Origin of the sequence: Mangrovicoccus sp. HB161399 (genome assembly GCF_013184745.1) — a bacterium.
In the GTDB taxonomy this organism is placed as follows: Bacteria; Pseudomonadota; Alphaproteobacteria; order Rhodobacterales; family Rhodobacteraceae; genus Mangrovicoccus.
Genome location: NZ_JAATVU010000019.1, coordinates 1 through 108,288 on the forward strand (window position 1 = coordinate 1; position 108,288 = coordinate 108,288).

The 108,288-nt window shown below is 69.3% G+C and carries 64 protein-coding genes; 15 read left to right on the top strand and 49 right to left on the bottom strand.

What is annotated here, in order from left to right:
- Positions 1 to 1,534: 1,534 nt before the first annotated feature.
- A complete protein-coding gene (locus HCC78_RS34790) occupies positions 1,535 to 1,990 on the bottom strand; it encodes a transposase (RefSeq protein WP_172329153.1) in 456 nt (151 codons plus the stop codon).
- A gap of 47 nt (positions 1,991 to 2,037) precedes the next feature.
- Here HCC78_RS34790 and HCC78_RS34795 point away from each other — a divergent pair, with 47 nt between their 5' ends.
- The gene (locus HCC78_RS34795; RefSeq protein WP_172329154.1) at positions 2,038 to 2,280 is read left to right on the top strand and encodes a hypothetical protein; all 243 of its coding nucleotides are present in this window, start codon (positions 2,038 to 2,040) and stop codon (positions 2,278 to 2,280) included.
- A 609-nt stretch (positions 2,281 to 2,889) separates the two neighbouring features.
- On the opposite strand, the gene HCC78_RS12685 is transcribed toward HCC78_RS34795, so the two are convergent.
- From HCC78_RS12685 to HCC78_RS12695, 3 genes are all read right to left on the bottom strand, one after another.
- Positions 2,890 to 3,483, bottom strand: coding sequence for an SMC-Scp complex subunit ScpB (locus HCC78_RS12685; protein ID WP_371743828.1), 594 nt, complete (start codon positions 3,481 to 3,483; stop codon positions 2,890 to 2,892).
- Positions 3,480 to 4,337: a DUF1403 family protein gene (locus HCC78_RS12690; protein ID WP_371743829.1), complete on the bottom strand. Its 858-nt coding sequence runs from the start codon at positions 4,335 to 4,337 to the stop codon at positions 3,480 to 3,482. The genes HCC78_RS12685 and HCC78_RS12690 overlap by 4 nt, the downstream gene beginning before the upstream one ends.
- Positions 4,338 to 4,448: 111 nt before the next feature.
- Positions 4,449 to 5,060 carry a LysE/ArgO family amino acid transporter gene (locus HCC78_RS12695; protein WP_172329156.1) on the bottom strand — a complete coding sequence of 204 codons (612 nt, stop codon included), beginning with the start codon at positions 5,058 to 5,060 and terminating at the stop codon, positions 4,449 to 4,451.
- A gap of 95 nt (positions 5,061 to 5,155) precedes the next feature.
- Between HCC78_RS12695 and HCC78_RS12700 the strand changes: the two genes are divergently transcribed.
- Together HCC78_RS12700 and HCC78_RS12705 are read left to right on the top strand one after the other, a co-directional pair.
- Entirely contained in the window at positions 5,156 to 6,046 is an 891-nt protein-coding gene (locus HCC78_RS12700; RefSeq protein WP_172329157.1) for a LysR family transcriptional regulator ArgP, read from the top strand.
- Between the two features lie 70 nt (positions 6,047 to 6,116).
- Positions 6,117 to 6,593: a DUF4186 domain-containing protein gene (locus HCC78_RS12705; RefSeq protein WP_172329158.1), complete on the top strand. Its 477-nt coding sequence runs from the start codon at positions 6,117 to 6,119 to the stop codon at positions 6,591 to 6,593.
- A 39-nt stretch (positions 6,594 to 6,632) separates the two neighbouring features.
- Here HCC78_RS12705 and HCC78_RS12710 read toward each other — a convergent pair whose 3' ends face one another.
- From HCC78_RS12710 to HCC78_RS12730, 5 genes are all read right to left on the bottom strand, one after another.
- The gene (locus HCC78_RS12710) at positions 6,633 to 7,991 is read right to left on the bottom strand and encodes an ArsB/NhaD family transporter (RefSeq protein ID WP_216671138.1); all 1,359 of its coding nucleotides are present in this window, start codon (positions 7,989 to 7,991) and stop codon (positions 6,633 to 6,635) included.
- A gap of 6 nt (positions 7,992 to 7,997) precedes the next feature.
- Positions 7,998 to 8,504, bottom strand: coding sequence for an HPP family protein (locus HCC78_RS12715; protein WP_172329159.1), 507 nt, complete (start codon positions 8,502 to 8,504; stop codon positions 7,998 to 8,000).
- A gap of 175 nt (positions 8,505 to 8,679) precedes the next feature.
- The gene (locus HCC78_RS12720; protein WP_172329160.1) at positions 8,680 to 8,985 is read right to left on the bottom strand and encodes a hypothetical protein; all 306 of its coding nucleotides are present in this window, start codon (positions 8,983 to 8,985) and stop codon (positions 8,680 to 8,682) included.
- 166 nt (positions 8,986 to 9,151) lie between these two features.
- The gene (locus HCC78_RS12725; protein ID WP_172329161.1) at positions 9,152 to 10,462 is read right to left on the bottom strand and encodes a replication-associated recombination protein A; all 1,311 of its coding nucleotides are present in this window, start codon (positions 10,460 to 10,462) and stop codon (positions 9,152 to 9,154) included.
- Between the two features lie 477 nt (positions 10,463 to 10,939).
- Positions 10,940 to 11,881 carry an AEC family transporter gene (locus HCC78_RS12730; RefSeq protein WP_172329162.1) on the bottom strand — a complete coding sequence of 314 codons (942 nt, stop codon included), beginning with the start codon at positions 11,879 to 11,881 and terminating at the stop codon, positions 10,940 to 10,942.
- A gap of 143 nt (positions 11,882 to 12,024) precedes the next feature.
- Between HCC78_RS12730 and HCC78_RS12735 the strand changes: the two genes are divergently transcribed.
- Positions 12,025 to 12,909, top strand: a complete 885-nt coding sequence (locus HCC78_RS12735; RefSeq protein WP_172329163.1) for a LysR family transcriptional regulator — start codon at positions 12,025 to 12,027, stop codon at positions 12,907 to 12,909.
- Here the strand turns inward: HCC78_RS12735 and hpbA are convergent.
- Entirely contained in the window at positions 12,896 to 14,932 is a 2,037-nt protein-coding gene (gene hpbA / locus HCC78_RS12740; protein ID WP_172329164.1) for an N-methyl-L-proline N-demethylase HpbA, read from the bottom strand. The genes HCC78_RS12735 and hpbA overlap by 14 nt on opposite strands.
- A 318-nt stretch (positions 14,933 to 15,250) precedes the next feature.
- Between hpbA and HCC78_RS12745 the strand changes: the two genes are divergently transcribed.
- The gene (locus tag HCC78_RS12745; RefSeq protein ID WP_172329165.1) at positions 15,251 to 15,895 is read left to right on the top strand and encodes a TetR/AcrR family transcriptional regulator; all 645 of its coding nucleotides are present in this window, start codon (positions 15,251 to 15,253) and stop codon (positions 15,893 to 15,895) included.
- A 12-nt stretch (positions 15,896 to 15,907) separates the two neighbouring features.
- On the opposite strand, the gene HCC78_RS12750 is transcribed toward HCC78_RS12745, so the two are convergent.
- The 15 genes from HCC78_RS12750 to HCC78_RS12820 all read right to left on the bottom strand — a co-directional run bounded on the left by HCC78_RS12750 (position 15,908) and on the right by HCC78_RS12820 (position 31,127).
- Positions 15,908 to 17,131 carry an amidohydrolase family protein gene (locus HCC78_RS12750; RefSeq protein ID WP_172329166.1) on the bottom strand — a complete coding sequence of 408 codons (1,224 nt, stop codon included), beginning with the start codon at positions 17,129 to 17,131 and terminating at the stop codon, positions 15,908 to 15,910.
- Between the two features lies 1 nt (position 17,132).
- Complete coding sequence (locus tag HCC78_RS12755; protein WP_172329167.1) at positions 17,133 to 17,633, bottom strand: GAF domain-containing protein; 501 nt, start codon at positions 17,631 to 17,633, stop codon at positions 17,133 to 17,135.
- A 9-nt stretch (positions 17,634 to 17,642) separates the two neighbouring features.
- Positions 17,643 to 18,542 carry a branched-chain amino acid ABC transporter permease gene (locus HCC78_RS12760; RefSeq protein ID WP_172329168.1) on the bottom strand — a complete coding sequence of 300 codons (900 nt, stop codon included), beginning with the start codon at positions 18,540 to 18,542 and terminating at the stop codon, positions 17,643 to 17,645.
- The gene (locus HCC78_RS12765) at positions 18,542 to 19,405 is read right to left on the bottom strand and encodes a branched-chain amino acid ABC transporter permease (protein ID WP_172329169.1); all 864 of its coding nucleotides are present in this window, start codon (positions 19,403 to 19,405) and stop codon (positions 18,542 to 18,544) included. Before HCC78_RS12765 ends, HCC78_RS12760 begins: the two co-directional genes overlap by 1 nt.
- Positions 19,406 to 19,418: 13 nt before the next feature.
- Positions 19,419 to 20,618 (bottom strand): ABC transporter substrate-binding protein, encoded by a 1,200-nt coding sequence (locus HCC78_RS12770; RefSeq protein ID WP_172329170.1) that lies wholly within the window; start codon positions 20,616 to 20,618, stop codon positions 19,419 to 19,421.
- Positions 20,619 to 20,674: 56 nt separating this feature from the next.
- Positions 20,675 to 21,376 (bottom strand): ABC transporter ATP-binding protein, encoded by a 702-nt coding sequence (locus HCC78_RS12775; protein ID WP_172329171.1) that lies wholly within the window; start codon positions 21,374 to 21,376, stop codon positions 20,675 to 20,677.
- Entirely contained in the window at positions 21,369 to 22,139 is a 771-nt protein-coding gene (locus tag HCC78_RS12780) for an ABC transporter ATP-binding protein (protein WP_172329172.1), read from the bottom strand. Before HCC78_RS12780 ends, HCC78_RS12775 begins: the two co-directional genes overlap by 8 nt.
- A complete protein-coding gene (locus HCC78_RS12785; RefSeq protein WP_172329173.1) occupies positions 22,136 to 22,765 on the bottom strand; it encodes a TetR/AcrR family transcriptional regulator in 630 nt (209 codons plus the stop codon). Before HCC78_RS12785 ends, HCC78_RS12780 begins: the two co-directional genes overlap by 4 nt.
- Before the next feature lie 95 nt (positions 22,766 to 22,860).
- Positions 22,861 to 24,663 carry a CocE/NonD family hydrolase gene (locus HCC78_RS12790; protein ID WP_172329174.1) on the bottom strand — a complete coding sequence of 601 codons (1,803 nt, stop codon included), beginning with the start codon at positions 24,661 to 24,663 and terminating at the stop codon, positions 22,861 to 22,863.
- A complete protein-coding gene (locus HCC78_RS12795; RefSeq protein WP_172329175.1) occupies positions 24,660 to 25,529 on the bottom strand; it encodes an ABC transporter permease in 870 nt (289 codons plus the stop codon). Before HCC78_RS12795 ends, HCC78_RS12790 begins: the two co-directional genes overlap by 4 nt.
- Before the next feature lie 79 nt (positions 25,530 to 25,608).
- On the bottom strand, positions 25,609 to 26,655 hold the full coding sequence (locus HCC78_RS12800) for a PotD/PotF family extracellular solute-binding protein (protein WP_172329176.1): 1,047 nt from the start codon (positions 26,653 to 26,655) through the stop codon (positions 25,609 to 25,611).
- A 72-nt stretch (positions 26,656 to 26,727) separates the two neighbouring features.
- Positions 26,728 to 27,792, bottom strand: coding sequence for an ABC transporter ATP-binding protein (locus HCC78_RS12805; RefSeq protein WP_172329177.1), 1,065 nt, complete (start codon positions 27,790 to 27,792; stop codon positions 26,728 to 26,730).
- The gene (locus tag HCC78_RS12810; protein WP_216671139.1) at positions 27,792 to 28,604 is read right to left on the bottom strand and encodes an ABC transporter permease; all 813 of its coding nucleotides are present in this window, start codon (positions 28,602 to 28,604) and stop codon (positions 27,792 to 27,794) included. The genes HCC78_RS12805 and HCC78_RS12810 overlap by 1 nt, the downstream gene beginning before the upstream one ends.
- A gap of 5 nt (positions 28,605 to 28,609) precedes the next feature.
- The gene (locus HCC78_RS12815; RefSeq protein ID WP_172329179.1) at positions 28,610 to 29,857 is read right to left on the bottom strand and encodes an amidohydrolase family protein; all 1,248 of its coding nucleotides are present in this window, start codon (positions 29,855 to 29,857) and stop codon (positions 28,610 to 28,612) included.
- 22 nt (positions 29,858 to 29,879) lie between these two features.
- A complete protein-coding gene (locus HCC78_RS12820; RefSeq protein ID WP_172329180.1) occupies positions 29,880 to 31,127 on the bottom strand; it encodes an amidohydrolase family protein in 1,248 nt (415 codons plus the stop codon).
- Positions 31,128 to 31,528: 401 nt separating this feature from the next.
- Between HCC78_RS12820 and HCC78_RS12825 the strand changes: the two genes are divergently transcribed.
- The gene (locus HCC78_RS12825; protein ID WP_172329181.1) at positions 31,529 to 32,512 is read left to right on the top strand and encodes a GTP-binding protein; all 984 of its coding nucleotides are present in this window, start codon (positions 31,529 to 31,531) and stop codon (positions 32,510 to 32,512) included.
- Positions 32,513 to 32,522: 10 nt separating this feature from the next.
- Here the strand turns inward: HCC78_RS12825 and HCC78_RS12830 are convergent, their stop codons facing one another.
- From HCC78_RS12830 to HCC78_RS12855, 6 genes are all read right to left on the bottom strand, one after another.
- A complete protein-coding gene (locus tag HCC78_RS12830; protein WP_172329182.1) occupies positions 32,523 to 33,194 on the bottom strand; it encodes a GntR family transcriptional regulator in 672 nt (223 codons plus the stop codon).
- A 3-nt stretch (positions 33,195 to 33,197) separates the two neighbouring features.
- Positions 33,198 to 33,977, bottom strand: coding sequence for an ABC transporter permease (locus tag HCC78_RS12835; RefSeq protein WP_172329183.1), 780 nt, complete (start codon positions 33,975 to 33,977; stop codon positions 33,198 to 33,200).
- A gap of 1 nt (position 33,978) precedes the next feature.
- Positions 33,979 to 34,821, bottom strand: coding sequence for an ABC transporter permease (locus HCC78_RS12840; protein ID WP_172329184.1), 843 nt, complete (start codon positions 34,819 to 34,821; stop codon positions 33,979 to 33,981).
- Positions 34,818 to 35,876, bottom strand: coding sequence for an ABC transporter ATP-binding protein (locus tag HCC78_RS12845; RefSeq protein WP_172329185.1), 1,059 nt, complete (start codon positions 35,874 to 35,876; stop codon positions 34,818 to 34,820). The genes HCC78_RS12840 and HCC78_RS12845 overlap by 4 nt, the downstream gene beginning before the upstream one ends.
- 63 nt (positions 35,877 to 35,939) lie before the next feature.
- Complete coding sequence (locus HCC78_RS12850) at positions 35,940 to 36,986, bottom strand: PotD/PotF family extracellular solute-binding protein (protein ID WP_172329186.1); 1,047 nt, start codon at positions 36,984 to 36,986, stop codon at positions 35,940 to 35,942.
- 45 nt (positions 36,987 to 37,031) lie between these two features.
- On the bottom strand, positions 37,032 to 38,006 hold the full coding sequence (locus HCC78_RS12855) for an isopenicillin N synthase family oxygenase (RefSeq protein ID WP_172329187.1): 975 nt from the start codon (positions 38,004 to 38,006) through the stop codon (positions 37,032 to 37,034).
- A 178-nt stretch (positions 38,007 to 38,184) separates the two neighbouring features.
- On the opposite strand from HCC78_RS12855, the gene HCC78_RS12860 reads away from it, so the two are divergent.
- Entirely contained in the window at positions 38,185 to 39,138 is a 954-nt protein-coding gene (locus HCC78_RS12860) for a nucleoside hydrolase (RefSeq protein ID WP_172329188.1), read from the top strand.
- Here HCC78_RS12860 and HCC78_RS12865 read toward each other — a convergent pair.
- From HCC78_RS12865 to HCC78_RS12920, 12 genes are all read right to left on the bottom strand, one after another.
- The gene (locus HCC78_RS12865) at positions 39,123 to 40,028 is read right to left on the bottom strand and encodes an aminotransferase class IV (RefSeq protein ID WP_172329189.1); all 906 of its coding nucleotides are present in this window, start codon (positions 40,026 to 40,028) and stop codon (positions 39,123 to 39,125) included. The genes HCC78_RS12860 and HCC78_RS12865 overlap by 16 nt on opposite strands.
- Positions 40,029 to 40,128: 100 nt before the next feature.
- Positions 40,129 to 40,878, bottom strand: a complete 750-nt coding sequence (locus tag HCC78_RS12870) for an ABC transporter ATP-binding protein (protein ID WP_172329190.1) — start codon at positions 40,876 to 40,878, stop codon at positions 40,129 to 40,131.
- Positions 40,863 to 41,624 (bottom strand): ABC transporter permease, encoded by a 762-nt coding sequence (locus HCC78_RS12875; protein WP_172329191.1) that lies wholly within the window; start codon positions 41,622 to 41,624, stop codon positions 40,863 to 40,865. Before HCC78_RS12875 ends, HCC78_RS12870 begins: the two co-directional genes overlap by 16 nt.
- A gap of 2 nt (positions 41,625 to 41,626) precedes the next feature.
- Positions 41,627 to 42,637, bottom strand: a complete 1,011-nt coding sequence (locus HCC78_RS12880) for an ABC transporter substrate-binding protein (RefSeq protein ID WP_172329192.1) — start codon at positions 42,635 to 42,637, stop codon at positions 41,627 to 41,629.
- Between the two features lie 162 nt (positions 42,638 to 42,799).
- Positions 42,800 to 43,417, bottom strand: a complete 618-nt coding sequence (locus HCC78_RS12885) for a trimeric intracellular cation channel family protein (protein ID WP_216671140.1) — start codon at positions 43,415 to 43,417, stop codon at positions 42,800 to 42,802.
- Between the two features lie 96 nt (positions 43,418 to 43,513).
- Positions 43,514 to 82,183 (bottom strand): LEPR-XLL domain-containing protein, encoded by a 38,670-nt coding sequence (locus HCC78_RS12890; protein ID WP_172329193.1) that lies wholly within the window; start codon positions 82,181 to 82,183, stop codon positions 43,514 to 43,516.
- Between the two features lie 300 nt (positions 82,184 to 82,483).
- On the bottom strand, positions 82,484 to 83,281 hold the full coding sequence (locus HCC78_RS12895) for an efflux RND transporter periplasmic adaptor subunit (RefSeq protein ID WP_172329194.1): 798 nt from the start codon (positions 83,279 to 83,281) through the stop codon (positions 82,484 to 82,486).
- The gene (locus HCC78_RS12900) at positions 83,278 to 85,263 is read right to left on the bottom strand and encodes a hypothetical protein (RefSeq protein WP_172329195.1); all 1,986 of its coding nucleotides are present in this window, start codon (positions 85,261 to 85,263) and stop codon (positions 83,278 to 83,280) included. The genes HCC78_RS12895 and HCC78_RS12900 overlap by 4 nt, the downstream gene beginning before the upstream one ends.
- Before the next feature lie 11 nt (positions 85,264 to 85,274).
- Positions 85,275 to 86,093: a SapC family protein gene (locus HCC78_RS12905; protein WP_172329196.1), complete on the bottom strand. Its 819-nt coding sequence runs from the start codon at positions 86,091 to 86,093 to the stop codon at positions 85,275 to 85,277.
- 35 nt (positions 86,094 to 86,128) lie between these two features.
- A complete protein-coding gene (locus HCC78_RS12910) occupies positions 86,129 to 88,297 on the bottom strand; it encodes an efflux RND transporter periplasmic adaptor subunit (protein WP_172329197.1) in 2,169 nt (722 codons plus the stop codon).
- Positions 88,294 to 90,162 (bottom strand): efflux RND transporter periplasmic adaptor subunit, encoded by a 1,869-nt coding sequence (locus tag HCC78_RS12915; protein ID WP_172329198.1) that lies wholly within the window; start codon positions 90,160 to 90,162, stop codon positions 88,294 to 88,296. The genes HCC78_RS12910 and HCC78_RS12915 overlap by 4 nt, the downstream gene beginning before the upstream one ends.
- Positions 90,163 to 90,339: 177 nt before the next feature.
- Complete coding sequence (locus HCC78_RS12920) at positions 90,340 to 90,993, bottom strand: sulfotransferase family 2 domain-containing protein (RefSeq protein WP_172329199.1); 654 nt, start codon at positions 90,991 to 90,993, stop codon at positions 90,340 to 90,342.
- Between the two features lie 196 nt (positions 90,994 to 91,189).
- Here HCC78_RS12920 and HCC78_RS12925 point away from each other — a divergent pair, with 196 nt between their 5' ends.
- The 3 genes from HCC78_RS12925 to HCC78_RS12935 are packed head-to-tail and all read left to right on the top strand — an operon-like array spanning position 91,190 to position 94,925.
- Complete coding sequence (locus tag HCC78_RS12925) at positions 91,190 to 91,720, top strand: 2Fe-2S iron-sulfur cluster-binding protein (protein ID WP_172329200.1); 531 nt, start codon at positions 91,190 to 91,192, stop codon at positions 91,718 to 91,720.
- Positions 91,717 to 92,739, top strand: a complete 1,023-nt coding sequence (locus HCC78_RS12930) for a xanthine dehydrogenase family protein subunit M (RefSeq protein WP_172329201.1) — start codon at positions 91,717 to 91,719, stop codon at positions 92,737 to 92,739. Before HCC78_RS12925 ends, HCC78_RS12930 begins: the two co-directional genes overlap by 4 nt.
- A complete protein-coding gene (locus tag HCC78_RS12935; protein WP_172329202.1) occupies positions 92,736 to 94,925 on the top strand; it encodes a xanthine dehydrogenase family protein molybdopterin-binding subunit in 2,190 nt (729 codons plus the stop codon). The genes HCC78_RS12930 and HCC78_RS12935 overlap by 4 nt, the downstream gene beginning before the upstream one ends.
- 54 nt (positions 94,926 to 94,979) lie before the next feature.
- Here HCC78_RS12935 and HCC78_RS12940 read toward each other — a convergent pair whose 3' ends face one another.
- The gene (locus HCC78_RS12940; protein WP_172329203.1) at positions 94,980 to 95,654 is read right to left on the bottom strand and encodes a GntR family transcriptional regulator; all 675 of its coding nucleotides are present in this window, start codon (positions 95,652 to 95,654) and stop codon (positions 94,980 to 94,982) included.
- 377 nt (positions 95,655 to 96,031) lie between these two features.
- On the opposite strand from HCC78_RS12940, the gene HCC78_RS12945 reads away from it, so the two are divergent.
- Together HCC78_RS12945 and HCC78_RS12950 are read left to right on the top strand one after the other, a co-directional pair.
- Positions 96,032 to 97,462 carry a glycerate kinase gene (locus HCC78_RS12945; protein ID WP_216671141.1) on the top strand — a complete coding sequence of 477 codons (1,431 nt, stop codon included), beginning with the start codon at positions 96,032 to 96,034 and terminating at the stop codon, positions 97,460 to 97,462.
- 4 nt (positions 97,463 to 97,466) lie between these two features.
- Positions 97,467 to 98,822: an aspartate aminotransferase family protein gene (locus HCC78_RS12950; RefSeq protein ID WP_253949155.1), complete on the top strand. Its 1,356-nt coding sequence runs from the start codon at positions 97,467 to 97,469 to the stop codon at positions 98,820 to 98,822.
- A gap of 46 nt (positions 98,823 to 98,868) precedes the next feature.
- Here the strand turns inward: HCC78_RS12950 and HCC78_RS12955 are convergent, their stop codons facing one another.
- Complete coding sequence (locus HCC78_RS12955) at positions 98,869 to 99,849, bottom strand: substrate-binding domain-containing protein (protein WP_172329204.1); 981 nt, start codon at positions 99,847 to 99,849, stop codon at positions 98,869 to 98,871.
- A gap of 274 nt (positions 99,850 to 100,123) precedes the next feature.
- Between HCC78_RS12955 and HCC78_RS12960 the strand changes: the two genes are divergently transcribed.
- Together HCC78_RS12960 and HCC78_RS12965 are read left to right on the top strand one after the other, a co-directional pair.
- On the top strand, positions 100,124 to 101,221 hold the full coding sequence (locus HCC78_RS12960) for a Gfo/Idh/MocA family protein (RefSeq protein ID WP_172329205.1): 1,098 nt from the start codon (positions 100,124 to 100,126) through the stop codon (positions 101,219 to 101,221).
- Positions 101,222 to 101,253: 32 nt separating this feature from the next.
- Positions 101,254 to 102,414 carry a Gfo/Idh/MocA family protein gene (locus tag HCC78_RS12965; protein ID WP_172329206.1) on the top strand — a complete coding sequence of 387 codons (1,161 nt, stop codon included), beginning with the start codon at positions 101,254 to 101,256 and terminating at the stop codon, positions 102,412 to 102,414.
- 34 nt (positions 102,415 to 102,448) lie between these two features.
- Here the strand turns inward: HCC78_RS12965 and iolG are convergent, their stop codons facing one another.
- The 3 genes from iolG to HCC78_RS12980 form a co-directional block, all read right to left on the bottom strand.
- Positions 102,449 to 103,438, bottom strand: coding sequence for an inositol 2-dehydrogenase (gene iolG / locus HCC78_RS12970; RefSeq protein ID WP_172329207.1), 990 nt, complete (start codon positions 103,436 to 103,438; stop codon positions 102,449 to 102,451).
- 1 nt (position 103,439) lies between these two features.
- Positions 103,440 to 104,459 carry a Gfo/Idh/MocA family protein gene (locus HCC78_RS12975; protein WP_172329208.1) on the bottom strand — a complete coding sequence of 340 codons (1,020 nt, stop codon included), beginning with the start codon at positions 104,457 to 104,459 and terminating at the stop codon, positions 103,440 to 103,442.
- Positions 104,460 to 104,599: 140 nt separating this feature from the next.
- Positions 104,600 to 105,493: an alpha/beta fold hydrolase gene (locus tag HCC78_RS12980; protein WP_172329209.1), complete on the bottom strand. Its 894-nt coding sequence runs from the start codon at positions 105,491 to 105,493 to the stop codon at positions 104,600 to 104,602.
- A 178-nt stretch (positions 105,494 to 105,671) separates the two neighbouring features.
- On the opposite strand from HCC78_RS12980, the gene HCC78_RS12985 reads away from it, so the two are divergent.
- A complete protein-coding gene (locus HCC78_RS12985; RefSeq protein ID WP_172329210.1) occupies positions 105,672 to 107,222 on the top strand; it encodes a winged helix-turn-helix domain-containing protein in 1,551 nt (516 codons plus the stop codon).
- Positions 107,223 to 107,526: 304 nt separating this feature from the next.
- Here the strand turns inward: HCC78_RS12985 and HCC78_RS12990 are convergent, their stop codons facing one another.
- Positions 107,527 to 107,847 carry a hypothetical protein gene (locus HCC78_RS12990; protein WP_216671142.1) on the bottom strand — a complete coding sequence of 107 codons (321 nt, stop codon included), beginning with the start codon at positions 107,845 to 107,847 and terminating at the stop codon, positions 107,527 to 107,529.
- Positions 107,848 to 108,288: the final 441 nt, after the last annotated feature.

Sequence of the window (108,288 nt, forward strand, 5' to 3'; positions counted from 1 at the left end):
TGCCGGACGGCGGTCGCGGACCGCCTGCTCCGGGGCATCGGGGACGGCTGCCCGCCGCGGCGCCACCGGTCCGGGCCCGATGGGCGACGGCATGCGCGGCCGTGCTCGCGCGCCAGCCGACGGTCTTCCTGGCGCGGGCATCGGTCAGCGAGCCATTGTGGCGCCATCGGTTCGGGCCCGATGGCGGGCGGCCGCGCAGGAGACCCCCTTCCAGGTCGCCGCGCAGGCGAAGCCGCCCACCTGTCACCCGGCAGGCGATTGCACGCAATCGCCGAGAGGGCAGAGCATGTTCGGAGCAGGCGCCCGGAACTGCCGGTTCACCTTGTCCGAAGGGCATGCAGCCTTCCTGTCCGGCACCGCCGTTCCCTGCGGCTTGCCGCGGAGCGAGCCGCTATCCGCCATTGGCGGTGTGGATGGCCCCGCCGGCTGCATCGCGATGTGCCGCGCCGTGGCCTGGCGGGGGCCATGGCTGGCGATGCCCGTCCGCGGGACGCCGGGGGGGGGCGGCGCTGCCGTTTCCGCGCAGGACGGGCGCCACCAGCCCGACCGGGCGGCGCCGGCGAGGAAGCGGCAGGCACCTCGCGATCCCGGATCCTGCACCGGGGCGGCCGCGCGCCCCGGAGGCCATCCCGGCCGCGCGTCCGCCGCACCGCCGGGGACCGCGGTCCCATGGCGGGGCTTCCCCCGCCTCGCAGACCTCGCGGAAGGCGCCCGCCTTGCAACGCCGCAGGCGGGCACTTGTGGGTCGCTTCAAGCTCGGCGAGGCCGTCCGTGCCAGGGCGTGACAATCTCCGACCGTGACGTGCCCCGCTGCGGAACGTCCCGAGCGGCACCGCCGTTGCCAGGCTTGCTCGCCGGCCCGCGGTACCCGGCAAGATCATTGCGCTGCCCCGCGTGGCGAGACCCCGAGGCGGCAGCCGCGAAGTGCAAATGCACGGTCGCTGCATACCGCTGCCCGCCTGCGCGCGGATGCAGCAGGCACTGGCTGCGGGCGATTGGGATCAACGCGGCAACCATCCTTCGTCCTTCCGGCCCGGGCCCGATCGCACCCGCGTCGAACATAGAATAGAGAAGATGGACATCGGACATGGCTGGCCATCTGCAGGCCTTGGCCATGTCAGTCCCGACCAGCGGCTCGGCTGTCCCGAGAGCGATTCTGAAACCGGCAAAGGCACACGGAGACAAGCTTCCAGCGGCCAACGCTGCCAAATGGACCCCAAGCATCCGCCCGGGCACACGGCCACACGGCTGCAAGCGCGAGTTCCGCGACCATACGCGGCTGGACGGGGTTGGGGTCATGGCCCATCGAAATTGTTTAGGACTCGTGATTGCGGACCCTCTCGAGGTGAATGATGCAAGACCTGTTCTGGCTGACTGAGTGAGTATCCGTCATGCGCAAGCGGCGTTTGGGGTCCACAGACTGTCGGCCTTGACCGGCGCGTTGGCGGTGAGCAGGAGCTTTCTCATGAGTACGACGATGGCAACCTTTGCGGGTGTTCCGGCCTCACGGAGATGGGTGTGCTTGGCCTTGAGATCAGGGTTGAAGCGCATTGCGACAACGGAAGGCATGCAAAGTACGTCGCGCGACGGCTTGCGGCCCCCGCTGATGAAGGACCTGCCTTTCCAGCAGATGGCCGGATCCGCGGCTGTAGTGGGCAAGGCCTGCGCGGCTTGCGGCCTGCTTTCCGTCGAGCTTCCCGATCTCGGGCAGGAAGGCGAGGATCACCGCCGTCGCGACAGGGCCGATGCTGGGGATGGAGCACAGGATTTCGCGGAAACATGCCATGGCATCGTCCTTGGCGATAAGCTTGGCAATCTCAGCGTCCAGGTCCGCGATCTGGCGCTCGACGAGGACCAGCCGTTTCGCGAGCTGACGCTTCACCAGAGCGTGGATCTGGACGTGGCCGCGCTTGGGCAACAGGGTCCGCTCGGCGATCAGGGCGCGGCGCGCAACCTGCAACTCCTTGAGAACCTGCAGTTCCGGCGACACGGGCGCATCGGGTTCGAGGGCCAGGGCCGCGCCATGCGAGCCAGGACATGAGCATCGACCGCACAAGTGAATGGGACCGTGGCGCCAGCGGCGCCGCGAAAGCCCCGGAAACGCTCTGCAACCGTTGGCTCCGCTGGAGCCGGATGGGCGTCTTCGCCCGGATCATGGACGGCCCGGCCTCCGGCGGCCGGGACAAGCGGACCGTGACGATGGAAACATCCTTTCTCAAGGCCCATCCGACGGCGCCCAGCCTCCGGGCGAGTGCGGCGGAACAGAAATCAGTTCGGTAGATCGATTTCCTGCCGAACCGGGAGCGCGGAAGGCTGATCAGGCAGAGTTCGAGGATCGGGAAACGATCCGGGGGACCGTTTACCCGAGAGCGGCGACTTGAACTCCAATCTGCATGCCGTCACCGACTACCTGGGACGTCCGATCAGTTTCTGTCTGTCGGCGGGCCACCCTCGCTGGACGTTGCTGTGCAATGACCTGCCGGGCATCGGGCGAGCGACCAAAAGGGAGCGGCATCCCTGCTGGCATCGCCGCCGGAGGCCGGGTGGCTGATTGCGGACCGCGGATGGCAAGCCATGCCGCGCTACCGGTCCGAACCGCATGGCGAATGCCGATTGGAGCTGCAGTGCCTTGAAAGTATTGGACATACAGGTCTGCATTCCGTCGGGCGGTGCCGCAAAGGCGCGATCCCGCATGACAAGAGGCGGTGCAAGTGCCGCCATGGGATCGACTGCATGTCCGGCCGCCTCGAAGACTGGCGGCGAGTTTCGACCGCTGCCCGATTGTCGTTCTTTCGGCGACAGCCCTGGCGGCCACGTTCATCTTTTGGCCATGCGTTCCGCTCCCAGCGTCTTCCGCCAGCGGCAGGGTCTCCGGCAGGAAAAGCGCCGCTAGCTCCCTGCCACCTCGGTACTTCCGTCGAGGCCGGCATCCATCAGCGCCTCGCGGTCGGGCAGGTCGTCTAGCGTGGCAAGGTCGAAGCGCGCGAGGAAGGCCTCGGTCGTAACATAGGTATAGGGCGCGCCCGGCGCCGGGCTGCGCGGTCCGGGCGCGATCAGGTCCGCTGCCCGCAGGCGGGAGAGAAGATCGCGCGGGACTTCCTTGCCGAAGACATCCGCAAGCCCCGCCCGCGTCACCGGCTGCTGGTAAGCAATCGCCGCCAGCACCGCGGTCTCGAAGGGCGACAGTTCCATCCGCGGCTCCGGCAGGTTGGCCGCCGCCTTGATCGCGGGCGCATAGCCCGGACGGGTCCTGAGCTGCCAGCCGCCCGCCACCTGCGCCAGCTCGTAGGGCCGCCCGTCGAGCTCGGCCTTCAGGTCGTCGAGCAGCAGGTCCACCGGCGCGCCCTTGCCGACGATCCGCGCCAGCGACTCGCGGCCGACCGGCTGGGCCGAGGCGAAGAGCACCGCCTCGATCCGCCGCATCCATTCGCGCCAGCGCAGCTCCGGGGGGAGCCCGTCCAGTTCCCGGTCGAACTCGCTCACAGCCCGTAGATCCTGAATGTCTCCCTACCGGAAAGCTCCTGCACCGCGCCGAGCGCCACCAGCCGGTCGCAGATCCGCCGCGCCGCGCGGTCGGTCATCGGCATGCGGCTGCCGCGGATCACCGGGGTCAGCGCGCGGGCGGGCGAGACCGCGTCCTCGGCCAGGAACAGCGCGACCGCCGCATCCGAGGCCTTGGCGCGCAACTTGGGCGCCACCGCCCGCAGCTTGTCGGCGCGGCGGGCCAACTCGTCGGCGAGCGCCAGCGCCTGCTCGGCCGCGGCCGTCGCCGCGCGCAGGCAGGCGGCATCCAGCGTGTCGGGGTCGCGCAGCTCGGCGCGGGTCAGATGTCCGCCCAGGAGCGGCAGCGGCTGCGCCAGGCCGAGCGCCGCCGACAGCGCGGCCTCGGCGAGAAGCAGGGCCGGAACCTGGGCGCGCGGCTCCGCGCTGAGGCAGGCGGCCAGCAATGCGGCGGCCCGCGCGACCGGCGCCGCAGGCAGATCGGCGGGATCGGGCAGTTCCGGCAGGCCCTGGCGGATGCGCAGCTCCCAGCCCGCGTTCAGCCGCAGCCGGGTCAGGCGCCGCCAGTCGAGGAAGACAGCGCCGCCCGGGCCCGGAGTTTCGCCCTCGCGCAGCAGGTGCACCTCGTCGCGCAGCTCCGCCGTGCGTTCCGGGCGACCGGCGCGGCGCAAACAGGCCTCGGCCGCGCGCAGGGCCAGCCGGTCGCGCAGCAGCATGCCGGGCACCGCCGGATCGGCCAGCGCGAAATCCAGCGCCATCAGCGCCGCCCCGGCCCGGAATGCCGCCGAGTCGGGGGTCGCCGGGTCGTCGCGCAATGCCCATCGGGGCAGTTTCACCGGAATCCGGGGCGCAGCGGGGGGTGGAAGCTTTGCCTTTGCCATGCCCCATTCTGGCACGGAGCGGCGCTTGCTGCCAGAGGTTTTGCTGCGAAGCGCCGCCTCTTTCCGTCATCCGCCGTGCAGCAGTTTCAGCGCGATCGCCCACATGACGACGGCAATGCCCGCGTCCAGCACCCGCCAGGCGGTCGCGCTGGCGAAGACCGGGCGCAGACAGGCCGCGCCGTAGCCGAGCGCGAAGAAGAAGCCGAAGGCGGCTGTGATGGCACCGAGCGCGAAAGCGCGCTCCTGCCCGGGGAACTGGGTCGAGATCGAGCCGAGCAGCATCACCGTATCGAGATAGACATGCGGGTTCAGCCAGGTGAAGGCCATGCAGGTTGCCAGGGTGGCCGAGAGCGGCACTGTGCCTCCGCCCCCCGAGGCCGCCAGAACCGCGCCCGGGCCGAAGGCCGAGACGAAGCTTCGGGCGCCGTAGATCACCAGGAATGCCGCCCCGCCATAGCGCATCGCCGGTTCGACGGCGGGCAGGACCGCGACGATGCGGGCGAAGCCGGCGACCCCGAGGCTGACCAGCACCGCGTCCGAAAGCGCGCAGGCCAGGCAGATGGCGAAGACATGCTCGCCGCGCAGCCCCTGGCGGAGGACGAAGGCATTCTGCGCGCCGATGGCGACGATCAGGCTGAGCCCCATGGAGAGGCCGGCGAAATAGACGGATTGGAACATGGCGGGAACTCCGGAAAAGGTCCGGCCTGCCCTAGCCGCGGCGGCCATCCTGAGGCAAATTGAAGTATCTAATCCTGCATTAGCTGAGCTTCACCATGATCGACTATCCCGCCGCCCGCGCCGTCGCGCTGATCCACCGCACCGGCAGCTTCGAGGCCGCGGCGCGCAAGCTCGGCATCACCCCCTCTGCCGTGTCCCAGCGGGTCCGGCAGCTCGAGGAAAGGCTGGGCACGGTGCTGCTGGAGCGCGGCACGCCCTGCACGGCAACGGCAGAAGGCGCTTGGCTCTGCCGCCACATGGAGCAGGTGGAGATGCTGGAACACGGGCTCTTCGGCTTGCTGCCGGGACTTGCGGAGGGGGCTCCGCAGCCGGTGACGCTCGACATCGCGATCAATTCCGACAGCCTGGCGACCTGGTTCCTCGCCGCGGCCGCGCCCTTCGCGGCGGAGACCGGATTCATGCTGAACCTCGTGACCGATGACGAGGAGCACACCGCCGACTGGCTGCGCCGCGGCCGGGTGCTGGCCGCGGTCACGACGCTCGAGCGCCCGGTGCAGGGCTGCCAGGTCAAGCCTCTGGGGCGCCTGCGCTATCTGGCGGCGGCCAGCCCGGACTACCTTGCGCGGCATTTTCCCGATGGGGTCACGGCCGGCGCGCTGGCCCGCGCACCGGCGCTGACCTTCGGGCAGAAGGACCGGCTGCAACGGGACTGGGTGCAGCGGAATTTCGGCACGGTCCCGGATTTCCCGACGCATTGGCTGCCTTCCACCGAAGGCATGATCGAGGCGACGCTGCTCGGGCTCGGCTGGGGCATGGGCCCGGAACCGCTGCTGCGCGCCCATATGAAGGCCGGGCGGATCGCCGAAATGGTGCCGGGCGCAGTGCTGGACCGGCCGCTCCACTGGCAGGTCAGCCGCCTTGCGGCCGGCCGGTTCGACCGCCTGACCCGGCTGGTGACCGCGGCCGCGCGGCAGAGCCTGATCTGACCCCGCGGGCGCTTGGCAGCGCCATGCCGCCATGGGAAGGTCGGCATGCATGGGCGGAAGGAGCCGGAACATGGCAAGGGCATCGCGGTCCCGCGGCGGGGACCCCAGGCAGGGCGAGCTGTTCGGCAGCGCCCTGGAGGACCGCCTGCCCGCCCCCCCTTCGCCGGCCGCGGCTCTGCCGGAGCCGCCGGAGACGCAGGCGCTTTTCGCGCGGCTGGCGCGATCGGACTTCCGCAGCCGGTTCCGGCTGGGACAGGAGGACCGGGACTACCTTGCCGCCAAGGGGCCCGAGACCGTCCGCCGCCATGCCGAGGCGTTCATCGGCGAAAGGCTCGCCCCGGCACATCCGGCGAAGGACGGCAGGCAGACGCCGATGCGCGGCCACCCGGTCTTCGTCGCGCAGCATGCCACCGCCACCTGCTGCCGCGGCTGCCTGGCGAAATGGCACGGCATCCCGAAGGGCCGCCCGCTGGGTGGCGCCGAGCAGGCGCGGATCGTGGCCGTCTTGATGTCATGGATCGGAAGGGAGTCGGCGCGGCAGCGCTGAAGGGAGGCGCCGGGACTGGCCCGGCGCGCTCCGCAAGGCTCAGAAGTAGCGGAGCCAGATGTAGATGTTCGCCAGCACCAGGGTCAGGATCATGATCGGGAAGGCGAATTTGGTGAAGGCCATGAAGCTGATCGGCTGCTTGGCCTTCTCTGCGAAGGCCGCCACGGTCAGGTTCGCCGACGCGCCCAGCAGCGTGCCGTTGCCGCCTAGGCAGGCGCCGAGCGCCAGCGACCACCAGAGCGGCTCGATCTTGTCGGGACCGAACGTGTCCGCGGTCGCCTGGATCATCGGGATCATGGTTGCCACGAAGGGGATATTGTCGAGGATCGCCGAGAGGATGCCCGAGGCCCAGAACACCAGGAAGGCGGTCCACATAAGATCGCCGTCGGTCACGTTCAGCACGAACTCCGCGAACATCGCCAGGAGCCCGACATGCTCCACCGCGGCGACGATCACGAAGAGACCGCCGAAGAACAGGATCGTCACCCATTCGACCTCGCCAAAGATGTGGTGCACCGATTCCGACTGGTGCTCGGCGTCCTGCCCGGCATAGGCCAGCAGCATCAGGAGCCCGGCCCCGGCCAGCGCCGAGGTGCCCGGCTGGATGCCGTAGGAATGCCCGGCGGTGAAGCCGAGGATGACCAGCGCCAGCACGAAGAGCGCCTTGACCATCAGCCGCACGTCGGTGATCGCGCTCTTCTCGTCGAATTCCATGATCTTGGCCGAGGCCGAGGCCGGGATCTGCGACAGCGCCCTGCGGTTCACCAGGTAGATGATCCCGGTCAGCGCGACGAGGCAGACCATCGCGATCGGCGCGAGGTTCACGGCGAAATCGTTGAAGCTGAGGCCTGCGGCAGAGCCGATCAGGATGTTCGGCGGGTCGCCGATCAGCGTCGCGGTGCCGCCGACATTGGAGGCCAGGATCTCGGCCATGAAGAAGGGAAACACCTTGGTGCCGAGCGCATCGGTGATCAACAGCGTGATCGGCGCGATCAGCAGAACCGTGGTGACGTTGTCCAGAAGCGCCGAGAACACGGCGGTGATCAGCGTCAGCATGATCAGGATGCCGGTCGGATTGGCCTTGACGACCTTGGCCGCCTTGATCGCGACATACTGGAACAGGCCGGATTTCGAGGTGATCGCCACGATCACCATCATCCCGATCAGCAGCGCCAGCGTGTTGGCATCGACGCCGGCGACTGCCTGCTGCTGGTTGATGATGCCGAAGATCACCATCAGCGAGGCGCCCAGCATCGCCAGGATCGCGCGGTTGAGCTTCTCGGTGATCAGGATGGCATAGACGAGGATCAGGATGCCGGTGGCCATCCAGAGCGGGTCGATGCCAAGAAGGTGGGGAACGGAGAACGCATGTCCCCCGGCGTCAACTTGTCCGTGCACTTGTCTTTACTCCGGAATTTCCGTGGAACCGAGAACCTGGTCGAGCAGCGAGTTGGCGCTGACCGTGCCGACGAAGCGCCCGGTCTTGGGCTCCACCAGCATCACGTGTCGCTTGTACTTGTAGATCAGGAAGATGCCCTCCATCACCGGCGTGTCGGGCGCGGCGATCGGGATGTTCTCGGGGCGGGACATGTTCTCCCGCACGGTCTCGTCCTTCAGCCGCTCCAGCTGGGCGATGAAATCCTCCTTGGACAGGCTGAAGAACTTCAGGTTGTCGAGCTTGCCCGAGAACGCGTTCGACCCCATGTCGATGGTCGCTGCCTTGGGCAGGATCATCTTCAGCAGGGTCGGCGCCGAGAACACGCCGACATACCTGCCGTCATCGTCCACCACCGGCAGGAAGCGCGCGCGGCTGGACTTGATCATGTTGAAGGCGGTGGCGACGCTCGCATCGGGATGGATCGTCTTCTGGTTTTCGGGCGGAACCATAACGTCCGCGCATGTCAGCCCCATGTCTTCCTCCGGCAATTACGGGCATGCGGACGCCCCGCGCTGCGGCCTGCCGGAAGCCCCGGGCGGACCGCAGGACGCGGCGCCTGCAAAATCGGTGGTTTCGGGTATCGCCGCAGGCAGCAGCCCGCAATGAGGCTTTCCGTCCGCCCCGCCGCGCGGGACGGTCCCGGCCGGCTCAGAGACCGAATCCGGCCCGGCCCGAGGCCACGATGCCGATCACCGCCTGCGACCGGCTGTCATCCGATTCGAGCCGGCAGCCGGTGATTCCGTAGCGGGAGATCCGGCCGAGAACGACCGCCTCCTGCGGTTCCGCATCGATGTTGAAGGTGACGCTGGGCACTTCCGCGAAGGTGGCGGGGAATTCGACCGAGCGTTCCTTCGTGGTCAGCAGCACCTCGACGCGGCACACCAGATGCCCGCCGGGCAGGATTTCGTAGGCGCCGCCGGAATTGAAGCCCTTGTAGAGATCCTGATGTTTCATGCGGGTGCCCCTCTTCGCCAGTCCAAGACTCCGCGACTCCCGGCGCCGAACCACACGTCAGGGTTGTTTTACGCAAATAGGATACATGTTCTGCGGAACGTTCCAAGCGTTTCTTGCGCCGCGCCATCCGGACGGTCCGACGCTGCGGCAGGAAAGCCGCGGCGGCTCAGCCGCGCCGGAACCGCGCCGGGACAGGCTGGCCGGAGAGCTGCTCCCAATGGGCATCGGCGCGCTTCTCGAAGGTCCCCGCCTCGCGCGCGTCGCTCTGGTAGAACCGCCCCGGTTGCAGCCCCGGCACGTAGTCCTGCTCCACCCAGCCGCGCGGATCGTCGTGCGGGAAGCGGTAGCCGACATGGCCGAGCGCCTCGGCGCCCTTGTAATGCGCGTCGCGCAGGTGCTTCGGCACCACTGCGGGCGGTTCGGAGGCCACCGCCTGCAGCGCCAGCCCGATGCCCCGGCAGGCGGAATTGGATTTCGGCGCCCGCGCAACGTGCAGCGCCGCATGGGCCAGCACGATCTGCGCCTCCGGATAGCCGATCTTCTCCACCGCCGTGGCCGCTGCGACCGCGGTCTGCAGCGCCGTGTTGTCCGCCAGCCCGACATCCTCGGAGGCATGGATCATGATCCGCCGCGCGATGTAGCGCGGGTCCTCGCCGGCATGGACCAGCCGCGCCAGCCAGTAGAGCGCCGCATCCGGGTCGGACCCGCGCATCGACTTCACGAAGGCCGACACCAGGTCGTAATGCTGGTCGCCGGAGCGGTCATGGTTCACCGGCGCGGCGGCATAGGCCTCTTCCAGCATGTCCTCGGTGATCTCGATCGCGCCGCCGGGATGGCCGACCGCCAGGCTTTCCAGCGTGGTCAGCGCCCGGCGCGCGTCCCCGCCCGAGCGTCCCGCGACCATCCGGACCTGATCGGCGGTCATCGCGACCTCGACGCCCTGCCCGGCCAGATGCGCCAGCCCGCGGCGGACCACCTCCTCCATGTCCTGCAGCGTCATCGGCTCCAGCCTGAGGATGGTGGAGCGCGAGACCAGCGCCGGGGTCAGCACGTGATACGGATTGCCGGTCGTGGCGCCGATGAAATCGGCCGTGCCGTTCTCGCAGATCGACAGCAGGTCGTCGGCCTGCGTCGAGGAAAAGCGGTGGACCTCGTCGACGAAGATCAGCAGCGGCCGGATCCTTGCCTCGTCGGCCAGCTTGCGCAGCTCGGCAACGCCTGCGCGGGTGGCATGGAGCTGGCGGAACTCCTTCCCCAGCATGGTGCCGACGGCCCGCGCGATCGAGGTCTTTCCCACTCCGGGCGGGCCGTAGAGGATCACGCTGCCGAGCGCGCCCGCGGCGATGCGGCGGCGCAGGATCGAGCCCGGCGCGGTGATCCCTGCCTGGCCGATCACCTCGTCGAGGGTTCCCGGGCGCAGCGCCGCGGCCAGCGGAACATGCCCTGCGGCCGGCGCCGCGTCGAAGAGGTCGTTCATGTCGGCTCCCGTCTCGGCCGGGGCGGCTCCCCAGCGATGCGTTCCTTCCTAGGCCCTCCGGCCGGGAAAGCGAAGCCATGGCGTTCGCCCCGGGGCGAGCCATGCATCGGGCACAGGACCGGTCTGCAGCCTCGCGGCTTGTTCTGCGCCGCGGCATATCCTATTTGCATGCATACGGAACGGCGACGTTCCAGAGAGTTTCCTGGGGCTCCTCCTCCTCCCTGAGCCCGGGAATTGGCGGCAGCCCTCCTCCTCCTCCCTGAGGGCTGCCGCGTTCTCTCCCACCCTTTGATTCCCTTGGACAACTTGCCGTCGCGGCGGGTTTTCGCGCGCTTTCCGGCTGCGGCATTGCGCCTGCCTGGAGCTGCCGCCGCGGCGCCCGCTTTTCGGGCAGGGCGGCCGGAGCCCTTGCCCGCTTGGCCCGGCACTGGCTTATCCCCGCGGTCATCCACAGATTTGGTGGATAAGGCCGCCCGTTCAGAGGGCGACGGCAAGATAGGCCGAAAGCGTCGCCACCGACAGGACCGTGGTGGCCAGAATCACGCGCCCCGTCATCAGCGCTTCGCGGCCGTAGAACTCGGCCAGCATGAAGGGCCCCGTGCCGGTCGGCAGCGCGGCCAGCAGCACCGCGGTCTGCGCCACCGGGCCGGGCAGCTGAAGGAGCGGCACCGCCAGCACCCAGGTCGCCAGCGGCTGCACGGCGAGTTTCATCGACACCAGCGCGGCAAAGGCCGTCCGGTCGCGGCCGGACTCCGCCGGGCGCGGCGTCTCGGCAAGGAAGCACCCCAAGGTCACCAGCGCACAGGGCGCCGCCGCGCTGCCCAGCAGCCCCAGGAACCGGTCCATCGGCGCCGGGAAATCCAGGCCCGTCGCCAGGAAGGCCGCGCCCGCGAGCGGCGACAGGATCAGGGGATTGCGCGCAAGCCCGGCGAGCGTCCGGAGCACGATCTCGCGCGCCCGGCCGTCCTGCTGCAGCCCGAACTCCACCAGGAGGATCGCCACCGCGAAAAGCACCGCCACCGTCACCAGCGTCGCCACCAGCGTCAGGCCGAGCGCCGCTTCGCCTGCCACGGCGAGGATCAGCGGAAAGCCGAGGAAGCCGGTATTGGCATAGCTCGCGTTCAGCCCGTCCAGCGCGGCATCGGCCAGCGGCCGCCCCTGCCGCATCCGCATCCCCACCGCCGCGGCGAAGACCGCCGCGCAGCCCCCCGTGAAGGCGGCAATGAAGCCCGGATGCCAGATCTCGGCCGGGTCGGCTTCGGCCATGATGCGGAACAGGAGCGCGGGCAGCGCCAGGTACACCACCAGCCGGTTCAGCTCGCGCGTGGCACCCGGTCCCAGCGCACCGCCCCGGCGTGCGGCCCAGCCCGCGAAGATCAGCGCGAAGATCGGCAGGACGATGGAAAAGGTGGCGGACATGGCGGAGCTCCCGGAACGGCGGATGGCCGGTGGTATCAGGCCGTGTCGATGCACTCCAATGCCATTTTTGACCGTTATCCATGCAATATGGGACTTGATTGGGCACGCTGCACGGCGCAGCCTCGGTCAGAAAGGAGACCCCCTTGGACATCCAGAAGCTGCGCTGTTTCGCGGCGCTTGCCGAGACGCTGCATTTCGGCCAGGCGGCGGAGCGGATGAACATGACCCAGCCGCCCTTCAGCCGCCAGATCGCCGGGCTCGAACGCGCGCTCGGCGTGACGCTGGTCGAGCGCAGCTCGCGCCGGGTGGCCCTGACCCCGGCGGGCGAGCGGTTCCAGCGCGACGCCCGCGCAGTGCTGGCCAGGTTCGAGAGCGCCTGCCGCGACGCACGGCTGGTGGCCGAGGGCCAGACCGGCGAGCTGCGCCTCGGCTTCATGATGCACGCCGCCCACCGGCTGGTGCCGCGGATGGTCGCCGCCTATGCCGCGCGGCGCCCGGAGGTGCGGATCACCCTGGCGGAGGCGACGCCAGAGGAGATCGAAGAGCGGCTGATCCGCGGCCAGCTGGATGCCGGGGTGACCTTCGCCGGCGCGGCGGTTCCGCAGCTGGAAAGCCTGCCGATCTTCCGCGATCGGCTCTGCCTCGCGCTGCCGCCGGGCCACCGGCTGGCCGGCCGGACGGAGGCTGCGCCGGAAGACCTGCGGGACGAGGACCTGATTGCCGTGCCCGACCGGGTGTCGCGCACGCTGCGCGGCGAGATCTCGCGCTGGTTCGCCCAGGCCGGGCTGGTGCCGCGGGTCCGCTTCGAGCCGCAGCTTCAGCAGACCATCCTGCGGCTGGTGGCCGAGGGGCTGGGCACCGCGCTGGTTCCCGCCTCGATCTGCGACCGGCAGGCGGATGTCGCAACGGTGCCGCTGGCGGCGGCACCGGCGCTGGATGTGGTTCTGCGGACGCGAAGGGGCGCGGGCAATCCGGCGCTCGCGCCCCTTCTGGAGATCATCCGCCAGGGCGGGCTCACAGCCCCCTGACGAGCCTCAGCGCATCGTAGATCGCGGCATGGGTGTTGCGTGCCGAGACCGCGTCGCCGATGCGGAACAGCCGGAACGCGCCCTCCCGGTTGCGGACCACATCCTGCGTGCCGCCGGTGGCCAGCGCCCCGTAATCGACCTCGCCCAGGTTCTTCGAGTGCGGCTTCAGCTCGAAATAGAGTTCGTCCAGCGGCCGCGTGCCGTGGTTCACCACAACCTGGTCGACCAGGCGCTCGCGCGTCACCCCGCCGTAATCCGAGCCGAGCACTGCCTTCAGCCGGTTGCCCTCGCGGGCGACCGATTGCAGCCGCCAGGTGACGGTGAACGTGGTGTCGCGGGCCTGCAGCGCGCGCATGTAGGGCACCAGGTTCATCGCCATGACCTCGGGCGCGAAGGCGCGGTCCGGGGTGACGATCTCGACCCTCGCCCCGGTTTCCGAGATCAGGTCGGCCGCCTGGAGGCCGGCATGGTCGCCCGCATCGTCATAGACCAGCACGTTCTGCCCCGGCTTCGCGTCGCCCGAGATGATGTCCCAAGCCGAGACGACGAGCTCGTTGCCGCCGCTCAGCACCTCGGTATGCGGCAGCCCGCCGGTGGCGATCACCACCTCGTCCGGCTTCGTCCCCAGCACGTCGGCAGCTTCGGCGTAGGTGTTGAAGCGGAACTGCACCCCCTTGCGCTCGCACTGGTCGAAGCGCCAGGCGATGATCGAGGACATCTCGCGCCGCCGTTCCTGCAGGGCGGTCAGGCGGATCTGGCCGCCGGGCTGGTCGGCCGCCTCGAAGACGGTGACCGCGTGGCCGCGCTCGGCAGCGACGCGCGCCGCCTCCATGCCGGCCGGGCCCGCGCCGACGATGGTGACGCGCTTCGGCGCCTCCGCCTTCGCGATGGCATGGGGCATCTCGATCTCGCGGCCGGTCGAGGGGTTGTGCAGGCAGAGCGCCATGCCGCCCTGGTAGATGCGGTCGAGACAGTAGTTGGCGCCGACGCAGGGACGGATCTCTTCCTCGCGCCCCTCGATCACCTTGCGCACCAGATGCGGGTCCGCCAGATGCGCCCGGGTCATTCCGACCATGTCGAGCTTGCCGGAGGCAATCGCGTGGCGCGCCGTCGCCACGTCGGGGATCTTGGCGGCGTGGAAGGTCGGGAAATCGGTCGCCGCGCGGATCTCGCCCGCGAAATCGAGGTGCGGGGCGTTGCGCATGCCTTGGACCGGGATCACGTCGGTCAGCCCGGCATCGGTGTCGATATGGCCCTTCACGACATTGAGGAAATCGACCAGCCCCGACTGCTTGAGCTTCATCGAGATGGCCAGCCCGTCCTCGCGGGTCAGCCCGCCCGGCAGGTCCTCGTCGCCGGTATAGCGCACGCCCAGCAGGAAATCCCCGCCGCAGCGGTCGCGGATGCCTTCGAGGATCTCGAAGGTGAAGCGCAGGCGGTTGTCGAGCGAGCCGCCATAGGGGCCGTCGAGATCGTTGGTCAGCGGCGACCAGAACTGGTCGGCGAGATGGCCATAGGCCTGGATCTCGATCCCGTCGAGACCGGCGGCCTTCATCCGTTCGGCCGCATCGACATAATCGCCGATGATGCGCGCGATGTCCCAGTCCTCCATCTTCTTCGGAAAGGCGCGGTGCGCCGCCTCGCGCTCGTGGCCGGGCGAGACGACCGGCAGCCAATCGGCCTTGTCCCAGCGCGTGCGGCGGCCGAGATGGGTCAGCTGGATCATCACGGCGCAGCCTTCGTCATGGCATTCGTCGGCGAGCTTCTTCATCCAGCCGGTCACCTCGTCCTTCCAGGCGAGGATGTTGTTGAACACCGGCGGGCTGTCGCGCGACACGCTCGCCGATCCCGCCGTCATGGTCAGCGCCACCCCGGCCTTTGCCCGCTCCACGTGATAGGCGCGGTAGCGGTCCTTCGGCATGCCGTCCTCGGGATAGGCCGGCTCGTGCGAGGTGATCATGATGCGGTTCTTCAGCGTCAGGTGCTTGAGCTGGTACGGCTGGAGGAGGGGATCGTTCGACATGGGCGTGCTTTCCGGTGGGCCTGGCTTTGTCCTGGGTCTGTCCCGGCAGCAGGACGCAAAATGTACATATGTGTCAAGATACGTTTCGCGGCCGTCTCATCCCCGTCCTGGCGGCACGGCAGCGCGGTTCCCGGGCACCGGAGCCTTGTTTCAAGGACTTGCCGGACTGCCGCGCCGGGATTCGGGGATCCCGGGCACGACAGGCCCAGGCAGGTCCCCCGGACGGTCTGCCCGAAAAATGGTCACTCATGTACATTTTCCGGTGGCCCTGACGGTTCCCCTTGCCCCCGGCCCCGGCCCCGGCGTAACCGGGACGCCATGACCGAGGACACACTCCCAGAGCGCGGCTGGCGCGGATCGCCGGAAGTCTGGCTCGACGCGGCCTACGAGGCGCTGGTCGGCAAGGGCGTCGACGCGGTGAAGATCATGCCGCTGGCCAATGCGCTGAAACTGTCGCGCACCAGCTTCTACTGGTTCTTCAAGGACCGGAACCAGCTGCTGTCGCAGCTGCTGGAGCGCTGGGAACAGACCACGACGCGGGTGCTCGTCGCCGCGGCGGAGGAACCGGCCGCGACCGAGACCATGGCGATGCTGAACGTGATCTCTACCTTCCTGCCGGATGCCGGGGCGGGCTTCGATGCGCGGATCGAGCTGGCGGTGCGCGCCTGGGCGCAGCAGGATCCCGCCGTTCTGGCGCGGCTTCAGGCGGCGGATGCCGGGCGGCTGCAGGCGCTCAAGGCGCTTCTGGAACGCTGGGGCCACGCTGCGGCGGATGCCGACGTGCGCGCGCGGGCGATCTACCTGGTGCAGGTCGGCTACATCTCGATGCGGGTCGAGGAGAGCCTGGAAGACCGGCTCGCCCGCTTCCCCGCCTATGTCGAGATCTACACCGGCAAGAAGCCCACTGCCGAGGAGATGGCGCGGACCGCCGCCCGGCTCCGCAGGCCGGGCGGCGGCCGCTAGGCGGGCAGCGGCTCAGCCCTTCACGACCTCGCCGCCCTTGACGATGACCGGGATGCGGTCGCCCTGGCCGGACAGTACCGAGAGGTCCTCCAGCGGGTTGCCGTCGACGAGGATGACGTCACCGAAGGCACCGGGCGCGAGCGTGCCGATCTTGCCTTCCATGCGCAGCAGCTTCGCCGCGATGGTGGTGGCGGCGGAGATGACCGTCTGGGCAGGCAGGACCCGGCCGCGGATCTCGAACTCGCCCGACTGGTGGGGGTGCATGCCGCCCAGCAGGTCCGAGCCATAGGCCATCGGCAGCCCGGCCTCGGCCATGATCGACAGGGACTCCATCCCCTTCAGCCGCACGTCGTCGACCTTGGCGATCGAGGCCGCGGGCAGGCCCATCGCCGCGCCGTCGCTCGACAGCTTGTCATAGGTGACCAGCGTGGGGCAGGCGATGCAGCCTGCCTCGGCGGCGAGCTTCGCGGTCTCCGACTCGATCAGGTTGCAGTGCTCCAGCGAGCGGATGCCGACTTCGACCGCGCGTCGGATCGCCTTGTCGGTATAGAGATGCGCGGCAACATAGCTGCCCGCATTCTCCGCCTCCTCGACCATGGCGATCAGCTCTTCGCGGGCATACCCCAGGAAATGGATCGGATCGGAGGGCGAGGAGACCCCGCCATTGGCCATGACCTTCAGGAAATCGGTGCCGGTGCGGAACTGCTCGCGGGCGGCGCGGCGCACGGCCGGAACGCCATCGCAGACGATGCCGAGCGAACCCAGCGGCACGTTGCGTTCGGGCGTCGGCGTCTCGTCGATCGGGCCGCGCTGGTCGGTATGGCCGCCGGTCTGCGACAGCGCCTTGCCGCAGATGTTCAGCCGCGGCACCGGCACGGGCGAATCCGCCACCGCAAAGCGCAGCGCAGCGGTCGCGCCGCCGAGATCGCGCACGGTGGTGAAGCCGCGCATCAGCATCGCGTTCATGATGTTCAGCGAGCGGATCGCGACCATCGTGTCGGGCAGCGCGGCATTGGCCTTCAAGTCGGCGGTGACAGCGATGACATGGACATGGGCGTCGGTCAGACCCGGCATGACATAGCGCCCGGCAGCGTCGATTTCCGGGACGCCCGGATTGGCCAGCGCGCTGCCGGTCTCCTGCACCAGCCCGTCGGCGATGCGGATATCGGTGGCGTCCTTGGCACGGTCGGTCGTGCCGTCGATGATCCGCGCGTTGCGGATGAGCAGGTCGGTCATGTCAGTCTTCCGGGGTTGCAAGGGGGGCCGCCCCGGCGCCCTGGCGGGCGGCGAGGAAGGCCGGAACGGCGAGCGGCGCGAAGGGGCGCGCCGCCTCCAGATGGGTATCGTCGTAGCGGTGTTCCGCGTCGAGCAGGTTCATCGTGCCGATCACCTGGCCGTCATAGATCACCGGCAGGTTGATGCAGCAGCCGCAGCCGAGGCTGGCAATCAGTTCGTGGTCGAAGAAGGCCCACTCGATGTCCTTCATGGTCCGGCCGAGCCAGGGCTTCCGCGCATGGAGCACGTGATCGCCCCATGGCGTGCGGCTCATCGGCTTGCGCCCCGAGACGGGATAGGCCTCCGGATCGCTCGAATGGATGCGAGCGACCTCGGACCCGTCGACGAAGAGCAGCGTGAAGAGCTTGAATCCGACGACCTCCTGCAGCCGTGCTTCGAGCGCGTCGAAGAGGGCGGCAGGCTGGCCGGAATCGGCGAAGCGGGGAAGCAGCGTGGCAGGCATGGCAGGTCCTTACTGTGCCGGTGCGGGACGGATGCGCTCGGGCAGCACGCCCTGCGGGCGCAGGTGCAGCACGAGCAGGAAGGCAAGGCCGACGAGGATCTCGCGACTGGCGGCGACCTGGCCCGAACTGAGGCCCGGCAGCAGATGGCCGAGGAAGCGCGTGCCTTCGAGGAACAGGATGACCAGGAAGGCACCGAGGAAGGCGCCAGCCGGCCGGCCGACCCCGCCGGAGGTCACGGCGAGAAAGATGTAGATGGTCAGCAGGGGCTGGAAGTGGTCGGGCGAGATATAGCTCTGGTAATGGGCATAGAGTGCGCCGGCCAGGCCCGCGATCCCGGCGGACACCGCAAACGCGATCAGCTTCACCCGCATCGCGTTCTTGCCCGCGAAGCCCGCCAGGTCCTGGTCCTCGCGGATCGCCTTCAGCACCCGGCCGAAGGGCGCGCGGTCGAGGCGGCGCAACGCGAGGAAGACCGCGACGAGGATCGTCAGCACGAGGCACAGGTAGAAAACCGCGAAGCCCTGCGGTCCCAGCACGGATTTCAGCGGCGCCGGGATGCCCGGCAGGCCGTCGGTGCCGTTCGTCAGCCAGCGCTCGTTCATCGCGACCAGCCGGACGACCTCGGCAAAGCCCAGCGTCACGATGGCATGGTAGTCGCCGCGCAGCCGCACCGTCGCCCAGGTCGCGCCGATGCCTGCCGCCGCGCCCATGGCGCAGGCCGCGAGGATCGCGATCGGCACAGGGACACCGGCCAGCGACAGGATCGCCGAGGCATAGGCTCCGACCGCGAAGAAGCCGGCAAGCCCGAGATTGACCATGCCCGCCCCGCCCCAGATGAGGTTCAGGCTGAGCGCCAGCAGGCCGTAGATCCCGGCGGTTGTGGCGGAGAAGATGACATAGGACAGCATCAGGCGGCCCTTTCGCCGAAGAGACCGCCGGGGCGGAAGGACAGGACCAGCAGGATGGTCAGGAAACCGATGGCCGAGCGGTAGGTGGCGGGGATCACCAGCAGCGACAGTTCTTCGCCGATGCCGATCAGGATCGCGCCCGCCACGGCGCCAGGGATCGAGCCCAGACCGCCCAGCACTGCGGCAGCGAAGACCGGCAGCAGCAGCCGGCTGCCGGACATCGGGTCGATGGCGCTGTCGAGGCCCAGGAGCGCGCCGCCGACGCCCGTCAGCCCGGTGCCGAGCGCGACGGTGGCCATGGCGATGCGGCCGGGCTCCATCCGGAAGAGCCGGGCGAGATCCGGGTTGTCGGCCACGGCGCGCATCGCCTTGCCGTAGCGGGTGAAGCGCAGGAAGGCGAAGACGCCGGCCATCATCGCCACGGCGATGCCCGCAGTCTGCAGCTGCTGCGGCCCGACGCGCAGCCCCCAGAACCGCCAGTCCCGCATCAGCGGCAGGTCGAAGGCCCGGAGGTCATTGCCGAAGGAGAAGCGCAGGACGTTCTCCAGGATGATCCCCACGGCGATGGAGGCGATGGCCACGGTCAGCGCGCCCGAGGGACGCAGCCGGGCCAGCGCCGCCTGTTCCACCGCCAGCCCGATGGCGGCGACCGTGACGAAGGACCCGGCCATGGCCGGAAGGACCGGCCAGCCATAGCGGAAATTCAGCACCCAGGCCGCGAAGGCGCCGCAGGTCGCCAGCGGGCCGATGGCGAAATTCACGTAGCGCAGCACGGCGAAGATCGCGGTCAGCCCCATCGCCGGGATGGCGATGAGCGCGCCAGTCAGCACGCCGTTGATCACGGCCTGGATGATGTCGGTCATGGTCCGTCCCGGCTCAGGCGATCTTCAGGAGCGTGAAGGCCCCGTCCTTGACCTGTTCGTAGCGGAACTGGCAGTCGAGGATGTCGCCTTCGGCCGTGAAATCGCACGGGCCCGAGGCGCCGTCGTAATTCACCGCTTCGCCCGCGGCCAGTGCTTCGAGCCCTTCCAGCGCGGTATGGACCGGCTTGCCGTCGCCCTGCGACACGGTGCGGAAGGCATCCCGGATCGCGGTGCCCGAGGCATCGCCTGCGGCGGCGATGGCGAGGATCACCATGTTCACCTGGTCGAAGATCTGGGTCGTGTAGGGATCGGGCGAGGCAATGCCGGTGAGCTCCGTCAGCGCCTTGTAGGCGGCGCTGCCCTCGGCCGGGCTCGGCGCGATGGTGTAGATGCCTTCGACCACCTCGGCAGGCAGCGCGTCCACCAGCTTCTGGTTCACGGAATAGGCGAAGGCCAGCATCTTGCCCTCGTAGCCCGCGCGGTAGATGTCCTTCAGCAGGACGGTCGTGTCCGGCATGTAGCCGCCCAGCACCACGACATCCGGTCCGAAAGCCATCATCTCGTCGACTTCCGAGCGGTAGGACGGCTTCTTGTCGTCGTAGATCAGCTTCTCGGTGGAGCCGCCCGCGGCCTCGACCACCTTGGTGATCTCCGAGAACTGGCTGTCGGCGAAGGGGGTCTGCGGCGACATGAAGAACACCTTGCCCGCGCCAAGCTCCACGGTGAATTCGCCGAATTTCTGGCCCTGCAGGATGGTGTTCGGCTGGGTGCGGACGATGTAGCCCTCATGCGGCAGCAGCGTGATGCTGTCGGCGCCCGAGACCGTGGTCAGCATCGTGCCGCTTTCCCAGCAGAGCGGCGCGACCGCAGTGGTCACCGACGACGCCCAAGTCCCCATGATCGCCGAGACGCCGTCAACGTCGATCAGCTTGCGCGCGGCGCGGACGCCGGCCTCGGGGTTGGTCTGGTCGTCCTCCGAGACCACCTCGATCTGGCGGCCGAGCACGCCTCCGGCGGCGTTCACGCCATCGACCACGGCCTTCACCGTATCGGCCATGACCGGGCCGTAGGGGCCGCCCGCGCCGGTCAGCGGCGTCAGCGTCCCGAGCTTGATGGGGCCGTCCTGCGCCATCGCGCGGATCGGCAGGGCGAGGCTGCCGGCAAGAATCGCCGAGGATGCCAGGAACCGGCGGCGGGTGGTGCTGTTCGTCATGGTCTTTCCCTCTCTGTCGCTGCCGGGTTGCCCGGTCATTTGCCTTCGATGTCGTGTCATCCGCCGAGGAACAGCCGCCGGATCTCGGGATCGGCGGCCAAGTCGGGCCCTCCGCCCTCGGCGGCATTGCTGCCCGAAACCAGCACGTAGCCGCGGCTGGAGACCTCCAGTGCCTCCAGCGCGTGCTGCTCGACCATCAGGATGGGCAAGCCGAGATCGCGCAGGCCCAGCACCACTTCGAAGAGCTCTTCGGTCGCCTTGGGCGAGAGCCCCGCGGTCGGCTCGTCGAGCAGCAGCATCTTCGGTGCGGTCATCAGCGCCATCGCCATGGCGAGGATCTGCCGCTGCCCGCCGGAAAGCGTCCGCGCCAGCGCCCGGCGCTTCTCGGCCAGGACGGGATAGCGGCCGTACATCCGCGCGCGTTCCTCCGCCATCTGGCGCGACGGGCCCGGCCAGGCGAGTTCCAGGTTCTCGGCGACCGTGAGCGTGCCGAACACGTTGCGCTCCTGCATGACGAAAGCGAATCCCGCCCGGGCGCGCTCTGCCGCGCCCTGCCGCGTGACATCCGCACCGCCCAGCCGCACATGGCCCTCCCGCGCCGGAACGAGGCCGGAGACCACCTTCAGCAGCGTCGATTTCCCGGCACCGTTCGGCCCGACCAGGGTGACCAGCTCGCCCGGCTCCACATGGACCGAGACGCCCTTCAGGATCCGTTCCGCGCTGGCATAGCCCGCGACGAGGCCCTCGACCTCAAGCATCGTGGCGCACCCCCAGATAGGCTTCCTGCACGGCCTTGTCGGCCACGACCTCGGCAAAGCTGCCCTCGGTCATCTTGCGGCCCTCGGCCATGACGATCACCGGATCGCAGAGCCGCGCGACCATCGCCATGTCGTGCTCGATCAGGCAGATGGTGATGCCCTCTTCGTTCAGCGCCGTCAGGTGCTCGGCGATCTGCGCGGACAACGTCGGGTTCACCCCGGCCATCGGCTCGTCGAAGAGGATCATCCGCGGCTCCGCCATCAGCGCGCGGCCGATCTCCACCAGCTTCTTCTGTCCCCCGGAGAGCGCGGAAACCGGGTTGTCGATCACATGGTCCAGCTTCAGCCGCCGCGCGACCGACAGGGCCGTCTCGGCCAGCCGCTCCTCGTGCTGCCGCCCGGCGCGGCCGCCGGTCAGGCTCTGCCAGAAGCCCTCGCCGGGATGGCCCTGGCCGTAGAGCATCAGGTGGTCGAAAACGCTGAGACGCGGAAAGCCGCGGGCCAGCTGGAAGCTGCGCACCAGGCCGAGGCCCACCCGCTCCCGCGGGGGCAATCGGGTGATGTCTGTTCCCGCGAAGCTGACGCGCCCGCCCTGCGGCAGGAGCGCGCCGGAAATGGCGTTGATCGCGGTCGATTTCCCGGCACCGTTCGGGCCGATCAGCCCGGTGACGGTGCCCTGCCGCACCTCGAAGCTGGCGCCGTTCAGCACCTGCACGCCATAGAAGCCGTGGCGCAGGCCCTCGACTGTCAGCAGCGCGCTCATGTCCCCTGCTCCGGGTCATGATGCATCAGGAAGGGCAGCTGCGCCTTCCACTCCTTCAGCATCGAGGCATAGTATTTCGGGTCGTCGCGCAGGATGGTCTGGGCGATCATGCCGCGGAACAGGCACATGGTCATGTTGAGCAGCATCTTCGCGCGCTGCGCCTCGATCCCCTCCTTCTCGGCCAGCACCGCCCAGATCGCGTCGAGCCCGCCGTGGAAATCCTGCACCACCGGCACCAGATGGGCGTGCAGCGCCCGGTTGTGCCGTGCCTCCGGAAGGTATTCGAGCGTGACGTAGAACAGCCCGTCGGACATCACCTCCCAGAGATAGTCGACGATCTGGTCCGACCCGCCGCCGCGCTCGGCCAGCGCGCGGGCAAAGCCGTGCAGCCGGTCGTTGACCAGCCGCAGGTGGTTGTCGATGGATTTGGCGATCAGCTCGTCGCGCGAGGCGAAGTGATGGGTCAGCGCGCCGCGCGAGACCCCTGCCGCCTCGGCGATCCGGGTGGTGGTCAGCCGCTGCAGGCCTTCCTCCAGCATCAGCTCCATGGTCGCGCGGTAGAGCGCCTGCACGGTCTCCTCGCTGCGCTGCGCCTGGGTCCGCCTGTCCTTCTGCCGCTCTGCCATGCTCCCCCTCCTGTTTCGCTGCCGATGCCCCGCCGGGTCCGGACGGCCCCCTGCCGCCCGCTGCACCGGAGGCCGCATGATCGCCGCCCGCGCCGTCATGCGGCAAGCTCCGGCAGCGCGATGCGGCAGCCTGCCAGTGCCAGATCGGCCCGCGGCAGCCGGCCATGCGGCACCTTGCCGAAATGGTCGGCATCGCCGCCCGAGAGCGACAGCCGGATGCGGCTGCCCGCCGCGAACTGCCAGCCTACTGGCAGCAGCGGCAGGCGGAGGCGCATCCGCTCGCCCGGCACGGCAGGGGCGGCGTCCTCGCGGCGGAAGCTGCGCCAGATCCAGGGCACGGCAATTTCGGGCGGCGGCAGCGCCTCGGCGCGGTGCAGAACCCGCAGCATGCCCTCGGTGACATGGCGTTCGGTGCCGTCCGCCTCGACCTCGGTCAGGTAGGCGAAGATCGCGGCATCGGCAGTGTCGAGAACGATCTCCAGATCGGCATGGGCATGGCCGAGCAGCCGGAACGGCGCCTCCAGCGGCGCGCTGTCCCAGTGCAGCATCGCCGCGCTGCGCCCCTGCCAGTCGGGATAGCAGCTGCGGCAGTCGATCCCGGCGATGCGTTCGTAGCGGGTCTGCGTGCCGGTCCCCATGCCGGGATCCGCGGCGAAGGCGGCGGCGCCCTGCCCCGGCGCGGCGCCGAGCGATCCGTCCGCCTGCGGAAAGAGCTGTCGCAAGCCCGCCTCCGCGGGCCAATCCGGCAGCGCGTGCCATTCCTCCTCGTGCATCGCGTAGACATGGACCGGCGCCTCGTCCCGCAGGCCGGTGCCGCGCTCCATCAGGTAGGTGTCGAAGAAGCGCAGCACCTCGGCCAGCAGCGGAAAGCCCGGCGTCTCGGCGGCGCGCCAGGGCGAGACATCGATCCGCGCGCCATGGTCCCAGGGGCCGAGCAGAAGGTGGCGCGGATTGTCCTTCAGCGTCAGGTGCCGCGCGATGGCGCCGTTGGCATAGCCCGCGCCGTCCATCCAGCCCGAGACCGACATGACGGCAACATCGGGACGGATCCCCTGCGCATAATGATACGGGCTGAAGGCGGCGCTGGAATAGTCCGGGTCGTAGGGCAGCCCCTCTTCGCGGTAGCGCAGGTCGGCCATGAATCCGGTCTGGCGGAAATTGCCGCGGTGTTCGGCCAGCGCCTCGGCCAGAAGCGTGCCGTCCGGATCGGCATCCACTGGCTGCGGGCCGCGGAAATCGGGATTGGCGTAGTAGCTGAAATCACGCAGCAGTTCCCGCCGGTCGAGGTCGAGCCCCTCCATCAGCCGGTCATAGTGCTGCGTCAGCGAGGCGATCTGCAGCCCGCCGGGGAAATAGTTGTCCGACCAGGTGTCCCAGACGGAGAACAGCGGCGCGATGGCCTTCACCGCCGGGTGGCCTGTGGAGGCCAGGAAATCCGCAGCCGCGCCCAGATAGGAGACGCCGGTCGCGCCGATCCGGCCGTCGCTCCAGCCCTGCGCCACGATCCAGTCGGCGATCTCCGCGCTATCGAGCCGCTCGGCCGGCGAACGGAATCCGTCGCGCGTGCCGAAGCTCGCCCCGGTACCGCGCACATCCGCGACCACCACCGCATAGCCGCGCGGCACGAAGAAATCGCGGAACTTGCCGGTATTGGGGTTCGGGTCGGCAGGCGATCCCTGCGCCAGCGCGAAGCGGCGGTAATAGGGCGTCAGGAACAGCAGGCAGGGATAGCGCCCGGTGCCGTCGCCCGGCAGGTAGGTGTCGACCGCGATCCGGCAGCCATCGCGCATCGCCACGTATTCCGACACCGGCGCGGGCACGCCGCCTTCCGCCGGGCGTGTGGCGAGATAAGCCTCCGGCGGCACGCGCCAGGCGGCGGCGGGAGCGGCATCCTTCATGCGCGGAACCTCTGGCGGGTGGCGAAGCCCGCGGCCACGGTCAGCGCCAGGGTGGAGGCCATCAGGATGAAGGCCACCGCCGCCGAGAACGGCCAGTTGTTCAGCTGGAACTGGTCGTAGATCACCGGCGCCATCATGTGGAATTCGGGCCCGCCCAGCAGCACCGGCGTGGCATAGGCGTTCATCGCCAGGATGAAGGTCAGGATCGTGCCCGCGGCGACGCCCGGCAGCGCCATCGGCCACAGCACCCGGCGGAACATCGTCCAGGGGCCGGCGCCCATCGAGAACGCCGCCTCCTCGAGGTTGCGGGAAATCCCCTCGATCACGCTCTGCAGCGTCAGCACCATGTAGGGCAGGTTCACCGCGATGATGCCGAGGATGACGGCGAGCTCGGAATACATGATCTCCGTGGAGCCGGAGGTGATCCCGAGGTTTTCCAGCGACACGCTGAGGAAGCCGCGGCTGCCCAAGAGCGTCATCCATCCCGCCGCGCGCACCGCGTTGCCGACGAAGAGTGGCACCACCACGCCGATGATCATCAGGTTCTTGAAGCGCGACTGGGTGCGCGCCAGCACATAGGCCAGCGGAAAGCCGAGGACGATGCAGACGAGCGTGCAGAGGATGGAAATGCGGATCGTCGTCCAGAACGCCGCCAGATAGAACGGATCGGTGAAGAACTGCACGTAGTTCTCCGGCGAGAACGCCGAAATCATGAACTCGTAGGGATCGTACTTGTTGACCGAGTATTTCGCCAGCAGCAGCAGCGGGCCCAGCACGCCGAGCGCGACCACCACCGTGGCCGGCCCGACGAGCGCGGCGGCGGTCAGCCCTGTGCGGGCGGGGGCATTGGCGGTGGCATCGGTCATGGCGGGTCCGTCTTTCGGAAGTCAGGAGCCCGCCGCCGTCCGGATTGCTGGTGCCGGGCGGCGGCGGGGGCAGGCGGGATCAGGCGGCGAAGCTCTTGTCCCACCAGCCTTTCATGTCGGCGTCATTTTCGAGGATGAAGCCGTAGTCGGGGCTGTTGAGGTTCTCGACCTCTTCCGGGGTGAAGCCGATCTTCTGGGTCAGCTCGGGCGAAATCTCGGCGTCCGAGACCGTCGGGTTGTAGCCCATGTCGACGGCGAAGGCCTCCTGCGCCGCCGGTTGCAGCATCGCGTCGAGATAGGCATAGGCGCCGTCGACATTGGGCGAGTTCTTCGGGATGACGAAGCCGGACTCGTAGGGGATCGCGCCCTCGGACGGCGTCGCGCCCATGACGCTGATCCCGGCCTTCTGCCACTGCACGGTGCGCGCCTTCCACATCAGGCCGATGTCGATCTCGCCATTGGCCAAACCTTGCGCGAAGGCCTCGTTGGTCGGGTAGATCCGGGCGCCGGCCTTGCGGGCCTCCAGGAGCAGGCCCTTGCCCATCTCGACATCGGTGACGCCGCCGCCCGCGGCGAGCCCGGCGGCAATCATCGTGTACTGGTACTGGATGTCGATGAAGCCGAGCTTTGCGCCGTTCGCGGGGTCCAGCACCTTAGCAAAGCTCTCCGGAGCCTCCCGGGTGTCGGGGTTGTAGACGCCGACCATGCCCGAATAAATGTGGCCGATGCCGTAATTGTGCTTGAAGGCCGGCAGCACGTCATCGCCGTTGGCGAGCTTGGAATAGTCGATCTCCTGGGTGATGCCCTGCTCGAAGAGCTGGTACATGCTGGTGCCGTTGACAGCCTGGATGTCGGTGGACCCGCGCGGCAGGCGGCGTTCGGCGGCCATCTTGGCGCGGCGCTCGGGATCGCCGGCCTGGTCCTGGATGACTTCCCAGCCTTCGGAGATCAGGAAGGGCTCCTCGATGTTCTTGTTGAGGAGCCGCGCATAGTCGCCGCCCCAGGTGCCGACGACGACGCGTCCTCCGGCAGCGCGGGCGAGACGCGGCGCGCAGACCAGCGCGGTTCCGGCGGCGGCCGAAGCAAGAAGCCCGCGGCGGCTGATCATGGCTTTGGTGTTCTTCATGTCCTTCTCCATCTGTCGGTGTCCTCGGGGGACGGGGCCGCCCTCTGGCGGGACGGTTTGGCGGGGCGCGGCTCAGTGGCCGCGCGCATGGGGATCGGATGCGGGGAAGACCGCGGGAGTGCCGAGGCTGGCGAAGACCCGATCTCCCATGGCAGGCAGCGTGCCGCCCTGGTTGGAGACCTGCGCGACGACGAGGTCGGAGGGGCTGAGCCGAACATGCAGGTCGATCAGCCCGCCCATGTAGGAGACAAGCTCCACCGTGCCGGGGAAGACATTCGTCCCCTCCGCGGGCGGCTCGGCCGACACGGCGATGCGCTCGGGGCGCAGCGCGGCGGTGACAGGACCATGGATCGGCTTCGACACCTCGATGGCCAGCCCGCCAGACGTGACGAGGCGGCCGTCGCGCAATTCGCCTTCGAGGAAGCTCGACCGGCCGACGAAGCCCGCGACGAAGCGGCTGGCCGGGGTCTCGTAGAGCTCCCGCTGGGTGCCGACCTGGCGGACCTGGCCCTCGCTCATGACGACCAGCCGGTCGGACATGGTCAGCGCCTCTTCCTGGTCATGGGTGACCATGACGGCGGTGATGCCCAGCCGCTGCTGCAGCGCGCGGATCTCGATGCGGACTTCGTGGCGCAGCTTGGCGTCGAGGTTCGACAGCGGCTCGTCGAGCAGCAGCACGTCGGGGCGGAAGACCAGCGCGCGGGCCAGCGCCACGCGCTGCTGCTGCCCGCCCGACATCTGCCGCGGATAGCGGTCGGCGAGATGGCCGAGCTGCACCAGATCGAGCGCGCCGCGGACCTTCTCGGCGGTCTCGGCCTTCGACATCTTCCGCATCTCCAGCCCGAAGGCGACGTTCTCGGCCACCGTCATGTGCGGGAAGAGCGCGTAGTTCTGGAAGACGAGGCCAGTGTTCCGCTTCCAGGGCGGCAGTCGGGTCACGTCGTTGCCGCCGATGGAGATGCTGCCCGCGGTCGGCTCGACGAAGCCCGCGATCATCCGCAGCGTCGTGGTCTTGCCGCAGCCCGACGGCCCCAGCAGCACGAGGAACTCGCCCTCGGGCACGTCGAGGCTCACGTCGCGGGCGGCGTGGAAATCGCCGTAGCGCTTGGTGAGGGCGTTCAATTCCAGTCTGGCCATTACACTACCCGGCTGATCTTGACGAAACGGTCGGTGACGAGGAGCGCCACGGCGATGACGGCGATCTGCATGACCGAGACCGCTGCGACGGAGGGGTCGATGCGCCATTCGAGATACTGCAGGATCGCGATCGGCAAAGTCGTCTGCCCCGGCGCGACGAGGAACAGGCTGACCTCCAGATTGCCGAAGGACGACACGAAGCCGAAGAGGCAGCCCGCGACGATGCCCGGCAGGATCGAGGGCACGGTCACACGGCGGAAGGTGGTCAGCCGGTCGGCGCCCAGGTTCTGCGCGGCCTCCTCCAGCGTGCGGTCGAACCCGGCAAGGCTGGCCAGGATCAGCCGCACCGTCCACGGGATCACCAGCAGCACATGGCCGAACACGATTCCCCAGAAGCTGCCGATGATCGGCAGTCCGGTGGCAATCTCGGTCTCCACCTGGAAGACATAGAGCGCGAAGCCCAGCACGATGCCCGGCACGATCAGCGGCATCAGCAGCAGGTTGGAGATCGCGCCATTGAGGAAGAACTTGTAGCGGTTCAGCGCCAGCGCAGCAGGCAGCGCGACGGCGAGGCCGATCAGCGTGGCGATCACGCCGACCTGGGTGGAGGTCCAGAAGGCGGAGAGGAAGCGATCATTGGCGATCCCCGCGCCGTACCAGCGCAGCGAATAGCCCTCTGGCGGGTAGGAGGGAATCTCCTGGGCGTAGACCGACAGCCAGGTCACGAAGATCAGCGGGATCAGGATGTAGAGGAAGGCGAGCCCCGCCGCGCCGTTCAGCGCCCAGCGGCCCAGGCGCCTGCTGTCGGGCATGGCGCTCATGCCGCCAGGCCCAGACGGTCGGCCACGAAGGCGCCGCCCTTCATGATGAAGGGCATGTGCCGCCCCTGCCCTTCGAGCAGCGTGACGTCCTTGGTCGGATCGCCGTCCACCAGGATCAGGTCGGCCCAGGCGCCTGCCGCCACGGTACCCAGCAGCCCCGGGCGGCGCACCACCTCGGCGGCGATGGTCGTGGCCGCGCGGATCACCTCGATCGGCGACTGCACCTCGGCACGGATGGAGAATTCCCGGCTCTGGTCCTCGTTCAGCGCGCCCAGCAGGTCCGAGCCATAGGCGACCTTGACGCCAGCGGCCTTGCAGATCTCCAGCGAGCGGTAGCCGCCCTCCAGCACCATGTCGTTCTTTTCCAGCATGACCGCGGGCATGCCGAAATCCGCCGCGCGCTCCTTCATCGCCACATAGGCGACGAGGTTGGCCACCAGATAGGCGCCGTTCTCCGCCATCAGCTTCGCGGCGGCCTCGTCGATCAGGTTGCCATGCTCGATGGTGCGCACGCCTGCCGTGACGGCGCGGGTGATCGCCTCGGCCGAATAGGCGTGGGCCAGCACGTAGCGGCCGAAATTCTCGGCCTCCTCGACCGCGGCCTCCATCTCTTCCATAGTGAATTGCAGGCTGTCGAGCGGATCGTTGGGCGAGGCCACCCCGCCCGAGGCCATGATCTTGATGTGGTCGGCCCCCTGGCGCATCTGCTCGCGCACGGTCTTGCGCACGCCGTCCTCGCCATCGGCCACGACGCGCAGGAAGGCCATGCCGTTGCAGCACGGGCAGGCATAGCCGGGACTGGTCCGCGCGCGCCCGTCGCTATGCCCGCCCGTCGGTCCGATGGACCGTCCCGCAATGAACAGGCGCGGGCCGGGGAGCAGCCCCTGCTCGATCGCCTGCTTCATGCCCCAGTCGGTGCCGCCGGTGTCGCGCACGGTGGTGAAGCCCCGGTGCAGCATCTCCTTCAGCCGCCGCGCGCCTCGGGCGGCGGCGAGCGTCATCGGGATGTCCTCGAGCTTGCGGGTGTAGACCTCGGAATGCATCGAATGGACATGGCAGTCGATCAGGCCGGGCATCAGCGTGCGCCCGCCGCAATCGACCACCTGCGCACCGGCCAGCGACACCGGCACATCCGAGACCTCGCGGATGCGTTCGCCCTCGACGACAACCTCGTAGCCGCCGCGCGGTTCGTCGAAGGCCGGATCGAGAAGCTGCAGGTTGCGGAACAGGATCGGCGTGGTCATGGGCGGGCTCCCAGCGGGCGGGTCATTGCAGGCGGTTCCGGACGAAATGGCCGTTCTGCAGGATCAGCGGGATATTCTCTCCCTGGCCTGCGAGCAGCGAGATGTCGGCAAGCGGATCGCCGTCGACGAGGATCAGGTCAGCCAGCGCGCCGGGCGCGATGCAGCCGAGCTCGCCCTCCTTTTTCAGGAGCCTCGCGCCGATCGTCGTGGCTGAGCGGATGATGTCGATCGCGGGCAGCACCTCGCGCCGGATGGTGAATTCGCGCGACTGCGCGCCGCGCAGCTGGCCCAGGAGGTCGCTGCCGAAGGCCACGGGGACACCGGCCGCCTTGCAGATCTCCAGCGAGCGCAGCCCGCCCTCGATCACCACGTCGTTCTTCTCCAGCATCTCCGCGTTCATGCCGAATTCGGCGGCGCGGTCCTTCATGGTGAAATAGGCCACGAGGTTCGCCACCATGAACATGTCCTTTTCGGCCATGGCGGCGGCGGCTTCCTCGTTGATCAGGTTGCCGTGCTCGATGCAGCGCACGCCCCCATCGGCCGCGCGCAGGATCGCCTCGGGCGAATAGGCATGGGCGCAGACATAGCGGCCGAAGGCCTCGGCCTCGGCGACGGCGGCCCGCACTTCTCCCATGGAAAACTGCAGGCTGTCGAGCGGGTCGTAGGGCGAGGCCACCCCGCCGGACATCATGATCTTGATGTGGTCGCAGCCCTGGCGCATCTCCTCGCGCACCGCCTTCCTGACCTCGTCCGCCCCGTCGGCGAGGCAGAGCGTGAAGGCCAGCGCGTCGCAGCAGGCACATTTGATGGCGCTGTCGGTGCGACGCCGCCCGTCGCTATGCCCGCCCGTCGGGCCGATGGCGCGGCCCGCCACGAAGAGCCGCGGCCCCTCGATCAACCCGTCCTCGACGCCCTGGCGCAGCCCCCAATCGGCCCCGCCGGTGTCGCGCACCGTGGTGAAGCCGCGGCCCAGCATCGCCTTCATCTCGGCCATGGCATGCGCCGTCATAAGCGTCAGCGGCTGGGTCTCGAGACGCGGCAGGAAGACCTCGTTCAGCACGACATGGACGTGGCTGTCGATCAGCCCGGGCATCAGCGTGCGCCCGCCGCAATCCACCAGCGCCGCATCGCCAGCCCTGATCGGCCGGTCCGAGACCTCGCGGATGCGGGCATCTTCGACCAGAAGCTCGAAGCCGTCCCGGAGCTCGTCCTGCAGCGGATCGAGCAGCCGGAAATTTCGGAAGAGCAGCTGGCCCTGGCCGGAATGCATGTCCGTCTCCTTCGCTGGCCCGGATGCGGGCACGGGGTCTGGTTGCCGGAAACCGCAGGCTCCGGCGCCCCGGCCTGGGCCGGGAAAAGGGGTGTCTTGGCGAGGCAGCGGGTCCCGTGCGCCGGGGCCCCTGCAGATCGGACGGAGCGCCGGTCAGGCGCATCCCGTGCCCCAAGCAGACTCGCCCGCCCCCCGCCTGTCAAATGCCGCGGCCCGCAAAACGCGCAATTCCGGCGGTTAGGGAAAAATTAACAAACAGGCGTGTTTGTTTTGGGTGAAAAATTATGCATCCGGCGCGTTGTTTTCGCCGATCCGGGCACCGGGAGGCCTGCGGGAGTCGCCCTTGCGCCGCGACTCTGCCCCTATGGAGGGGCCAGAAGCGAAACAGCGAGAACCCGGCCATGACCGATCCGATTGCCCCGCCCCTGCCCGCCGTCATCCTCACCGGCTTCCTCGGCGCCGGGAAGACGACGCTGCTGCGGCGCCTGCTGACCGCGCCCGGAAGCCCGCGCATGGCGGTGCTGGTGAACGATTTCGGCGAGATCAACATCGACGCCGATCTGGTGACCGAGATCGCGGGCGAGGATGTCATGGCGCTGCAGAACGGCTGCATCTGCTGCACGATCCAGGACGACCTGCTGGGCGCGATCGAAACCGTGCTGGCCCAGGAACCGCGCCCGGAACGGCTGGTGATCGAGGCCAGCGGCGTGTCGCGGCCCCTGCAGATCGCCGCCGCGTTCGAGGACCTGCGGCTGGAGGGCCGGGTCGCGCTCGACGCCGTGCTCTGCCTCGTCGATTGCGGCGGCTTCCTCGATCTCGACGCGGCCTCGACCGACCTGGCCATGGACCAGGTGGCCGGGAGCGACGTGGCGATCCTGAACAAGTGCGACCAGGCCGGCCCGGCGGAGATCGACCGGATCGAGGCGGTGCTGCGGGCCCAGCAGCCGCGGCTGCATGCCCTGCGGACCACGGAGGCGCAGGTGCCGCTGGACCTGCTGGCCGGACTGCCCGACCGGACGGAGCGCGCGGAACCGGCGCATGTCTGCGGGCCGGATTGCGGGCACGGCCATCACCATCATGACCACGGCACGGAATTCCGCTCCTGGTCCTGGCAATCCGGTGGGCCGCTGGACCCGGCGGCGCTGCGCAGGGCGGTCCGGGCGCTGCCGCAGGGATTGCTCCGCGGCAAGGGCGTGTTCCGCGGGACCGGCGGCGAAAGGCTGGTCTTCGATCTGATCGGAAAGCGGCGGCAGCTGCGGCAGGAGGACGGCCCGCCGCCCGAACGCTCCACCATGGTGCTTCTGGCCCGCGGCGGTCTCATCGAGCCCGAAGCGCTGGAGCACCTGCTCGGCGCCTGCCTGGCGGACATGCCCGCCGGGGCCTGAGTCCCGCCGGTCAGGCCCCGCTGCGTTCCAGCACGGCGCGGGTGGTTTCCCAGGCGCGCCGGATCAGCTCGACGGTGACGGCCTCGGCCCGCTCCGCATCGCCCGCGCGGACGGCTTCGACCAGCAGCTGGTTCTCCGTGCTCATCCGCCCGAGGATCGCATCGTCGGACCGGTAGGCGCGGAAGCGGTAGCGCAGCGCCAGCTTGTCGACCTGCGCCAGCAACCGCAGCAGCAGCGCGTTGCCACAGGCGGAATGCAGCAGCCCGGTCAGCCGGACATTGGCCTCGAAGGCCTCGCGGGGGTCGCGGGCGGCCTCCATCCGGGCGACTTCGGCCTGCAGTGCATCGGCAATCACCGCATGGTCCGGCTGGCGCGCCACCAGCCCGGCGGCCGTCGCTTCCAATGGCATCCGGCACTGGGTCAGCTCGTCCAGCCCGGCCACGGAAATCTCGGTGACCCGCGCGCCCAGCCGCGGGCGGCGCTCGATCAGGCCGGTCGGCTCCAGCAGCTGCAGCGCTTCGCGCAGCGGCGAGCGCGAGACGCCGAACTGCGCGCAGATGGCTTCCTCGCGCAGCTTCTCGCCGGGGGCGAATTCCTCCCGGATGATCGCCGCTTCCAGACGTTCGGCAATCTGCGCGCCGATGGAGCGCAGCGGCAGCGTCTCGATCCTCCCCCCGGTCATGGCTCAGCCCTTCCGCCCGAACAGCCGGTCCGCCACCACGACCGCGGCCAGGGTGAAGATGATCGACACGGTCGACACCGCGGCCGCCTCGGGCGTGAAGTTGAAGCGCAGGTAGTCATAGAGCTGGATCGGCAGCGGCGCGGAGCCGGTTCCCTTGAGGATGAAGGAGATCCCGAAGGTATCGAAGCTGATGATGAAGGCAAAGACCCCGCCGGTCGCCAGGCCCGGCGCGATCAGCGGCAGGGTGACACGGCGGAAGGCCGTCATGCGCGACGCGCCGAGGGAGCGGGCCGCCAGCTCGCAGGCCTCGTCGCGTCCCTGCAGCGAGGTCGTCACGTTGAGGAAGACGAAGGGCAGCGTCATCAGGACGTGGCCGGTGAAGAGCGCGATCCTGTGCTCCAGACCGACGCCGATCTGGTAGAAGAAGAACAGCAGTGCGATGGCGGTGAGGATTTCCGGCAGGATCAGCGGCAGAAGCAGCAGCACGCGCACCGTCTCGGCCTCCTTCCCGGCATGGCGGACGTAGTAGAGCGCCGCCATCGTGCCGATCACCAGCGAGACCGCGGTGGCAAGCGCGGCCAGAACCGCCGAATAGACGATGGCGTCGATGAAGACGTCGTTCTGCAGGAAGGTGACGAACCAGCGGAGGCTGAGCCCCTGCGGCGGGAAGGTCAGGAAGTTCCCGGCATTGAACGAGGCCAGCACGACGACGGCGATCGGCGCGAGCAGGAAGATGTAGACCAGCACCCGGAAGAGCGCGAGCAGGGCTTCGGCAAGGCGCATGTTATTTCCACTTCATCCGGGTGAGCATGGCGAAGGCGATGACGATCAGCCCGGCAGAGAGCGCCAGCACGAAGGCCATGGCCGAACCGAACGGCCAGAGGAACTGGTCGATCAGCGCATCGACCACGAGGATCGTCGTGGTCTTGACCCGCATGCCGCCGATCAGCGCGGGCGTCACGTAGGAGGAAATCGCCAGCACGAAGACGAGGATGCAGCCCGACTGAACGCCCGGCATCGACACCGGGAAAGTCACGCGGCGGAACACGGTCAGGCGCGACGCCCCGAGCGAGCGCGCCGCCTGGCCGATGGCCGGGTCGATGCCCTGCAGCGAGGACAGCAGGGGCAGCACCATGAAGGGCAGGAAGACATGCGCCAGCGCCAGAACGACGCCGAAATCGTTGTACATCAGTTTCAGCGGCCGGACGATGATCCCCAGATCCTTCAGCGTCTTGTTGATGACGCCCGTGTTGCCCAGCAGGATCGTCCAGCCATAGCTGCGGATCACGATCCCGACGAGCAGGGGCGAGAGCACGATGCCGTAGAGGATGCCCCGCCAGCGCCGAGAGGCGGTCGCGATGTGCAGCGCCAGCGGATAGCCGAGCAGCAGGCAGACGGCGGTGGTGATGATGCCCAGCCAGAGCGTGTGCGGCAGGGCGGAGAGGTAGTAGTCCTGCGTGAAGAACTGGGCATAGGCCTCGAAGCCGAAGCCCGGATCGAAGGGCTTTCCCTCGCTGCCGGGCATGCGCAGGCTCATCACCAGCACGTTGATGTAGGGCAGCATCACGAAGAAGAAGATCAGCGCCGCGGCGGGCGCGATCAGCAGGAGCGGACGGCGGCGGCTCATGCGGCGGCGTCCCTTGCGACCGGCCAGAGCCGCGCCGGATCGAGCAGCAGGCCCACCGCCTGGCCTTCGTCGGCCAGCACGTTGGCCGGGGTCTGCACCGCCAGCACGCCGAAATCGGTCGCGATCTCGTAGTCGATGTAGCCGCCGCCGAAGAGCCGCCGCGTGACGCGGCCGCCCAGATGCCCCTGCCCCGCCCCGGTCAGCGCGATCTGCTCGGGCCGGGCCATGATGCCGAGGCGCGCGGCGGGCTTCTCCGGCGCGGGAATGGTCAGGGACGCGCCGCCGGGCAGCGTCAGGTCGATCGTGCCCGCGCCGGGATTGGCGGCCGGCAGGTCGAGGATGTTGGCGTTGCCGACGAAGCGGGCCACGGCTTCGGTCGAGGGAGTGTTGTAGATCTCCTCCGGCGTGCCTGCCTGCGCGATGGCGCCGTCGAACATGACGACCACGAGGTCGGACATGGTCATCGCCTCGTTCTGGTCATGGGTCACGTAGATCGTGGTGATGCCGACCCGCTTCTGCAGGTCGCGGATGAAGCCGCGCATCTCGTCGCGCAGCTTGGCATCGAGGTTCGCCAGCGGCTCGTCCAGGAGCAGGATCGCGGGCTCGATCACCAGCGCGCGGCCGAGGGCGACGCGCTGCTGCTGGCCGCCCGACAGAGCCTTGGGATAGCGCTCCGCATAGGGGGTCAGCTGCACCAGGTCGAGCGTCCTCGCCACGCGCTCGGCGATCTGCGCCTTCGGCACCTTCCGCATCTCCAGCCCGAAGGCCAGGTTCTGCGCCACGGTCAGGTGCGGGAAGAGCGCGTAGGACTGGAACACCATGCCGATGTCGCGCTTCTCGGGGAGCTTGCGCGAGATGTCCTTGCCGTCGAAGAGGATCCGGCCGTCGGTCACCTCCTCGAAGCCGGCGATGCAGCGCAGCGTCGTCGACTTGCCGCAGCCCGAGGGCCCCAGCAGCGAGACGAACTGGCCATGGCCGACACTCAGCGAGATGCCGCGCAGCGCCGGGGCGCCGCCATAGGATTTGACGAGCGAGAGAAGGGAGACTTCGGTCATGGAGGGATGGGGTCTTTCTGGCTGGCCCCGCGCATTCCGGCGCGGGGCGGCTGTGCAGGGTCGTCAGGCGCCGAAGATCTCGTTCCAGCGGCGGGCGAATTCCTCGGCATTCGCGTTCATGAAGTCCCAGTCCCAGTCGATGAACTGCGACATGGCTTCGCCGGAGACGGGAACGTCCTTCGCCAGCTCCTCCGGAACGGTGACGGTCTTGTTGACCGGCGAGACGAAGAATTCCTTCATCAGCAGGTCCTGGCCCTTCGGGCCGAGCACGAAGTCGAGATACTTGTAGGCCTGTTCCCGCGCGGGCGTGTTGGCGCAGATGTTGAAGGTCTGGTCCCACATCATCAGCCCCTCCTCGGGAATGATGCAATCGACCGGCAGGCCCTGGTTGCGCAGGCGCGCGATCTCGCCGAAGTCGAAGGGCGCGACGGCGATCTCGCCGGTGGCCATGGCCGTGCTCATGTTGAAGTCGGTCTGGTAGACCGGGCCAAGTTCGGCGAGCTTGGCAAAGCCGGTCTCCACGTCGCGGATGCCCGAGCCGTAGATCATCGAGGTCAGCATCAGGAACATCTTCCCGGCCGAGTTCTTGATGTTGTAGAGGCCGAGCTGGCCGATCAGCTCCTCGTTCTCCCACAGATCCTTCCACGAGGTCGGCGGGGTCGAGACCATGTCGGTGCGGTAGCCGATGCCGATCGGGGAAATCAGGCCGACCGCCGCCCAGCCGTCCGACGCCTTGGTCGCCACCGGATAGAGATCCGCGTAATTCGGCACCAGATCGAGATCGAGCTTCTCGAAATAGCCCTCGTCACGCAGGACGGTGGCATAGATCTCGTTGGTCATCAGGCAGCCATAGGGCGGGTTCTCCGGCCCGGCAGCGCGCATGTTGGTGGTGTAGACCCGGCCCAGCCCGATATCCAGCTGCGGCGCGATCCCGGTCTCCTCGGTGAAGCCCGGCACCAGGATGTCGCGCCAGAACTTCTCCCACGAGCCGCCGTAGGTCGTGATCACGAGGTCCTGCGCCTGGGCATGGACGGCGGGCACGTTCAGCACGGAGGCGCCGCCAAGCGCCACGAGGGCCTGCAGCATGGTGCGGCGGTTCATTTCGGTCATTCGCGCGTTTCCTTTTCCCTGTTGGCAATCATTGCTGCGGACCCCTCAGGAGGCCTTCTTGCGGTAGTCGTAGTTCTTGTTCAGCCGCTCCATCAGGTAGTCGCCATAGAGCACCGGCTCCATCTGGGCGACCTCGCCTGCCGCCAGCATCTCGGCGGGGCATTCGACCAGCGCCGACATGGACGGATCGTAGAAGAAGGGCTGGGAATAGCGGTCGCGCTTCGACAGGTTCTTCACCCGGTGGGGCGTGGAAACGAGGCGGCCGTTCGACCATTTCGCCAGGATGTCGCCCACGTTCATCACGAAGGTGCCCGGGATCGGCGGCGCGGGGATCCAGTCGCCGTTCTTGTTGCGCACTTCCAGACCGCCGACATCGTCCTGCTTCAGCAGGGTGACGAAGCCGTAATCCGTGTGCGGCGCGGACCCGAAGAGCGCCTCCTCGTCGGGCTGCTCGGGATAGTGCAGCAGGCGCAGGAACAGCGTCGGGTTGACGAAATGCCTGTCGAACCAGTCGCGCGGCAGACCGAGCGCCTCGGCGATGCCGCCCGCGATGCACCGGCCCAGCCCGGTCATCGCCGCCATGTAGGCATGGGCGGTTTCCTCGAGCTCGGGCAGCGTTTCGGGAAACTGGTTCGGTCCCTGGATCGGCTCGCCCGCATAGGGCGCGTCCTCGGGCACCTCATGCATGATCATCAGGCTTTCCGACTGGTTCGGCTTCGTCACCTTCGCCACCGAGGAGGTCACGATCGTCGAGGTCGACATCGGCATGTAGCCGCGGTGGAAGCCGTTGATCTTCAGCTTCATCTTCTCGTCGAGCGGCAGGTCATGGAAGGCCATGTTCATCTGCCGCATGCGCTCCACCAGGTCCTCGGGAACGCCATGGCCCGCGAGATAGGCGAAGCCCGACGTGGTCAGCGCATCGTTCAGCGCCGCGACCGATGCCGCCCGTGCCTCCGGCGCCGCCCCGTCGGCCAGACCCGAGAGGTCCACCACCGGGATGTTGTCGAATTCACCTTTCATCGCGCGTCTCCTGTTCTGGATATTGTATACAGAAAAGGCAAAGGCGCGGAATTTTGAAGCGGAAAGTGGCCGCGGCCGTTCGGAATCCGGGAAAACCTGCATTTTTGGCAAAAGTTTTCTCGCTCTCCGGCAATTCTGCCGCAGATATGGGCGCGACATGCACCAGAAGGACCGCGAGATGCCTCCCATTCCCGTCATCATCGACACCGATCCCGGCCAGGACGACGCTTTCGCGATCCTCCTGGCGCTGGCCGCGCCGGAGATCGACGTCCTCGGCCTGACCACGGTGGCGGGCAACATGGGACTGCCCCAGACCACCGACAACGCCCGCCGCATCGTCGAGCTTGCCGGGCATGGCGCCCTGCCCGTCCACGCGGGCTGTGCCCGGCCGCTGATGCGCGCGCCGCGTCCGGTGCCCGAGATCCATGGCGAAACCGGCATCGACGGCTGGGACTGGGCGGAGGCCGCCGAAGGACCCGCGCCGGGCCATGGCGTCGATTTCATCATCGACACGGTTCTGGCCCATCCCGAACCCGTCACGATGATCCTGCTGGGCCCGCAGACCAATTTCGCCATGGCGCTGCGCCGCGCGCCCGAGATCGCGGAGAACATTGCCCGCGTCGTCTTCATGGGCGGCGGCTATTTCGAGGGCGGCAACATGACCCCGGCGGCGGAATACAACATCCTCGTCGACCCCGAGGCCGCGCGGATCACGCTGGGCTCGGGCATTCCGGTGACCGCCGTGCCGCTCGACTGCACGCACAACTGCGCCGCGCCGGTGGGCTGGTCGGAGGTGCTGGCCAGGCATTCCCAGCCGGTGATGCAGGCCTGCGCAGGCATGATGGAGTTCTTCGAGCGCTACGGCAACGCCAAGCACGGCACTGCCTCGCGGCCGCTGCATGACGCGGTCGCCGTCGCCGCGCTGATCTGGCCGGAGCTGTTCGAGGGCCGGCTCTGCCCGGTAGACGTCGAATGCGCGGGCGAGCTGACCACCGGCATGACCGTGGTCGACTGGCTGCGCCAGACCGGCAAGCCAGACAACTGCCTGTGGCTGAACGGCTGCAGCGATCCCCAGGCGGTCTATGACCGGATGGAAGCGGCGCTGGCGCGGCTGGGTCAGCCCGGCGCGTAATCCACCGGCGTGGCGTGCCAGCCTTCGGCGCGCTTCTTCCAGAACCGGTCATGGATCTGCATCGACAGCGGTCCGGGCCGGTCATTGCCCATAATCCGTCCGTCGATGCGCGAGGCGGGCATGATCCCTCCGGCGGTGGTGGCGGCGAAAATCTCGTCAGCCGCGCGAAACTCGTCCGCGGGCAGCGGCCGGATTTCGACCGTGATGCCCAGTTCTCCGCACAGTTCGAAGACCGAGGCGCGGGTGATGCCCTCCAGCGCGCCGCGGTCGGGGGTGACGACGCGGCCATCGCGGATGCAGAAGATGTTGAAGCCGGGGCCTTCGGTGACATTGCCGTCGGCGTCGAGCAGGATGGCGAAATCCGCGCCCGCCGCCTCTGCCTCGAACTGGCCCTCGGTAAGGTCGCCCCAGTGGAAGTTCTTCACCCGCGGATCGAAGCTCTCGGGCGGGATGCGGCGCACCTGCGGGATCATCAGGTGCACGCCGCGGGCGATCATCTCGGGCGGCGCGACCCAGGCCCAGGGCAGCGCCATGCAGATCAGGTAAGCGGGGACATGGGCCGGGTGGCGCGCCGCGCCGGGCGGCGGCACGGACCGCAGGCAGTCCATCGCCACATAGGCGGAGCGCAGGCCGGAGGCCGCCACGACGCGGTGGAGGATGTCGCGGATGTCATCGTCGCTCTGGCCCGGATCCATGCGCAGCCGGGCCATCGAGGCGCGGAAGCGGCGGATATGGTCGTCGAGCCGGAAGAAGTTTCCCTCCCAGACGCCGACCACGTCATAGGTCACGTCGGAGCGGCGGTAGCCCCAATGGGTAACGGGGATCTTCGCCTCCGCCACCGGCATGATGCGTCCGTCCATCCAGGCGGCACCTTTCGAGAAATCCTGCATGCTGCGCTTTCCTTGCGGCACCGCCGCCTCGCTCGGGCTGATCCGGCGACCCTGCCCCGCGCTCCCGGACAAGGCCAGAGGCCGCCCGGTCGCAGCCCTGTCAGAGCGCAGCGCCGATGCGTCCCGCATAGGCCCCCAGCGCCTCGGACCCGCGGGCGCGCGGGCGGGGCAGGTCGATGGAAAGATCCAGCGCGATGCCCGCCGGCCGGCCAGATAGCACGATCACCCGGTCGGCCAGAAAGGCCGCCTCGGCAATGTCATGGGTGACGAAAAGCACGGCCTTGCCGCTTTCCGCCCAGATCCGCAGCACCTCGTCCTGCAGGCTTTCGCGGGTCAGCGCATCGACCGCCGAGAAGGGCTCGTCCATCAACAGGATATCCGGGTTCACGGCCAGCGCCCGGGCGATGCCGCCGCGCTGGACCTGCCCGCCCGACAGCTGGTGGGGATAGCGCTCGGCCATGGCCTCCAGCCCGGTCAGGCGCAGCACCTCGGCGATGCGTCGGTCGCGCTCGGCGGCGCTGACCTTCAGCCCCTCCAGCCCGTAGCCGATGTTGGCACGCAGGGTCCGCCACGGCATCAGCCGCCCGTCCTGGAAGACGATGGAGCGGCGGCGGCGGTCCTTCGCCTCGGGGGTCGTCACGGTCACCCGGCCGCGTTCCGGCGCGACCAGCCCGCCGACCACGCGCAGCAGCGTCGACTTGCCGACGCCGGACCCGCCGACGATGGCGACGAATTCGCCCGGTTTCACGGCCAGATTGAAATCCTGGAGCACCGGCTGCGGCGCATCGGGATAGCTCAGCGTGATGCCCTCGGCCTCGATCACCGGCGTTGCGGTCAGTTCGGACGCCATGACAGCAGCCTCCTCTCGATCCGGCCGAAAATGCCGTCGCTCAGCGTGTAGACGGCGGAAATCGCCAGCATGTAGACCACCACCGCCTCGTAGGCGCCGACGCCTGCGGCGGCGTTCATCTCCTGCCCCATGCCGGGCACGCCCAGAAGTTCGGCAGCGATCAGCGTCATCCAGGCCTGGCCGACCCCGGTCCTCAGCCCCGCCAGCAGGCCGGGCGCGGCGGCAGGCAGCGTGACGGAGCGGTGCAGCCTGATGTAGCCGTCCTGGCCGAAGGCCCTAGCCAGCTCGCGGAAGCGCGGATCCACGTTCTTCACCGCGGCATAGGTGGCGAAGTAGTTCACCCAGAACACGCCGATGGCGATGACGAAGGCGGCGCCGGCATGGCTGACCTTGAACCAGGCGATGGCGAAGACCACCCAGGCCAGTGGCGGAATGGGGCGCAGGATCCGCGCCAGCCAGGACTGCAGGCCCTCGAACGTGCTGCTCGTGGCCGCGGCAAAGCCCACCGCAACGCCGAAGAGGCTGCCGAGGCCGAGACCCCAGACGTAGTGCACGAGGCTCGATCCGATGGCCGGCAACAGCCGGCCGGAGACCAGTTCGTCCTCGAAGGCCTTCGGGATCGCCGCCGGGTCGGGCAGCGTTCCGCGCGGCGCCCAGCCGAAGGTGCCCGCCGCCTTCCAGACGGCGAGAAAGATCAGCAGCCCGGCAAGGCCGAGCAGCGCAGGGCGCGCGCGCGTCAGGGTCATGATCAGTTCCCGGACGTGCCGCCATAGAGGCCGAGGTCGAAGAGCGCGTCGAGATCGACGGCTTGCTTCAGCGTGCCCTGGGCCTCCTGGAAGTCGTGCATCGCCTTGGTGCCCGCGGTAATCCGGTTCGGATCGGCAACGAAGCCGTCATGCGAGCGGACGATCGCCGCCTTCACGATCTCCGGGTCGAGCCGCCCGCCGCCGACGTATTTCGCGACCGCCGCCGTGGCGGCCTCGGGGTCGTCGCGCAGCAGCTCGGTAGCACGCTCATGCGCAGCGACCAGCGCGACGATGGCATCGCGGTGATCGGCGATGGTGCCCTCGCGCACCGCCAGGACGGCGCCCGGCTGGTCCGGGAACAGCTCGCCGCCCGCCGCGACGACCTTGGCCTCGGGATCGCGGGCCAGGACCGAGCTGACTACCGGCTCCAGGATCGCGGCACCGTCGACCGCGCCGGTCAGAAGCGCCTGCTGAACCTGGGCCGCCCCCTGATAGACGATGTCGACCGCATCCGGACCGGTGCCCAGCCCGTTCTGCAGCCAGTATTGCAGCACGGTCTCCGGCACGGAGCCGGTCGGGAAGGTTGCGATCACCGGCTTGCGGCCCTTGTCCTCGGCGAAGCGGGCAAAGGCGGTGGCGGCGTCATCGTCGAAATAGGGCGCCAGGTCGCCGAGCGCGACGACCGAGATCTGCTCCACGATGTTGGAGGCCACGACCTTGATGTCGGCGCCCTTTGCGCGGGCGACCATCGCCGGGCCGATGCCGAAATAGGCGACGTCCAGCTGGCCGGCCAGCAGCGCCTGCACCATGGCCGGGCCGTTCTGGAACTGCACCAGCTCGGGCTCGATCCCGGCCTCGTCCATCCAGCCTTCTTCGAGGGTGACGAAAAGCTGGGCGTCCGGCAGGATCGGCATGTAGCCGATTTCCAGCGCCAGCTTGTCTGCGGCCGAAGCCGAGGTTGCGAGGCCCAGGGCGGCAAGCCCGGCCAGGATCGGTGCCTTGAACTGAATCATCCGTCATCTCCCCGAGGGTTCGAGCCTCATCTGGTCCATTTTCCCCGTCAGGGAAAGAGCTGGCGCAGAAATGGGGAAATGGTTCCGGTGTATTGGCCATAACCGGAACGCACATCCTGCGCACGGCAAGGGGATCGAACGCTGCCGGCAGCGTCCGCGGCGTCAGGACCAGGGCGCGCGCGGCAGCCGCCAGCCGAAATGCTCGGCCCCGACGCGCAGCGCGACGGTCAGCACGATCGCCGCAATCGCCGCCGGCAGGAGCGGCAAGGCGAAATGGAAGGCCGCCGCATAGGCCGCGGCCCCGGCAAGCGCGGCGGCGGCATAGACATCCTCGCGCAGGACCCGCGGGATCTCGGCCGCCATCATGTCGCGCAGGACGCCGCCGCCGACCCCGGTCATCACCCCCAGCAGGATCGCCGCCAGCGGCGGCAGCCCGTGGGTCAGCGCCTTGTGGCAGCCCGCCACCGCGAAGAAGCCCAGGCCGACCGCATCCAGCAGCATCACCGGGCGGCGCAGCTTCTCCAGACGGTGGCCGAGGAAGAATGCCGCGAGCCCGGCGCTGGAGGCCACCAGCAGCAGCCGCACGTCCTTCAGGGAATCCGGCGGCACGTCGCCGAGGAGGACGTCCCGCATGGTTCCCCCGGCAACCCCCACGGAGGCGGAGAGCACGAGGATGCCGAACAGGTCCAGGTCCTTGCGGATCGCCACCGTCGCGCCGCTGAGGCCGAAGGCGAAAGTTCCCACGATGTCGAGCATGTCGACCAGAGTCATATCGGCCATCCATGCCCCGTCATGTGCAGCAGAGTTTCCATGCCGCGCATCCTAGCGGCCGGGCCGGTCCCGCCAAGCGGAAACCGGCCCGGCCCTCCGGGAAGATCAGGCCGAGCGGCCGAACCAGCGGCGCAGCCCGCGTGCCTTGGCCGTTTCGGCCCGTGCCAGCGGCTTGGCCTTGGCCGGTGCTGCCCGTCCCTTGGCCAGCCGCGCCCCGGCCAGCGCAACCGCGCCGCCCGCCAGGACCGGAGCCGTGCCGTCGCGCGCCGCGAAGAGCTGCCCGGCCTCGGCGGCCTCGACCAGCGTCCCGGTGACCGGGTCGAAGACCAGCGCCGCCGTCTTGCGGCCGCCGCCCTTGGCCGTCGGGGCCGGATCGGTTCCGGTGTCCTCCGGGGCCGGCTCCACCGTCGCGGTGCCGCCGTCATCAGCCGGGGCCCCGTCGGCCGAGACCGCGATGCGGGTCCCGCTCGACAGTTCCGCCGACATGATCGCCAGATCGTCATGCTCGTAGCCGAGCAGATGGCCGATCTCGTGGCGCAGCACGGTCAGGAGGTCGACCCCGCCGGACACCAGCCCGGTCTCGAAGGCGGTGTCGTCCTCCGGATCGGCCTCCAGGTTCCAGCCCGCGCCCGCCGCGGTCAGGTCTATGGCGATCGTATCCTCGTCGATCACCCGCGCCAGGGTCGCGCCTTCCAGGTCCATGACGACGACCTGCACGCCGGCTAGGGCATCTGCCTCTTCGGCGCTGACGAAACCCGCTTCGATCCAGTCCTGCAGGGCGGCATCGTAGATGCGCTGCACATCGTCCGGATCGACCGGGTCGGCGGAGATGTAGCTGTCGCCGTCCAGCGCCGCGACGCTTTCCGACGCGAGCTTCAGCGCGGCCGCGAACTGCTCGTCATTGGTGGCGAGCCGGAACTCGGAGAAGGACGCCTCGCCCTGGATCACCGCCAGGCCAAAGCCGCCATCGACCAGCGCGGCGTTGAAGCCATGCGACGCCACCTCGGTGCCGTTGACCGTGATGTCCAGCCCGGCGCCTTGGATCGACACCTTCAGCCGCACCGCCGATCCGTCGAGATCGAGCGCATAGGCCGCGTCGATCACCTGGCCGTCATCCGGCGTGGCATGGCCGATGACCACGCGGTCATTGACCGTGTCGAGCGCGACGAACTTGTAGTCGAGCGCGTCGTAGCGGTCGAAGACGAAGCCCGCCATGCCGTCGGTTTCGATGTCGACCTCCATCTCGAGGATCGAGTTGGTGAGGATCGAGACCCCCAGATCGACGGTCTGCACCGCAGGCGCGGTCCCCATGGCCGTGCCCGTCAGGGTGCCCGAGGCCTCGACCCATTCGGAGGACTGGACCACCCGCGGCAGCTCGGCCACCGGCGGCAGGAAGTCGTCTGTCTCCTCCAGCGTCCAGTCGGGCGGCAGGATCTGCACCTTGAAGTTGTCGACCCGCCCTTTCGAGCCGTCCATCGCCACCCCGACCATGCCGCGCGCCATCGGGATCGGATCGCCGTAGACATCGAGCCGCGCCGCGTAGGTGTAGTCGAAGAAGTTCACGTCCTGGATCGCGACGGTGACATTGCTGCCGTTCACCGCGACCGTGACCCGGTAGGTCTCGTTCGGCTTGATCTGCACCGGCTTGTTCGACTGGCGGACATAGTGCCAGCCGGTCTCGTCGACATAGCCCATGACGATCTTGTTGTTGGAGATGTCGATCCCCGCGAACTTGAAGTCATTGTCGCTGTAGTAGTCGAACACCGCATAGGCATTGGCCTTCCAGCCCCTGATCGGCTTGTCGATGTTCACGTCGCAGACGATCTCGAAGTAGCTGGGCTTGTAGTCGTCGAGCAGGAACACCGCCGAGGCCACGTCGTCGGAGGTCGCAGAGGAGATCTCCAGCGCGCCGCCGGTCGCCGTGAAGTTGCCGCGATCCACCGCGAAGCCGTCGCCGGAGCGGTCGTTGAAGTCGGCCGTCCGCAGAATGTCGCGGGCGCCGCCGGGGATGTTGCCGGCCTGCGGATCGGTGGGCGGGCCGGACTGGTCCTGCCAGAAGCCGTGGTCGCGCTGCGTCACCAGGCCGATCTCGCCATGCGGGTTGCCCTGCTTCTGGATCACCGCCGAATAGCGGCTGTCCTGGGTCGCCGTCAGCCCGCCGACATCCGCCGTGCGGGTCATGTCGACCCCGTCGCTGGCCGCCTGGGCCGTCAGGAAGTCCCACAGCTGCGGCGGCACCTGGCGGCTGACCGTCGCGATGCCGAAGGGCGCGAAGGGCACGATGTAGCTGTTGAACTCGCCCAGATGGTCGATCAGCCGGTCGCCGCCCGTGTTGCCGATCAGGATGTCCAGACCGGCCCCGCCGAAGACGCGGTCCTCCCAGGTGTAATGCGTCTCGGGCGTGTCGTTCAGGCCCATGTCGCCGCCCTCGCCGTCGGGATCGTCGGCCGTGCCGAAGGTCCCGTCGTCATAGGAGGTGCCCGGACCGCCCAACACGTCGTCGGCATTCATCAGGTCGTTGCCGAAGCCGCCGTAGATATGGTCGCGCCCGGTGCCGCCGACAATCCAGTCATTGCCCATGTCGCCGAAGATCCGGTCGTCGCCGTCGCTCTGGACGACGCGCTCGGAGCCAAGCACCGGGTCGCCGTTCGGCTCGAACTCGGTGATGCCCGAGAGCGACAGGCCCTCGTTGTCATAGGCATTGAGGAAGTACTGGCGGAACAGCTTCGGATCGTCCGATCCCTGCAAGTCGCCGTTCACGTCCAGATAGGTGCCCTTCCACAGCGTGCCGTCGTCGTTGAACAGGATCACGCGGCGCGGGTCGTACTCGTCATAGAGGTAGAACTCACCGGTGCGTTGCTGGACCGGGGTCGGCTCGTTCCAATGGTCCTCGCCGGTGCCGAAGAGCAGGATGTTGCCCGGATTCCAGGGCCGGGTGAAGTCGGTGCGGACCAGCACCATCTCGTCCGTGCCCGGATTGTCGGGATTGAGCTCATCGTCTTCGAGGAAGGCGCTGTTCTGCGGCAAGTCGCCGGAGAACCAGACCATGTAGCTGTCGTAGAGCGCCTCCTGGCCGCCGATCGCGTCGTCGCCCGATCCGCCGTGCAGGAAGTCGTCGCCGAGCCCGCCGAAGATCACGTCATCGGCGAATTTCGGATCATGCGACACCGGGTTGGCCGATGTCACCGGATCGATCGAGCTGTCGATGATGTCGAAGGGGCTGAGATCAACCGACTTGACCATTTCGCCCGCGCGGTTGAGCAGCGCGCGCTGCACCTGGCCGGGGGTGTAGGCCTCCTCGTTGAGCACGTTGCCCTGGCTGGTGCGGCTGTCCGGATCGGCGTTCAGCAGGCTCCAGATGCCGAACAACTCCTCGGCATATTCCGTGCCGTAATTGCCGAAGCTGCGGGTATTGCCCTTCAGGCTGACCTGGCCGTCGCTGCTCAGACCGGTATTGCGGCTGGTGAAGATGCGGCCGTCATCGCCGATCACCCCGTCATTGCCGGTGCCGCCCGAGATCCAGTCATTGCCCCAGCCGCCGACGATGTCGTCATGGTCGGCATCGCCGTAGACGATGTCGTCGCCGCCGCCGCCATAGGCGATGTCGTCGCCCGTGCCGCCGTGGATCTCGTCCCCGCCGCCGATGTCGGTCAGCGACCAGAAACCGAAGGTCGACCGCCACAGGTCGCCGCCCTCGGGCACCGCCACGTTCTTGTCGAGCGTGATGTCGGTCTCAAGGTCGAACTTGCCGAGATTGCCGGACACGCCGTCGCTGCCGGCATAGTCCGGACCGCCCGCCGAGTAGTCGAGCAGCGTGACGCCGCGGACGATGATCCGCTCGCCGCCCTCGCCGTTGTAGCCGGTGTCGCGGACATTGGGGTTGACGGCGGTGCCGGTCAGCTCCTCGAACTCGCCGATATTGGTGTCGTAATTGTAGGCCAGGTATAGCCCGCCGGACATGAAGGCCTGTCCGTCGATCACCGAAAGCGTCGAACGGGTCAGGTACTTGGCAGCATAGGCGTCGATGTCGGGATCCTGATAGATCAGGCCTTCGGGACCATAGCTGCCGCTGTCGATGTCATTCGTGCCGTCGGCATAGGTGTCGAGCACGTCGATGCCGTTGATGCCGACGATCCGGATGATGTCGCCGTTGTCGCCGAGGATGACATCCGCATCGCGGGCGTTGCGGCCGGAACCGACTTCAACGGTGTCGTCGCCGAGCGTGCCGTCCGCCTCGTCGGTGACGATCCCGACCTCGAAACCGGCCGTTCCGTCATCGGCCGCCCGTTCGTCGTTGCGGTCGGTACGGGCGCCGGTGCCGCCGAACAGCATGTCCTCGCCGTCGGGGCGCAGATCGGCATCTACCAGCCCGAAGAAGCTCGAGGAGCCGCCGACGATGTCGTCCTGGCCGAGGCCGCCGAACACCGTGTCGCAGCCGCCGCCGCCCTCGATGTAGTCGTTGCCGTCGGTGGACTCGTCGCCCTCGGTGGCCGCCACGATCTTCAGCGCTCCCACCGGATCGGCGATCGTCCCGTCCTCGTCGAGCGCAGGCAGTTCGCGCGCCGCGCTGACATAGCGCTCGGGCACAATCAGCCCGCCGTAATGGGGGTTCTCGGCATCGTCGCCGACCGCGGTGCCGTCGCCCTTGGTCGCCACGGCGCCGCGGATGGTGCCGTCGCCCTGGATGATGTCGTTGCCGAGCTGGCCGAAGATCTGGTCGTGGCCCGCGCCGCCGGCAAGGTAGTCGTTGCCGAAGGAGCCGGAGCCCGTCTTGCCCTCCTGGACGTCGAAGCTGTGGTACTCGGCATAGTCGATCTCGTATTCGGTCCACCAGCCGGGCCCGTTCGGATCGCGGTAGTCGCGCGCCACCGGGTTGCCCTCGCTGTCGAGCGTCACCATCAGAACGCCGCTGTTCGGGCCGGTCGTGCTCTGCTCGTCATAGCCCGCCGACAGGTCCCTGTCCGAGCGCGAGTACATCAGCGTCCCTGCCAGCGTCTGGAAGCGCAGCGAGGTGATGATGCCGCCCTCGATGCCGCCGCGCCGCTTCAGGTTGACGTTGTCGCCGAAGATCAGGTCGTCGCCTTCGCCGCCGTCGAGCATGTCATTGCCCGCGCCGCCGATCATGACGTCGTCGACCTCCGAGCCGAAGACCGTGTCGTCGCCGCCGGTCTGCGGCTCGACGGAATTGATCTCCAGCACGGAGCCCAGGAAGGTCATCTGGATCTTCTGCGGGATGCCCGCATGGACCGTCTCGCCCAGGTAGTCGAGGCCGACCGGATCGGGCAGGTTCGGATCGATCACGAACTGGACCACCTCGCCATGGTCGCCGAAGATGATGTCCGGCGTGCCGTCCTCGGTGCCCGAGCCGTTGCCTTCGATCACGTCGTCGCCCGCCCCCGGCACCGCGCCGTAGAGCGCGAACTGGGCGGCGCGGGTCGCCGGATCATAGGCGCGGTTGCCCAGCAGATCCGCCACCGCGCTGCCCGCCGAGGGATCGAGCGAGCTGTCGCCGCGCGGCGCCGAGGGATCGATCGACGGCATCGGCGAGAGGTTCACCGTCGCCACGGTCAGCGCGCGGGTCAGGATGTTCACGTTGAACCCGCTGTCGCCGTAGATGTGGTCGGTGCCGCGCTGGCCGATGATGATGTCGTCGCCCGAGCCGCCCGCCAGGTGGTCGCCGGTCTGCGAGCCGATGATCAGGTCGTTGCCCATGCCGCCATAGACGGTCAGGCCCACCGAGATCGCAGTCGCCGCGTCCGCGTCATCCGCGAACAGCGCCGAGGCGTCGATGATGTCGTTGCCGTGCAGGTCGAACGGATTGGCCAGCGCGAAGACCCATTCGTCATCCTCGTTCTCGGCATCGGGCAGATGCGGGAAGGGATCGAAGGGCTTCTCGCCGAATTCCAGCCCCAGCCGGTTCGACGGATTGCCGGAATACCACACGCCGTCCTGGCTGGTGTCGCCGTAGATCACCAGCGGGCTGTCCGGACCGGCACCGCCATTGACCTTGAAGTAGTCGCCGCCCACGCGCTGCCCGCCGGAGCGGGTCTCGTCATAGGTGGAGATCCGCAGCGTGGCGGTGCCGTCGGCATCCGCGCAGTCGCCGAGCGCCGCGTTCAGCAGCTGCAGCTCCGCGCCGTCGATCGCCGCGATCTGGAAGCCGCCCGGACGGCCCTCGATGAAGAGCACGCCGCCCTCGAGATAGCCGAGACCCTCCCAGGTCTTGTCCGCATCGTCGCCAATCAGCGTGACGTAGGTCTCGATCGTAGCGCCGCGTTCCAGGACCTCGATGCGGACATCGAGCACTTCGCTGGTCTCGAAGGCCTCGGCGACGCTCAGCAGCATTTCCTGGCCGGTGAAGCCGGTGTATTCCACCGCGCCGCCGGCGGCGAGCGGATCGCTCAGAACCAGCACGGCCCCCTTGCCCCAGCTGGCAAAGGGCGGCGGATCCATCGGATCCGGGAAATAGGCCGACTGGTCGGCATCGACGATGCCGAGGATCTCGCGGGTATGGGTCTCGCCGCCCAGCTGGACGATCTGGCCGACCTCGAAGCCCGCCTCGTCGAAGCCGCGCCCGTCGGTGCGGGTCAGCAGGTTGTCCCCGCCCGTGGCGAAGTCATAGGTCGCCAGCGAGTTGACGTAGAGGTTGCCGCCGCCATGCAGCACGGTCAGCCCGCCATGTTCGCCCTGGACCCAGAAGGCGGCAGTCAGCGCGCCGTCGGACAGGCCCTCGCCCTCCACCTCGATCGTGTCGCCCTCGACCGAGAGGATGCGGAATTCCTGCCGGTCCGCGCCGATGCCGATCTGCAGCAGGTGGCCTTCGAGGAAGCCCGCCGCCTCCCAGTCGGCAGCCGGGCGGTCGCCGGTCTGGACCTGGCCGTTCCAGACGATCCTAGTGCCGACCTGGTCCTCGGGACTGTCCTCGTCCTTCAGGAAGACCTCGGTCTCGAGCACCTCGAACACCTCCTGGTCGACCGCCGTCAGCAGGTCGTCGCCCGAAGGATTGATGTTGTCCGGCAGTTCGGTGGTGTCGAGGATCAGCAGCGAGTTGTCGTTCGGATCGCGGTAGGGTTCGCCGGTCTCCGGATCGATGATCGGGTCGCCGAATTCGTCGAAATAGGCGATGCGGTCCTCGATCGCGATAATGCGTCCGATGGAGGTTATCCCGCCGTTCAAGTAGACATCCTGCCCGACGAGGAAGCCCTGCGATTTCCAGTCGAAGCCTTCGCGCGTGATCATCAGCTTGCCGGAGATGTCCGGAAGATCCGGATCGGCGGCATAGGCATCGACGAGGAAACCGTAGTCGGTGCCGTCGAAACCGCCGGTGACGGCGCTGTCCCAGTTCTCGACGAAGTCGAACTCGTTCTGGGCCTGGACGAAGGGCGCCGGGTTCAGCGTGCCGTCCACCGTCAGGTCGTCATTGCCGACGCCGAGCATCACGTTGACCACCTCGATGGTCGAGACCTCGGAGTCGTTGGTCACCCCGGAGGATCCGAAATTGACCTTGCCGAAGCTGATGCCGCCCGGATAGCTCAGGCTCACCGGACCCTGGCCTTCAGCGCCCTCGCCGAACAGCGGACCCGTCACGAAGGGGAAGGTCAGGTCCGGACCCATGCCGAAGCCCGAAAGCGTCGTCTCGGTCATCACGCCGGAACCGTCCGCCTGCGAGCCGTCATTGAAGATGTTGAGCACGTCGATCTGCTGGCTCTCCGGAGCCTGGGTGCCGATGGCGATCAGGAACTCGTCTGTCTCGCCGGGCAGCTTGACGCCGTTGGTCAGCGACCGGTCGGCCCCCGAGGGCCCGCCTTCCACGGCCAGCGGACCGCGGATGTTCGACAGGCGATGCGCCTTGACGGGGAAGATCTTCACCCCTTCGCGGGTCGTCGGCACGTCGTAATAGGGATCGGCGGTCAGCTCGACGGTCTGGAACTGGTAGTAATCCGACGCGTCGAAGGTGGCCTGGACGGCGATGCGGTTGATCTCCACCTGGACCGGCGAGCCGCCGGTGAGCCAGCCGGCCGCCGCGAGGGCGTCGTTGGTCTCGAAGGTGAATTGCATCGTGTGGTCCTTGGAGACGTTGAAGCCCCGGATCAGCGCGATCTTGGCATCGACATAGGTGCTGCGTGTGGCGTCGCTGAGATCGAAGATCCGCACCCGCATGCCCTCGACGAAATTCTCGCCGAGGAAGCCCTGCACATCGTAGTTGTCGTAATCCTCCAGCAGCGCCAGGCTGTCGGGATCGTTGACGTCGATATCCAGCGGATCGAAATCGACGAAGGCCTCGGTGCGGATCAGCTGGTCGGACCCGTCATCGGCGGTGGCATAGACCACCTCGCCCGACCAGATCTCGGACTCGATCATCCGCGACAGGATCACCTGTTCGACGCCTTCATGTTCGCCGGGGACGGGGGGGATCGCATCCGACCCAGCATGCTCGGTGACGACGAGGATCTTGTCGGAAACGCTTGCGACTTCCAAGGTGACGCCGTCGAATGCGCCGATCCCCGAATTGCCGATCTCGATCAGGTCGCCCGCGGCCCAGCCTTCGGAGAGGAAGCTCCCCAGATCCGAGACGCCCGTACGGGTCAGGCTCATGTTGGTGCCAGTGCCATCCCAGGCGATATCCAGCGTGCCCGAGAAGGCCTGCACCGGGCGGAGTCCGCCTATGGTCTGGTAGTCGCCCGCGGCGATCTCTTCCGATGCCTGCCGGATGCCGTCGCCATTGGCGTCGATCCAGGTCACGTCGGCCAGCCCGTCCGTGAGCACCGAGACCGTCACAGGCGCGCCCGGCTCCTGGGTCAGGCGCAGCTTGTAGCTGTCGGATTGCGGCGAGCCCGCGTCGGAGATGATCCGCGCATACTGCCCGGCGCCGTCCGAGAGCCCGCCGCCCGCGACGGTGATCGCGTCGCCTGCAACCGTGGCGATGGTGCGGGTGCCCGCGAAGATCGACGAGCCCTCGATGGTAATCGTGTCGCCGACATCGAAGCCTTCCGCTTTCCAGTCGAAGCCGTCCTCCAGCGCGGTGATGGTATTGCCGCCGGTGACGTCGAAGATGCCGCCGGTGGCCGTGGCGGGCACCAGCACGGTGTCTCGGCCCGATTCCAGCACGACCGAACCGGGCGTGTCGTCGTCGATCACCTCGACATCGAGAATGCCCGTGCCCGAGCGCAGGTTCGGGAAGGCGTAGTCGCCGTCAATGCCGTTCGAGTCGTCGGAGACTTCCTCGCCCGCGGCCAGGGTCCGGGTCGCGGTGGCGCCGGCGAAGGTGCCGGTGGCCACCCCGGCCGAGGACAGGTCGAGCAGCGCGGTGTAGCCCGCATCCTCGAAGCCCACGATCAGTTCCGAGCCGAGCCCGGTGATGCCCGTGATGTCGATGGTCTCGGCGCCGAAGCCCGAAGCCACCCAGCCCAGCGAAGACAGCGACAGCTTGACCTTGGACACGCCGCCGTCATCCCACTCGCCGACCGTCAGGCCGGTCAGGGTCTCCAGGTTCTGGCCGAAGCTCAGCACCGCCGTCTGCGGATCCTCGCGGATGCCGTCCTGCAGCGGCGTGATGCCGATCGCCACCGGGCTGTCCCAGTTGGCCGAGGTGAAGACGATGGTGCCGGTCAGCGGGTCGAACCGGCCGCCGCCGCCCAGGTCGGACAGGGTGAAGCCCTTGTCGGCCAGGTCGACCAGCTCGGGATTGCCGGTGAAGTCGCCGAGATTGACCTTCACGACCACCTGGTCGCCCGGCTCCACCTCCTTCGACAGCTGGACGATCACCGCGTCGGAATAGCCGGTGGTGGCATCGCCCTCGATCACCAGCGTGCGGCCGTCCTCCTCGTAGCCCGCCTGGACGTTGCCGGACCCGTCGAAGGTCAGGCTGTCCGGGTCGACCTCGGTCACCAGAACGCCGGGCGTGTCGTTGTCGCGCAGCTCGACCTCGACATTGCGCACGTCGACCGCGTCGTAGTCGGCGGCGTTCGAGATCACCGAATGCTGCACGGTGACGACCCGGTCGCCCTCGGCGCGGGCATCGTCCACCGCCCACAGATAGACTTCCTGCCCGGTGTCCCAGTTGGAGGCGTTGAAGACCAGCGTCACGGCACGGTTGGCGACAAAGCCGTCCACGCCCTCGTAGGTCACCGGCCGCAGGAAGGCCTCGTCGGCCTCGGTGCCGCTTTCCAGGTAGTCCACGCCGAAGATGTCGGCATTGCCCCAGGTCGTGCCGGTCGGATACTCGGTCACCCCTGCCGGGCTGAGCCGCGACACCCACAGCGAGTCCCCCGCCCCGTTGGGCAGCGGCGCCGGGTTGGCGAAGCTGTCGTCGCGCTCTTCCTGCGGCGAGCGGGCGGCGGAGACGGTGACGTAGACCACTTCGCTGCCGGTCAGCTTGCGCGCCAGCCGCACGCTGTAGCTGTCGACCGACAGGCCGCCGGTCCCGCCCTCGCGCACCGCGGTGAAGCCGTCGGCCCCCTCGTCGATCACCACGAGGCCCTCGCCGTCGCGGGCGACGTTGTAGTCGAGCCCGTCGACCACCAGACCGTCGTAGAAGATGTCGTCGGACTGGACCAAGTGGTCCGCTGCGCCCGAGACGCCCTCCAGCTCGCGGGTGATGATGTCCTCCTGGACGTCGCCCGCGACGTTGATGATGTCGGAGCCGAGCCCGCCGATCACCCGGTAGGCCACGCCGAAGGCGGTGGACTGGACATAGAACTTGTCGTCGCCCTCGAGCCCGTCGACCTCGACCACCTCCACGGTGGAGTAGCGGACGTTCAGGCCCGCGCCGAAGATGCCCTTGTCGGTGATGGCGATGTCGTCGGCGAATTCGGTGCCGAGGATCACCAGCTTGTCGAAGCCGGTGCCGCCCTCGACCGAGACCGGCGCGTTGATGTTGTAGCGCACCTCGTCCTGGCCGCCGCCGGCGCGGATGTCGGGCGCCTGCGCGACCGAGAATCCGAGTCCGATCTGCGGGGTGGCGACGCCTTCCTCGTCCAGCACGATCACGTCGTCGGTGGTGTCGCCCTGGGTCATGAAGAGATCGAGGAAGTTGATCCCGCCGTCGCCGTTGGTGTCGAAGATGTAGTCTGTCGCCCCGCCCATGCCCTTCGGCAGGCCGGCCGCCAGCGCGGCGCGGTAGGCGCCGACCGTGCCCGCGGTCACCTCGACGCCCAGCTCCTGAAGTTTCGCCAGCGTCAGGGTCTCGCCGCCGGCCCAGGTGGGCGCATTGCCGAAGAGCGCATCCTCGGGATCGCCGTCGATGCCGGTGCCCAGCACGAAATCCGGGCCCTCGACATAGTCCTGCGCCGCCGTCAGGACGTCACGGCCGACCTCGAGGTCGAGCACGTCGATCGTGCCGTCATTGTTCCAGTCGAAATCGGTCGTCGCCGAGATCGCGAAGGCGCGGACGATGAACAGGTCGTTGTCGTCGTCGCCCTCGAGCCGCAGCTCGGCCTGGTTGGAATAGACCCGGAAGGTGTCGTTGCCGGTGCCGCCCTGCGCCACGACGGGCGCCGAGCTGCCGCGGCTCAGCCAGCCGCGGGTGGTGGGCCGCAGGTCGACGAACTCGTCCTGCACCAGGAGGTTGCCATCCGCCACGTTGCGGTTCGATCCGAAGATCTGGCCGATCTGGAAGGTGTCGTCGCCCGCGCCGCCGTCATAGGTGGCGATCACCGTCACGTCGTCGGAGAAGAACGCGTCGTCGCCGCCCTGCCCCTCGATGGTCAGCCGTCCGTTCAGCGCGGTGTCGTAGTTGATCCGCTGGACCTCGATGCTGTCCTCGTTGCCCGGCAGGATGTCCTCGTAGGGCTCCAGCGTGCCGTGCAGGATCGCGACATAGCCGGGGCGGTCCGCAGTCTCGTTCGGCAGGTAGGCGGCGGCGCGCATCAGGAAGATGTCGTCCGTGCCCTCCTGGTCGGCCGGCGCGTCGCGGCCGAAGATTGTCATCTCGTCGACGCCGTCATCCTCCTCGCCGGTATCCAGCACGTTGATGACGTAGTTGCGGGTATCCGGCCCCTGCGAGCCCAGGGTGTAGACTTCGTAGGTGTCGGTATCGGCCTGGCCGTCGAGCGTCAGCGTATGCTCGGCGATCACGTCCGCGGTCTCCGGGCCGGTGCGGGTCAGCGCATCCTGCAGGTAGTAGACGCGGAACAGGTCCTCTCCGTCATCGCCGGCGCTGACATTGGCCACGGGGCGCGACTGGCTGCCGTAGGCACGGGTCTTCGACCCGAGGAACACGTAGCCGGCCGAGCCGATCAGCGTAGCCCCGGCAATGCCGGTCACGTCGCCGAAATTGATGATGTCCTCGTCGGCGTTGCCGAAGATCTCGGTCAGGTAGACCGGCGCCGTCTCGGTGGGCACCGCGGTGCCCTGCTCTTCGCCGCCGAGATAGTCGCCGCCATCGGTCACCACCGCCCCGGCGATCAGCTCGCCGCGGATGACGATGTCGGCGCCGAAGCCGACATCGGTATCGGCCAGGAACGGACCGTCATCGACGACGCGCGCGTCGCCGTAGAACTCGATCCCCTCCTCGGCCCAGCTGCGGGAATTCTGGTGCAGCGTGATGTCGTCGCCCGCGCGCACCTGGATGGCGCCCTGCTCGGCGAAGATCGTGCCATGCGCGATAACTCGCGGATTGTCGGCATGCTCCGTCGGCGCGGCGGTCGAGTCCTGCGCGAACTGGGCGATGCCCGAGGCCTTCAGCACGAAATTCGCGCTGCCCTCGGCGCCGCCCGGCGCGCCGTCCTCGCGGACGGTCAGGCGGATGTCGCCGGAATAGGCATGGGCATAGACCAGGTGCATCGCGCCAGCGGTCTCGGTGACGTAAATGTTCTGCGAGGCCTCCAGCGCCAGGTCGTCGATCGAGCCGGACTCGATGTTGTAGCGGCTGTTGACGTCCAGGTCGTTGGCGAACTCGCCGATCGAGCCGCCATGCGCGTCGATGTAGATCGACTGGGCGCGGACGTTCCAGATCGTGTCGTTGCGCGCGTCGATCACCGAGCCCGACTGGGTGCGCAGCCCGACATCGTCGCTGTCGAGGCTGCCCGCCGCCGCCCCGTCCGAGGTATTGGCGTCGCGCATGTCGATCGTGTGGATCCGCATGTCGCCGGACAGTTCGTCCAGCCAGACGCCGCCGCTGTCGGTCGAGGTCGTGTCGAAGACCCGCAGCACGCCGGTGGCGTTGTCGGTGCGCGCCACGTCGATTTCCAGCCAGGCATCGCGCTTGCCGACGCCGCCGGTGGCCTTTTGCACGCCGACGCTGGCCGTGACGTCCTCGGCATCCGGCAGCAGGTAGTAGGGGCCCGTGCCGGTCACCAGGTTGGTGCCCGCCTTCATCGTGATGTTGACGCCCGCGACATCGGCCTCGGCGGTGCTGCTTCCGGCCTCTTCGGTGAAGTTGCGGTTGTCGATGATCGCGGCCGGGGAATAGAGCAGGACATCGTCGTATTCCGAGCGGATCCGCTCCACCTGCATGTCGCCGGTCTTCTCGGTCAGCGTGATGTAGCCGTTGGTCCAGAAGTCCAGGTCGCCGCCCGCGAGGATCTGCGTGATCCCGAGGATGTTGGTGCGCGGGGCGGAATTGTCCTGGGCATCCACCGCCTTGACGATGATGTTGCCGCCCGCGGTCACGCCCGGCTCGATCAGGTCGTCGGTCGCCTGCTCCGCGGCGCGGAAGCTGTAGAGGCTCCCGATCTCCGAGGGGGTGTCGGCATAGGCGCCTATGTACTTGTCCGGCGTCGGGAAGATGTCGGGCAGGAAGTAGACGACGTAGGGATTGTCGGGCAGCACCCCGCCGGCATCGCCGGGATACTTGACCTGCACGCCGCCGCGCTTGCCGACATTGGTCTCGCGCACGGAGGTCTGCAGCAGCATGTTCACGTCGCCCGCGGCTTCCACCGCGTCGATCGTGACCATGTAGTTCGGATCGCCGCCGCCATGCGACACGGCGGAGCGGTGGCGGCCCAGGACATCCAGGTAGATGTCGTCGGCCGATTCCACGTCGAAGCGGGTGACCGGGGTTAGCGAGTGGACGTTGGTGTCCGCCCCGGCCGTGGTCAGGTTGATCGCCTGGCCGGACAGAGCGTCTGCCTTGGTCTCTGCCAGCTGGATCGAGAGCCCGTCCTGCGAAAGGATGATGTAGTAGTTCTCGCCGCTGATCAGCCCGCCGAGCGGGGTTGCCGCCTCGTATTTCACCAGCTGCCCGGTGAAGAATGTGTTCTCGAAGGACAGCGTGATCGAGTCGTCGGCCAGGAAGACGCTGCGGCTCTGGAACTCGGTGCCCCGCGGCAGGTCGTCGGCATCGACGATGTCGATGTTGATCCGCGCATTGGCCTCGCCGATCGTGCCGACGCCCTGGTCGAGCCCGCCATCGGCGACGTCATCGGTCTCCATGTGCAGGATGTTGGTGCGGATCAGCGACTGGGCGCGGTTGCCCACCGCCAGGATGTCGCCGTCCTCGTTGTAGATCGAGGTCGTGCCGATCGGGTTCTCGATGATGCCGGTCAGCACCACGTCGCCGAGGCCGGTGTTCTCGATCACCACGAGGCTGGGTGCCACGTCGCGCTTCACGTTGAAGACGAGGTCGCGGTTGGCGGTGGCCGGATCGAGATAGGCGACCGGCGCGCGCTCGCCCAGCACGTTGATGTCCTGCAGCACAAGATCCAGGTCAGAGGCGTTGAAGATCCGCACCTGGGGCAGGCTGTCGCGCCACTCCCAGTACTTGGTCTCGGTGCCGGTGATCGAGTCCTTGGCCCGGATCACCACGTCGCCCGAGCCCTGGTTGACGATGTCCTGCACGTTGATCTGCGAGGAGGCCGACTTGATCTGCTGCCCGGCCGTGTCCTTCAGGCCCTCGTCGTCGATGATCTCGATATTGGTGGCCTCGACGATGTTGCCCTGGGTGTCGATGACCGCCGAGACTTCCAGGACGGGGATCTTGCCCGACAGGATCAGCACGTCGCTCTCGATGTCGACATTCTCGTTGCGGCTGGTGCTGGTGTCGCCGTGGCGGCCGCCGGAGGCCAGCGAGCGCTTCGACACGTCCGGATCGCGCACCGTGTTCGGATCCTCGCCGCCGGCCCGGATCAGGAAGGCCAGCCGGTCGGACTCGCTGTCCTCGCGCAGCGGCGTGTCGCCGTTCTCGCGCGGGCCCGCGGTGATCAGCGCATCGCTGCCCGAGGTGACGGTGGCGTCGAGCGAGGTCGTGATGTTCGCGTCCGCGCTGACCCAGCCGAAGAGGCCGGTGGAGCGGGCGAAGCTGCGCGCCCTCAGATAGACTTCCTCTGCCGGGGTCTGGGGATCGCCGAAGACCGCGACGAAGTCGACGCCCTCGAAGCCGGTGATCTCGGCATCGTCGCCGACGATGATCCGGTGATGCCCGAAATAGTCGACGTCGGTGTCGTCCTCGCCCTCGGAATAGAAGCCCGCGCCCTTGGCCGAGCCCTCGGCATTGAGGTTGATCGAGGAGGTGCCGATGTCGATGGCGACGGTCGTGCCCTCGATGCTGGCGGTCTGGCCGATCGTGGCGGTCGCGGTCGAGACCTGGCCGTTGCGGCCCATCTCGATGTCGTTGAGCGAGCGCGCGTCGCCGCCGAAGCCCAGGCCGTTGGCCTCGGCCTTGCTGTCCACATCCGCCGAAATGTCGGCCGAGATGCGCACGTCGCCCTGGACCAGCACGTCGGCGGAGCTGCCGACGCCGATGTCGACGTCATAGTCGATGTCGGTCCGCGCGGTGGCATCCGCCAGCCCGACGAAGCCGCCGGCCTTGGAGTAGGAGAAGACGTCGGAGCGGAAGAACGTGTCCGCGCTGACCGTCAGGTTGCCGCCGGCCCGGACGCGCACGTCGTCGCCCAGCGTGGCCTCGGCGATCGAGGTCTGGTTCGACCGCGCATCCGCGTCGCCGATCCCGACGAAGCCGCCGGTGCCGTTCCTGACATTCGCCTTGCCGTTGGTGTCGATATTGGCCTTCACGGTGACATTGCCGCCGGCCTCGACGCTTGCCGCATCCAGGATGGCGCGCGTCTCGGTCAGCTGGTCGACCCGCGCGGTGTTGACATTGGCGCCGACGAAGCCGCCGCCCGAACCCTTGGCCTTGGCCAGCGACCGGCCGTCGCCCGAGATGATCAGCTCGGAGGCCAGGTCCGATCCGCCCGGGCCAAGCAGCTTGTGGTTGCCCGCAGGCGCGCCGTCATCGGTGATGTCGATGCGCAGCGTGTGGCCGTCGCCCGAAGCCGGAGCCAGGTCGACCACCCGCTGGAAGCTGTGGTTCGCCGATCCCAGCGACGACTGGTCGCCGAGATCCAGCATGCCGGTCAGCGTGCCGCCGCCGGTCTTGCCGGAATAGAGCGTGATGTCGTTGCCCGAGACCTCGACATAGTAGCTGCGGCCGATCTCCAGCGTGCCGCCGCCGGCCAGCTTGATCGGCCCGTCGGACTCGCGCACCAGCTGGTGCACGTCATTGCCGGTGTTGTGGCCCTTCTGGGTGACGGTGATCTCGTCCGCAGCCGCCTTGGCGATGGTGACCGAGCCGTCGGTCGTGCTGGAGGCGAAGCTGCGGGTCGCCAGCACGAGGTCGTTCCCGTCCACCTCGATCACGGTGTATTCGCCGTTGAAGGCCCCTGCCGCGGAAACGTCGATGGTCGAGCCCGCCGCGAAGGCGGTGTCGGCCCAGCCGCCGGTGCGGGTGATCCGGTCGGTCTGGGAGTCGTTCGGCGCCTTGGTGAAGGTGATCGAGTCGGTGATCTCGGTATCGAGGAAGGTGTTGGTCTCCTCGACCCGCAGCGTGCCGCCGGAGACCGACTTGACCACGTAGGTGCCGTTGTTCTCGCCCGATCCGGTCACCTGGATCTGGAAGCCCTCGGCCAAGCCCTGGCCGGCCCAGGTGCCGGAGTCGAGGATGATCATGTCGCCCAGGGCGTCGCGCTGGAACTGCACGGTGGTGTCGATGTCGTTGGAAACATCCGCGCCGACATGGATGACGGTGTCGACCGGCTGGGACATGTTCAGCCGCGCCAGGCCCGACCCGGTGTCGACGGTCTTGCCGGCTTCCTTCACCAGCTGGATCAGGTTGCCCGAGACGGAATGGATCTCGAAGCTGCTGGCATTCTCGTCGATCGCGTCGACGAGGCCGGTGATGGACAGGTTGCCGCCCGCGACGAAGACGCTATTGTCCCAGTTGCCGGCGCTGCGGGTGATGTTCCAGTAGGTGCCGCCGTCGGAGATGGTGACGTCGGTCGTCACCGCCGATTTCGACGGGTCGAGCTCGATCACCGGACCGTCGAAGGCCTTCAGGAGGGACCCGAAATGGAAGGTGCTGCTCTGCGATCCGGTCGCGGCCGCGCCGCCGCCGTCCAGGGTCAGCGTGGTCGAGTTGGCGCTCACCACGTTGTAGGATCCGGCATTGTCGCCGTCCAGCGTCACCGAGCTGCCGATCTGGATGTTGCTCCAGCCGCCCGTGCGGGTCAGCTCGTAGCGGTTCGGGTTCGAACCGGTGGAGATGTCGGTCCAGTTCGCCGCGGTGGTGATCCGCGTCGCGGTCAGCGTGTTTGCCGCGGTCAGCACCAGCACGTTGTTGGTGCCGCCGTCGCTGATCACGTCGTCGATCACGTAGCTGGTGCCGTTGTTCAGGCTCGACCCGCCGCCTCCGGGGGTCTCGATCCACAGCGTCTGGTCGGGACGGAATCCGGCCTCCAGCCAGTCGATCGTGGCATAGATCCGGTCGCCCGAGCCGCTGCGGACGAACTCGACCGTGGTTTCCAGCTCGTCGTTGAACTTGAGCGAGATCTCGTCGGAATCGCCCACCACCACGCGGTAGGTCTCGCCGAACTGCAGCCCGGCGATCGGCACGGCCGGGGTCTCCTGGTCGGTCGTGGCGGTATAGACCACCCGGTCGCCGTTGGAGAAGCCATGGCTCAGCGCGTTGCCCTCGTCATCGATGAACACGATGTTGTTGAGGCTGTCATCGTCGACCAGCACGAGCTGGTCGGGATCGGGGAAGGTCGCGGTCTGCCGGACGGCATCGACCTGGCCGATGTTGAAGCTGATCGGCGCGGGCGCGTCGTAGATGACGGAGTCCCCCGTCGCCAGCCCGTGGCCGCCCGCCAGGGTGATCATGTCGTTGGCCTCGTCCACGTCGCCCGGCTGGAATTCCCGCTGGAAGCCGATGTCGGACTCGCTGGCCACCAGGCGGATGGCGTATTCGTCGATCCGCTCGACCCAGTAGGGGCCGGTGCTGCCGTCGACGATGATCGAGCTGCCGCCGTCGGGCAGGTAGACCACCTGGTCGCCGGTCTCGAACTTGTGCCCGTCGGCGAAGATCAGCAGGTTGCGGTCGTCATCGACGCCGTAATCCGCATCCGGTCCGGGCGCCTCGCCGGTGAAGATCGAGCCGAACTGGATGTTGTTGGCATCCACCACGATCACGTCGTATTCGCGGCGGACGATTTCGCCGGTCTCGGGATCGGTGCTGCGTCCGACCAGCTCGTCGATCGGGCTGTAGCCGTTGTTCTCGTATTCGACGGAATCCCCGGTCTCGAGATTGTGGGCCACGACCGTGAGGCTGTCATTGGCGGAATTCGTGCTGTCGATGCCGAAATCCGGGATCACCACGTCATCCGCCGCGACCGGGACATTGACCGCCTCGATCAGGATGTCGTCGTCGGAATCCGGCCCGGCCTTGAGGAAGGCGCCGATGCCGACCTCCGCCTGGACGTCGGTGTCGACATAGGCATCGGACAGCGAGGCGCCGACGCCGATCAGGCCGCCGGTGACGCCCTTGGTCTCGGCATCCGCCTCCGGGTCCATCTGCGCGCGCAGGGTGATGTCGCCGCTCGTGTGGATCACCGCATCCGGGCCGATCTTGGCCTTGATGGAGTAGGTGTCGGTGCCGATGCCGGCCTCGTCGACCGAGGAGCCCGCCGTCGCGACCGAGTAGTTGTCGGTGCCGGCAACCAGGCCGCCCGCGACGGCGCGGGCATTGGCGCTGGCGTCATCCGTGGCCTTGGCCTCGGCGAAGACGGAGTCCGCCCCCGGGTCCGTCTCGGTGCCCACGTCGCCGTTCAGCTCCACCAGCACGGTGCTGGCCGCCGCGGCATTGGCATAGGCCGCGCCGATGCCCACGAGGCCGCCGCCGACCGCCGAGGTCGTGGCGATCGCCCGGTTCGAGCTGAGGCCCTGGACCGAGAGGTTGCCGCGCAGGTCGAGCGCGCTGTCCGACCCGATGCGCGACTTGACCGTCGGCGTCGAGGTCGCCCGCGCGACGCCGCCCGAGATGCCCGCCAGCAGCGCGCCCGCGGCGACCTTGACGTCTGCATTCGTGACCGTGTGCGCATCCGCGGTCATCAGGAAGTCGTCCGCATCCACCGTCACGTCGCCCTCGGTGAAGGTCTCGGTGCGCGGATTGGCGTTGATGCGGGTATAGGCGCCCGAGAAGCCGATCCCCAGCGCCAGGTTGGTGCCGGTGCCGTCGGCATTGATGCCGACATCGGAATAGGCGTTGATGACGATGTCGCCGTCTTCCTCGGCGGTCACTTCGGCGCCGTCGCCCAGATAGGCGCGCGTGACGGTGTCGCTGTCGATCTGCGTGACCGCGAAGGAACCCGATCCGCCGAGCGCGATGCCGAGGATCTGGCCGTCGGAGAACAGGTCGCTCTCCAGGTTGGCGTCGAGCGTGATGGCGCCCGCCGTCGCGGTCACCTGGGCCGGCATCTCGCCGGGATCGGTGACATGGCCGGTGCGCGCGCCGATGAAGGTCTCGACCGTGTGGTTGTCGATGATCTTCGCCGAGGCGCCCGCCCCCGAGACCAGCCCGAAGGAAGTGTTGGAGATCAGCGCGTCGGCGTCCGACAGCCCGTCCGCCCAGAGCGCGACCGAGCCGCCCGAGACCAGCGCCCCGTCGCCGATATAGGCCCGCGTGGTGCCGTCGATCTCCGCCTCGACCAGAAGGATCGCGACATTGACGAGACCGGCCGAACCGCCGGTGGAGCTGGCCAGGACCTTGTAGTCCGACCAGGCCGCGACCTCGATCGCGCCGGTGACCGAAATCGACTTGCCGGTGGCGCGCGACGGCACGCGGTCGAAGGCCGGGCCGATGAACGCCTCGGTCAGGCCGGTGACCTGCGCGTTCGACACCAGGCCGGCGCCGCTGATCGCCGCGAAGGCCAGGACCGAGGCCTCGGCCGTGGCGGTCATCTCGACCCGGTTGGAATCGTCCTGGCCGACCCGGACGTCCAAGCTGCCCGCGGTCAGGCCGATATTCTCGCGCACATAGGCCCGCGCCTCGCCCGAAACGATGGCCGTGGGCTTGAGACCCTTCACGTCGAAGGCGCTGGCGCCGACGCTGTCGATGGTCGTCGTGGCGGTCAGGCTGCCATCGGCGGCCACGGTCACGTTGCCCGAACCGACATTGACGTCCGAGGGCTTGGTGCCGTCGGCATCACGCCCGGTGCCGGTGCCGATGAAGGCCTCCAGCTTGCCGGAGACGGTGGACTTGCCTTCCGAGAAATTGCCGGTGATCGCGCCGACGGTGACGAAGTTCAGGCTGGTGGTGGCATCCATCGACGCGTTGCTGTCGACCGTGACGGAAAGCGAGCCGCCGTCGACATCGGCATTCTCGCCGACATAGGCGCGGATCGCGCCGCCGGTATCGGCATCGGCGAGGATCACCGAAACCGCGATGCCGGCCACCGTGCCCGAGACCACTGCCGCGGTGGCGTCGAAATCGCCGTCCGCGACGAGCGTGATGCTGCCGTTGCCGGCATTGACCTTCGCGACCGCGCCGCTGGCCGCCGCCGTCGAGGGCGCGCCGATGAAGGTCTCGACCGTGCCGGTGGTCTTGGCGGTGGGCAGCACGCCCTCGCCGACCCCCAGCCCGGTGGTGAAGGAATTCGATTCCGCGTTGGCCGAGAACACCTTGGCATCGGCGCGCATGGAAACCGTTCCGGCCTCGAGGTTGGCGCCCTGGCCGCCATAGGCGCGCACCGCGCCCCCGGTGGTCGCCTCGGGCTTCGACACCTTCACCGCGATGGCGCCGATATCGACATTCGACAGGCTGGCTTCCGAGGTCATCTCGGCGACAGCATCGACATCGACCAGCCCGGCCACGTCGACCTTGCGCGAGGGCATGGAGACGCCGGCGACGCCGGTCTCGCCCACCGGCGCGCCGATGAAGGCCTCGACCCGGCCGTTGGCATTGGCGATGGCGGACAGGCCGCTGCCCGAGAACAGCGCGATGCTGCCCGAGGCGCTGGTGGCCGTGGCCGAGACCTCGACCGGGTTGCCGTTCGTGCCGGCCGCCAGCGTCAGCGTCGCTGCAGACAGGTCGACCGCGTCGCGGACATAGGCGCGTGCCGTGCCGGTGACCTCGGCCTTGGGCAGAAGCAGCGTCAGCGTGCCGATCCCGGCCGTGGCAGAGGTGATCGCCGCATTGGCGCTCATCGAGGTGTCGATGGAGACATCGACCCCGCCGGTCACCGTGACATCGGCCGCGCGAGAGCTGAGTCCGGTGGCATTGGCTGCCGCCTGGGCGCCGATGAAGGACTCGACCGTGGCCGAGACCACGGCGGTGGAGCGCACCGCATTGGCGGCGATCGCGCCGAAGGCGATGCCCAACCCGGTGGTCGCGGCAGCGAGCCCGTCGGGCGTCGTTGCCTTGACGTGCAGCGATGCGGCATCGAGCGTCACCGCCTCGCCCAGATAGGCGCGGACCGCGCCCGACAGCGTCGCCTCGATATCCGCCGCGGTGACCGACAGGAAGCCAGACAACGCGACCGAGGTCAGCGTCGGGTTGGCGGTCATCCGCGCGGTGGCGTCGATATTGACCGCGCCGGTCACGTCGATGACCGCGCGGTCGGCGTCCGGGGTCTCGAAGCTGCCGTCCGATTTCACGCCCGACCCGGCATGGGCATCGACCACGCCCGAGACCACGGCCTGCGACATGATCAGGTTCAGCGCCGCGACGCCGGAGATCGCGATCGACTCGTTGGAGACGGCCGCGTTGTAGTTGCCGTCGGCATCGACATCGAGCGAGGCGCCGGTGATCCGGCCGCCCTGGCCGACATAGGCGCGGGTCGCGCCTGCGACCTCCGTCGAGGTGAAGAGACCGTTGGCGGTGAAGGCCAGCGCCGCGCCGCCCTGCAGGATCTCGGCGGTCGCATCCATGTCGGAGAAGGCCTGGATCGAGACCGAGCCGCCGCCCACGTCGATGTCATGGTCGCCGTCGGATATCGCGGAGATGCCCACCGGCGCGCCGACGAAGGCTTCGACCGAGCCGGTCACCGTCGCATCCGCCTTGACCACGCCGGCCGAGGCGAAGCCCGAGAAGTTGACGAAGAAGCTCTCGGCCAGGGCGTCGTATTTCACCCGGCCGGTATTGGTGTCGAGCGCCTCGACGACCAGCCCGCCGGCATCCATCTCGACGCCGTCGCGCACATAGGCGCGGGTGTCGGCCGTGACGGTGGCGGAAGGCAGGACGGCGGAGAGGCTGAGCAGCCCCGAAACGCCGGCGCCCGCGACCACGGAATGCGCCTCGACCAGCGCGTCGGCATGGACGCGGATCTGGGCGTTGCCGACGTCGATCGAGGGGGTGGAGGCCAGCTGCCCGACGCTGGCACCCGAACCGATGAAGGCCTCGATCGTGCCGCCGGAGTCGGATTCCGCCGTCAGCACCGAGCCCGAGAGCAGCGCGCTGATGCCGCCGCCCATGGCTTCGGCCTCGGCCTTGTGCAGCGTGTCGTCGGCATTGATGTCCAGATCCGCCCCGGTCATCGTCACGCCCGAACCGACATAGGCGCGGGTGTCGCCGTAGTTTTCCGCCCTGGGCAGCAGCGCGGTGATCGACAGCCCGAAGGAGGCCGAAAGCCCGCCCGCCGTGGCCGTGGCCAGCCGCTCGGAGGTGGCGTCGATGTCGAGGATGCCGCCGCCCGTCAGGGTGATGGTGGTGTCCCCGGCCGCGCCTGCATCCGCGGCGTCGTCATGGCGCGCGCCGGCAAAGGCCTCGACCGTGCTGTCGATCGTGGCCGAGCCGGTGGCGACCGAGACGCTCAGCCCGGCAGAGGCCGCGAGCACGCCCATGAAGGCGGTGGCGTCCTCGTCGCTGTCGGCCTCGATGGTCAGGTCGCGGGCCAGCACCGTGGTGCCCTCGCCGACATAGGCAAGGGTCGCGCCGGTGACCTGCGCATCGGCGACCGAAACCGCGACGGAGGCCGCCCCGATGCCGATGCTCACCGGGTTCGAGAGCGCATCGAAATCGGAATAGGCATGGACCAGGATGTCGCCCTTGCTGGCCGCGTTGCCGATGGCGTGGAAATCGACCGTGCTGGCCGAGGGCGCACTGCCCGTCCGGGTGCCGATGAACGCCTCGGTGGAGCGGTCGACCAGCGAATTGTACGACGCCCCCGAGCCCGCGCCGCCGAAGCCGATGGAGATCACCGGCACGGTGACGCCGCCCTCGTCCACCTGGGTGGCCAGCGCCTTGGAATCCGCGGTGACGTCGAAATCGCCGCCCGTGACGGTGGAGTTGCCGCTGACATAGGCCAGGGTCGCGCCGCCGATCTCGGCTTCGGCCAGAGCCACGGAAAGCGCGATCGTGCCGACCGAGATGGCGCGCGAGACGCCGCGGGCAGTGTGGTCGCTGTCGGCATCGACATAGACGCCCGCGCCGGCCTCCAGGGTGGCATCGTCGGCGAAGGCCGCGACCGTCGCCTCGATATCGGTGGTGCCCGAGGCCCCTGCCCCGGCCACGCCGACCAGCGCCACCGAGAAGGAGACCGAGGTCGCCGCCGCCTGGATGTCCTGCGTGCCGTCGGCGTCGATCCGGATCTGGCCGGTATGGGCCGTCGCGGACGATCCCTCGACCGAGGCCGAGGTGGCGTTTGTCACGGTGTTCACCGCGACGCTGCCGGCCAGCGCGACGCCGCCGCCGAGCGAGATCGAGCCCGCCATCGACACCGCGATCACCTCGGCCACCGCGTCGGAGATGTCGAGCGCGCTGACCGTGACCGCGCCCTGCGCCTCCAGCTCGGAGCCCGCGCGGACATAGGCCTCGGTCGTGGTGTTCATCGTGTTGGTGCCCTCGCCGCCGGATCCGGCCGCCGAGAAGGACACCAGCCCGCCGGAAATGGCGAAGGCGAAGGCTTCGGGCGTGGCTTCGATCACCGCCTGCGACGTGGCGTCGACCGTCACGTCGCCAACCGAGGCGTCGAGCCGCGAATTCGACACGCCCGCGCGGGTCTCGGCGTCATATTCGTTCTCCGAGATCGCCACCGCGACCGAGGCCGAGACCGCGACCGTGCCGCCCGAGACCGAGACCGCCGATGCGTTGGTGTCGGCAATGGCCTTCATCCGGTCGGTCGCCGACACGGTGACGGTCTGCGCGTCGATGCCCAGGTCGGGGTCAAGCGCGGTGGGCGTGTCGTTGTTCGGCGAATTGGTCACCAGCGCCTGGACGGAGCTGTCGACATCGTTGCGCGCGGTGGCGCCGACGCCGGTGCCGCTCAGCGCGACCGCGCCGCCCGAAACCGAGATCGCCGCGCCCACGGCCTGGGCCTTGACCAGCGACGGATCCAGGCCGGCGCTGACGGATTCCGCGATCACCGAGGCATTGGTGGCCGCATCGATCTTGGAGCTGTCGACCTGCGCCAGCGTGGCGGCGGTGACGGTGTTCTCGGCCATGGCGACGGCCACGGCGAGATTCAGCGCGACCGCGCCGCCGCCCGCGGCGACGGAGACCGAGAAGACCTCGGTGTCGACGGTGCTTTCCTCGGCGGCGCGCACGGTGACGGCACCGGCCTCGGCATCCAGCATGGAGCCGGTCACCATCGCCGTGGCGGAGGTGTCATGGGTGGTCTTGGCATCGGTGACGGTCACGCCAACGCCGAGCGCGACGGTGCCGCCCGAGACGCTGAGCGCGACGCCCACGCCGATGGAGGAGACCTCGGCATCCGACACGGCCTGGATCAGCATGTCGCCGCTGCCCGCGGTCAGATCCGAGTCCGTCACCAGCGCGTTCACGTCGGTGGAGAAGTCGTTGTCGGTGATCACGCCGGCGCCCGAGAAGGCGATGGCGAAGGCCCCGGCCGCGACCGAGACCGCCACGGCGGCGCCCACCGAGTCGATGCTCGACTGGTCGAGCGCGGTGACGCTGACCACGCCGCCCGCATCGAGCACGGAATCCGTGACCTGCGCCGTCACCTCGTTGTTGAGGATGTTGTCGGTCAGGGTCAGCGCGAAAGTCAGCGCCAGCCCGCCGGTGCCGACGCCCACCGCGCCCGCGACCGCCACGGCGACGGCGTCGATCTCGTTGTGGCCGTAGGCATCGACCAGGATGGCGCCCGTGGTGGCGATGTCCGCGTCCTCGATCTCGGCAATGGCGCCGCCGGAAATGTCGTTGGTGGCGGCGACCACCGAGGCGGAGAAGGCCGCCCCCAGCGTGCCCGCGGCGATCGCCAGCGAGGCGGCGATGACCACGGCGTCGATCTCCATCTCCGACTGAGCGTCGACGGTGACATTGCCGGTGATCGGCGTGTCGTCCGAATTGCGGATCTCCGACCCGTCGATCGTCGCGGTGGTGGTGCCGCTGATCGTGTTGGTGGCCTCTGCGCCCGCGCCGCTGATCGCGATCCCCAGCGTGCCCGCTGCGACCGAAACCGCGACCGCCACCGAAACCGCGGTGATCCCGGCGCTGGCGGTGGCATCGATATCGACGCCCGAGGCGCCGAGCGGATCGAACAGGATGTCGGAATTCTCGATCCCCGCCGTCACGTCGGTGGAGACGTCGTTGTCGATCAGCGAGACCGCGACCGAGATGGCGCCCGCCAGCGTCCCGGCGCTGACCGAGACCGAGGCCGCAACCGCGACCGCCGTGATCTCGCCCGCCTGTTCCGCCGAGAGCGTCACCGGCCCGCCGGCCATCACGGCCTCTCCGGTGGCGTCCGCGTCGCGGATCACCGCCTGGACGGTGCCGCCGATGGTGTTCTTGGCATCCGCCGCGGTGACCGAGGCGCTGAGCGACAGCGTGCCGCCCGCGGCGACCGCGACCGAGGCCGCCACGCCGACTGCGAGTATGTCGCTCGTGGACTGCGCGTCGACCGTGATCGCGCCGTCGGAATCCAGGGCGGAGCTGTCGACCGCCGCCAGCACGTCGTTGTCGACATCGTTGTCGACCAGCGAGACCGAGATCGAGGCGGCGAAGCTGCCGGTGGAGCCGGCGGCGATGCCGACCGACGCGGCGATGACGATGGCGGTGATCGCGGAATCGTCCAGGGCGGTGATCGAGGTGGCGCCGCCGGTCGTCACGTCCGAGCCGCCGAAGATGCCCGCGGTGATGTCGTTCTCGATGATGTTGTCGACATCCGCGCCGGAACCGGCGCCGCCGATGGAGAACCCGCTGCCCGCTGCGACCGAGGCCGAGAAGGCGATGCCGAGCGCGAAGATCGAGGCGTTGGAGTCCGCCGACATGTCGAGCGGGCCGCCAAGCACGACATCGGATCCGTCGATCACCGCCGAAGTGTCGTTGCGGATCGTGTTGATGTTGACCGCCGCCGCGACCGAAACCGCGACGGAGACCGAGCCGCCCGAGGAGATGCCGACCGACACGGCCAATGTCACCGCGTCGATGGAGCTGTCATCTGTCGCCGTCATGGTCAGCATGTCCGCCGTGACCATCGTGGCGCCCGAGATCACGGCCGTCGTGTCGGTGGCGATTTCGTTCTGGGCGTAGCTCACGCCGACGCCGATCGATCCGCCCGGGCCGCTGCTGACCGAGACGCTGGCGCTGACGGTGATGATCACCGCGTCGATCTCGGAATTGCTGTCGGCGGTGATCGTCATGTTGCCGCCCGCCAGCACCGAGGCGTCCTCAATGCCCGCCTTGACGACATTGGCATCGCGGGTGACGCCGTCATCCTCGCCGATCCGGTTCAGCGCGATGGTGGCGCCGATGGCCGCGGAAATGCTGCTGCCGCCCGAGGAAATGCCGATGGAAACCGAGCCCGCCACGCCGATGGCGGAAATGTCGGTGTCGCTGACCGCCAGGATGTCGGCCGCGCCGCCCACGTCCACGGTGGTGTCGACCGCGTCGCCGCTGTCGGTGTCGCGCACCACGGCCTCGACCAGGTTGTCGATGTTGTTGAGCGCGATGGCGCCCGCGACGCCCACCGCGCCGTTCAGGCCGGAGCCCTGCGAGAAGGCCACGCTGACCGCGAAGGTCACCGCCTCGATCGCGGCGGCATCGGCCGTCTCGGCCGCGCCGTCCGGGTCGAAGACGTAGTTCGCCACGCCCGGGTTGAAGTTGAACCCGCCTTCCTCGCGCTTAAGCTGGTGGCTGGCGCCGATTGCGGTCAGGTCCTGGCCATTGGCGAAATCGACCAGAACGCCGCCGCCATCCTTCAGCTGGATCGTGCCCGCGGAGGCGTTGTAGTTGAAGATCGTGTAGGTTTCGCCGTCGGTCAGCCCGGAGATGTTCTCGCCGCCGCCGTTGGAATAGACCACCTCCTCGCCGTTGGCGAAGGGATCGTCCATGTCGCCTACGAAGATGGTGTTGGCGGCCTTGTCGACGGTGGCGCGCTTCAGCGCGTGCGCGTTGCCGATGCCGGACAGGTTCTGCCCGTCGGCGAAATCGACGATGTTGCCGAAGGAGTCCTCCAACTGGATGTAGCCGGTCACGGTCTTGCGGACGGTGTAGATGTCGCCGTCGGTCAGCCCGGCGATGCTGGTGCCGCCGCCGTTCGAATAGACCACCTGCTCGCCGTCGCGGAACGGATCCTCGGGCGTGCCGACATAGATCGTGTCGTCTTCCAGGTTCACGATCGACCCGTCGCTCAGGGCGAACTGCCCTGCCTGCGGTAGCGCGGTCGCCTGCAGGATCAGCGCGCCGGGCGCCTCCACGGTGCTGTCGACGATCAGCGCCTGGGTGGCGTTCTCCACGTCGTTGCGGGTCAGCGAGATGCCGAGGCCCAGCCCGAAGCCCGAGCTGCCGCCCGCCGAGATCGAGAAGGCCACCGCACCGGACAGCGCCGAGATATGCGCGCCGTCCTCTGCCTCGACCGAGACATTGCCGTCGGCAAGCTCCACCGTGGCATCCTGGATGGTGGCCAGCGTGGTGTTCTCGATGTCGTTGAAGGAGAAGGAGCCCGCGAGCCCCACCGCCAGGTTGCTGCCCGACCCGGCCGAGACCGCGCCGGCGAGGCCGACGGTCAGCGCGTCGATATCGGTCTGGGAGCCTGCGAAGATGTCCAGATCCCCGGTGCCGGTCATGGCCAGCGAACCGCCGATGATCCCCGCCGTGGTGGTCGAGGAGACCTCGTTCACCGCGACGGCCGCGCCCATGGCGCCCGCCCCGGAATCCAGCGAGATCGCCAGCGCCGCGCCGCCGGCATCGGCATCGATCCGCGACTGGTCCTCGGCGCTGAAGGTGACGGCGCCGCCGATTGTCAGCGCGGCGCCTGCGGAGGTGGCCGAGGCCACCGAGGTCATCAAGTTGACCGTCACCGCGCCCGCGCCGCTGATCGCGTAGCCGTCGGTGGAGACGCCCGCGGCGCCCGCGAAGGCCAGCGCATCGGATTGCGCGGCATTCACCGCCGTGACCGACAGGCTGTCGGCAGACAGACTCCCCCCGTCGATCATGGAAACGACCGAATTCTCGATCACCGTGACCGCGACGGAGACGCCGACCGCGACCGAATCCGCGCTGCTGCCGGCCGCGATGGAGACCGCGACGCCGCCGGAATCCGCTTCGATTTCAGAGTTGTCGGCCGCCTCCAGCGTGACATCGCCGCCCGCAGTGGTGACCGCATCCTTCAGCACCGCGCGCACGTCGGTGGTGATCGTGTTGCCCACGCCCGAACCGGCGCCGACGAAGGCAGTGGAGCTGGAGCTGCTCGACTCGCCCGAAGCCGCGGTCGAATTCTGGGTGCCGCCCGCCTCGCGCGCGCCGCCGCCCGAGCCGCCGCCCTGCGAGGTCAGCACGCCGCCGTAATCCGTGGCCGAGCCCGCGCCGCCGCCATCGCCGCCGCCGCCGCCCGAACCGGTCGAGATGCCGGCCGCCACGCCGATCGCGAAGGCGTCGACCATGGTCGCGGCCGTCGCATCCAGGTCGATGTCGCCGGCCACGTTGATCACATGGCCGCCCTCGGCCTCGGCATGGACCGTGCGGTGCACGATCTCGACCGAGACAGCGCCGCCGATCGCGGAACCGTCGCCGACATTGGCCGCGACCCCGCCGACGATTGCCTCGACCTCGGTCATGTCGGCCGCGCGCAGCAGCAGCCCCTGCGCCGGATCGGCGCCGGTGTTGTCGGCATTGATGTCGACGCCTTCGGCCATGTAGCCGCGCGTCTTGCCCTTGTGGACGCCCACTGCGACCGAGAGGCCGACGCCGATGCTGCCCAGCGAGGCCGAGGCGCCGATCGCCAGATGGTAATGCTCGGCCACCGAGGTGGCGGAGACCATCACGCCCTTGCGCGCCTCCGTCCCCTGTTCCAGCTTGCCGCCGTTGTCGACGTAATCGCCGTCATTGACGTCGAGCGCCGCCCCCGCGCCGAGCGCGGTCACGGCGACATTCTCGCCGAGGAAGGCCAGCGTGTCGTCGAGATCGACCACCACCACGACCGAGGCGCCGATGCTCTCCTCGTTCAGCGACAGCGCGCCGGAGCCCGCGCGCGCATCCATCCGCGTCGCGCTGTCGGCCTGCACCAGCAGGCTGCCGCCGGCATTCACCGTGGCGCTGCCCGCAACCGGGGTCTCTTCCTCGGACAGGATCGCGGAATCCTCGCCGATATAGGCCATCGTGTCGGTGATCAGCACATGCACGATCAGCCCGCCGGCCACCGCCGTGCTGTCGCCCGCGCCGATATTGATCACCAGGCTGGTCATGTCCTCCGACGAGGCCGCATCGACGATAACCGAGCCCGAGGCGGTGACCGTGGTCGGCGCAAGCTCGTCTTCGGAGGCCAGGATCCGCGCCTGCGTCGACTTGATCAGCACCGTGACATCCAGCCCGACGCCGATCCCCTTGCCATCGAGCGAGCCGGCCAGCGCACCGCCGTAATTGGCGATGGTGGTCGTGTCGCCGGCCGTGACCGATACGTCGCCGCCGGCCGCGTCGACCGCCGTGCCGCGGCCGATCTCGGCCAGGGTCTCGGATTGCAGGACGTTGACGATGCCGGAGCCCGCGCCCGCATCCCCGCCCGAGGAGATGCCTGCGCCGATCACCAGCGCGGTGACCTCCAGCCCGGTTTCGCTGTCGATGTCGGCGCCCAGCTCCGGCAGGATGATCTCGAGCTTCTTCAGCTCGGACTCCGCCGCAACCGTGACGCCGCCCGCGGCGTCGATATCGGCGCCGTCGCCGATCCGCGCGATGGCGGAGGTGTCGGTGATGTTGACGCCCACCGCGGCGCCGACGCTCTTCGAGCCGGAGCCCGAGGTGACCGAGGCCGCAGCCCCGCCGCCCAGCGTCTGGATGCCGAAGACATGGCGCGCCTCGACGGAGACGTCGCCCGACAGCGCCTCTGCCGTCGCGCCGCCGCCGATCTCGGCAGCGGCATGCGACAGGATCACGTTGACCGCCGCTGCGCCTGCGACCGAGGTCGTGTCGCCGCCGCCCGTCTGGGTCGAGCCGGCCCCCGCCAGCGCCGTGGCGCGGAAGGAGGACATCGCGTCGCCGTCGCCGGTTCCGGCCTTCACCGCGACCGAGCCGCCGGTGACTTCCGCGTCCGTGCCGATCCGCGCGGTGGTGTTCATCACCGCGACATTGACCGCGACGCCCGCGCCGACATTGTCCGACCCGTCGCTGCTGTCTCCCTCGCTGGAGGCCTCGGTCAGCGCCAGGCCGATCGCCTGGGTGTCGACGTCGGCGGTGCCGGCGGCTTCGACCTTCACCGCGCCGTCGGCATCGACCAGGACCCCGTCCGCGATCTCCGCCGAAACGGTGTTGACATTCACCGTCGCGCCGATGGCGGCGGCCACGCGCACGGTGGCGCCGCTGGTCTCCGTGGTGGATTGCTGGGCCGAGCCTTCCTGGCCGCCCGGGTTGGTGGTCTGTTCGCCCGCCGTTGTGTTGCCTTCGCCGACCCGCTGGCCGGGCTGCGGATCCTCCAGCGGCGTGCCGGACTGCTGCTGGGCATAGTCGCGCTGCGAACCGGATTCCTCGTCCGCCGTGTTGCCGCCCTCGGAGGACTGCTTGGCCCCGGTCGCGGAGGCCGTCGCCACCGTCTTGGCCGTGACGCCCAGCGAGGCGCCGACATCGACATCGTCCGCGGTCGCGGCGAGCCCCGCCGAAACGTCCCGCGACAGCGTCGCCGTCGCGCCGTCATTGATCCAGGCGAAGCCGACCGCGATGCCGACCCCGGTCTTGCCGCCCTTGGTATCCGCATCGCCCAGCGTCAGCGCATCCTGAGACGCCTCTGCCGTCACCGCCAGGTCGCCGTCGACATCCAGCGTGCCGCCATCCCCGGCCTCGATCGCCGCACCGGTTTCGTTCAGGGTGACCGCCAGCGCGACGACGCCGCCGATATTGGTGCCGCCCGACTCCGACACGGCCCCGGCCTTGGCCACGGTCGCGGTGGCATGGCTGCCCTCCGCCGTGACCGCCAGGTCCTCGGCCCCCGCGACGGAGGCGCCGCCCGCCACCGTGGCGAGCGCGTCCCTGTCGATCACGTTCAGCGCGACCGAAAGTCCGAGCCCGAGGCTCTTGCCGCTTGTATCCGCATTCGGCAGCGCGCGGGCCAGCGCATAGCTGCCCGATTCCGCGCCGACCGCCGAGGCGCCGGTGCCGCTGACCGTGATCGCCGCATCCTCGCCGACTGTCGCGAAGCTGTCCTCGAAGGCGAAGTTCAGCGCAACCGAGCCCGCCGCGCCGACATCGCCGCCGCCTGCACCCGAGCGCGCCACCGCGCCCGCCGTGTGGGCGGAGGATTTCAGCACATGGCCGTCGCCGGTCCCGGCCGAGGTCAGCTCGACCGCCTCGCCCTTCAGCGCATCCTCGCGGCTCGCGGCCAGCGCCAGCCGCCCGTCGCCGTCGGCGATGACGTAGTAGGTCTCGCCGTCATCGAGCCCGCCGACCGCGGTCTCGCCGCCATCCCCCTTGGAATAGGTGACCTCCTGCCCGGTCAGCAGCGGGCCGCTTTCCCCGAATACCACCTCGAAGCGGGTGTCGTCCGGGTCGAAGGTGACGTTCTCCTTGTCCGTCCGCTCCAGCACATGGGCATCGCCGACGGTGCTGAGGTCCTGGTCGTCGCCGAAATCGACGATGTCGCTGCCGTCCTTCAGCTGGATTTTGCCGTTCTCGCCCAGCACCACGGTATAGGTCTGGCCGTTGGTCAGCCCCTCGATGTCGGTCCCGCCGCCATTCGAATAGGTGATCTCCTCGCCGTCCTCGAAGGCGTCCTCGGGGGAGCCTACGAAGATCGTGTTGGCCTCCTGGTCGACGGTCTTGAACTCGGTCACCTCGAAGGAGGTCTCGCGCTCCTTCAGCCCCGCGACCACGCTGACCCCGTCGCCGGTGACATCGGCCCGGTCGAGCGTGGCGAGGTTGTCGAGCGTCGAGACATTGATCGACAGTGCCGCGCCCACCGCGGTGCCGTCGTCGAAGGTCACCGCGGAGCCGTCGGCGAATGCGTTCGCCGCGGCATTGGCCTCGGTCCTGACGCTGACGGCGCCGTCCGCCTCGATGGTCAGGTCGGGATTGGCGTCCACCGCCGCCATGGTCGCGACGATCTCGGTCTTGGCGATGTTGATCGAAATCGCCGCGGCGACCGAGACATTGCCCGAGCTGTCGGACGAGGTCGAGGCCTCCGGCGTCTCGGCCTCGCCGTCGGTGCCGGTGCGGCCCGAGCGGTCATTGGCTTCGCCGACGCGCTGGTCGGTCTGGGTCTGGGCGTTCTCTTCCTCGCCCTCGCCGGTGCCGGAATCGCCTTCCTTCTTGGCCCCGGCCGCGGAGGCGCGCGCATCCGTGCGGCTCAGCGTGACGCCGGTCGCCAGAACGGCCACGGCGCCGCCCGCCACGATGTCGCGCGCGATGGCGGCGCCGACCGTGTCGAAGACCACGTTGACGCCGATGGCGACGCCCACGCCGATGTCGCTGCCCTTGGCGGCACCCTTGGCCAGGGTAACGGTTGCGGATTCCAGCTCCGCCTCGACGCTCAGGTCGCCGGCGATCTCCAGCGCCGAGAGTCCGAACGGAATCCGGGCGTGGACATCGTTTTCGGCCACGACGACGGCCACGACCGGCGCGATGGCCGTGCCGCCCTCGGTGCCGCCCTCGACCTTGGTGTCCATGTCATGCCCGGACTCGGCCGATACCGTGACGTCCCCCGCGCCAGCCACTCCGGTGCTGCCGATGGCTGCGCCGCCGAGGATCTCTGCGATCGTGTCCATGTCGGCGTAATGCACGACGATCGAGGCGCCGACGCCCACCGTGTCGCCCTCGTCATCGCCCTCTCCGGCCTCCTGCTCGGCCACCGCTTCGGCCGAGCTCCCGATCTTGGAGACCGCCTTGATCTCGACCGCGCCGATATCGGAATCGCCGTCCGCCGTGCCGTCGCGCGACGTGACGTCGGCATCGTCCGACAGCCAGGCGCGGGTTTCCACGCGGGGCAGGCTGAGCACGAAGGAGCCGGCGATCGACAGGTCGCCGCCGGAGGCGCCGGATTTCGCCTTGGCGCCGAATTCATGCGTGTCGTCGCCGTCATTGTCGAACATGCCGGCGGTCACGGCCACGCCGTCGCCGGTAACGTCCGCATCGCCGACCGAGGCGAGGATCGCGCCGTTGGCGAAGCCCAGCGAGACCGCGGCCCCGATGCTGGTGCCCGAGCCGGTCGTGGCCGAGCCGTCGGACTCTGCCGCCGCATCCATGTTGCCGAGCGCGGAAATCGCGACCGCGCCCTGGGCATCGACAGTGGCGCCGCCGCCGATGGTGGCCACGACGTCGAGCTTGCCGACATTGATGGCCAGTGCCGCCGCGACGGTCATCGTGCCGTCGGAGCTGGACGCATCGTCCGGCGCCTCGGTCGATCCCGTGCCTTCGCCGCCGCGGGCCGCGGCCTCGTCATTGGCATGGCCGGCCTGGCGGTCGGCCTGCTCGTCCACGCTCTCTCCGGAGGCGGCCTCGCCGTCGCCGTCGGCCTCGTCCGAGCCTGTGGCGGAGGCTGCCGCCAGCGTGCGGCTGGCGCCCGCGCCCTCGGCGATGACCGAGACGCCGCCGCCCGAGGTCACGTCGCGGGTCAGCGTGGCAGACACGTCGTCATCGGCCCAGCCGAAGCCGATGCCGAGGCCGACGGCCGCGTCCGTACCCTTGGCATCGCCCTTCGAAATGGTCGTGGTTTCCGCCACATGGGTGGCGTGGATCTCCAGGTCGCCGCCGATGTCCAGCACGGCCGAGCCGGAATCCTCGGCGCTTGCCGAAGTGTCGTTGTTGGCGACCGAGATGGCCACGACCGGCGCGACGGCAGTGCCGCCCTCGGCGCCGCCCTCGGCCTCCGAGCGCATGCCGTACCCGCTGTCGGCCTCGATGGTCAGGTCGTCGACCTTCTGCGCGGCAAGCGTCGAGACCTCCGCGCCGGGATCGAAGGTGGCGGCGGTGTCGTGATTGGCCAGCGTCAGCGCGAAACTCGCCCCCACGCCGACATTCCCGGCCGCTTCCTGCTTGGCCCCGGCCTTGGTGGCCGCGAAGGCCGCCGTCGCCGCCTTGACCTCGACCGCGCCCTTGCCGGCCTCGCCATCCGAGCTGCCCTCGACCGCGCCCACGGTGCTGCCCGCGGAGATCAGCGCATCGGTATCGGCATTGTGCGAGTTGATCGCCAACGCGCCCGCCACGCCGATGTCGCCGTCCGAGGCGCCCGAAGTCGCATCCGCCGCCGAGCGGCCGGTCGCGTCGACAAGCGATCCGTCGCCGGTCCCGGTGATGGTGACCGACTTGCCGTCCGCCGCCTTGTCCCCGCTTTCGGCCAGGCGGAAATCGCCGTCATCCTCGATGATCGCGTAATAGACCGTGCCGGACGTCAGCCCGCCGATCGCGGTACCGCCGCCATCCTCGTAGCGCAGCGCGTCGCCGGTGCGCAGGCGGCCCTTGTCGGTGGAGGCCAGGGTGAAATGCTCGCCCTCGCTGTCGAAGGTCACGGCATCCTCGCCGCTCTTCGTCAGGGTATGGGCATTGCCTGCGGGCGTTCCGGTCAGGTCGATCGCCGTGCCGTCATTGGCGTCGCTCTCGCTGGCCGCCAGCTGGATCAGCCCGTCATCCTTCTTGATGATCCAGACCGTGCCTTCGAGCGAAGCGTTCGAGCCGTCCTCGATCGCCGTGCCGCCGCCCGCCGAGTAGGTCACCTCGTCGCCGGTGGAGAATTTCGACGCGTCCTCGCCGAGGAAGATCGTGTTCTCGTCCAGGTCGACGACGGAATTGGTCTCGACCGACAGGTCCAGCTCCTTCTCGGCCATGCCGGCCTCGACCAGCACGCCGTCGCCGAAGACATCCGCGCCGTTGGTCTGCGCGCGCGTGGTCACGTTCGAGGAGTTCACGGCCGCAGCGGCGCCGATCGTGGCGCTCTGGCCCTTGGAGGCCGAGCCGTCGGCAACCGCGCGGCTGTCCACGTTCGACAGCGCGCGGATCGAGGCCTGTCCGTCCGCGGTCACCGTCACGCCCGAGCCCAGCTCGGCCAGCACGGTCGCGTTCTGGACGTTCACCGTGATCGCGGCGGCCACCGACATCGAGCCGTCCGAGGTGTTGGCTTCCGGCGTCTCGGTCTCGCCCGAGCCCGAGCCGGTCCGCTCGGAGGCCTGGTCGTTGGCGAAGCCGAGCTGTTCGTTCGACTGCTGGTCGACCGCGTCGTCATCCTCGGTCGCTGCCGGATCGGTATCCTCCTGCTCGGCACCGGAGGCTGCCGCCGAGGCGGAAGAGCGCGTGCGCATCAGCCCCTTGGCGGCAATCGCGGCCGCCCCGCCAGTGGCGGTCAGGTCGCGCAGCAGCCGCGCCGTCGCGGTCTGCTCGTCGATCGTCATCGCGAAGGAGGCGCCGAAGGCGGTAGACCCGCCTTCCGCGTCGCCTTCCGCATCGGTGTCGGAAGAGGCGTCATGCAGCGCCTCCATCGACAGGCCGCCGCCCAGGGTCAGCGCGCTGCCGGTGCCGATCCGCGCCGCGGTGTCGGAAAACAGGAAGGTGATCGCCACGACGGGCGTGATCACGGTCGCGGAGTCCGAGCCCTCGGCAGCCTTGGCGCCGCCGACGGCCTTGGTCATGATCTCCGAGGTCGCAGAGGCGGTCAGGGTCAGGTCGTCGCCGTTGCTGATCGCCGCCGTGTCGCCGATCCCGGCCACGGTCTGGTGGTCGATGATCGCCAGCGCCACAGAGGCGCCGATCCCCAGGCTCTCGGCGGTCACCCCGTCCTCGTCGGGCTGGGCGGTGGTCTCGGTCCTGGTCGCGGACGTGGCGGTGACCGTCAGGCTGCCGCCCGACAGGTTCAGCACGGCCCCTGAATCGACAGTGGCCGAGACGTCGGTCTCGACCACATGGATTGCCAGCGATCCGGCGACGCCGGTCTTGGTGGAATCGCCCACCCCCGACGTGGCGGTGATCGAGAAGGTGGAATCCGCGTCCATCTCGGCGGCCAGCGTGGTGCCGCCGGTCGCGTTGATGGTCGTCGTCCCAAGGATTGCGGCCGAGGTCCGCGCGCCGACGATCCCCACGGCCACGGCCACGCCGACCCCGGTGCTGCCCGAGCCGGTATTGGTCGCGTCCGCCGTCGCGGAGACGCTGTCGGTCGACATCGCCTTGACCAGGAATGCCCCGCCCGCGGTCACCGAAGACCCGTCGAGCGTGGCCTCGGTCTCCGGCCGGTAGTCCGACACGGTCACGGTGGCCGCGAAGGAGACCGAGCCCTCCGAGGTTGAGGCATCGTTGTCGGCCAGCTGCTGCTCGGAGCGGCGGTCCGTGGTCTCGCCCTGGCCGCTGTCCTCGGCGCCGCCTGCGGTCGAGGTCGCGGCAGTGGTGATCGCGGAGACCAGCGTGGCCGACAGGGTGACGTCGCCCCCGGCGCTGACCGTCGCGCTGCCGTCGATCCCGGCCGTGGTGGCCGCGTTCACCTCGGTGAAGGCCAGCGCCGCCCCGGCATCGCCGCCGGAGCCGTCGGCGGTGGCATTGACCGACAGGTCGGTGGCCGCGGTCAGGCTGACCGTGCCCGCGGTGGTCATCGAGCCGCCCGACATGGTTGCCGCCGCGCCCGAGCCCAGCCCGAACAGGTCGCCCACGACCACGCCGGAAATCGCCGCGTCGGTCTGGGAATCCTCGCCGCCGGTCGCCGCATCGACGAAGGCCACGTCGACATCGACCGAGGCCGCGCCCGAGATGTTGGCGCCGGACAGAGTCGCCCCGTCGAGCAGGATCTCGGCCGTCGGCAGCACGCCCACCAGGTTGGCGGCGATCACCCCGCCGAATTCCGAGCGGTCGATCGCCATGTTTTGCACCGAGGCGGAGGCGGTCATCACTAGATCGCCATCCGCTTGAATCTCGCCGGTCACCTCGACACGCGCCTCGGGCACGGCGACGTAAAGCCCGTCGAACACGCCGCCCAGCGTGCCGGAATCCAGCAGCGCGCCGTCATCCTCGTCGGCCGCCGCCAGCGTGACGTTTCCGGTCGCGCTGATCGAGCCCGAGACTTCGATCAGCTCGGCATTGATCGTCACGTCATGGGCAGCCAGCGCACCGGTGATGATGACCTCGTCCTTGCCGTCCTCGCCGTTGACGGTCAGATCCGCCCCGCCCAGATCGGTCGACAGGATGGTCAGCACGTCCTTCGACACGAACGGCAGATCGGTGTCGCCGCCCAGGTTGATGGTCAGCGAATCGGTCGGGGTCAGGAAGGTGACGGACTCGAAGGTCGGCACGACGGAGACCGAGCGCAGGATATGCGTGCCCCCGCCCAGCGACACCAGCTCCGCCCGGTCGTCGATATCCGTGCCGAGATAGCTGACATCGGTGTCGCCTGGATTGTGCGGCGGGGTGCCGAGATTGGTGTTGATCACCCTGTCGGCCACCGCCATCGTGTCGGTGATCGGCTCCAGACCGGCATAGGACAGGCTCTGCCCGTCGCGGGTCACGGTGCCGGAATGCGCATCCTGCGCAGCGTAGGTGACGGTGGAGAAGCTGCCGCCGTCGAAGATCATCGAGTCGTAGCCGCCCTCGCCGCCGTCGAGCCCGCCCGAGAGACCGCCATCGGCCGTCACGGTGAAGGTGTCCTCGGTATCGGCCGCGCCTTCGAGGTTCTCGACCGAGACGAAGCGCAGCCCCTTCACGGTGCCGGTGTCCTGGCCGTCGATGCGCCATGCGGTGTCTTCGGCGGGGGCGACAAGACGGTCGGTGCCGTCGCCTCCGTCGAACAGGATGGACACGCCTGCCGGGAAATCGCCCGCGACGTTCAGGGTCAGCCGGTCGTTCCCCCCGGTGCCCTGTATCGTCAGCTCGGTCACATCCGACAGCGCCTTCTGGTCGACAAGCTCGCCCGTGTCGTCGTCATAGACCTTGAAGGCCTGCGCGACCGAGTCGAATTCCAGCGTGTAGCTGGCGCCGTCCCCGTTCAGGTCGGACATCGGGATCAGATCCGCCGACAGCAGGTAGCGCGGCTCCAACGCCTCGACCTTGATGGCCGACACGCTCACCGGAAGGCGGCGCTCTTGGATGGCACGGAAGCGGGAGAGGAACCGGTGCCGCGTCTCGCCGGAGAACCAGCGCTGCGGTTCCTCCCTGCGGGTCGTGTGTGCGGGCTCCACCTTGGTGGCGCCGATTCTGAAAGAGCTCGGAGCAAATGGGAACGCCATTTCCTTCTCCCTGTGCCGACCGTTTCGTTATGGAATCCGTATACTTGGCAAAATCGGCGCCCGGGCCGGACGTGGCCGGGGCGCTGTCGGAACGAAACTCGTCACTGGGGACTCCTCCACCTGAGATTGTAGCACAGGGCCTTCCACGGGGAACGGGCAATTCACGCCTGTGGATAAGATTGTCCAATAATGCAAGTCAGTTCCGGGGATAACTTGCGCCGCAGTGCAGTATGCGGCTGGCCGGGTCCACGCGCCCGACGTTCTACCTTAAGTTGTGTATCGATCTGCCTGGCCACAGGGTCAGGTACCGCCGATCTCCAGGCTGCAGCGGTGGCCGGCCGGCAGCTTGCGGTCGGGGTTCGGCAGTTCCAGCACCACCACGAAAGTGGCGCTGGCAGCGTCAAAGACCGGGTCGATTGCCACCACCTCGGCGCTGTAGGTGCCTTCGATCGGCGGCGCGGGGCGCACGGTCGCGTGGTCGCCGATGGCGATCCGCCCGAAGAGCGAGACCGGCACGAAGGCCTCGACCCGCAGCGGGTCGAGCTGGACGATCTTCACCACGTGGTCGTCCGAGCTGACATATTCTCCGCCCGACATGACGCGTTCGCGCACCACCCCGTCGACCGGGCTGTGGATGGTGCGCTCGCCGAGCGCGATCTTGGCCCGGGCCAGTTCCTTCAGCGCGAGATCGCGGTTCAGCTCGGCCTGCATCAGCAGGCTCTGCGCTGCGATCAGCTCGGTCTCGACCTGGTCGAGCGCCTCCTGCGTGGCCACGCCCCTCTCGGAGAGCTTCTGCACGCGGTCATAGCGGCGCTCCATCATCGAGACCTGCTTTTCCTGCGCCTCGACCACTGCGTCGGACTCCGCGCGCAGCGTCAGAAGCTCCACCGTGCTCTGCTCGATGTCGGAGGTCAGCCGCGCCACCAGCTGGCCCTTGGCCACCACGTCGCCGCGGTCGACCAGCACCTCCTTCAGCAGCCCCGCGACCGGACTCGCCAGCTCGATCGTGCGCAGCGGATCCATCAGGCAGTCATAGCCGTCGGCAAGGGCCGGCGCGGCGGCCAGGACCACGGCAAGACAGGGGAACAGGCGGGTCATTCTAGGCCTCCGGTAAAGGACAGGAGCTGGTTCAGGCGGCGGTCCTGGCGGACGAGGTCGCGGCGGGCGCGGGCATGGCTCTTCTCGGCGCGCCGCTGGGCGCGGTCGAACAGCCCGATCCGCGGACCCGCGCCCAGCACCGGCAGCCGCGCCAGCAGCTTCGAGACCGGAGCTTCGATCACGTCGAGCAGCGGATCCTCCAGCGACAGGATCGCGGCGACGCTGCCCCTCTCGCCGCGGCGCCCGGCCCGCCCGGCCAGCTGGCGGTCGATGCGGCCCGCGTCGTGGCGCTCGGTCAGGATGACATGCAGCCCGCCCGCCTCCGCCACGCCCGGCCCCAGCTTGATGTCGACGCCGCGCCCGGCCATGTTCGTGGCCACGGTGATCCGCCCGGCCTGGCCGGCCTCGGCGATGATCTCGGCCGCCTCGTGGTCGTTCTCGGCATTGAGCACGCGGTGCTCCAGCCCGGCCGCCTGCAGCGCCTCGGACACGGTCAGCGACGCCGCGACCGAGCGCGTGCCGACCAGCACGGCGCGGCCGCGGGCGGTCTCCCTGCGGGCATCGCGGGCCACCGCCGCCCATTTCGCCTCCGCCCGGCGGAACACCTTGGGCAGCCGGTAGCGCAGCCGCGACGGCCTGCGCGGCGGCACCCGCTCTGTGATCAGCCCGTAGACGGCGCGCAGCTCGCCCGAGACCTCGCGCGCGGTGCCGGTCATGCCGCAGAGATGGACGTAGCGGCGGTAGAGCCGCTGGTAGGTCATCCGCGCCACGGCGAGGTTCTGGCCGGTGATCTCGACGTCCTCGGCGGCCTGGACCAGCTGGTGCAGCCCGTCGGACCAGGACCGGTCCGGCTGCAGGTGGCCGGTATATTCGTCGACGATCTGCACCTTGCCGTCGCGCACCAGGTACTGGTCGCCGCGCTTGAAGATGTGCAGCACGCTCAGCGCCTGGGTGACGACCTCCTCGCGGCGGATCGCGCTCTGCCAGATGCCCTCCCCGGCCTCCACCAGCGCGCCGATGCGCTCGCGGCCCTCGTCGGTCAGCATCACGCGGCGTTCCTCGGCCAGCACCTTGTAGTCGGTGCCGCGCTCCAGCGCGCCGGCAAGCTCGAGCGCCCGGTTGGCCCAGGCGGCCTCTTCGCAGGCATCGCTCATGCGCGAGATGATCAGCGGCGTGCGGGCCTCGTCGACCAGCACGCTGTCGGCCTCGTCGACGATGGCGAAATGCAGCCCGCGCATCACCGGCCCGGTCTCGGCGCTGCCGGGATCGGCAATCCGGCGCAGCCGGCTTTCCACCGCGTTCGGCCCGAGCGAGCCGAAGCCCAGCCGGTCGCGCAGGTAGTCGAAGGCCATTTCCGAATTGGAGCCGTAGGTGATCGAGGCGCGGTAGGCCTCGCGACGCTCGGGACGCTCCATGCCTTCGAGGATGATGCCGGTGCGCAGCCCGAGCCGCCGGTAGACCGGAGACAGCGTCTGGGCGTCGCGCTCGGCGAGATAGTTGTTCACGGTGATCACATGGACCGGGATGCCCGCCAGCGCGGCGGTGGCGGCGGCGAGCCCGGCGGTGATCGTCTTGCCCTCGCCGGTATCCATCTCGATCAGCCGTCCGTCCAGCATGGCCAGCGCGCCGCGGATCTGGGCGCGGTACTGGCGCAGGCCGATCTCTCGCGCGCTCGCCTCGCGGGCCAGCGCGATGCCGGTCACGATGCTGGAGCGGCACAGGCCCTGGCGTCGGATGCGGGCGCGCAGGCGCAGGATCTCCGCGTCGAACCCGGCCTCGTCCAGCCGCGCCAGCCGCTGCGACTGCGCGATGACCTGCCCGGTCGCGACGCGGCGGCCCAGGGGCGCGAAGCCTCGGGCCGCCGCAGCGGTGACATGGCCTAGGACCGCCGCCCCGGCTTCGTCCAGCCAGCCGGGATCGCGCTCCGTCCGCTCGGGATAGAAGCGCACCAGCGGCGCGGCAAAGCTCGGTGCGGGGGCCATCGGCGCGGCGCTCAGTTCGGCATGCCCTCGTATTCGGGCATCGGCGCCATCCCGCCATCCATGCCGCCGTCGGACTGCTGCTCGGCCTGCGGGACCTCCGCCTGCTGCAGGCTCTCGCCGAAGGTGTTCAGCATCGACTGGAAGTGCCGCATCGAGAAGAGATGCAGGAAGGTGCATTCCAGCTCGTCGGTGTCGAACATCCGCCGCAGCTCCTCGTCGGGAAGCTTCTTCAGCGCCTCGCGGTCCACCGTCATGAAGCCCGACAGGGAGCGCTGCGCACCGCCCGGCAGCTTGAACTGCGCCTGCATCGGCTTCAGCAGATCCAGATCCTGCAGCCGCCGGCAATAGGCCTCGGTGCGGCGGAACTGGCCCTGGTATTCCTGCAGGAAGCGCAGGATGTTCTGCAGGTAGATGGTCTGCCGCCCCTCGGAGTCGAACAGCCGCTCGCCGCGGCCGTCTCGGTTGCAGCCCTCGTAGCCCTCGTCGATGTTGAGGATGAAGTTCTTGTTCTCGGCATCGGTCGAGAAGACGAAGGGATATCGCCGCACGAAGGCCGGGATGTAGCTGCCCTGCCGCCAGTGGCCGTCCTCGCCGACATAGAAGTTCTGGTCGGCCGTGACGCCCAGGATGACCGCCGGCATGACCTTCTCCTCGGTCCCGGCAAAGACGATCGGGTAGTGCCCGGCGGCGGCGGAGAATTCGACCGCCGTCAGCGGCACGGAGTTGACCTTGCGCGCGAACTGGTACTGGCCGCCGGTGCGGACATAGAGGTCGCCATGCGCTCTCGAGGTCACGGGCCGGGCGTTTTCGTAGAACAGAAGCTGGGTCACGTTGGATTTCCTCCCTTGGTTGTCTCGGCTGCGTCTCAGGCGGTGGCGTCCCGCGAGACGAAGTATTTCAGGAACACGCGGGTCGCCGCGCGGTAGATGCGCCCGGCAAGCGGCGCCGGGTCATGGGCAAACCGGACATGGACGCGCGCGCCGTAGACCGGCACCTCGGCCGCGTCCTCCAGTTCGAGGTCGAGCTGGTACATCGGCTCGAAGGTCTGCAGGCGCTCGCGCGGCTGGCCGGGATCAAGCGAGGCCCGCCCGCCGCCTTCGCGCGCCAGCGCCATCGACGGCAGCGAGCGGCTCAGCACCGGGGTGGACCGCGCCAGATGCGCCGGATGCACCGTGGCCGGATCGAAGGAGAAGCGCGCCTCGATCGCCCGCGTGCCGTTGCGCACCAGGCTGGAGCGGATCTCGGGCACCACGACGCGGATCGCCGGGCTGCGGAAATCGTCCACCACGGCCAGCTGGTCGCCGCGCCGGGCGAAGGATCCCTCCAGGTCGTCGCCCCTCGGCAGGATCACCCGCCCCGCGCGCCCGGCTGTCACGGTCTGGCCCGCGATGCGTGCATCGGTCAGCGACAGGTCGGCGCGGGCGGCCTCGAGCTCCTCCTCCATGATCCGCACCGCGATCTGGTCGAACGGCGCCTCGGCCGCCAGCCGCCGCGCGAGTTCGGAGATCCGCGCCTCCAGCACCGCGCGGCGGGCCAGCAGCAGCGGATCGTCGATCCGCAGGAGCGGCGTGCCTGCCCCGACGACGGCGCCCGCGGGCACCAGCACCTCGCGCACCTGCCCGTCCCAAGTCGCATTCGCGAAGGCCCCGGGCCGCGGGATCACCACGCCCTCGGCGATGGTGTTCTGCGGCACCGGCACGAACAGCAGCCCGCCGAGGACAAGGGACAGCGCGCCGCCGGTGACGGCGAAGGCGCGGCCGCGGTGGCGGCGCAGCGCGGGCGAGGTGAAGAGCCACCAGACGCCCTTGATCAGCGGCAGCAGCAGCATCAGGAACAGCGCCCAGACTGCCAGCATCACGCCGATGAAGAAGAACCGCGTCGCCACCAGCCCGACGATCGCCACCATGATGAAGAAGCGGTAGACCCAGGCGGCGCAGGCATAGGCGACGAACCAGAAGGGCTCGTTGCGCCCGGTGGCGGGCGACTCCGCCCAGTCCATGCCGAAGCCGTGGCGCTGGATCAGGTAGCCGAGATAGCGGTTCGAGCGCTGGCCGAGATTGGGGATCTCGAGGATGTCGCAGAGCGCGTAGTAGCCGTCGAAGCGCAGCAGCGGATTGCCGTTGAAGAGCAGCGTCGAGATCCCGCCGATCAGCATGACGTTGAAGGCCAGCGCCCGCAGGATGCCCTCCTCGGCATGGGCCCAGACGATCATGGCGATGGCCGCCAGCAGCAGCTCGACCAGGATGCCCGCCGCGCAGACCGCCGCGCGGCGCCACTTGTCCGGGAAGCCGATGCTGTCCGAGGCGTCGACGTAGGGAACGGGCATGAACACCAGGAACATGATACCGATCTCGTGCACCTCGCCGCCCCAGCGCTTGATGAAATAGGCGTGGCCCAGCTCGTGGAACGCCTTCACGAAGGGGTAGGCAAGCAGCAGGAGCAGGATGTTGTCCCGCGCCAGCGTCCGGTCCAGCACGTTCTCGGTCAGCGGCCCCCAGTTCAGCGCGGCGGTGACCACGCCCCAGCCCAGCATGCAGGCGAACAGCGCCAGGCCGAACCACGACAGGAAGGGCCGGACCAGCGGATAGGTCGCGCGCAGGAAATCCTCGGGGTCGAAGACCGGCAGGCGCAGCGCCAGCGGGTTCAGCACCGAGCGGATCAGCGTCTGCCGCGCCTGGCGGCGGCCGCGTTCGGAGATCTCGATGATGTCCGAGGGCACGTCGCCCGACAGCACGTCGGCGGAATAGAGCTGTCCGACGAGGCGCACGAGCTCGTCCTGGGTCACCGCGTCGATCTCCAGCGTGGCGACCGCGTGATCCCAGATGTCCTCCAGCGTGCGGCTGCCATCCATCATGCAGACCAGGCGGTAGGTCTCTGGGGTGAAACGGTGGAACCGCCCCGACAGCCGGTCCTGCAGCACGAACCACAGCTTGCCGCGGTAGAGATGGCGGTGGATGCGGACATGGGCGCGCAGGCGCGGACGGAACCCCGCCACGCGGTACCAGGAGGAGGCGCGCCAGTTGCGGGTCTTCAAGGCTGCCACCTCCAGGCCGCGAGCCGCGCCCAGTCCGCAAGATCGTGGAACAGCACCCAGCCGAGCCTGCGCTCGCCGATCTCGGTGCGCGAGACACCCTCCATGCCGGGGCGGGCCCGCTCGAAGCCGCTTGTCAGCGCGGCCTCGACCAGGAAGAAATTCCGCCCCTCGCCCTGCCGCGCCAGCGGAGTGATGCGTTCGACGCGGTAGCCATGCGGCTCGTCGGGGAAGGCCGAGAGGCGCAGGCTGCCCTCCTGCCCCGGTTCGATCTGGGCGATGTCGCGCTCGTCGATCTCCAGCATGACGCGGAACCCGTCGAGCGGGGCGATGCGGAACAGGGTCTGGCCGCGCTCCACGGCGCCGCCGACCGACTGGCTGAGATCGCCCTCGACCACGTAGCCGTCGAAGGGCGCGCGGATGCGGGTGCGGGCCAGCTGCTCGCCCACCAGCCCGAGCTGCGCGTCGGTCTGCTCCAGCTGGGCGCGGATGATCGAGGCCTCGGCGACCTCGCGCGCGGCAATGGCGCGGTCGAGCTCGCGGGTCTTCTGCTGGCGCGAGGTGGCCAGCCGCAGCTTCTCCAGCGCCAGGTCCTTCTCGTCGAGCACGGCGAGGATCTCGCCCTCTTCCACCCGGTCGCCCGCCCGCGCCGCCTGCGAGGCGAGATAGCCGTTGAACGGCGCGATGACGCTGCGCTGCACCTTGCCTTCCAGCCGCACCGGCGCAGTCACGTCATAGGCCGCCGGGGCGAAATGCAGCAGCGCCGCCGCCGCCGCCGCACCGAGCGTGGCCAGCTTGGCGCCGAAATGGCGCGGCCCCAGCAGCGCGGCCAGCCCGCGGCGCAGGCCAGCGAGGATCCGCACCGGCAGCCAGCGGCTTTCCTTGCGGCGGTCCTCGATGATCGGCCCGGCAATCGCCGCCACGGCATCGCAGACCTCGACGTCGCGGGAGGTGAAGGGCGCGTCCGCGCGCCGCTCGAAGGTCAGCGCGCCGATGATGTCGCTGCCGGCGATCATCGGGATGGTCAGCACCGAGCCGACGCCATGCGAGGCGGCGAGTTCGCCCGCGGCGCGGGCCACGCGGAATTCCCAGTCCCCGGGTGCGGGCCAGAGGATCACCGCCTCCTGGTCGGCCGCCTCGTCCATGGCCAGCCCGACCTCGCGCACCAGGCTGGCGCGCTTGCCGAAGGCTGCCGCGGAGGACACCGCGCGCACCCGCATCCGCCCGCGGCGGCGCAGGCCGAGGCTCACGGTCTCGCAATCCATCCGCCGCGCCAGTTCGGTCACCAGCGCAGTGGCGGCCTCGTCCAGCCGGTCATGCTCCAGCAGGCAGGCCAGCATGTCGAAGGCGACGGTGACGCGCTCGCGCAGGTCGCCGTCCTTGGCTTCCTGCTCGCGGCGCAGCAGGATTTCGATCCACGAGGCGCCCCATTGCAGCCTGCGGAAGAGCGCCGGAGTGGGCGCGGCAGCCTCGGGCGCGCTGACGGCAACGGCGCCGAACAGCCCGCCCATCGCCTCGATCGGGCAGGCCAGCACACGCCGCCGCGTGCCCTCGCCGAAGACGATGCATTGCCGGTCGGCCACCGCCTTGGCAGCGGCTTCGGCCAGGTCCTGCGCCGCCGGGCTGCCCGCGGGCCAGCGCGCCGCCGGAGCGAAGGGACCGGAATCCGGGCCCTCCCCCGCCACGAGCAGCGCCGAGGACATGCCGTCGACCTGCCGCGCCACGAGGCCCAGCCAGCATTCCAGAAAGCTTTCCACGGTCTCGGCCTGCTGGAAACGGGCCCAGAGCATCCTGTCGAGTACAGCGTAAGATACCAGCGGAGTCGCGTCATCCGCGCCCCGGAGGGCTTCGCTCTGACCGTCGACCATCGACCTTCCTCCCAGAGGCGACACGCCCGCCCGACTTGGCGTCAGGTCTTCAGGCGCTCGACAGGATCACCTTCAGGTTGAAACCGGCCCGCTGTCAATATGCTTCACTCGAATTGTATATGTTGCCTGAAAAACTATCTTTTTCCGGGCGCGTCCGTCACGCGCCCGCAGGATGGCTCAGCCGGGCGCGCCCAGCTCCGCGGCTGCCGCGCCGAGGCCGGAAAAGGCCCGCGCATCGTCCATGGCGTAGCCGAAGACCTCGAAATCCGCCTGGTAGCGGCTGCGGCAGAACCCGGCCACCGCGTCGGCCTCGGCGGGCGAGAGCGGCCGGGCCTTCGCCTGGGTGTCGAGCTTGCGCTCGGTCTCGAAGACCTCGAAGCCCAGCCCGTGCGAGGCGTCGAAGGCCCGCGCCCAGGCGGCGTCATAGCGGTCCTCCTGGCGGAAGACTGCCATCGGCGGCAGGTAGAAATCGACCTGCGGGCGGAAATGGTTGTCGAGGAAATAGGGGTCGGCGTCGAGCGCGTTGCCGAGCTTGCGCAGCCAGCCGGCGATGTCCTGGCCGTTGCCCGAGTTGCGGTATTCCGACAGCAGCCGGTCGACCGGATGGCGCACGGTGATGAAGCAGAAGTCCATCGCCGCGAAGTCGATGCAGGATTCGTAGAGCTGGCGGTCGAAATGCTGGAACGAGGTGCGCAGCCCGTTCTTCGCCCGCGACGCACACCAGAAGCCGCGCCGGTAGCCGTTGAGGACGAAGAGGTCCTCGACATAGGTGCCGCCGGTCTTCGGGACATGGGCGTAGAAAACGGATTTGGCGCCGGTCAGCACGGTCATCTGGGCAGTCTCCTCGTCGCTGCGCCGGCGGCGGGGCCGCTGCCTGCGCCCGGAAGACCTAGGAAGTCTGCCGGGTACGCGCAAGCGCAAGTCGGCGCCGCCGCAGCGGACGTGCGGGCAACTGCGGATGAAACCTGCGGGCCGTGCTGCGCGTTGGCAGGCAAGCACACCGGATTGCAAGGAAGGACCCAGCTCCATGCAGATCACCCTCACCGTCAACGGCGAGACCCGCGACATGGATCTCGACCCCCGCGTGACGCTGCTCGACGCGCTGCGCGACCATCTCCGCCTGACCGGCTCCAAGAAGGGCTGCGACCACGGCCAGTGCGGCGCCTGCACGGTGCTGATGGACGGGCGGCGGGTGAATGCCTGCCTGGTGCTCGCCGCGATGGCCGAAGGCGCCGAAATCACCACCGTCGAAGGACTCGGCCGTCCCGGATCGCTGAACCCGCTGCAGCAGGAATTCGTCGCCTGCGACGGCTTCCAGTGCGGCTACTGCACCCCGGGCCAGATCATGTCCGCCACCGGCATGCTGGCCGAGGCGCGCGACGGCTGGCCGTCGCACGTTTCCGAAAGCCTCGCCGGGCCGGTCGCCCTGACCGACGGCGAGATCGCCGAGCGGATGAGCGGCAACCTCTGCCGCTGCGCTGCCTATCCCGGCATCCGCCAGGCGATTTCGAACTGCGCCGGAACCTCTGCCGAAGCAGCCAAGGAGGCGGCGGAATGAAGCCCTTCGAGTACATCCGCGCCGAAGGCATCGACGAGGCCGGCACGGCCGCCGCGGGCGGTGCCACGCTTATCGCCGGCGGCACCAACCTCCTGGACCTGATGAAGCTGCAGGTCGCCGCGCCCGGGACGCTGGTCGATATCGGCCATGTGCCCGGGCTCGGCGACATCGAGGAGACCGCCGAGGGCCTGCGCATCGGCGCGCTCGTCACCAACAGCGCGCTGGCCGCAGATCCGCGGGTGCGCAAGGGCTGGCCAGTGCTGTCCCGGGCGATCCTGTCGGGCGCCTCCGGCCAGATCCGGAACCGCGCCACCACCGCCGGCAACCTGCTGCAGCGCACCCGCTGCCCGTATTTCCAGGATCCCGCCTCGCCCTGCAACAAGCGCGAGCCGGGCTCGGGCTGCCCCGCGAAGGGCGGCGTCTCTCGGATGACCGCCATTCTCGGCACCTCCGAGAACTGCATCGCCGCGCATCCCTCCGACATGGCCGTGGCGATGACCTTGCTCGAGGCCGAGGCCGAGATCCGCGCCGCCGCCGGGACGGTCCGGCACTTGCCGCTGGGCGATCTCTACCGGGTGCCGGGCGACCAGCCCGACGAGGAGACCACGCTCCAGCCCGGCGAGATCATCACCGCGGTGCATGTCCCGCATGTCCCGGCCGGATCGGTGCAGGCCTACCGCAAGGTGCGCGACCGCGCCTCCTACGCCTTCGCGCTGGTTTCCGTCGCCGGGATCGTGCGGATGGAAGAGGGCCGCATGGCCGAGGCGCGGCTCGCCTTCGGCGGCGTCGGCACCAAGCCTTGGCACGATGCCGAAGCCGATGCGCTGCTGACCGGCCGCCGCCCCTCGGAGGCGCTGTTCGGCGAGGCGGCGCAGCTGGTGCTCGCCGGGGCCCGCACCGAGGAAGGCAACGCCTTCAAGGTGCCGCTCCTGTCCCGCACGATGAAGGCGGTGCTGCGCGAACTGACCGGCGCCGCGCCCGCCAGCCCCGGAACCGACCGCACGGAGGCCTACGCATGACCGTCAATTTCCGCATGGACGCCCCGCAGCCCCGGCTTCTGGACCAGACCGGCCAGGGCGTGATCCACAAGCCTCTCGACCGGCCCGAGGGCCCGCTGAAGGTGTCGGGCCGCGCCACCTATGCCGCCGAGACGCACCTGCCTGGCATGGCCCATGGCGTTCTCGTGACCGCCTCCATTGCCCGCGGCCATGTCGAAGCGATCGACGACAGCGCCGCCCACGAACTCGAGGGCTATCTGGGCTGCTGGAACGGCGAGCGCTTCCTGCGCAACCCGGCACAGGGCATGGCCGGCGCCGCACCTGTCCAGCCCGGCGATCGGGTGGATTTCCGCGGCCAGCCGATTGCCGTCGTGGTGGCCGAGACCTTCGAGACCGCCCGAGACGCCGCAAGGCGGCTGCGCATCCTCTATTCAGAGGAAGACGCCGTGACCGATCCGGCAGAGGCGGAGTTCGAGACCAAGGAGGACGCGGATGCCGCCCGCGCCGTGGCCGAAGCGCTGGAAACGGCGGCGCACCGGATCGACGCCACCTATACGACCGCCTCGCATGCGGCGGCGGCGATGGAGCCGCATGCCTCGATCGCCGAATGGAACGGCGACCAGCTGACCCTGCGCAGCGCGCTGCAGATGCTGCGCTTCAACGCGCTGGAGCTGGCCGATGCGATGGGGCTGGAACGCGGCCAGGTCCGCATCCTGTCGCCCTACGTCGGCGGCGGCTTCGGCTCGAAGCTCGGCCTCGGCCCGGAAGCGGTGGCGGCATCGATGGCGGCGCGCGATCTGGGCCGTCCGGTGCGGGTGGCGATGACCCGCCAGCAGGTCTTCGAGACCGTGCTGCGCCGCTCGGAAACCGTCCAGCGCCTGCGCCTCGCCGCCGACAGCGGCGGCCGCCTGACCGCGCTCGCACATGACAACCGCCAGTTCCAGCTGCTCGGCGAGGGCTTTGCCGAGCCGGTGCCGCAGGCCTCGCGCTTCCTCTATGCCGGAGCGGCGCGCTCCTACCGGCAGGACCTGGGCCGGATGCACCGCACGCCCTCGGGCTCGGTCCGCGCGCCCGGCGAGGCCGTCGGCCAGCTGGCGATGGAGGCGGCGATGGACGAGCTGGCCGATGCGGTCGGCCTCGATCCGGTGGAGCTGCGGCTGCGCAACATCCCCGACGCCCATCCCGGCACCGGCACCCGCTTTTCGGCCCACGGGCTGGAAGCCTGCCTGATCGACGGCGCCGCCCGCTTCGGCTGGGACCGCCGCGCCGGACCGCGCGCGCGCCAGGAGGGCGACTGGCTGATCGGCATGGGCATGGCAGGCGCGGCGCGGCCGAACATGCTGGTGCCGTCGGAAGCCCGGGTCACGCTGGCCGGCGACCGCGCCACGGTGGAGACCGACATGACCGATATCGGCACCGGCAGCTACGCGATCCTGAGCCAGATTGCGGCAGAGATGCTGGGCTTGCCGGCGGAGAACGTCACGGCGCGGCTCGGCGATACGGACCTGCCGGGCGCCTCGGGCTCGGGCGGCAGCTTCGGCGCGGGGTCCTCGGGCTCTTCGGTCTTCCTCGCGGCGAAGGATCTCCGCGGCCAGATTGCCGCGCTGATGGGCGCCGCGGAAGACGGCCTGACGCTGAAGGACGGGCTGGCGCGCGCGGGCAATGTCGAGAAGCGGCTGGCCGATCTGATCGCCGAACCGATCGCCGCCACCGCGAAGATCGAGAAGGGCGAGATGGCGAAAGAGACCCACCAGTCGGGCTATGGCGCGCATTTCTGCGAGGTCGCGGTCCATGCCCTGACCGGCGAGATCCGCGTCCGCCGCTTCGAGGGCACCTTCGCCGCCGGGCGCATCCTCAACGAGAAGACCGCCCGCTCGCAATGCATCGGCGGCATCGTCTGGGGCATCGGCGCGGCGCTGACCGAGGAGCTGGTGCATGACGCCCGCACCGGCCAGCCGGTGACGCGCGACCTTGCCAGCTATCACGTCCCCGCCCATGCCGACGTGCCGCAGATCGGCGTCACCTTCCTGCAGGAGCGTGACGATGCCGCCAATCCGATCCAGGCCAAGGGTGTGGGCGAGCTCGGCATCTCGGGCGCGGGCGCGGCGGTGCTGAACGCGGTCGCCAATGCCACCGGCGTGCGGCTGCGCGACTATCCCGCGACGCCCGACCGGGTGATCGCCGCGCTGGCCGCAGCCGGGCTCTGACCCCCGGGGCGCCCTGCAGCCCGCTGCAGGGCGGCCGCCGCGCGGAGCGCTGTCCTAGCCCGCCGCAGCCGCGACATGGTCCGAAAGCTTCCGGCCCTCGGACAGGTTGTGCTCTTCCGACAGCCGCCCGGCCAGCTCGGGGTCCCCCGACAGGATCGCTTCGACGATCGGCACATGCTGGGCGCGGATCTCGGCCCCGCCCGCCAGCAGCGCATCGCTGGAACGTATGTACATGCGGATCTGCTGCTCGATCAGCCGGTACTGCGACCTCAGCCGCCCGTGTCCGGCCGCCTCGACGATGGCCTTGTGCAGCGCGAAATCGGCCTCTGCGATCTCGTCCGCGCTGCCCGCTGCGCAGGCCTCCGACAGCGCGTCCATCGCCGCCTCCAGCGACGCGCGCATCGCATCGTCGAGCCGCCCGGCCGAAAGCTGCGCCGCAAGCCGTTCCAGAGCCGCGCGCAGCGTGTAGAGTTCGCGCACGTCCTGCGGCCCGAGCTTGAGCACGCGCCAACCCGTATAGGGAACCAGCGTGACCAGCCCTTCCTGCGCCAGCTGGTGCAGCGCGGAACGCAGCGTCGCCCGCGACAGGTTCATCGCCGAGGAAAGATTGATCTCGGTGATCCGCTCGCCCGCGGGAATCGTGCCGTCGACAATGGCCTCGCGCAGGGCCTCGATGGCCTGGACCTCGACCGGCTTCCGCTCGATCTTCCGCAACGCCGCGCTCGTCATGGGCACTCTCCCCGGGAAACTTCCGCCATCATAGACGACTTGCCGGCCGGGGGCCATAAGGCGCGCGCCGGGCATTGGCGATTGACAATTGTCGACAATACTGGGAGGGACCTCGGGCGGCGGCCCGGACCGCCGGTCCGCAGGCCGGGCAAAGATCGGGGACAGCGACATGCGGCGGAGGCCCGGATGAAGGCAAATTCCACTTGCGGCGGGACAGCCGCGCATCCGATGCTTCCCGCCGCTGCGGTTGCGCCGCGCCGACCCGTGCGCCCCGCAGCAGCAGCCACGGCCGTTTCGCGGAGACCTGCCATGAAGAACCCCCGGCCCTTGCCGTCCGCGACGCGACGCCCCGGAACCGCTCGCGGGAGCCTGCCGCAATGACGCTCGCCGATCCCGCCCCCGCGGCGGCGCAGATGCCCGAGGCGGGCGCCCGCTTCCTGAACCGGACGGAGCTGTGCGCTTCCGGGGAGGGGGCGCTGCGAGGGCGGCTCCTGGATCTCGCGGAGGCCGGGCTGGCGGCGGCGGATCCCGGGCGGGCGGCCGGGGCTGCCGTCGCGCTGGAACCCGGCGGGCTGCGCATCGGCGCGCGGCTGCATCCGCTGCCCGAGGGCCGACGGGTCTTCGTGGTCGGCGCGGGCAAGGCCAGCCTGCCCATTGCCGCCGTGCTCGATCGGCTCCTGGGCGCGCGGATCACCGCCGGCCTGGTCGCCGCAAAGCGCGGCGGGGCCGCCCCGCTGCGCCACATCCGGGTGATCGAGGCCGACCATCCAATCCCCAGCGCCGCCTCGCTCGCCGCTGCACGGCAGACCCGGGCGCTGCTGGCGCAGGTCCGCCCCGGCGACCTGGTGCTGGCCTGCTTCACCGGCGGCTCCTCGGCGCTGTTCTGCGATCCGGTGCCCGGGCTGTCGCTGGAGGACCTCGCCGGGACCTCCCGCGTGCTGCTCGGCTGCGGCGCCGGGATCGTCGAGATCAACGCCGTCAGGAAGCATGTAAGCACCGTCAAGGGCGGGCGGCTGGCGCGCAGCCTGCCAGCGGGCGCGACCCTGGCGAACCTCACCGTCTCGGACGTGATCGGCGACCGGCTGGACTGCATCACCTGCCCGACCGTGCCCGATGGGTCGCGCTTCGCCGATGCCGCCGCAGTGCTTGACCGCTACGGCCTGCGCGGCCGGCTGCCGCCCGCGGTGGTCGCGCATGTCGACCGCGCCGATCCGGCGGAAGAGACCGCCACGGCCGCGGAACTCGCGCATCTCGACCTCTCCACCGAGCTGATCGTCACCGCCGATGCCGCCTGCCTCGGCGCGGCCGACGCCGCCCGCGCGGCCGGCATCGCGCCGCTGGTCCTGTCGACCGCCTTCGAGGGCGAGAGCGCCGCGCTGGCCCGCATGCTGATCGCAGTGGCCCGCGAGGTCCGGGACCATGGCCGCCCCGCAACCGCGCCCTGCCTGCTGATCGCCGGCGGCGAGACCACGGTGCTGCTCGGCCCCGATACGCCCGCCGGTGCCGCCGGCGGGCCGGGGCAGGAATTCGCGCTGCAGGCCGCGCTGGAACTCGACGGCCGGCCCGGCATCGCCGTCCTCGCCATGGATACCGACGGCACCGACGGGCCGACGGCTTTCGCGGGCGGCCTCGCCGACGGCGCGACCGCAGCGTTGCTGCGGGCCGCCGGGCACAGCCCCGAAGCCGCGCTGGCGCGCCATGACGTGACGCCCCTGCTGGAAGCCTCCGGCCATGCCCTGCTGACCGGGCATACCGGAACCAATGTCAACGACCTGAAACTGGTGCTGATCGCGCCGACCGAGAGCTGACCCGATGAAAGACCAGGACATGTCCGCCCGCCCCGCCCAGACCATGGTCAACGGCTTCGACCCGTCGAAGACCGATCACCTCGAACCCGCGATCCGCGCCGCAGTCGAGCGCCGCTCCCGGCTGCTCGGCCCGGCCTACCGGCTGATGTATGCCTCGCCGGTGGAGATCGTCCGCGGCGAGGGCACCAAGCTCTATGACAGCCAGGGCCGCGACTACCTCGACGCCTACAACAACGTGCCGTCCGTCGGCCACGCCCATCCCCGCGTCGCCGAGGCCGTGGGCCGCCAGATGGCCACGCTCTGCACCCATACCCGCTATGTCAGCGACGCCATCCTCGATTTCGCCGAAGAGGTCCTGCCGAGCTTCGGCGGCGGCATCGAACACCTGATGTTCACCTGCACCGGCTCCGAGGCGAACGATCTGGCGCTGCGGCTGGCCTGCCACCATACCGGCAGGAAGGGCGTGATCATCACCTCCGAGGCCTATCACGGCAATTCCTTCATGACCGCGGGCTTCTCGCCCTCGCTCGGGCCGCGATCGCCGCTGGGCACCTGGGTGCGCCGCGTGCCGACGCCGGACAGCTACCGGATGGACCCGGCCCGGATGGGAGCCTGGATGGCGGAAGAGGTCCAGAAGCAGATCGACGACCTCGAGCGCCACGGCGACGGGCTCGCCGCCTTCTACGCCGACAGCGTGTTCTCCTCGGACGGGATCCATACGGACCCGGCCGGGCTGCTGGCCCCGGTGGCCGAGGTGGTGCGCCGCGCCGGCGGGGTCTTCGTCGCCGACGAGGTGCAGTCGGGCCATGGCCGCACCGGCGAGGCGCTATGGGGCTTCCAGCGCCACGGCGTTTCCCCCGACATCGTCACGATGGGCAAGCCGATGGGCAACGGATTTCCGGTCGCGGCCGTGGCGATGCGGCCGGAGCTGGTCGAGCGCTTCGGCCGCGAGATGCGCTATTTCAACACCTTCGGCGGCAACAACGTGGCGATCGCCGCCGCGCGCGCCGTCTGGGACGTGCTGCACGAAGAGGGCCTGCAGGAGAACGCGCTGCGCGTCGGGCAGCATCTCCAGGAGGGCCTGCGCGGCCTGGCGGAGCGCTACGAGGGGATCGGCGACGTGCGCGGATCGGGGCTCTATGTCGGGGTGGAATTCGTGAAGGACCGGACGGCCAGGGAACCGGACGCCGATCTGGCGCTGGCGGCGGTGGCCGGGCTGCGCGAGCGCCGGGTGCTGATCTCGGCGACCGGCTTCCACTCGAACACCCTGAAGATCCGCCCGCCGCTCTGCTTCTCGCGCGAAGACGCCGACCGCCTGGTCACCGAGCTGGACGCCACACTAGAAGCGCTCGGAGCCTGACGCCGGTGCCAGGGGGCAGCGCGGCCGCGCTGCCCCGGACGGCCGCTCAGCGCAGCCCGGCCGCGACGCCGTCGAGCGTCGCGTCGATATTCGAGGCATCGACGATGGCCGGGCCGGTCAGGATCGGCTGGGTCGGCGTCGCCATCGAGTAGTTCACGTAGGAATCGAGCAGGAAGACCGACATGAAGCCCTGCAGATAGCCCTGCTGGTCGATGGCGAAGCTCTGCGTGCCCTCGCGGATGCGGTCGAGCGAGGCGCTGTCGAGGTTGAACGTCCCCAGCATCACCTGCCCGGCCTTCCCGGCCTGCATGATCGCGCTCGACGCGCTGGCCGCATCCTGGCTGCCGACCGTGACGACGGCATCGACCTCCGGATCCTGCAGCAGCGTCGCCTTGATTGCCTCGGACACGGCGGTCGGATCGCCGAAGGCGCTGGCCGGAAGCGGCAGCTGGCGGCCCTTCGCGCCCGCGGCCTCGGCGCCTTTCTCGATGCCGTTGCAGCGCGCCTCCAGGTTCGCCGCGCCGGGCACGGTGTTGACGCAGACGATCAGCTTCGCGCCATGCTCGGCGGCATAGCGGCCCGCGGCCTCGCCCGCGATCGATTCCTCGCTGCCCACGTAGTTGATCGCGCCGAGCGCCTCCGCCTTCGCGCCGCCCCCGGCATTGTAGAGGATCACCGGGATGCCGGCGCCGGTCGCCGCCTCGAAGGCCGGGTCCTGCGCATCCGGGACCCAGTTCGGCGCAGCGATGCCGTCGGCGCCCTGCCCGACCGCCGTGCGGATCAGCGCCGCCGCATCCGCGCCGATATTGTCGTAGCTCTTCAGCGTCAGGTAGTTGACCGAGCCGCCGCGCGCCTCCACCAGCTTGGCCGCGTCGTCGATGCCGCGCTTGACCTTGGCGAAGAACGGATCGTCCGCCCGTCCGCCGACCACGGCCAGGTTCGCGCCTTCGGCCAGTGCCGCAGTGCCCGCAGCCGCCAGAAGCGCAGCCGCGACCGCCCCTTTCAGGGCGCGTTTTCCGATGATCATGTCGTCTCCTCCTCCGGACGCCGGTGCTGCGGCACGGCTCCTTGATGCGGGCCATGTGCGCGTCCGCCTGGCGGCGCAGGGCTCCTCCCCCCGGGGGGACGGCGCGCCCGGGCCGTCCTCCGCGCGCACCATCGCCCTGCAGGCCCGGCCGCGCCACGCGCCCGGTGATGGAAAGCCATCACAAATCGCATCGTCCGGAGCGGGCCACAGGCGGATGTACGGGACAGAGGAGACGGCCGCCCGCGGGCGGCAGATGGCAAGGGAGGACATGCCGTTGGAAAAGGAAATCAGGTTCGCCGTGGTGGGCGCCGGCTGGATCGCGCAGGAGGCCTTCCTGCCTGCCGCCGCCAGTGCCGCCAATGCCCGGGTCACCGCGCTGGTCAGCGGCTCGGCGGAAAACGCCATGCGGCTCGCCGCCTATCACGGCATCGGCCATGTCATCCCCTACGAGGAGTATGACGCGCTGATGGCGGGCGACGAGGTGGACGCGGTCTATATCGCGACGCCGAACGCGCTGCATGCCGATTTCGCCATCCGCGCGGCGAAGGCGGGCAAGCACGTGCTCTGCGAGAAGCCGCTGGCAGCGAGCGAGGCGGAATGCGAGGCGATCCTCGCCGCCGCCGCAGGCTCCGGCGCGGAGGTGATGACCGCCTACCGGCTGCATACCGAGCCGGGCACGGTCGACACGATGGCGCGCATCCGCGCGGGCGAGATCGGCGAGCCGCGGGTGTTCTCGGCGATCTTCACCTCGCTGCTCGAAGGCGACAACCACCGCCGGTCCCCGGCGATGTGGGGCGGCCCGCTGCAGGATGTCGGCGTCTACTGCCTGAACGCGGCGCGCCATGTCTTCGGCTGCGAGCCCGAGGCGGTGGTGGCCATGGCCGGGCCGGGCGCAGACGGCGATCCCGCGGGCGTGCCCGACAGCGTCGGCGCGACGCTGATGTTCCCCGGCGGGCGGATCGCGCAGTTCGCGGTCAGCTTCGGCGCCGAGACCAACGACGCCTGGACCGTCAGCGGCACCAAGGGCAGCCTGCGCATGGATCCCGGCTTCCGTTTCGAGGAGCCCTTCATCCGCGCGCTCTCCACCGCCGAGGGCCGCCACCGGCTGAGCGAATTCCAGGTGGTCGACCAGTTCGCCGGCATGATCACCTATTTCGCCGATTGCCTGCTTTCGGGCAGGAGACCCGCCGTCGGGCCGCGCGAGGGGCTGGCCGATGTCCGCGTGCTGCGCGCGATCGAGCGCGCCTGCGCCACCGGCATGGTCCAGCGGCTCGATCCCTTCCCCGCGGCAGGCGGGCTCGCCCCCGGCATGGCGCAGGACATCGCCCTGACCGACCGCCGCCTCGTGCTGCGCCCGCATCCCGTCGGCTGACCACCAACCCCGTTCCCGAGAGGACATCACACATGACTGCACCCGGCATCGCCGTCATCGGCGCCGGCATGATCGGCGCCGCCCATGCCGCCGGCTACCGCCAATACGCCCCGCGCTTCGGCGCGGAGCGCTTCCGCCTCGCCACGGTCTGCGACATGAACGGCAACATGGCCGGCAAGATGGCCGCCGACTGGGGCTTCGCCGCCACCGCCTCGGACTGGCGCGAGGTCATCGCCGATCCGGAGATCGGCACCGTCTCGGTCTGCCTGCCGAACTTCCTCCATGCCGAGGTCACGCAGGCCGCATTGGAAGCGGGCAAGAACGTGCTCTGCGAGAAGCCGCTGGCACTTTCGGCCGAGGCGGCGGGCAAGCTCGCGCTGGCGGCGGCCAATGCGCCCGGCGTCTCGGGCACCGTCTTCAACTACCGCCGCATCCCGGCCATGGCCGACATCAAGCGGCGGCTGGAGGCCGGCGAGCTGGGCAGGCCGGTGCAGATCGCGGTCAGCTTCCAGTGCGACTATGCCGCCGATCCGCTCCTGCCGCATTCCTGGCGCTACGAATTCGCCAAGGCCGGGCCCGGCGCGCTTCTCGACGTCGGCACCCATGCCGCCGACATGGCGCGGTTCCTCTTCGGCGAGGTGGCGGAGGTCGTGGGCGCGATCTCGACCATCTCCGTTCCCGAACGCCGCCTGCCGCTTGGCGCGACCACTGGCCACGGCCATGCGGAGCTGTCGGACGAGACCGCCGCCGTCGACAATGACGACGTGATGTCGGGGCTCCTGCGCTTTGCCAATGGCGCGCAGGGTTTCGTCTCGGCCAGCCGCGTCGCGGTCGGCAGCGGCAACTGCATGACCGTCGAGGTGCTGGGCACGAAGGGCACCGCGCGCTACTCGACCGCGCTTCCCTCGCATTACGAGCTGGCCATCCTGCCGGAAAGCGGCCCGGCCGAGTTCCGCAAGGTGCCGAACCGCCCCGCCACCCCCGCGATCGGCCGGCTCGCCCCGGTGCCGCATGACAATGTCGCCATCGGCTATGCGGAAGTGTTCGGCTACATGATCCACGAGTTCCTCAGCGCGATCCACGAGGGCCGCAGGCTGGAGAACGGCAGCATCGAGGATGGCTGGCGCGTCGCGCAGATCCTCGACGCGATCCAGGCGGCCAGCGTCTCGAACGCCCCCGTCCGGATCGGCTGAAGCGGAAAGGGGCGCCGCACCGGCGCCCCGGCCCTCAGACCGCGACCCGCGCCCCTGTCTTCACCGACTCCATGCAGGCCAGAGCGAGGCGCAGCGCGGTCACCCCGTCCTGTCCCGTGGTGGCAGGCGCCCGGTCCTCGCGGATGGCGGCAATGAACTCGGCGATCTCCGCCGAATAGGCGGCCGTGTAGCGCGTCATGAAGAAGTTCAGGAGCGGCGCCGAGGCATAGCCCTCTGCCGTGCCCACGCTCACCGTGTCCTCTAGCCGGTTGCCCACCGAGACGACGCCGAGCGCGCCATGAACCTCCGCCCGCTGATCGTAGCCATATGTCGCCCGCCGGGAATTCGTGATCACCGCCTGTCGGCCGCTTGCCGTCTCCAGGATGACCGTCGCGCTGTCCCAATCGCCGATCTCCGCCAGCTCCGGCTTCACCAGCACCGAGGCATGGGCCGAAACCGTCAACGGCTCTTCGCCCAGAAGGAACCGCGCCATGTCGAGATCGTGGATCGTCATGTCGCGGAACAGCCCGCCCGACCGCGCCGCATAGGCCATGTCCGGCGCGCCGGGGTCGCGCGAGGTGATCGTCACCATCTCCACCGCGCCGATCCGGCCCTCGTCGATCGCCCGCCGGGCTCCGGCGAAATTCGGGTCGTAGCGGCGGTTGAAGGCCAGCATCAGCTTCACCCCCGCCGCTTCGGCCGTTGCCACCACCTCTCCGGCGCGGGCCAGATCCAGGTCCACCGGCTTCTCGCAGAAGACATGCTTGCCCGCGCGGGCGAATGTCTCGATCAGATCGGCATGGGTGTCGGTCGGCGTGCAGACCAGCACGCCGTCGATGCCGGGGTCGGCGGCGATCTCCTCCGGGCTCATCGCCTGGGCGCCGGTCTGTGCCGCCAGTGCCGCCGCCGCCTCCGGCATGGCATCGGTCACCGCGGCCAGCCGCGCATCGGGCGAGGCCAGGATCGCCCCGGCATGGACCTTGGCGATGCGGCCCGCGCCGATCAGGGCAAGTGTCACGCTCATCTCAGGCTCCCTTCACGTCTGCCCATGTGCCCGTCCGGGCCGCCTCGAAGACCGCATCCGCCACGGCCGCATTCGCCCGCGCATCGGCGAGGCCATAATAGGGCGCATCCGCCGCGCCGCGGATCGCGCGGGAAAATTGCGCCACCTCTTCCTGGTACTGGTCGAGCGCCGGGAAGCTCTCGGCATGGACGCAGGAATTGGCATGGTCCGCCGAGGTATCGACCAGGATCAGGTTCGGCTCGCTCCTGGACGGCACATAGGCCTGCGGCAGCGTGACGAAGGCCCCCTCGCAGACGATCTGGATCGACTGGCTCGACGCCGTGCCGAGCGAGACCATGAAGCTCGCCTGCCGCCCCTCGCCAAAGTCGAGGATCACCGAAGTGAACATGTCGGTGCCGTTCGCCGCCTTCTGCATGGTCGCCAGCGCCCGGGCGGGCTCTGTCCCGAAGACGAAGCGCGCCGCCATCGCCGTGTAGCAGCCAAGGTCGTAATAGGCGCCGCCGCCCATTTCGGGGCTGTTGCGGAAGTCGTCGGGGCTGTCCATCATGAAGGACAGCATCGAGGAAAAGGTCATCGGCGCGCCGTATTCGCGCGCCGCCAGCATCTCGCGCAGCCGGATCCAGCGCGGCTGGGTGCGCACCATGAAGGCCTCCGAGACCTTCAGCGCCGGGTCGATCCCTTCGAGCGCGGCAAGATCCCCGGCCCGCATCGCGGCGGGCTTCTCGATCAGCACATGCTTTCCTGCATCCGCGGCCTTCCGCGCCCAGTCCACATGCAGGTGGTTCGGCAGGGCGACATAGACCGCCTCCACCTCCGGGTCGGCCAGCAACGCCTCGTAGCTGCCGTAGGCCTTGGGAATGCCGTGCTTTTCCGCCATGGCCTGCGCCCGGCAATGGTCCCGCGCAGCGATGGCATGGGGTGCGCAGTCGGCGCTGGCCACCATGCCCGGAATGACCGCGCCATCGGCGATCCGCGCAGCCCCGAGAATGCCCCATCTGACCGGGGCCGTGGGTTCCGTCATCCTGTCCTCCCTGAATTTGCGCTGGGCCATGCCCCGCGACAGGGAGTTGACTGGCACGCCCGGACCCGCCGCCGCAGCGCGCTTCGTGATGGAAACCCATCATGGCCGGCGGCGCGGCGGCGCCCGGGCGGGCCGGCGGCCTATTCCGCGAGATCGAGGAAGCTGCCGATCATCGCCGCGAACAGGTCCGGATGGCGGTAGGGGCCGTCATGGTTCGAGTCCGGCATCGCCAGCACCAGCGCATTGGCCGCGCAGGCCGCCAACCGCTCCGCCATCATCACGTCATAGACCGTGCTCTGCGCGCCCCGGACCACGAGGATGGGCACCCGGACGGCCGAGAGATCGGCGCAGGTCGCGGTATCGCCCGCCGGTGCGGACAGGAACGGCGGGATGGTGCGGCCGTTCTCGCGCCAGACGTTGCGCCACTCCTCGGGCTCGGCCTCCGCCCCGCCCTCCCCCAGCGCGAAGACCGCCTCGATGAAGCGCAGCGACGCATCCTCCAGCTGGCCCGCCTCCACCGCCGCGATGGCCGGGCCGAACCCGGCAAGGACATGTTCGGCAGCGGCCGAGGCGCCGGCCAGCCCGTCGATCAGCCCCGCCACGTCCGGTTCGTAGAGCACGATGGCCGAGAACAGGTCGGGCCGGGCAATCGCCGCGCGGGCGGCCACGTCGCCGCCATAGGACCAGGCCACGAGGCCGACCGGCCCGCCGCCGAGGGCCTCGGCAACCGCCACCAGATCGGCGGCGTGGGTGTCGGCCGAGAAGTTGCGGCCGTCGTCGGGCCAATCTCGCGTGCCGAAATAGCGCTGGTCATAGGCGATGAAGTGGTGCCGCGCCGCGATGGCCTCGCGGTAGGGATCCCAGGCCCGGTGGTCCGAGATCGCGCCGTGCACGAACACCACCGGGCTGCCGCTGCCGGCCTCGACATAGGCAAGCTCGGTCCCGTTGGCCGCCACCATCTGCTCCGCGGCCCCGGCCGCAGCGGCCGGGCCGCACAGCAGAAGGGCGGCCAGCATTTCCGTCATCCGGTGCATTTCGTTTCCTCCCAATGAAATCGCCGGTTCCCGCGGATGCCGCGGACGGACGCCGGCGCTGCCGGACCGCCGCCGAACGGCAAGCCGTCCTGCAGGATAGGCCGCCGGCCGAGTCGAAACTTGTGCGAAATCTGGGAATCCTGTGCCAGACTGTGACGGCACAGTGACGGAGCGGCAGATGATACTCTCCTTCGCAGATGTCGAGATCGACCCCGACCGGGGCGAACTCCGCCGCGGCGGCGTGCCGGTTCCCGCCCCCGCCCGCGTGCCGCGCCTGCTGCATTTCCTGGCCAGCAGGGCCGGGCGCATCGTGACCAAGGACGAGATCATTGCCGAGGTCTGGGACGGGCGGGCGGTATCAGAGAACGCGCTGTCGACGCTAATCAAGGATGCCCGGAAGGCGATCGGCGACGACGGGCGGCGCCAGGACACGATCCGCACCCAGCATGGCGTCGGCTTCCGGCTGGTCGCCCCGGTGCAGGTCTGCGGACCGGATGCGGTTCCCTGCGGCAGCCCTGCACCGGCACCCGATCCGCTGTTCGCGGGCAGGCCCTCGATCGCCGTGCTGCGGTTCGCGCTGCTGCCCCCTCAGGACGCCGCCGCCCATCTCGGCGTGGCGATCCCGGCCGAGATCATCGCGGCGCTGTCGCGGCTGCGCTCGGTTTCGGTGACGGCCCGGCATTCCTCGCTGCGCTTCGAGACCCCGGCGCCGGAAGAGATCGGCCGGGCGCTCGGGGTGCGCTACTGCCTGTCGGGCAGCATCGAGATGTCCGGCCGCTCGCTTGCCGTCACGGTGGAGCTGGCGCGCTGCGCCGACAGCGTGGTGATCTGGGCGGACCGCATCTGCGGCGGGCCTGGGGACGTGCACGACACCCGCGCCCGGATCGTCGCCGCCGTGGTCAACGCGCTGGAAATCCATGTCCCCGCCAGCGAGGCGGAGGCCGCCCGGCTGCGCCCGCCCGACAGCATCGACGCCTGGGCGGAGTTCCATATCGGGCTGCAGCATCTCTACCGCTACAACGCGCAGGACAACGAGATCGCCAAGGCGCGCTTCGCCCGCGCCGTCGCCATGGAGCCCGGCTTCGCCCGCGCGCAGTCCGGCCTGGCCTTCTCGTGGTTCCAGACGGCCTTCATGGGGGAGTGCCGCGAAAGCCGCGAGGCCGTCGCGCGGGCGACCGCCCATGCGGAACGCGCGCTCGAACTCGACGGGTTCGACCCTTTCGCCAGCTACTGCATGGGACGATCCCGCTGGGCGGCGGGCGATCCCGAGGAGGCCCAGGCCTGGATGCAGCGCAGCACCGATCTCTGCCCGAGCTACGCACAGGGCCATTACGCCCATGCGCTGATGGGCGCGCTGCAGGGCGAGGGCTATGCCACCGGGCAGGAAAACGAATTCGCCATGGCGCTGAGCCCGCTCGACCCGCTGCGCTATGCCATGCTGGGCACGCAGTGCCACATCGCGATCAACGAGGCCGATTACGACCGCGCCGCTGATTGGGGGGACCAGGCAGCGCTGTGTCCGGGCGCGCATTACCTGCTGGGCATGCTCGCGGCGGCAGCCAACCAGCTGAAGGGCGACGGCCGCCGGGCGCGGCACTGGCGCGCCAAGGTCACGGCCGCCCGCCCCGGCGCGACCGTCTCGCGGTTCTTCGGCGCCTTCCCCTATCCGGACATCCCCGAGCGGCAGCAGATCGAGACCGCGCTGCTTGCAGCCGGGTTCGGGCACTGACCGTCCACCGCGAAAAGCGGCACCGTATCGTTGCTGCCGAGACCTCCGCCGGCAGCGACGAAACCGACGTTCTCCAGAACTTGCGGCATGGCCAGATTGGCCGGCACCCCGGGCGGCTGGCCGATGGCCAGCCACATGATCCCCTCGCTCAGCAACCGTGCCGAATGGACCGCCGGTGCACGGCGGATGAGCACGGGCGGCGCACCGTGCATCGCCGCCCCTCATTGCAGCAGCCCCTCTGGGCCTTGGCCCGATCCGCGCCGGAAGGCGGCCCGGGCCGGAAGAAGGCCCGAGATGCCGCCAGTCACCCGGAGGTCAGGACCTCCGGCGCGCAGCCATTGTTTGCCACCTTCTCCAAGGTGTTGGTCGAGACATGCGGCCAGCCGATCAGCCCAGGCACGCCGTCGCGGCGCTGGAAGAAATCAAGCATGACCACCTGCAGGTACTGCATCGCCAGCTTCGGCTCGCCATCCACGCCGGGCGCGTCCAGCTCCATGATCCAGAAGGTGGATTTCATCGAGGTCGCGTTGGCATGCCTTACTATGAACGGGATGTTGAGGATGCCTGCCGCCGTGGTCGCGCTGGTGGTCATCTCGAGACGCGTGGTGCGCAGCACCTTCGCCACCGACGGCTGCGACAGGCGCAGCAAAGCCTCGGGATGCACCGGGTTGCAGCCGGAAAAGCCCGCGGTGCCCTGCCGCCCCGCCGTCGCGCGGCTCCAGCACGCGCTCGGGAAAGCCGTTCACCGCCGGGATCTCCGGCGGACCGGCGAAGACGTCCACGGCCACGTCGAACCGCCCCAGCGCCAGCAGCGAATCCCCGTGCGGCACCGAGCCCAGCCGCGCGATGTTGATCCCGTCGGCCCTCTTGAAGTTGCCCACAAGTGCCCGCCTGCGGCGTTGCAAGGCGGGCGCCTTCCGCGAGGTCTGCGAGGCGGGGGAAGCCCCGCCATGGGACCGCGGTCCCCGGCGGTGCGGCGGACGCGCGGCCGGGATGGCCTCCGGGGCGTGCGGCCGACCCGGTGCAGGATCCGGGATCGCGAGGTGCCTGCCGCTTCCTCGCCGGC

What these genes read in the sequence shown, in the direction of transcription:
- HCC78_RS34795 (WP_172329154.1), top strand. Translation starts at nt 2,038, where the DNA reads ATGAGCATCGACCGCACAAGTGAATGGGACCGTGGCGCCAGCGGCGCC.
- HCC78_RS12695 (WP_172329156.1), bottom strand. Translation starts at nt 5,060, where the DNA reads ATGTTCCAATCCGTCTATTTCGCCGGCCTCTCCATGGGGCTCAGCCTG.
- HCC78_RS12700 (WP_172329157.1), top strand. Translation starts at nt 5,156, where the DNA reads ATGATCGACTATCCCGCCGCCCGCGCCGTCGCGCTGATCCACCGCACC.
- HCC78_RS12705 (WP_172329158.1), top strand. Translation starts at nt 6,117, where the DNA reads ATGGCAAGGGCATCGCGGTCCCGCGGCGGGGACCCCAGGCAGGGCGAG.
- HCC78_RS12715 (WP_172329159.1), bottom strand. Translation starts at nt 8,504, where the DNA reads ATGGGGCTGACATGCGCGGACGTTATGGTTCCGCCCGAAAACCAGAAG.
- HCC78_RS12720 (WP_172329160.1), bottom strand. Translation starts at nt 8,985, where the DNA reads ATGAAACATCAGGATCTCTACAAGGGCTTCAATTCCGGCGGCGCCTAC.
- HCC78_RS12725 (WP_172329161.1), bottom strand. Translation starts at nt 10,462, where the DNA reads ATGAACGACCTCTTCGACGCGGCGCCGGCCGCAGGGCATGTTCCGCTG.
- HCC78_RS12730 (WP_172329162.1), bottom strand. Translation starts at nt 11,881, where the DNA reads ATGTCCGCCACCTTTTCCATCGTCCTGCCGATCTTCGCGCTGATCTTC.
- hpbA (WP_172329164.1), bottom strand. Translation starts at nt 14,932, where the DNA reads ATGTCGAACGATCCCCTCCTCCAGCCGTACCAGCTCAAGCACCTGACG.
- HCC78_RS12745 (WP_172329165.1), top strand. Translation starts at nt 15,251, where the DNA reads ATGACCGAGGACACACTCCCAGAGCGCGGCTGGCGCGGATCGCCGGAA.
- HCC78_RS12750 (WP_172329166.1), bottom strand. Translation starts at nt 17,131, where the DNA reads ATGACCGACCTGCTCATCCGCAACGCGCGGATCATCGACGGCACGACC.
- HCC78_RS12755 (WP_172329167.1), bottom strand. Translation starts at nt 17,633, where the DNA reads ATGCCTGCCACGCTGCTTCCCCGCTTCGCCGATTCCGGCCAGCCTGCC.
- HCC78_RS12760 (WP_172329168.1), bottom strand. Translation starts at nt 18,542, where the DNA reads ATGCTGTCCTATGTCATCTTCTCCGCCACAACCGCCGGGATCTACGGC.
- HCC78_RS12765 (WP_172329169.1), bottom strand. Translation starts at nt 19,405, where the DNA reads ATGACCGACATCATCCAGGCCGTGATCAACGGCGTGCTGACTGGCGCG.
- HCC78_RS12770 (WP_172329170.1), bottom strand. Translation starts at nt 20,618, where the DNA reads ATGACGAACAGCACCACCCGCCGCCGGTTCCTGGCATCCTCGGCGATT.
- HCC78_RS12775 (WP_172329171.1), bottom strand. Translation starts at nt 21,376, where the DNA reads ATGCTTGAGGTCGAGGGCCTCGTCGCGGGCTATGCCAGCGCGGAACGG.
- HCC78_RS12780 (WP_172329172.1), bottom strand. Translation starts at nt 22,139, where the DNA reads ATGAGCGCGCTGCTGACAGTCGAGGGCCTGCGCCACGGCTTCTATGGC.
- HCC78_RS12785 (WP_172329173.1), bottom strand. Translation starts at nt 22,765, where the DNA reads ATGGCAGAGCGGCAGAAGGACAGGCGGACCCAGGCGCAGCGCAGCGAG.
- HCC78_RS12790 (WP_172329174.1), bottom strand. Translation starts at nt 24,663, where the DNA reads ATGAAGGATGCCGCTCCCGCCGCCGCCTGGCGCGTGCCGCCGGAGGCT.
- HCC78_RS12795 (WP_172329175.1), bottom strand. Translation starts at nt 25,529, where the DNA reads ATGACCGATGCCACCGCCAATGCCCCCGCCCGCACAGGGCTGACCGCC.
- HCC78_RS12800 (WP_172329176.1), bottom strand. Translation starts at nt 26,655, where the DNA reads ATGAAGAACACCAAAGCCATGATCAGCCGCCGCGGGCTTCTTGCTTCG.
- HCC78_RS12805 (WP_172329177.1), bottom strand. Translation starts at nt 27,792, where the DNA reads ATGGCCAGACTGGAATTGAACGCCCTCACCAAGCGCTACGGCGATTTC.
- HCC78_RS12810 (WP_216671139.1), bottom strand. Translation starts at nt 28,604, where the DNA reads ATGCCCGACAGCAGGCGCCTGGGCCGCTGGGCGCTGAACGGCGCGGCG.
- HCC78_RS12815 (WP_172329179.1), bottom strand. Translation starts at nt 29,857, where the DNA reads ATGACCACGCCGATCCTGTTCCGCAACCTGCAGCTTCTCGATCCGGCC.
- HCC78_RS12820 (WP_172329180.1), bottom strand. Translation starts at nt 31,127, where the DNA reads ATGCATTCCGGCCAGGGCCAGCTGCTCTTCCGAAATTTCCGGCTGCTC.
- HCC78_RS12825 (WP_172329181.1), top strand. Translation starts at nt 31,529, where the DNA reads ATGACCGATCCGATTGCCCCGCCCCTGCCCGCCGTCATCCTCACCGGC.
- HCC78_RS12830 (WP_172329182.1), bottom strand. Translation starts at nt 33,194, where the DNA reads ATGACCGGGGGGAGGATCGAGACGCTGCCGCTGCGCTCCATCGGCGCG.
- HCC78_RS12835 (WP_172329183.1), bottom strand. Translation starts at nt 33,977, where the DNA reads ATGCGCCTTGCCGAAGCCCTGCTCGCGCTCTTCCGGGTGCTGGTCTAC.
- HCC78_RS12840 (WP_172329184.1), bottom strand. Translation starts at nt 34,821, where the DNA reads ATGAGCCGCCGCCGTCCGCTCCTGCTGATCGCGCCCGCCGCGGCGCTG.
- HCC78_RS12845 (WP_172329185.1), bottom strand. Translation starts at nt 35,876, where the DNA reads ATGACCGAAGTCTCCCTTCTCTCGCTCGTCAAATCCTATGGCGGCGCC.
- HCC78_RS12850 (WP_172329186.1), bottom strand. Translation starts at nt 36,986, where the DNA reads ATGACCGAAATGAACCGCCGCACCATGCTGCAGGCCCTCGTGGCGCTT.
- HCC78_RS12855 (WP_172329187.1), bottom strand. Translation starts at nt 38,006, where the DNA reads ATGAAAGGTGAATTCGACAACATCCCGGTGGTGGACCTCTCGGGTCTG.
- HCC78_RS12860 (WP_172329188.1), top strand. Translation starts at nt 38,185, where the DNA reads ATGCCTCCCATTCCCGTCATCATCGACACCGATCCCGGCCAGGACGAC.
- HCC78_RS12865 (WP_172329189.1), bottom strand. Translation starts at nt 40,028, where the DNA reads ATGCAGGATTTCTCGAAAGGTGCCGCCTGGATGGACGGACGCATCATG.
- HCC78_RS12870 (WP_172329190.1), bottom strand. Translation starts at nt 40,878, where the DNA reads ATGGCGTCCGAACTGACCGCAACGCCGGTGATCGAGGCCGAGGGCATC.
- HCC78_RS12875 (WP_172329191.1), bottom strand. Translation starts at nt 41,624, where the DNA reads ATGACCCTGACGCGCGCGCGCCCTGCGCTGCTCGGCCTTGCCGGGCTG.
- HCC78_RS12880 (WP_172329192.1), bottom strand. Translation starts at nt 42,637, where the DNA reads ATGATTCAGTTCAAGGCACCGATCCTGGCCGGGCTTGCCGCCCTGGGC.
- HCC78_RS12885 (WP_216671140.1), bottom strand. Translation starts at nt 43,417, where the DNA reads ATGGCCGATATGACTCTGGTCGACATGCTCGACATCGTGGGAACTTTC.
- HCC78_RS12890 (WP_172329193.1), bottom strand. Translation starts at nt 82,183, where the DNA reads ATGGCGTTCCCATTTGCTCCGAGCTCTTTCAGAATCGGCGCCACCAAG.
- HCC78_RS12895 (WP_172329194.1), bottom strand. Translation starts at nt 83,281, where the DNA reads ATGACCCGCCTGTTCCCCTGTCTTGCCGTGGTCCTGGCCGCCGCGCCG.
- HCC78_RS12900 (WP_172329195.1), bottom strand. Translation starts at nt 85,263, where the DNA reads ATGGCCCCCGCACCGAGCTTTGCCGCGCCGCTGGTGCGCTTCTATCCC.
- HCC78_RS12915 (WP_172329198.1), bottom strand. Translation starts at nt 90,162, where the DNA reads ATGGTCGACGGTCAGAGCGAAGCCCTCCGGGGCGCGGATGACGCGACT.
- HCC78_RS12920 (WP_172329199.1), bottom strand. Translation starts at nt 90,993, where the DNA reads ATGACCGTGCTGACCGGCGCCAAATCCGTTTTCTACGCCCATGTCCCG.
- HCC78_RS12925 (WP_172329200.1), top strand. Translation starts at nt 91,190, where the DNA reads ATGCAGATCACCCTCACCGTCAACGGCGAGACCCGCGACATGGATCTC.
- HCC78_RS12930 (WP_172329201.1), top strand. Translation starts at nt 91,717, where the DNA reads ATGAAGCCCTTCGAGTACATCCGCGCCGAAGGCATCGACGAGGCCGGC.
- HCC78_RS12935 (WP_172329202.1), top strand. Translation starts at nt 92,736, where the DNA reads ATGACCGTCAATTTCCGCATGGACGCCCCGCAGCCCCGGCTTCTGGAC.
- HCC78_RS12940 (WP_172329203.1), bottom strand. Translation starts at nt 95,654, where the DNA reads ATGACGAGCGCGGCGTTGCGGAAGATCGAGCGGAAGCCGGTCGAGGTC.
- HCC78_RS12945 (WP_216671141.1), top strand. Translation starts at nt 96,032, where the DNA reads ATGACGCTCGCCGATCCCGCCCCCGCGGCGGCGCAGATGCCCGAGGCG.
- HCC78_RS12950 (WP_253949155.1), top strand. Translation starts at nt 97,467, where the DNA reads ATGAAAGACCAGGACATGTCCGCCCGCCCCGCCCAGACCATGGTCAAC.
- HCC78_RS12955 (WP_172329204.1), bottom strand. Translation starts at nt 99,849, where the DNA reads ATGATCATCGGAAAACGCGCCCTGAAAGGGGCGGTCGCGGCTGCGCTT.
- HCC78_RS12965 (WP_172329206.1), top strand. Translation starts at nt 101,254, where the DNA reads ATGACTGCACCCGGCATCGCCGTCATCGGCGCCGGCATGATCGGCGCC.
- iolG (WP_172329207.1), bottom strand. Translation starts at nt 103,438, where the DNA reads ATGAGCGTGACACTTGCCCTGATCGGCGCGGGCCGCATCGCCAAGGTC.
- HCC78_RS12975 (WP_172329208.1), bottom strand. Translation starts at nt 104,459, where the DNA reads ATGACGGAACCCACGGCCCCGGTCAGATGGGGCATTCTCGGGGCTGCG.
- HCC78_RS12980 (WP_172329209.1), bottom strand. Translation starts at nt 105,493, where the DNA reads ATGCACCGGATGACGGAAATGCTGGCCGCCCTTCTGCTGTGCGGCCCG.
- HCC78_RS12985 (WP_172329210.1), top strand. Translation starts at nt 105,672, where the DNA reads ATGATACTCTCCTTCGCAGATGTCGAGATCGACCCCGACCGGGGCGAA.